General features: G+C 71.6%; 70 protein-coding genes, 4 pseudogenes and 1 riboswitch (1 of these 75 running past the window's edge). Of the genes and pseudogenes, 30 read left to right on the top strand and 44 right to left on the bottom strand.

Going from position 1 to position 88,893, the window contains the following annotated elements:
* The 9 genes and pseudogenes from ACH5AF_RS27205 to ACH5AF_RS27165 form a co-directional block, all read right to left on the bottom strand.
* Positions 1 to 242: pseudogene (locus ACH5AF_RS27205) on the bottom strand (IS5/IS1182 family transposase); the annotation flags it as partial.
* A 121-nt stretch (positions 243 to 363) separates the two neighbouring features.
* On the bottom strand, positions 364 to 3,618 hold the full coding sequence (locus ACH5AF_RS27200; protein WP_398905086.1) for an N-6 DNA methylase: 3,255 nt from the start codon (positions 3,616 to 3,618) through the stop codon (positions 364 to 366).
* Positions 3,619 to 4,436: 818 nt separating this feature from the next.
* A complete protein-coding gene (locus ACH5AF_RS27195; protein ID WP_398905085.1) occupies positions 4,437 to 4,604 on the bottom strand; it encodes an NUDIX domain-containing protein in 168 nt (55 codons plus the stop codon).
* A gap of 47 nt (positions 4,605 to 4,651) precedes the next feature.
* Complete coding sequence (locus ACH5AF_RS27190; protein ID WP_398905083.1) at positions 4,652 to 5,209, bottom strand: hypothetical protein; 558 nt, start codon at positions 5,207 to 5,209, stop codon at positions 4,652 to 4,654.
* Positions 5,206 to 5,925 carry a (2Fe-2S)-binding protein gene (locus ACH5AF_RS27185; protein ID WP_398905082.1) on the bottom strand — a complete coding sequence of 240 codons (720 nt, stop codon included), beginning with the start codon at positions 5,923 to 5,925 and terminating at the stop codon, positions 5,206 to 5,208. The genes ACH5AF_RS27190 and ACH5AF_RS27185 overlap by 4 nt, the downstream gene beginning before the upstream one ends.
* Complete coding sequence (locus ACH5AF_RS27180) at positions 5,919 to 6,989, bottom strand: ABC transporter ATP-binding protein (RefSeq protein WP_398905081.1); 1,071 nt, start codon at positions 6,987 to 6,989, stop codon at positions 5,919 to 5,921. Before ACH5AF_RS27180 ends, ACH5AF_RS27185 begins: the two co-directional genes overlap by 7 nt.
* On the bottom strand, positions 6,986 to 8,089 hold the full coding sequence (locus ACH5AF_RS27175; protein WP_398905079.1) for a FecCD family ABC transporter permease: 1,104 nt from the start codon (positions 8,087 to 8,089) through the stop codon (positions 6,986 to 6,988). Before ACH5AF_RS27175 ends, ACH5AF_RS27180 begins: the two co-directional genes overlap by 4 nt.
* Positions 8,086 to 9,321, bottom strand: a complete 1,236-nt coding sequence (locus tag ACH5AF_RS27170; RefSeq protein ID WP_398905077.1) for an ABC transporter substrate-binding protein — start codon at positions 9,319 to 9,321, stop codon at positions 8,086 to 8,088. The genes ACH5AF_RS27175 and ACH5AF_RS27170 overlap by 4 nt, the downstream gene beginning before the upstream one ends.
* Positions 9,322 to 9,547: 226 nt before the next feature.
* Positions 9,548 to 9,733: riboswitch (cobalamin riboswitch) on the bottom strand.
* A gap of 55 nt (positions 9,734 to 9,788) precedes the next feature.
* A pseudogene (locus ACH5AF_RS27165) lies at positions 9,789 to 9,929 on the bottom strand (histidinol phosphatase); the annotation flags it as partial.
* Positions 9,930 to 9,993: 64 nt separating this feature from the next.
* Between ACH5AF_RS27165 and ACH5AF_RS27160 the strand changes: the two are divergent.
* Genes ACH5AF_RS27160 through ACH5AF_RS27150 form a run of 3 tightly spaced genes read left to right on the top strand, consistent with a single transcriptional unit; the run spans position 9,994 to position 11,871 of the window.
* Positions 9,994 to 10,536, top strand: coding sequence for a transposase (locus ACH5AF_RS27160; protein WP_398905074.1), 543 nt, complete (start codon positions 9,994 to 9,996; stop codon positions 10,534 to 10,536).
* Positions 10,458 to 11,177 carry an IS3 family transposase gene (locus ACH5AF_RS27155; RefSeq protein ID WP_398905071.1) on the top strand — a complete coding sequence of 240 codons (720 nt, stop codon included), beginning with the start codon at positions 10,458 to 10,460 and terminating at the stop codon, positions 11,175 to 11,177. The genes ACH5AF_RS27160 and ACH5AF_RS27155 overlap by 79 nt, the downstream gene beginning before the upstream one ends.
* Before the next feature lie 7 nt (positions 11,178 to 11,184).
* Positions 11,185 to 11,871, top strand: coding sequence for a DUF4189 domain-containing protein (locus ACH5AF_RS27150; RefSeq protein WP_398905069.1), 687 nt, complete (start codon positions 11,185 to 11,187; stop codon positions 11,869 to 11,871).
* Positions 11,872 to 11,875: 4 nt separating this feature from the next.
* Here the strand turns inward: ACH5AF_RS27150 and ACH5AF_RS27145 are convergent, their stop codons facing one another.
* Both ACH5AF_RS27145 and ACH5AF_RS27140 read right to left on the bottom strand, forming a co-directional pair.
* A complete protein-coding gene (locus tag ACH5AF_RS27145; protein WP_398905067.1) occupies positions 11,876 to 12,037 on the bottom strand; it encodes a hypothetical protein in 162 nt (53 codons plus the stop codon).
* Between the two features lie 47 nt (positions 12,038 to 12,084).
* Positions 12,085 to 12,225, bottom strand: coding sequence for a hypothetical protein (locus tag ACH5AF_RS27140; RefSeq protein ID WP_398905065.1), 141 nt, complete (start codon positions 12,223 to 12,225; stop codon positions 12,085 to 12,087).
* A gap of 175 nt (positions 12,226 to 12,400) precedes the next feature.
* Between ACH5AF_RS27140 and ACH5AF_RS27135 the strand changes: the two genes are divergently transcribed.
* From ACH5AF_RS27135 to ACH5AF_RS27090, 10 genes and pseudogenes are all read left to right on the top strand, one after another.
* Positions 12,401 to 13,327: a hypothetical protein gene (locus ACH5AF_RS27135; RefSeq protein ID WP_398905064.1), complete on the top strand. Its 927-nt coding sequence runs from the start codon at positions 12,401 to 12,403 to the stop codon at positions 13,325 to 13,327.
* On the top strand, positions 13,324 to 15,519 hold the full coding sequence (locus ACH5AF_RS27130) for a bifunctional polysaccharide deacetylase/glycosyltransferase family 2 protein (protein ID WP_398905062.1): 2,196 nt from the start codon (positions 13,324 to 13,326) through the stop codon (positions 15,517 to 15,519). The genes ACH5AF_RS27135 and ACH5AF_RS27130 overlap by 4 nt, the downstream gene beginning before the upstream one ends.
* Positions 15,520 to 15,854: 335 nt before the next feature.
* Positions 15,855 to 16,025: pseudogene (locus tag ACH5AF_RS27125) on the top strand (universal stress protein); the annotation flags it as partial.
* A gap of 887 nt (positions 16,026 to 16,912) precedes the next feature.
* A complete protein-coding gene (locus ACH5AF_RS27120) occupies positions 16,913 to 18,619 on the top strand; it encodes a TIGR02677 family protein (RefSeq protein ID WP_398905060.1) in 1,707 nt (568 codons plus the stop codon).
* Positions 18,616 to 23,273, top strand: a pseudogene (locus ACH5AF_RS27115) (TIGR02680 family protein). Before ACH5AF_RS27120 ends, ACH5AF_RS27115 begins: the two are co-directional and overlap by 4 nt.
* Positions 23,270 to 24,625: a TIGR02679 family protein gene (locus ACH5AF_RS27110; RefSeq protein ID WP_398905058.1), complete on the top strand. Its 1,356-nt coding sequence runs from the start codon at positions 23,270 to 23,272 to the stop codon at positions 24,623 to 24,625. Before ACH5AF_RS27115 ends, ACH5AF_RS27110 begins: the two are co-directional and overlap by 4 nt.
* Before the next feature lie 554 nt (positions 24,626 to 25,179).
* A complete protein-coding gene (locus ACH5AF_RS27105; RefSeq protein WP_398905055.1) occupies positions 25,180 to 25,635 on the top strand; it encodes an SRPBCC family protein in 456 nt (151 codons plus the stop codon).
* Between the two features lie 14 nt (positions 25,636 to 25,649).
* A complete protein-coding gene (locus tag ACH5AF_RS27100) occupies positions 25,650 to 25,979 on the top strand; it encodes a TfoX/Sxy family protein (protein ID WP_398905053.1) in 330 nt (109 codons plus the stop codon).
* Between the two features lie 364 nt (positions 25,980 to 26,343).
* A complete protein-coding gene (locus ACH5AF_RS27095; protein WP_398905051.1) occupies positions 26,344 to 26,901 on the top strand; it encodes a DM13 domain-containing protein in 558 nt (185 codons plus the stop codon).
* A 750-nt stretch (positions 26,902 to 27,651) separates the two neighbouring features.
* Positions 27,652 to 28,257 carry a GNAT family N-acetyltransferase gene (locus ACH5AF_RS27090; protein ID WP_398905049.1) on the top strand — a complete coding sequence of 202 codons (606 nt, stop codon included), beginning with the start codon at positions 27,652 to 27,654 and terminating at the stop codon, positions 28,255 to 28,257.
* On the opposite strand, the gene ACH5AF_RS27085 is transcribed toward ACH5AF_RS27090, so the two are convergent.
* From ACH5AF_RS27085 to ACH5AF_RS27070, 4 genes are all read right to left on the bottom strand, one after another.
* Positions 28,233 to 29,048, bottom strand: a complete 816-nt coding sequence (locus ACH5AF_RS27085; RefSeq protein WP_398905047.1) for a nucleoside 2-deoxyribosyltransferase domain-containing protein — start codon at positions 29,046 to 29,048, stop codon at positions 28,233 to 28,235. The genes ACH5AF_RS27090 and ACH5AF_RS27085 overlap by 25 nt on opposite strands.
* Positions 29,038 to 29,946, bottom strand: coding sequence for an alpha/beta fold hydrolase (locus ACH5AF_RS27080; RefSeq protein ID WP_398905045.1), 909 nt, complete (start codon positions 29,944 to 29,946; stop codon positions 29,038 to 29,040). Before ACH5AF_RS27080 ends, ACH5AF_RS27085 begins: the two co-directional genes overlap by 11 nt.
* Positions 29,943 to 30,791, bottom strand: coding sequence for a macrolide 2'-phosphotransferase (locus ACH5AF_RS27075; protein ID WP_398905044.1), 849 nt, complete (start codon positions 30,789 to 30,791; stop codon positions 29,943 to 29,945). Before ACH5AF_RS27075 ends, ACH5AF_RS27080 begins: the two co-directional genes overlap by 4 nt.
* Positions 30,792 to 30,877: 86 nt before the next feature.
* Entirely contained in the window at positions 30,878 to 32,395 is a 1,518-nt protein-coding gene (locus ACH5AF_RS27070; protein ID WP_398905042.1) for an AMP-binding protein, read from the bottom strand.
* A gap of 34 nt (positions 32,396 to 32,429) precedes the next feature.
* On the opposite strand from ACH5AF_RS27070, the gene ACH5AF_RS27065 reads away from it, so the two are divergent.
* A complete protein-coding gene (locus ACH5AF_RS27065; protein WP_398905040.1) occupies positions 32,430 to 34,124 on the top strand; it encodes a CocE/NonD family hydrolase in 1,695 nt (564 codons plus the stop codon).
* Here the strand turns inward: ACH5AF_RS27065 and ACH5AF_RS27060 are convergent.
* From ACH5AF_RS27060 to ACH5AF_RS27020, 9 genes are all read right to left on the bottom strand, one after another.
* The gene (locus ACH5AF_RS27060; protein WP_398905038.1) at positions 34,089 to 35,177 is read right to left on the bottom strand and encodes a glycosyltransferase; all 1,089 of its coding nucleotides are present in this window, start codon (positions 35,175 to 35,177) and stop codon (positions 34,089 to 34,091) included. The two genes, ACH5AF_RS27065 and ACH5AF_RS27060, sit on opposite strands and share 36 nt — an antisense overlap.
* A 134-nt stretch (positions 35,178 to 35,311) precedes the next feature.
* The gene (locus tag ACH5AF_RS27055) at positions 35,312 to 36,544 is read right to left on the bottom strand and encodes an acetyl-CoA carboxylase biotin carboxylase subunit family protein (RefSeq protein ID WP_398905036.1); all 1,233 of its coding nucleotides are present in this window, start codon (positions 36,542 to 36,544) and stop codon (positions 35,312 to 35,314) included.
* Positions 36,537 to 37,241, bottom strand: a complete 705-nt coding sequence (locus tag ACH5AF_RS27050; RefSeq protein WP_398905034.1) for a PIG-L deacetylase family protein — start codon at positions 37,239 to 37,241, stop codon at positions 36,537 to 36,539. The genes ACH5AF_RS27055 and ACH5AF_RS27050 overlap by 8 nt, the downstream gene beginning before the upstream one ends.
* Positions 37,238 to 39,268, bottom strand: a complete 2,031-nt coding sequence (locus ACH5AF_RS27045; RefSeq protein ID WP_398905032.1) for an NAD-dependent epimerase/dehydratase family protein — start codon at positions 39,266 to 39,268, stop codon at positions 37,238 to 37,240. Before ACH5AF_RS27045 ends, ACH5AF_RS27050 begins: the two co-directional genes overlap by 4 nt.
* 85 nt (positions 39,269 to 39,353) lie before the next feature.
* Positions 39,354 to 40,118, bottom strand: coding sequence for a GNAT family N-acetyltransferase (locus ACH5AF_RS27040; protein WP_398905029.1), 765 nt, complete (start codon positions 40,116 to 40,118; stop codon positions 39,354 to 39,356).
* Between the two features lie 7 nt (positions 40,119 to 40,125).
* On the bottom strand, positions 40,126 to 41,160 hold the full coding sequence (vioC, locus tag ACH5AF_RS27035) for an arginine beta-hydroxylase, Fe(II)/alpha-ketoglutarate-dependent (RefSeq protein WP_398905027.1): 1,035 nt from the start codon (positions 41,158 to 41,160) through the stop codon (positions 40,126 to 40,128).
* A 227-nt stretch (positions 41,161 to 41,387) separates the two neighbouring features.
* Positions 41,388 to 43,208, bottom strand: a complete 1,821-nt coding sequence (locus ACH5AF_RS27030; protein ID WP_398905026.1) for an amino acid adenylation domain-containing protein — start codon at positions 43,206 to 43,208, stop codon at positions 41,388 to 41,390.
* The gene (gene vioD, locus ACH5AF_RS27025; protein WP_398905025.1) at positions 43,205 to 44,365 is read right to left on the bottom strand and encodes a capreomycidine synthase; all 1,161 of its coding nucleotides are present in this window, start codon (positions 44,363 to 44,365) and stop codon (positions 43,205 to 43,207) included. The genes ACH5AF_RS27030 and vioD overlap by 4 nt, the downstream gene beginning before the upstream one ends.
* A gap of 23 nt (positions 44,366 to 44,388) precedes the next feature.
* Positions 44,389 to 45,780, bottom strand: coding sequence for a KamA family radical SAM protein (locus ACH5AF_RS27020; protein WP_398905023.1), 1,392 nt, complete (start codon positions 45,778 to 45,780; stop codon positions 44,389 to 44,391).
* A 430-nt stretch (positions 45,781 to 46,210) separates the two neighbouring features.
* On the opposite strand from ACH5AF_RS27020, the gene ACH5AF_RS27015 reads away from it, so the two are divergent.
* From ACH5AF_RS27015 to ACH5AF_RS26990, 6 genes are all read left to right on the top strand, one after another.
* Positions 46,211 to 46,768: an XRE family transcriptional regulator gene (locus ACH5AF_RS27015; protein ID WP_398905021.1), complete on the top strand. Its 558-nt coding sequence runs from the start codon at positions 46,211 to 46,213 to the stop codon at positions 46,766 to 46,768.
* 69 nt (positions 46,769 to 46,837) lie between these two features.
* A complete protein-coding gene (locus ACH5AF_RS27010) occupies positions 46,838 to 48,568 on the top strand; it encodes a carbamoyltransferase (RefSeq protein ID WP_398905020.1) in 1,731 nt (576 codons plus the stop codon).
* Positions 48,565 to 50,670, top strand: a complete 2,106-nt coding sequence (locus ACH5AF_RS27005; protein ID WP_398905018.1) for a condensation domain-containing protein — start codon at positions 48,565 to 48,567, stop codon at positions 50,668 to 50,670. Before ACH5AF_RS27010 ends, ACH5AF_RS27005 begins: the two co-directional genes overlap by 4 nt.
* Positions 50,671 to 50,704: 34 nt before the next feature.
* The gene (locus tag ACH5AF_RS27000; RefSeq protein ID WP_398905015.1) at positions 50,705 to 52,300 is read left to right on the top strand and encodes an AMP-binding protein; all 1,596 of its coding nucleotides are present in this window, start codon (positions 50,705 to 50,707) and stop codon (positions 52,298 to 52,300) included.
* On the top strand, positions 52,297 to 53,985 hold the full coding sequence (locus ACH5AF_RS26995) for an ABC transporter transmembrane domain-containing protein (protein ID WP_398905013.1): 1,689 nt from the start codon (positions 52,297 to 52,299) through the stop codon (positions 53,983 to 53,985). The genes ACH5AF_RS27000 and ACH5AF_RS26995 overlap by 4 nt, the downstream gene beginning before the upstream one ends.
* Entirely contained in the window at positions 53,982 to 55,850 is a 1,869-nt protein-coding gene (locus tag ACH5AF_RS26990) for an ABC transporter ATP-binding protein (RefSeq protein ID WP_398905011.1), read from the top strand. Before ACH5AF_RS26995 ends, ACH5AF_RS26990 begins: the two co-directional genes overlap by 4 nt.
* A gap of 199 nt (positions 55,851 to 56,049) precedes the next feature.
* Here ACH5AF_RS26990 and ACH5AF_RS26985 read toward each other — a convergent pair whose 3' ends face one another.
* Complete coding sequence (locus ACH5AF_RS26985; protein ID WP_398905008.1) at positions 56,050 to 57,195, bottom strand: FHA domain-containing protein; 1,146 nt, start codon at positions 57,193 to 57,195, stop codon at positions 56,050 to 56,052.
* A gap of 188 nt (positions 57,196 to 57,383) precedes the next feature.
* On the opposite strand from ACH5AF_RS26985, the gene ACH5AF_RS26980 reads away from it, so the two are divergent.
* The gene (locus ACH5AF_RS26980) at positions 57,384 to 59,189 is read left to right on the top strand and encodes a protein kinase (protein ID WP_398905007.1); all 1,806 of its coding nucleotides are present in this window, start codon (positions 57,384 to 57,386) and stop codon (positions 59,187 to 59,189) included.
* A gap of 66 nt (positions 59,190 to 59,255) precedes the next feature.
* On the opposite strand, the gene ACH5AF_RS26975 is transcribed toward ACH5AF_RS26980, so the two are convergent.
* Positions 59,256 to 59,789, bottom strand: coding sequence for a hypothetical protein (locus tag ACH5AF_RS26975; protein WP_398905005.1), 534 nt, complete (start codon positions 59,787 to 59,789; stop codon positions 59,256 to 59,258).
* Between the two features lie 105 nt (positions 59,790 to 59,894).
* Here ACH5AF_RS26975 and ACH5AF_RS26970 point away from each other — a divergent pair, with 105 nt between their 5' ends.
* Positions 59,895 to 60,968: an Lrp/AsnC family transcriptional regulator gene (locus tag ACH5AF_RS26970; protein WP_398905004.1), complete on the top strand. Its 1,074-nt coding sequence runs from the start codon at positions 59,895 to 59,897 to the stop codon at positions 60,966 to 60,968.
* Positions 60,969 to 61,222: 254 nt separating this feature from the next.
* Here the strand turns inward: ACH5AF_RS26970 and ACH5AF_RS26965 are convergent, their stop codons facing one another.
* Together ACH5AF_RS26965 and ACH5AF_RS26960 are read right to left on the bottom strand one after the other, a co-directional pair.
* Positions 61,223 to 62,539 (bottom strand): MFS transporter, encoded by a 1,317-nt coding sequence (locus tag ACH5AF_RS26965; RefSeq protein ID WP_398905003.1) that lies wholly within the window; start codon positions 62,537 to 62,539, stop codon positions 61,223 to 61,225.
* Positions 62,536 to 63,894 carry a rhodanese-like domain-containing protein gene (locus ACH5AF_RS26960; RefSeq protein ID WP_398905001.1) on the bottom strand — a complete coding sequence of 453 codons (1,359 nt, stop codon included), beginning with the start codon at positions 63,892 to 63,894 and terminating at the stop codon, positions 62,536 to 62,538. Before ACH5AF_RS26960 ends, ACH5AF_RS26965 begins: the two co-directional genes overlap by 4 nt.
* 95 nt (positions 63,895 to 63,989) lie before the next feature.
* On the opposite strand from ACH5AF_RS26960, the gene ACH5AF_RS26955 reads away from it, so the two are divergent.
* On the top strand, positions 63,990 to 64,658 hold the full coding sequence (locus tag ACH5AF_RS26955) for an ArsR/SmtB family transcription factor (RefSeq protein WP_398904998.1): 669 nt from the start codon (positions 63,990 to 63,992) through the stop codon (positions 64,656 to 64,658).
* Positions 64,659 to 64,947: 289 nt separating this feature from the next.
* A complete protein-coding gene (locus tag ACH5AF_RS26950; protein ID WP_398905100.1) occupies positions 64,948 to 67,716 on the top strand; it encodes a SpoIIE family protein phosphatase in 2,769 nt (922 codons plus the stop codon).
* 92 nt (positions 67,717 to 67,808) lie between these two features.
* Here ACH5AF_RS26950 and ACH5AF_RS26945 read toward each other — a convergent pair whose 3' ends face one another.
* From ACH5AF_RS26945 to ACH5AF_RS26925, 5 genes are all read right to left on the bottom strand, one after another.
* Positions 67,809 to 68,009, bottom strand: a complete 201-nt coding sequence (locus ACH5AF_RS26945) for a type II toxin-antitoxin system VapB family antitoxin (RefSeq protein ID WP_398904996.1) — start codon at positions 68,007 to 68,009, stop codon at positions 67,809 to 67,811.
* Between the two features lie 293 nt (positions 68,010 to 68,302).
* Positions 68,303 to 70,657: a GDSL-type esterase/lipase family protein gene (locus ACH5AF_RS26940; protein WP_398904995.1), complete on the bottom strand. Its 2,355-nt coding sequence runs from the start codon at positions 70,655 to 70,657 to the stop codon at positions 68,303 to 68,305.
* Positions 70,658 to 71,233: 576 nt separating this feature from the next.
* Positions 71,234 to 71,884, bottom strand: coding sequence for a S1 family peptidase (locus ACH5AF_RS26935; RefSeq protein WP_398905098.1), 651 nt, complete (start codon positions 71,882 to 71,884; stop codon positions 71,234 to 71,236).
* Between the two features lie 320 nt (positions 71,885 to 72,204).
* Positions 72,205 to 72,717, bottom strand: a complete 513-nt coding sequence (locus ACH5AF_RS26930; RefSeq protein ID WP_398904993.1) for a hypothetical protein — start codon at positions 72,715 to 72,717, stop codon at positions 72,205 to 72,207.
* 31 nt (positions 72,718 to 72,748) lie between these two features.
* Entirely contained in the window at positions 72,749 to 73,609 is an 861-nt protein-coding gene (locus ACH5AF_RS26925; RefSeq protein WP_398904991.1) for a hypothetical protein, read from the bottom strand.
* Positions 73,610 to 73,957: 348 nt separating this feature from the next.
* Here ACH5AF_RS26925 and ACH5AF_RS26920 point away from each other — a divergent pair, with 348 nt between their 5' ends.
* Complete coding sequence (locus tag ACH5AF_RS26920) at positions 73,958 to 74,911, top strand: helix-turn-helix domain-containing protein (protein ID WP_398904989.1); 954 nt, start codon at positions 73,958 to 73,960, stop codon at positions 74,909 to 74,911.
* A gap of 425 nt (positions 74,912 to 75,336) precedes the next feature.
* On the opposite strand, the gene ACH5AF_RS26915 is transcribed toward ACH5AF_RS26920, so the two are convergent.
* Together ACH5AF_RS26915 and ACH5AF_RS26910 are read right to left on the bottom strand one after the other, a co-directional pair.
* Entirely contained in the window at positions 75,337 to 75,525 is a 189-nt protein-coding gene (locus tag ACH5AF_RS26915) for a DUF397 domain-containing protein (protein WP_398904986.1), read from the bottom strand.
* Positions 75,522 to 76,385 (bottom strand): Scr1 family TA system antitoxin-like transcriptional regulator, encoded by an 864-nt coding sequence (locus ACH5AF_RS26910; protein ID WP_398905096.1) that lies wholly within the window; start codon positions 76,383 to 76,385, stop codon positions 75,522 to 75,524. The genes ACH5AF_RS26915 and ACH5AF_RS26910 overlap by 4 nt, the downstream gene beginning before the upstream one ends.
* Positions 76,386 to 76,718: 333 nt before the next feature.
* Between ACH5AF_RS26910 and ACH5AF_RS26905 the strand changes: the two genes are divergently transcribed.
* Positions 76,719 to 77,609, top strand: coding sequence for a S1 family peptidase (locus tag ACH5AF_RS26905; protein ID WP_398904984.1), 891 nt, complete (start codon positions 76,719 to 76,721; stop codon positions 77,607 to 77,609).
* Between the two features lie 112 nt (positions 77,610 to 77,721).
* Here the strand turns inward: ACH5AF_RS26905 and ACH5AF_RS26900 are convergent, their stop codons facing one another.
* Positions 77,722 to 78,585, bottom strand: a complete 864-nt coding sequence (locus ACH5AF_RS26900; protein ID WP_398904982.1) for a metallophosphoesterase family protein — start codon at positions 78,583 to 78,585, stop codon at positions 77,722 to 77,724.
* A gap of 164 nt (positions 78,586 to 78,749) precedes the next feature.
* Between ACH5AF_RS26900 and ACH5AF_RS26895 the strand changes: the two genes are divergently transcribed.
* Positions 78,750 to 79,385 (top strand): hypothetical protein, encoded by a 636-nt coding sequence (locus ACH5AF_RS26895; RefSeq protein WP_398904979.1) that lies wholly within the window; start codon positions 78,750 to 78,752, stop codon positions 79,383 to 79,385.
* Positions 79,386 to 79,423: 38 nt separating this feature from the next.
* Here the strand turns inward: ACH5AF_RS26895 and hemC are convergent, their stop codons facing one another.
* Positions 79,424 to 80,359: a hydroxymethylbilane synthase gene (gene hemC / locus ACH5AF_RS26890; RefSeq protein WP_398904977.1), complete on the bottom strand. Its 936-nt coding sequence runs from the start codon at positions 80,357 to 80,359 to the stop codon at positions 79,424 to 79,426.
* A 151-nt stretch (positions 80,360 to 80,510) separates the two neighbouring features.
* Between hemC and ACH5AF_RS26885 the strand changes: the two genes are divergently transcribed.
* Together ACH5AF_RS26885 and ACH5AF_RS26880 are read left to right on the top strand one after the other, a co-directional pair.
* Entirely contained in the window at positions 80,511 to 81,581 is a 1,071-nt protein-coding gene (locus tag ACH5AF_RS26885) for a nitrous oxide reductase family maturation protein NosD (protein WP_398904975.1), read from the top strand.
* A 68-nt stretch (positions 81,582 to 81,649) separates the two neighbouring features.
* The gene (locus tag ACH5AF_RS26880; protein WP_398904973.1) at positions 81,650 to 82,678 is read left to right on the top strand and encodes a methyltransferase; all 1,029 of its coding nucleotides are present in this window, start codon (positions 81,650 to 81,652) and stop codon (positions 82,676 to 82,678) included.
* A 66-nt stretch (positions 82,679 to 82,744) separates the two neighbouring features.
* On the opposite strand, the gene ACH5AF_RS26875 is transcribed toward ACH5AF_RS26880, so the two are convergent.
* The 7 genes from ACH5AF_RS26875 to ACH5AF_RS26845 form a co-directional block, all read right to left on the bottom strand.
* Entirely contained in the window at positions 82,745 to 83,077 is a 333-nt protein-coding gene (locus ACH5AF_RS26875; protein ID WP_215176346.1) for a TcmI family type II polyketide cyclase, read from the bottom strand.
* 37 nt (positions 83,078 to 83,114) lie between these two features.
* Positions 83,115 to 83,594 carry an SRPBCC family protein gene (locus ACH5AF_RS26870; protein ID WP_398904972.1) on the bottom strand — a complete coding sequence of 160 codons (480 nt, stop codon included), beginning with the start codon at positions 83,592 to 83,594 and terminating at the stop codon, positions 83,115 to 83,117.
* A 1-nt stretch (position 83,595) separates the two neighbouring features.
* Positions 83,596 to 83,853: an acyl carrier protein gene (locus ACH5AF_RS26865; protein WP_398904971.1), complete on the bottom strand. Its 258-nt coding sequence runs from the start codon at positions 83,851 to 83,853 to the stop codon at positions 83,596 to 83,598.
* Positions 83,854 to 83,864: 11 nt separating this feature from the next.
* Positions 83,865 to 85,112 carry a beta-ketoacyl synthase N-terminal-like domain-containing protein gene (locus ACH5AF_RS26860; RefSeq protein ID WP_398904969.1) on the bottom strand — a complete coding sequence of 416 codons (1,248 nt, stop codon included), beginning with the start codon at positions 85,110 to 85,112 and terminating at the stop codon, positions 83,865 to 83,867.
* Positions 85,109 to 86,377 (bottom strand): beta-ketoacyl-[acyl-carrier-protein] synthase family protein, encoded by a 1,269-nt coding sequence (locus ACH5AF_RS26855; protein WP_398904967.1) that lies wholly within the window; start codon positions 86,375 to 86,377, stop codon positions 85,109 to 85,111. Before ACH5AF_RS26855 ends, ACH5AF_RS26860 begins: the two co-directional genes overlap by 4 nt.
* The gene (locus tag ACH5AF_RS26850; RefSeq protein ID WP_398904965.1) at positions 86,374 to 86,817 is read right to left on the bottom strand and encodes a cupin domain-containing protein; all 444 of its coding nucleotides are present in this window, start codon (positions 86,815 to 86,817) and stop codon (positions 86,374 to 86,376) included. Before ACH5AF_RS26850 ends, ACH5AF_RS26855 begins: the two co-directional genes overlap by 4 nt.
* Before the next feature lie 80 nt (positions 86,818 to 86,897).
* The gene (locus tag ACH5AF_RS26845; protein WP_398904963.1) at positions 86,898 to 88,016 is read right to left on the bottom strand and encodes a SchA/CurD-like domain-containing protein; all 1,119 of its coding nucleotides are present in this window, start codon (positions 88,014 to 88,016) and stop codon (positions 86,898 to 86,900) included.
* 257 nt (positions 88,017 to 88,273) lie between these two features.
* Here ACH5AF_RS26845 and ACH5AF_RS26840 point away from each other — a divergent pair, with 257 nt between their 5' ends.
* Positions 88,274 to 88,893 carry the 5' end (the start) of an FAD-dependent oxidoreductase gene (locus ACH5AF_RS26840; protein ID WP_398904961.1) on the top strand. It continues 1,039 nt past the right edge of the window, so 620 of the gene's 1,659 nt are visible here — the first part of the coding sequence; it begins with the start codon at positions 88,274 to 88,276; the stop codon falls past the right edge of the window.

The raw sequence follows: 88,893 nt of genomic DNA, 5'->3' as shown, positions 1-88,893 counted from the left end.
TGGACCGTCTCGAAGTCCGACAGCCCCTGCAGACTCTGCAACACCACCGTCGCGGCCAGCACCTGCGGCGGCAGACTCGGACGGCCGTTGGACGAGGGATACATGTCCGCGAACATCCCCGGCGGGAACAGCACCTCCCGGTGCTCGGCCAGGAACGCGAACACACTGCCCGCCGGGATCAACTCCCGGCACGTCTCCCACACATCCGGCCCGACCATCTCCCCGGCCCATTCCCCCTGCATGCCTACAAGACTGGCCCCAACTCCACCGAGCCGGGGCCAAAACCGAGATTTTCAGCAGCCTTCTAGACCCGGTCCCGCACCCGGCGCAGCCGCGCCAGGTCGCTCAGCCTCGCCCCCGCCGCTACTCGGGCGGGCCGTACGTCATCTCCAGCGAATGCTCCTCCAGGCTGCGGAGCGTCAGCTGGTCGTCCCGGGCCTCATTGAGCAGGAAGAGCTCCCGGGTCCGACACTCCTCGCACAGGCTGACGACAGCGAACGGCCAGAGATCGACCGGAGCCCCGTACGGGGCACTGTCCACGTAGATGCGGTCGGGCCGAAGTGGCTGGGTGCTCGACCGCTCGAACGGCTCCCAGCTCGGATGGCTGCCCCTCAGCCGGAGCCCGACTATCCGGTACGAGCCCTCGTCGAGGTACTCGCACCGCTCTACCCAGTCCCAGTGGGTCCCGGAGAGCCAGCTGACGGCACTGATTGCCCGCACGATGTGCGGTTCCAGCCGCTCGACGTCTTCCGCCAGTTGGTGGCTGGCGCGGACGCCGTGCGCGTGGTGTGAGGTGTTCCTGAAGTCCTTGATGTGGCCCAGTAGGGCGCGTGCGTTGCCCCGGTCGCGCACGGTGGCGAGCTGTTGGATGCGGGGCGCGATTCCCTCGACCTCCAGCCGGTCGAGGATCCAGAGCCAGGTGCCGAAGGTGGCGCCGGTCCGGAACTGCTTGCGCAGGTTCCGGGAGAAGCCGTTTGACGCGGCCAGCTCGGTGAGCGCCAGCACGCCCAGCACCCGGGCCAGGCCCTCGCCCAGCTTGAGCAGTCCGTCCTTCCGCTCCGCCGGGTGCGTGCTGACCCGGTACCGACGGGATAGCGCGGCGGCGTGGTGCGGAAAGCTCCACTCGGCGCGCGAGATCGGGTCGTCCAGCGGGCGTACGAGTTCGCCGATCAGGCCGGCCTCGTGGGCGGCGGCCCTGATCTCGTTCCGAACCCCCTGGACGTCACGTTCGCCGCTGCTGAAGACGTTGGGCAGGATTCCCGACATCGTGGTCCGCAGTGCGCGCCGTCCCTCCTGCACGGTCTCCAGGAGGCTTTCCACCTCGCTGTCGGTCACCAGGTCGACAGGGACGTGCGTGTCCAGCAGATCGCGAGCGCTGGGGTACTGACCGTTGTCCTTGCGGGAGTTCAACCACTCGCAGAGCGTCTGGCCGCTGCCGCGGAGCGGCTGCAGCACGAAGAGCGAGGTCGCCGCCTCGCCGAAGCCCTGCGGCAGCAGACGCCAGTTCCCTGGCCGTCCGACGAGCATGCCGCCCGAGCACAGGGTCAGCGGTACCCCATTTTTTGGCGCGTCGGGGAGCTCAACGGCCGAGTCCGCCTCGTGGAGGTCTTGTGCGCGCAGGTGCTTGGGCCGGTCGGCGCCGTCCTCCTGCTCCTGGCCGCTTTGCGGCGGGTGGACTCGGGTGGTCTCCAACCTGGCCAGGTTACGTAGCAGTTCGAATTGACCGTCGAGTTCCGGTCGGTAGAAGAGCGCGGATGGGATCTCGCAGCCCACCCGCGTCCTGCTGTCGTCGATCCAGGCGTCCGGAGCGGTCGGGTGCACTTCGCGTCGGAGGTGGTCTGTCGGATCCACCTGCAGCGGCAGGTGGACGAACTCGCGCAGCTCGGGATCCGGCTCGTACGCCTCGCCGATCCGCTGTGGCTCTCCGTCGCCATCGCGTACGCCGACGGCCTTGCGGACCGCCGCCTCGAAGACCTTCCCGCGCGGCCAGCTCACGCCGGCCGAGGCGACCGCCCGGCGTAGCGCCGTGACGGCCTCTTGGCCCCTCGTCCATGTCGAGCCGACCAGCGGACGCAGGGCGGCCACCAGGGCAGCGGGATCAGGGGTCTTCTGGATCACGCGCGATTCGGCGAGCCGAGTCAGGACCTCCTCGGACAGTTCGTACCTGAGCCGCAGCGGTTGATCGATCGTGACGCGCTGGTACATCAGTTCGTGGGTGGAGACCACGCGGACCCGGTCGTCCGGCTGCTGGGCGGGGTCGGCGGACAGGGCGTCCAGGTAGAGCCCGGTGATCTCGGCGATCTGGTCCGACGTGATGTATTTGCGCTTAGAGCCGATGGAGCGACGCATCCGCTGCCACTGGTCTTGAGCGTTCAGCAGCAGCACCTGGCTCCTGCGCTGTGCCGGCTTGCGGTTGCTGAGGACCCACAGGTAGGTGCTGATGCCGGTATTGGGGAAGAGGAGGTCGGGCAGCGCGACCACGGCCTCGAGCCAGTCGTTCTCCACGATCCACCGCCGGATGTCCGATTCGCCGGACCCCGCGCCCCCGACGTACATCGGGGAGCCGTTGAAGATGACCGCTATTCGGCTGCCGCCCTCGCCCGAGGCGTTCACCGGCTTCATCTTTGCCAGCATGTGCTGAAGGAAGAGCAGTGAGCCGTCGTTAATCCGGGGAAGGCCGGCCCCGAAGCGGCCTGCGAGACCGAGCTGTTCGTGCTCCGACCGGACCGCGTACTCGCTCTTCTTCCAGTCGACGCCGAACGGCGGATTGGCGAGGAGGTAGTCGAAAGCGGTTCCCTGGTGCCCGTCCTCGGTGAAGACGTTCCCGAAGGCGATCGTCGAGTCCCGGCGGCCACTGGTCATCATGGTGGCACGGGAGATCGCCCATGACTCCCGGTTGATCTCCTGGCCGTACAGCGTGACGTCTGCCTGGGGGTTCATCAACGCGATGTACGAGGCAGCCTCGGTCAGCAGGCCGGCCGTCCCGCAGGCCGGATCCAGGATGGTGCGGACGGCATGCGGCGACGTCAGGAGGTCCGAGTCGGCGGAGACGAGGAAGCTGGCCATCAGGTGAGCGACGTCCCGGGGGGTGTAGTGCTCCCCGCTCGCCTCGTTGCCGCTCTCCGCGAACCGCCGGACGAGCTCCTCGAAGAGGCTCTCCATGTGGTCGTCGGTGATCATCTGCCCCAGGTCGATGGAGACGAACTGCGCGACGACGCGGTAGAGGAGTCGGGCCTGGTGCAGGCGGGTGACGGTCCGCTCAAACTCAAAGCCGTCCAGCAGTTCCCTGACGTTCCGGGAGTACCCGTCGACATGGGCCAGGAGCAACCGGTCGGCGTTCTCCGGATCGCTGAGCACGCTCTCCATGGAGAACCGGCTGGAGTTATAGAAGGGCCAACCCGAGGCGGCCGTCAAGCGCTCCTCACGCTCCTGCTCGCCGTCGGTACGCTCGGCCTCGTCGAGCACCGCCTTCCGGCTCCGGGCCAGCAGGCAGTCCAGTCGGCGCAGCACCGTGAACGGCAGGATCACCCGCCCGTACTCGGATGACTTGAAGTCGCCGCGCAGCAGGTCGGCCACCGACCAGACGAGCTTGGACAGATGCCCGGTGCCGTCACTCATACTGCCCTCCGCAGGCCGGTGCCCTCTATGGGACTGATCATCCCATGGCGGTGGCCGGGCCGGCCCACGAGGAGCACGGGACGCCGACATGCCGGTGACGGTACCTGGGGACCTGGGCGTCGCTACCGTCGTCGGTCGTCCCTCGTCAACCGTCGATCAGCCGACCGGACGTCAGCAGTCGTTCTCTTTTGGCGAAGCTGCTACACCTGCCCAGACTTCATATCTGCAATGTGCTCCACACCAGACATGAACGCCAGACCTGACGAAGCACTGCTCGGTTCACTCCAGCCAGTCCGTCTCGTCCCTCGCATCTGGCGCGTCGTCGGTTCGGGCGCGGGCGGCCTGTCGCGAAGCGCGAGGAGGGATTGTTTGGCGTGACGCTCGTTTGACGCTCCGAGTTCCCGTACGCGGGACAACGGGCGGATAGACCGCCTCTGACCTGGGCTTTTTTCGTGGCCCGTCCAGGTCGATCCCTTTCCGATGACCTCGCTTGTGGAGTGCGTGGCGATTCTGGAGCCTGCGCAAAAGGGTGCCTGACCTGCGGTTTCTTGTCGGGGTGGGGGATGGCTCGACTTGTTTCCATGGGTGCATGGTGTGGAGTCTTGCCATACGTCCGGGACGGCTTCTTCTCAGCCGCGAGCTCGCTGTCCGAGAGGGCGCCCACCGTTCGAACGCGGTGGTGCGGACCAGGAAGTAGTCGTTGAGTACGCCGCCACGGTCACGCGCATACGCAGAACCAATGAGCCTTTGTTGCCACGCATGCCGCAGGGGGCCGTCGAAGACGAGTCCGAGTCCGACTTCCTCGTACAGCTCGCCTTTCAGCGCCGGTGCATCGACTCGCCCTCCTCGACGCCACCTCCAGGAGCCACGCAGACAACCTCGCCCGGAAGTGCGCACCGGCAGAGTAGAACGCGATCCTCCTCGTCCAGGACGACCGCGCGGGTACCGAGTGACGTAGTTTCAGCGGGGCGACGTCTGAACTCCATTCATCGGCCGCCTTGGAATGAAAAGGGTCGCGGGCGTCGGACAGCGGTCAACCGCTGTGCTTGAAGCCCTTGCCAGTGCGGTCAAGCGGGTCGGCAGGCAGGGAGAGGAAGCGGGCCCGCAACGCGTCCCACGCGTTGAGCCGGGTGAAGTCGGGGGTGTCGAGAAGTTCCTGGCGGTCGGTGAGGAAGGGGTTGGGCAGCAGGACGGTCATCATCTGTTCGTCGCGGCCGTTGAACAGGCGGGCTCCCCAGCTGACGGGGCTGCCGTCGGAGCTGATGGTGCGGTAGAGCTCGGCGCGGGAGCAGCGGCGGATGCGGCCCAGTTCGGGGCCGGAGGCAGTGTGCTCGCCGATGCACAGGTGGAAGTGCCAGGCGCCGAAGTCGACGGTGATGTAGCCGTCGTTCATGGTGATAGCGGTGGGGGCGCCCGGGGCGCCGACCTCCCAGGCGGCGCCTTCGACGATGGGCCCGAAGTGGATGTGCTGCCAGTGGTCGGTGAAGACGGTGGTGATGAGGTCGAGGAGGGTGGCCTCGTCGACCGGGAGGGGCCAGACATGCTGGGTACCGCCGCCGGGGGTGTCGACGACGGTCGGCTCGGTGGTCATGAGGTCTTCTCCTTGGTGTTGAGGACGCAGTCGCCGCAGGTGCCCGCGCCCGGCACGCGGTAGTACAGGCAGCAGCTGCGGCGTCGGAAGGCGAGCGGCTCGGCAGGGGTGGTGCGGTGCGTGCCGGCCCCTGCAAGTGGAGGCTGGTCCAGCAGGGCGTGGACGAGTGGTACGACGGGGAAGAGGGAGTTCGGAGCCCTGGCGAGCAGGACGCGATGGGCCCCGATCAGCGCCGAGGCGGCGTTGCCGCGCAGGGTGTGCGGGGACACGCCGGACGCGCGCCGTACAGCGTCGGCCCAGGGGACCAGGTTCTGGACGATGACGGCGTGGTGCAGGGCCGGGTGTGGTTCCCGGTCCACTTCTCGCGGGTCCGGAAGCCACAGGTCGAGGGGGCCGGAGGCGGGCATGCGCCACCACAGCCGTTCGGGACCCAGATTGGGGACACGGCCGGTGAGCGTGGCGCAGGCCAGGGCGATCGACCAGAGCCGGGAGGCGGTGCCCAGGTGCAGGGTGGACGCGGCCACCCTGAGCTGGTCGGTGCCCAGCCGCCCGGCAACGACTCGTACGCTTGCTTCCAGTGCGACGGGGTCGGCGTACAGGTCGGTCATCGGCCGGAAGCCGTGCGCCTGGGGGCGGGGGCCGGTGGTCACCGCGAAGTAGGGGCCGATCGCGGAGACCCGCGCCAGGACGTCGGAGGTGATGCCCGCGTTCACCATGTCCGTACCGTCCGCGTCAGTTCTTGGAAGCCGAGGACGCGGGCGACCTGTCCGTCCGGTCCGGTGAGGGTGAGCCGGTCCGCTCCTCCCCAGCTCACCCGTGTGGTGGCGGCCGGGTCGCCCGGGGCCGCGACGGCCAGTCCTTCGCGGGCGAGGGCGCGTTCGAGGAGCGGAAGCACATCGGCCGGCGCGTCCACCGCCACGTGAGCGCGTGCGGTGCGGCGCAGGCCGAACGTGCCGGACACCGCGTCGAAGGCGAGATGGTCGGCGTCGAAGGCGGCGGCGACGGCGCCACTGCGGATCAGGTCCTCGGGTGCCCCGGCGTGGACCCCGGATTCGCGGTCGACGAGCCACACCGCGTCGGCCACCCGCAGTGCCAGCTCCAGGTCGTGGGTGCTGACCACGACGGTCAGGCCCTTGTCCCGGGCGAGGTCGCGCAACAGAACGGTGAGTGCCACCCGTGAGGGCACGTCGAGGAAGGCGGTCGGCTCGTCGAGGAGGAGGACATCGGGCTCCTGGGCGAGGGCGCGGGCCGTCAGGACGCGCTGGCGTTCGCCGTCGGAGAGTTCGGCGGCCGGCCGGTCCGCCAGATGCCCCGCGCCCACCGCCTGCAGCGACCAAGCGACGGCCGCGTGGTCCGCGGCTGTGAGGCGGCCGGTGAATCCGGTGTGCGGGTGTCGGCCGAGCCCGGCCAGTTCCCGTACGGACAGCAGCCCGGCGTCCACCCGGTCGGTCAGGACAACTGCCAGCCGGCGGGCGAGAGTGGTCGGCGGCTGGTGTGCCAGGTCCGCCCCGCCGATGTGTATCCGGCCGTCGAGTGGTGGCAGGAGACCGCACAGGGTGCGCAGCAGCGTGGATTTGCCCGCGCCGTTGGGCCCGAGGAGCACGGTCAGTTCGCCGACTCGCGCTTCCAGGTTGAGGCCCGACAGCACGGCCCGGTTCGCTCCGCGCCCGCGCGGCGACCGGGTCCTGTAGCCGACGGCGAGCCCTTCGGTGGCGAGACCCTCGGGGCGGTCCTGTCGGTCGGCCGTGTCCGTTACGGGTTCGGTCATGGTGTCGGTCACGAGGCCACCCCTTGTACGCCGCGACGGCTGCGGATCAGGAACGTGATGACGACGGGGGCGCCGAACAGCGAGGTGATGGCGTTGAGCGGCAGTACGGAGTCCGTGCCGGGCGGCTGGCTCAACAGCGCGCAGGCCAGCGCGAGGAACGCCCCGGCGAGCATGGACGCCGGGATGAGCGCCCGGTGGTCCGAGGTCCCCAGCGCCACGCGCGTCAGGTGCGGGACGGCCAGGCCCACGAAGGCGATCGGGCCGCAGAACGCCGTGGCCGCGCCCGCGAGCAGCGCCGTGCCGAACAGTGCCAGATCGCGGCTGCGCCCCACGTTCAGCCCCATGGTGCGGGCGTAGTCCTCGCCCAGCAGCAGGGCGTTGAGACGTTTGGCGGTCAGCAGCGCCGTGAGCAGGCCCGCGCCGATGACGGGCAGCATCACCTGGAGGTCGGGCCAGGTGGTGGCGCTGAAACTGCCCAGGCCCCACATGACGAACTGCTGGGCGCGCTCGGGCCGGGCGTAGACGAGCATCACGCCGACCACCGCGGTGGCCGCCGAGCCGATCATGACGCCGATGACGAGCAACGTGACGGCCGACCGCACCCACCTGGAGATCAGCAGGACGAGGGCCAGCACGGCGGCGGCGCCGAGAGAGGCGGCGATGACGACGCCTACGCGCCCCAGGCCGGCCAGGTCTCCGGTGAAGCTGCCGGCGACGCCGCCGGTGCCGACCACCACGGCGGCGACGCCCATGCTGGCACCCGAGCTCACCCCTAGGGAGAACGGATCGGCCAGCGCGTTGCGGAACAGGGTCTGCATCTGCAGGCCCGCCACCGCGAGGGCGGCCCCGACGCCGGCGGCGGTCAGCGCGCGCGGCAGTCTGACCTCTTCGACGATCACGGTCCAGCGCGGGTCGTCGGCGGTGGCACCGAACAGGATCCGCACCACGTCCGCCACCGGCACCGGATGGGAGCCTGTCGCGAGGGTGAGCACAAACAGCACGGCGGTACCGACCGCGAGAGCGAGGACGACGGAGAGGCGCCGCCGTCCCGGCCGCGCGGCGCGCGGGGCGTCCGGGGCGGCGGCCGACGCCAGGGTCATGTGCGTCGTCACGCCTTGGGCACCTGCTGGTAGAAGGTGAACGTGTGGTCCTTCGCCTGGTCCGGGTGCATCAGCGCGAAGAGGTCGGCAAGGACGAGGTCCGGGCGCAGCACACCGCGCTCGAAGTAGTCGTTGCCGCCGCCGGGGCCGAGCGCCTTGGTGTTCGTCCAGACCCCACCGTCGGACACGGCCTTCAGCTGCCCGTACCGGCTGTCGGCCTTCACCGCGTCGGCAGTGGACTTCCACTGCTGGTCGGCGATCCAGACCGGGGCTTGGCCGCCTTTTGCGTACACGGCCTCGAAGTTGAGCTGGAGGCCGCCGGTGCCCGGATCGCCGGCCCACGGGTAGGTGCCGCCCGCGTCCTTGATCAGTTGGGCCGCGTAGCTGCTGCCGGCGGGCATGGACCAGGTGCCCTGGTACATCGTGCCGGGCAGGACCTCCACGGGCTTGCCCGCCTTGACCGCTTGCGCGCCCTTTTCGGCGACCTTCCGGTAGTCGCCCTCGATGGTGCTGAACACCTCGCCGGCGCGCTGCTCCGCCCCGGTGAGCGCGGCCATGGCCTTGACCCACTCGGCGCGGCCGAGCGGACTCGGCTCCAGCCACTCGGCGTTGGCGACGACAGCGATGCCGGCCTGACGCAGCTTGGGGTACTGCGGGTCGTCGGTGCCCTGGGTCATCAGGACGTCGGGCTTGGCGCCGATGACGGTCTCGGCGTTGAGTGTGCGGTCCTTGGCGTACTCGGTGACCTTGCCTGCCTTCACCCCCTCGATCACCTCGGCGGAGGAGATGGCCGTGGCGCTCGCGACACCGGTCAGCACGCCCAGGGTTCCGGTCTCGGTCAGCAGCGGAAGGTGGGTGGTGGAGGCGGAGTACAGGCTCTTGACGGGAACGGAGACCTGCTGTGCGGACGCCAGGTCACCGGTCAGCTTTGGCTTCGGCGCACCGCACTTGACCAGTACGTATGACTCGGGCTTGCCCTTGGGGAAGGGCTCCTTGACGGTGAGGACCTGGTAGCTCTTCTCATACCGGAGGGAGAAGTTCTTGGCGTGCTTCACCGTCGACTTGACCGGGAAGTAGTCCTTGGCCGGGTCGAAGTCCTTGATGCAGCCCTTCCCGGCGGTCTTTGCCTTGGCGTCGGCGGGTGGGCCGGAGTCACCGCCGCATGCGGTGAGTGTGAGGGCGGCGGTCAGGCAGGCTGCCGCGGCGACCAGACGGCGGCCGGGCATGAGGGACCGTACGGACAAGGTGACTCCTGGTGGCGTGCGTGGGCAGCGCGTACCGGCATTCCGATGCGCGTGATGCGGTGTACGGGAAGGAATCCGCTGGGGGCGGTTCTTCAGTCCCTTGGGGAACGGGCCCGTGCGTTAAGCCAGGCAGGCCGACTCCGCAGAACCACGGGCAGCACCTGGCTGCCACCGCACATATGCAGGCACACGAGTGCCACCGCCTCTCCTGGGGAAATCCGCCCCGTACATCGAGGTGCGACGGCGTGAGTCTCCTGACTCGGGATCACAGCTTCTCCGGCCTTCCCACTCCCGGATGGGGTGGTGGCCATGGGTGGAGTCGCTCCCCTTACACAGTGGCGGTACCGTGCCGGAATCTCACCGGCTTCCTCGTTCCGCCGTCGCTTGTCGGACGGAAGCATCGCAGAACCGGCCCCGGCCCGCCAGACGCACCTCTGTGCGATCAGCCACAGCCGTAAGTGCAGCCATCACGACAAGGAGTGCTCTGCCCCGGTCGGCGCGGCCGGGTGAGGCTCGCCGGGGAGGAAGGTCACCTGGGGCGCGCCCGTGCGCGGATGGGCGGTGACCTCGCTCGTCACGCCGTAGACCTGGGCCAGGAGTTGGGGTGAAGCTTCCCCTTGATCGTGGACACCTGGAGACTGGGACTTGAGGTTCCAGAGGAAGTAGCACCAGGTGGGAAGCAAGTACACGAAGCGGTACTCCGAGGAGTTCAAGGGGGACGCTGTCGCGCTCGTCGACTCCTCGGGCAAGACGGTCACTGCGGTCGCGGGGGAGTTCGGCATCAGCTCCGAATCCTTGCGCGGCTGGTACCGCGAGGCCAAGACGGACCGGGGCGAGGGCACCCCCGGCGAGTTGACCAGTGCCGAGCGCGAGGAGCTCAAGCGGCTGCGCAAGGAGAACCGCGAACAGCAGCAGACGATCGAGATCCTGAAAAAAGGCGACCGCCTTCTTCGTGAAGGAGAACGACCGGTGAGCGAGTTGTACCGGTTCATCCATGCGGAGAAGGCGAACTACCCGATCGTTCTGCTGTGCCGGGTGCTGCATGTGGCCCGCTCCTCCTGCTACGCCCGGCGCGAGGCGAGGCCGCCCCTCGCGCCCGGCAGTCCGCCGACGACGCGCTCGCGCACGAGATCACGGTGCCGCACCTCGCTTCCCGTCGCGCCTACGGCGTTCCGCGCATCCACGCCGAGCTGCGGCGTCGGGGGCGCGGGGTGAACCGCAAGCGCGTCGCCCGCGTGATGCGCGAGCGCGGCATCCGCGGCGTCACCCGCCGCAAGCGGTGCTCGCTGACCCGGCCGGATATGAAGGCGAAGCCGGCCCCGGACCTGATCGGCCGCGACTTCCACGCCGAGCGCCCCGGCACCGAGCTGGTCGGCGACATCACCTACCTGCCCACCGCGGAGGGGTGGCTCTACCTCGCCTGCCGGCTGGACCCGGCCACCCGCGAGGTTGTCGGCCATGCCATGGCCGGCCACCACCGCGCCGAACTCGTCGTGGACGCCCTCGACATGGCTCAACGACGCGGCGGACCGGCGCCCGGCCGCGTGGTCCACAGTGATCGCGGCAGCGAACACACCTCGGCCCAATTCCGCGATCACGTATGGAGGTTGGGGCTACGGCAAAGTTGCGGGCGCACCGGGGCATGCTTCGACAACGCCGCCGCGGAAAGTTTCTGGGCTCTCCTCGAAGAAGAGATCGGCACCCGCACCTGGCCCGACCGGGCCACCGCCCGCGCCGAGGTCTTCAACTTCATCGAGACCTTCTACAACCGCCGCCGTCTGCGCAAACACAAGACCTTCGGCTACCTCACCCCGGCCGAGACCCGGCAGCGGCATCAGCACACCCTCGCGGCATAACGAACGAGTGTCCAACGTCACGGCGAAACTTCACGGCACCCGCTTCCCTGGGGCCGGAACAGGCCCGGCGGGAAACCCGGGTGGTAAGTCGCCGGGCAAGGCCGCCGCAGGTGTCGCCGCCGCCATCGCGGGAGTGATGCTGGTGTTCGCGCTCGCGGAGGGCCACAGCACGTCGGGCGACGACTCCGACTCCTCCGCGATTCCCGCTGTTTCTGCCGATCCGTACGTGCCCGACGATCCAACGTATGGCGACTCCGCCGTCGATCCGGACGACACGGTGACCGAGGACCCGTCGACGGAGGAACCCGACCCCGATCCGCTGACCGACGATCCCGCCCCCGAAACGACGGAAGCCCCGGCCCCGCCACCTGCCCCGACCTCGCCACCTGCGCCGGCTCCACGGCCGAACTATTACGGCGCCATAGCCGTGGCGAGCAACGGCGCCTACGGCCGAGCTTGGGACTACAAATCCGCGAGTGCTGCGCAGCAAGCCGCACTGAACAGCTGCCCAGGCAGCTGCAAGGTCCTCGTGTCGTTCGCCAACAGCTGTGGCGCTGTGGCCTACAACCCCAACGCCCATCGCTACTGGGGTGGTCACGGCGCCAGTCAGACCGAAGCCAAGAACAACGCGATAAGCCATGCAGGCGGCGGGGATTGGATCACCGTGGTACGCACCACGCGGTATAACTCCTGAGCAGTCAGCTGATGCCATCCTGGAAGTCGCTGGTCAGGTCGGCTGGCTGGCGGGCCAGATAGCTCCTGACCAGGCCAAGGCGGTGAACCATCATGCGGGCGCTCAGCAGCCAGCCGCCCGCGGAGCGCGGGCCGGGCAGGGCCAGCAGGGTGTTTGCCGCATTCAACGCTCTCCGCCCTCCGGAGCTGGTTGGGCCCGGGCCCGTCGAAGCGCTCAAGCCTCTTGGTCGTCGTGCGGCTCGGCGAGACGGTCGTCGACCGCTTCCAGAAGCAGCTCGACCAGCTCCCGAGCTTCGGACGGCTCGGCGGCCGGCGTCGCGCCCTGGGCGTCGTTGCTGGGGAAGAGGTCGCCCAAGGTGCCGGAGGAGTACTGTCGGCGAACTCCCTCCCGGTCGAGGTGAATTGGGGCCGTTCTGTGTGAGGCTGGCAGTGATGTGTATCGGATGTCTGTTTGGGGAAGAGTAGGTGATTCATGTGGTTCTTTTCCTCGGCTACACGGTAGGTCCCCAGAACCTGTAAGCTCCGCGCCCATGCATTGGCACCCTGAGCGCGACGATGGTGCGTACGGCGTAGGCGGCGCGAATGGCGCACATGGCGCCAACCACACGAGCCACACGAGCCACACGAACCACGCGAACGGCGCTCTTGGCGTGTACGCCGGGAACGGCGCCTACCAGGAGGGTGGCCAGACCCGGGGCCTGCCGGTCGTGTACCACCCGTACGGCGACGGTGCCCAGGCCCATGACGGATACGCGGATCCGGCGGCGGCGTACGGGTGGCAGGAGCCGGCGGCGACCGGTCACGGCATCGCGCCCGGCGACGCTTACGGCCAGCCGCAAGGCACGTACGTGGACGGTCACGCTTCTTACGGGGACGGTCGCGACACCTATGAGGGGGGCCACGGCCGCCAAGGAGCCGACCGGGAGCACGAGCACCTGCACGGAGACCGGGGAAACGCTTACGGCGCCGCCGACGACGACCGCGACGCCGGACACGACGACGGCTCGGTCTTCGTCGACCCATCGGGGCGCCGCGGACGGCTGGTCCGCCCTGTGGGCCTTGCTTTCGCGGCGGTCTGCGTGGTCTTCATCGCCGTCGTGATCGCGGGATTCTTCGGTTCGGCGCCCTCCGGCGGCCCCTTCTCGCTGCCCTGGGGCCAGGAGAAGAACGAGGAACAGAAGCAGAGTCAGGACCAGAAGCAGGAGGGGGAGCAGGACGGATCGGCGAAGGCCACGGAGGAGCCCGGCTCCACCGCCGGACCCGCCGCCGACCGGTCCGCCACGCCAGGGGAGTCAGCGGCCCCGAGCCCCTCGCTGAGCAGCTCCAAGACCGAGACCGAGGAAACCGGCACCGAGGCGCCCGCGACCACGGCGCCCTCCACCACGACCACGCCGGGCCAGGGGAACTCCGGCGACCGTCCTGGCCAGGGCCGGACGCCGACCAAGGGACCCAGGTGAGCCCCGTACCACGCAAGACCGGAACAAACCGTTCCACCGGCCGCAGCCGTTCCCCCCGCACCAAGCGCTCGCCCCGATCGTCCGCGAGGACCCGCTCGACGCGGACGGCACCGCCTGCGAGGACCAACCGGCATGCCCGGCAGCGCGATCCCCGCGCCCACTGGCTGCTGCTTCCGCTCGCTCTCGCGGTCGCTGCCACCGCGCTGCTGTTCAGCGGTTACGGGCGGCACGAGATAGCGCCTACCGCCGCCCCCGCACGCCACTGCACCGCTGCCGCCCCCGCAGCGGTACGCGAGGGTGGCCCCGTTCTCAGCGAGGTCGACGGAAAGCTGCGCAGCGCGCACCTCCCCGCCCGGACGGTCGCCCTCACCTACGACGGCGGCCCGGACCCCTCCTGGACCCCGCGTCTGCTCGACGTCCTGAGGAAGCATGGCGCCAAGGCCACGTTCTTCCTCACCGGCACCCAGGTCGCGGCCCACCCCGATCTGGTCCGCAGAATCCACCACGAGGGCCATCAGATCGGCTCGCACACCTACACCGACGCCGACCTCGCGCAGGTCTCTGCGGTGCGTGCGCGTCTCGAACTCGCCCTCACCCAGAACACCCTCGCGGGCACGGCGGGCACCGGCACCCGTCTGCTACGGCTGCCGCACACCGGGGAGACCGGTTCCCTGTGCGCCGACCAGTGGGATGCGGGCCGCCGCGCGATCGACGACGGCTATGTCCTGGTCACCGCGGATGCCGCCGACCGGAGTCCCAGGCAGGGGGTGATCCGCCAGTTCACCGGCTCCCGGGAGGCCGCCGACGCCACCGAGGAGATCTTGGCGTCCCCGGCCGACGGCCTGCGGTACACGACCGTCGGCGCCTCGCTGCGGACAGACGGCCTCGGCTACCCGGTGACGGCGGCCGCCGCGGCGAAGGGCACCGCCGTCGTCTGGGCGCAGAAGCTGTCCAGGGGTTTCACCGAAGCCATGGGCTGGCTGCTGGTGGCTGCGGGAGCGGTCACCGTGGCCCGCCTCGTGCTGCTGTTCACGGTCGCCCGTGTCCACGTACGCCGCACCAGGGCCGGACGGCGTCGCGGCAACCGGCTGCCGCGGGTCAACGATCCGGTCACCGTGATCGTGCCCGCGTACAACGAGGAGGCGGGCATCGAGGCGACGCTGCACTCGCTACTGGCGTCGACGCACCCGTACATCCAGATCATCGTCGTCGACGACGGATCGAGTGACCGCACCTTCGAGCTCGCCGAGTCGGTGAGAGCCCAGGACCCGCGGGTGATGGTCGTGCGCCAGGCCAACGCGGGCAAGGCGGCGGCTCTCAACACCGGACTGTCGTGGGCGCAGTTCGACATCCTGGTGATGATCGACGGCGACACGGTCTTCGAGCCGGACGCGATCCGCAACCTGATCCAGCCGCTCGCCGACCCGCGCGTGGGCGCCGTCAGCGGCAACACCAAAGTGGGCAACCGGCAGGGGGTGCTGGGCCGTTGGCAGCACCTCGAATACGTCATCGGGTTCAACCTCGACCGCCGCATGTTCGACGTACTCGAATGCATGCCGACCGTGCCGGGCGCGATCGGCGCCTTCCGCCGCCAGGCGCTCGCGGGCGTCGGCGGGGTCAGCGAGGACACCCTCGCCGAGGACACCGATCTGACCATGGCGCTGTGCCGCGCGGGCTGGCGGGTCGTGTACGAGGAGTCGGCAATCGCGTGGACGGAGGCACCGTCCACCGTCCGGCAGCTCTGGAAGCAGCGCTACCGCTGGTGCTACGGCACTCTCCAGGCGATGTGGAAGCACCGCAAGTCGCTGTTCGAGACCGGGGCGGCGGGCAAGTTCGGCCGCCGCGGACTGACCTATCTCGCCTTGTTCCAGACTCTGTTGCCGTTGCTCGCTCCGCTCGTCGATGTGTTCGCCGTGTACGGGCTGCTGTTCCAGAGCGCCGGCCAGGCCGGGGCCGTGTGGCTCGGCTTCACGGCCGTGCAGGTGATCAGCGCCGTCTACGCGCTCCGCCTCGACAAGGAGAAGTTCGAACCGCTGTGGACGCTGCCGCTGCAGATCTTCGTCTACCGGCAGCTGATGTACCTGGTGGTGGTGCAGTCCGTCGTTACCGCGCTACTGGGCAGCAGGCTGCGCTGGCACCGGATGCAGCGCACCGGTTCGGCGATGGACACCCTGCAGCGGCAGCCGGCATGAGGTCGCACGGCCGAGCCGCGGCTCGGCCGGTCGATGAGGGGGCGTACGTCACTGACCGGTGCGCGCTTCCGGCGCGGCCCGGCACGGCAACGCGGAGCACGGCACTCCGAAGTACGCCGACAACCAAGGGCGACGTCATCCCACTGGACGCCCGCATGCGGCCGGCGAACCGGCGCACTCCCTCGACCGCAGACCAGCGGATCCTGTGCTGAGCTCACCACTCCGATCGCGGCACGCATGCCCATGACGACCTCGGCATGGCCCGCTCTTCTATTGCGCGGTCCGTCCCCTGCGGGGGCTTCGGCGGCGCCTGTCACCCGACTCCAGCGCGCCCCGCGGTGATCGCCGGTGAGGCTGTAGCCGTGCTGGAAGCGGAGTCGCTCACAGCGCAGCTGGTCGTTGTCGGCAACCGTGGCGCGGGCGGCTTGGCCCAGCTGCTGCTCGGATCGACGGCGGTCCAGTTGGCCGCCCACGGACATGCACCGGTCATCGTGGTGCGCGGCCGGACTACCCGGCCGGCGGTGACGTGCCGTACCTCGTGGCACCAGTCGGCGAGCCGCAGCGCCGCGTCGAAGATTCGGAAGCCTGTCGAGAAGGGCCTCTGACGCGTAAGGGTCATGCACGGTCGCGACGTGGGGGTGGTCGACCCCGGCGAGGGCGGCGGCCTCACGTCGGAAGCGCCGGATGAGCGCTGTCGTTCGTCATCGGAATCGAGGAGATACGGGCGGATGAACTTGAGGGCGACCGGTCGCTTGAGACGCAGGTCGGTGCACTCCCATACCTCGCCCGTCGCCCCGTGGCCGATCGGCGACACAACTAATAGCGATCGGCGATGCGCTCGCCCTGAGACACCCAGGAGCCTCCCCAAGCTTGTATGTCAACGTGACATGACAGCGCGTAAGCGACTGCTAACGATCCTAGGACAGGCGAACGAGACATCTATCGCAGAGTCGGAGGAGGCTCTGCCGTCAGGTCGCGGCCTGGGCCGAGTACGGCATAGCCAGAGGGTGCCCTTGACCAGGTTCATGAGGGCAGCTCCGCTCGGTGAGTCAGGGTGTGGGACGCGAGGGTTATCTTCGTGGCCAGGTTGGTTCCAGATGCGCTGGTTCGGATCGATGGCTGCGGAGGTGATGCGGCTGGTGAGCGGCACCGGGCCGGAGCAAGTGTGCGGGCGCGTCGGGCAGCCGAATATCGGACACCAGGCACAGGAGCAGCCACCGGTCCGGAAGAATGGATCGACGATGACGTCTCAGACCTTCCCGGTGTCCCGGACCGACCGGCCTTCCGGCCCCGGCCCCGCCGACTACGCCCCCTTCGCCCACCTCACCGTCCCCAACGCCGCCCTCTACCGGCAGGTGATGCGCGCTTCCTTGTCGCCAAGGAGCGGTTCGCGGTGCATCTGCGGCCGGAGGACGTGTACGCCGCTCTGGACGCGGAGAGCCGGCCTGCCGGCGTCGAGGCAGTGGTGCAGGCGCTGGACAAGCTCGTCGAATGGGGCAATCTGCGGGCCGATCCCGACCACGCACGGGTGACGGCGGTCGAGGACTTCTACCGCAGGCGGTTCATCTACCAGCTCACCCGGGCCGGTGAGGCTACCGAGGCGGCGCTCGGGACGTACGACGAGGTGCTGGGCCGGCGCGGCGAGCTCCAGGCGGTCGCGCTGCACGACATCGTCACGCAGCTGCGGGCGCTGCTGGTGATCGCCGCGGAGGACGAGCCCGACCCGGCGAAGGCGTACGTCGCCCTGTCCGTGCTGACGGCGCGGTTCGGCGATCTCGCGGACAACGCCCGTGCGTTCATGGGGTCGCTCCAGCGCACCATCGATCTGCACGACATCGAGGTCGAGGCGTTCCTCGCGTACAAGGACCGGCTGATCCAGTACCTGGAGCGGTTCATCCAGGACCTCATCACCCTCGGCGCCCGGATCGCCCTGCTGATCGGGGAGCTGGAGGAGCAGGGCCGGGTCGGGCCGCTGCTGCGGCTCGCCGCCGCTCGTGAGGCCGCCGACGCCTCTCCCGAGGAAGCCGAGCATGCGGAGGCGGCGGCGTACGAGAAGTGGGCGGGCCGGTGGTCCGGGCTCGCGCAGTGGTTCGTGTCGGGGGAGGGGCGGGAGTCGCAGGCCAGGCTGCTGCGGGGGCGGGCGCTCGGATCCATTCCGCAGCTGCTTGCCGTGGTACGGCAGTTGAACGAGCGGCGGGCCGGGCGGTCCGACCGCTCCGCCGACTTCCGCACGCTGGCACGCTGGTTCGCCCAGGCGCCGGACGACGCGGCGCGGCACCGGCTGTGGCGGGTGGCGTTCGGGCTGCACTCCTCCCGGCACCTCACCGTCGACGCCGACACCCTCGCCGAGCGCGCGGCCTCGCCGGAGCCCGCTTCGACCCCTTGGGGCGAGGCGCGACCGCTGCGGATCAGCCCTCAGCTGCGCCGTACGGGCAGCTACGAGCGGCGCGGCAAGCCGCGCAAGGTCGCCGACCGGGGCGAGGCGAAGCGCAGGCTAGCCGAGATCGCCGCACGGCAGGCGGGGGAGGCCAGAGCGGCGCGGGAGCGTCTCGTCACGGGCGGGCCGGTGCGGCTGTCCCGGCTCGGTGAACTCGACCCGCTCGCCTTCCAGTTGTTCCTGCGCCTGCTCGGCGACGCACTCGCCACCTGGCGGCCGGGCATGACCACCACCGTGGCCACCAGTTCGGACGGCTCCATGGAGATCCGGCTCACTGCCCTCGACGACGGTTCGACCGCCGAAGTGCGCACCCCTGAAGGGGTGTTCAGCGGGCCCGACCAAGTGATCGACATCGTCGATCTCGTGGCGGGGGATGTGGGCGGTGGCGGAGGCCATGCGCCCGCCGGGAACCGCCCTGGCCCGGTCGAGCCGGGGGCGCCGACGACCGGGGCCGTGTCCACGTCCGGGTCCGTGTCCGGGGCCGTGTCCACGTCCGGGTCCGTGCCTGGGTCCGCGTCTGCCCCCGCGTCATGGCCTGCCCCCGGGTCCGTGCCCGCGTCGGCACCCGGTCCCGCATCCGTGCCCACACCCGCGTCCGTCCCTCGCCAGGGCCGCCCCCTCCAGCCCTCCCGTCCCGCCCAGCCTCTCCCGGAGACCCGATGACCGGCCCCCTCGCCGAGGTCCTCGACGGTCAGCACCAGGCCGACCTGCAACGGGCCGCGCGAGCGCTGCTGAAGGAGCCGCTGCTCACCCCCGACGGGCCGTACTCCGACGCGTTCCGGCTGGTGCGCCGGCACACCGCCGAGCTGCGGGAGTGGTTCGAGCGCAACGCAGGCTGGTCGCTGCGCACGGACCCCGACGCCGCACGCCTGCGCAAGACACCGGGCACCCTCACCGACGCCACACACCCGGCCCGCGAGGCGACCCGGACCGCCCTGCCCTTCACCCGCCGCCGCTACGTCCTGCTCTGCCTGACGCTGGCCGCGCTGGAGCGGGGCGAGTCGCAGGTGGCGCTCGGACGCCTCGCCGAACAGGTGGTGCTGGCCGCAGCCGATCCCGAACTCCTCTCCGCCGGAGTCATGTTCACCCTTGAGCGGCGCGACGAGCGTCTCGACCTGGCGGCCGTCGTCCGCGTGTTGCTGCGGCTCGGGGTGCTGCGGCGGGTGGCCGGCGACCACTACGACGTCGAGGAGTTCTGGTTCCGCGACGGTCGGCTGCTGCTGCGCGGCAACAACGGCACCGGCAAGTCGAAGGTGCTCGCCCTCACCCTGCCGTTCCTACTGGACGGTGACCTCTCCGCCCGCCGCGTCGAGCCCGACGGCGACCCGGGCAAGCGGATGGAGTGGAACCTGCTCCTGGGCGGCGAACACCCGCACCCGGAAAGGCTCGGCTACACCTGGATCGAGTTCGGACGGCTCGACGAGGCCACCGGCGAGCCGCACTTCCGCACGCTGCTCTGCGGGTTGAAGGCGGTCGCCGGACGCGGCATCGCCCGCCACTGGTTCGCGGTGACGGACCAGCGCATCGGCGTCGGCCTCGACCTGCTGGACGCCACCGGAACGGCTCTGTCCCGGGACCGGCTCGCCGAGGCGATCGGCGGTCGCGGCATGGTGTACGACACGGCCAAGACGTACCGCAGAGCGGTCGACGAAGCCCTCTTCGGGCTCGGGGAGCGGCGCTACGGCGCCCTCGTCGATCTGCTGATCCAGCTGCGCCAGCCCCAGTTGTCCAAGCGCCCCAGTGAAGCCGCCCTGTCCCGGGCGCTGACCGAGGCGCTGTCGCCGATGGACCAGGCGGTCGTCGCCGACGCGGCGGAGGCGTTCAGATCGCTGGACGAGGAGAAGGAGGAACTGCGGGCGGCCCGCGAGGCCGAGCAGGCATCTTCGGCGTTCCTCGACCACTACCGGCGCTACGCCCGCCTCGCCTCCCGGCGCCGTGCCCGCCTGCCCCGCCGCGAGCACGCCCGCTACGAGAACCTCCAGCGGGAACTCGCCAAGGCACAGGCGGACAGGGACCAGGCGCTGACGGACCGCGAGGAGGCCCGTGCGAGGGCCGCCGCACTCGGTGAACGGGCCGCGCGGCTGGCCGCCCAGGACGCCGCGCTGCGGTCCGGGCCGGAGATGCGCGACGCCCAGGCACTCGACCGGGCGGCGGCCGACGCCTCCCGTACGGCCGGAGAGCTGACCCGGGCCGAGGCCGACCGGCGGACGGCGGCAGAGGCACACACCCGGGCCCTGGGCCGGCTCGCCACCGCGGGCAACCGGCTCACGGCGGCCCAGGAGGCGCTGGACGACATCCAGGACCGCGTGACCCAGAGTGCCGCGGCGGCCCGGCTCGACGTCCCCCGGACCGAGGGAGCCCCCGAAGCGGTCCTGCGCCGGGAGGCGGACGAGGCGACGTCCGCCAGGCGGCGGGCCCTCGACCATGTGACGGAACTCGCCACACGTACCGAGCGCGCCGAGGAACAGCGCAGGGCCGCCCGACGGCGCGCCGACGAGGCCGACGAGGAGGTCGTGCACAGCGGGGAGCGGCTGGCCGAGGCGGAGGAGAAGGCCGCCGGGGAGGGACGGGCGCTGGTCACGGCCGTGCGGGAGCACCTCGCCGGGTGCGTGGAGCTGCGGGTGGACGGGCTGCCGGGGGTCCTGGACGCGGTGCAGGACTGGGTGAGCTCTCTGGACGGCCCCCTCCCGGCCCGTACGGCGGCGGACGAGGCCCATCGCACCGCAGCCTCCCGCCTGGCCGACCAGGCTGCCGGACTGGCCCACCGCGAGGCGGCGCGAACGGAACGGCAGCGGCTGGCGGCCCAGGAGCTGACCGCCCTCGAAGCGGGCGGCGAGCGCGGCCCGTCGGCGCCGTACACGCGTACGCCCGACGTGCGCGACCGGGCCCTCGGCGCCCCGCTGTGGCGGCTCGTCGACTTCCGCCCGCATGTCACCGACGCCGAACGGGCAGGGTTGGAGGCCGCGCTGGAAGCGTCGGGGCTCCTCGACGCCTGGGTACGGCCTGACGGCTCCGCGGTCGCGGCGGACGGTCACGACGTGTTGCTCGCCCCGGTCGGGCTGCCCAGTGGGGCCGGCCTCGACCGTGCGCTGTGCCCGGCGGTCGACCCCGCGGACGTGAGGGCCGCCGCCGTGGGCGAGGAGACGGTGGCGCGCCTGCTCGCCTCGATCGGGCTGGCCGCTGAGAGCGGGGACCGGCCCTTGGGTGAGCCCTCCGGGGAGGCCGACGGCCACGACACCTGGGTCTGCGCGGACGGGCGCTTCCGGTCGGCGCGCTCACCGGAAGCTGGGCCAAGAACAGTGCCCAGTACGTGGGAGAAGGAGCGCGGGAACAGGCACGCCGCGCCCGGATCGGGGAACTGCACACCGAGATTGACGCCTTGATGGCGGAACGGGAGCAACTGGCCGAGGAGTCCCGCGTCGTGGCCGAGCGCCGCGCCGTGCTCGATGCCGAACTCGCCGCGGTACCGGGTGACGATCACCTGCGCCACGCACACGCACGCGTCACCGCCGCCGCCGAGGCGGCCCACCGGGCCCGTGTCCGGCAGGCCGAGCGGGCCGCGGACCTGGCTCTGGCGTCGGAACAGGCCGACCGTGCGGCGGCCGAACTCGCGGAGAAGGCGGCCGCCCTGCACCTTCCCGCCGACCTGGCGGGACTGGGCTCCGTACGCCAGCAACTCGCCGATCACACCGTGCTCCTGGCGGCGCTGTGGCCCGCGCTGCGCGAACACGCCGACGCCGAGCGTGCGGTGGCCGGTGAGCAGGCGGAGACAGACCGGGCCGAACTCCGCCTGTCCGAACTCGCGGAGCGGGCGACCAAGGCCGCCCGGGGCGCCGCTGCCGCGGACGAACACCTCACCACCCTCCGCTCCACCGTCGGAGCGGCCGTCGCCGAACTCCAGCGGAGGCTGGAGGAGACTGCGGAGGCAGCTCGCGTCTGCGAGAGCGAACAGCAGCAGGTCCAGGCCGGCTTCGGTGACGCGGACCGGCGGGCCAGCCGCGCCGAGGGACGCATCGAGCGGCTCGCCGAGGACGTCACCGACGCGACCGCCGCGCGTGAGGAAGCCGTCGCGGCGCTCCAGCGGTTCGCCGCGACGGGGCTGCTCGCCGTGGCCCTTCCCGACATCGACGTACCGGACGACGACGGCGCACCATGGGCGGCGACCCCCGCCGTCGCTCTCGCGCGCGCCGTCGAGTCCCGGCTCTCTTCGGTCGACGACTCGGACGCGGCCTGGGAGCGCGTGCAGAAACGCCTGAGCGAGGAGTTCGGCAGGCTCCAGGACGCGCTGTCCCGGCACGGCCACACCGCCACCGCCCGTTCGAGCGAGGACGGTATGCGGGTCGTCATCGTCTACCAGGGCCGCGAACGGGCCGTACCCGAACTCGCCGAGGCACTGGCCGTCGAGGTCGCCGAACTGACCCGCATCCTGTCCGCACACGAGCGCGAGATCCTTCAGACCCACCTGATCACCGAGGTCGCCGGAACTCTTCAGGAACTGATCGGTGCCGCCGAACGACAGGTGGCCGCCATGAACAAGGAATTGGAGGAGCGCCCGACCTCGACCGGCATGAAGCTGCGGCTGGTGTGGCGGGCCTCTCGCCGTGCCCCGCAGGGGCTGGCCCAGGCCCGCGAACGGCTGCGCCAGTCCGCCGACGCCTGGTCACTCGAGGACCGGGCAGCGGTCGGCGCGTTCCTGCAGGAGCAGATCGCCCGCCGGCAGGCCGACGACAGCGCCGGCAGCTGGCTGGAGGACCTCACCGCCGCACTCGACTACCGGGCCTGGCACGAGTTCGGCGTCGAACGCCACCAGCACGGCAAGTGGGTGCCGGCCACCGGGCCCGCTTCGGGAGGCGAACGGGTACTGGCCGCGTCGGTGCCCCTGTTCGCCGCCGCGTCCTCCCACTACGCGAGCGCGGGCGGCCCCCATGCCCCGCGCTTGGTCACCCTGGACGAGGCGTTCGCCGGCGTCGACGACGACTCGCGCGCCAAGTGCCTGGGCCTGCTGCGCGCCTTCGACCTCGATGTCGTCATGACCAGCGAGCGGGAATGGGCCTGCTATCCGCAGGTGCCGGGCATCGCCATCGCCCAGCTCTCGCGCGTCGACGACATCGCCGCCGTGCTGGTGACCAGGTGGGAGTGGGACGGCAGGGAACGACGGCGCGGCATGGGCCCCGGCACTCCCGTGGGCGCTGTGCCGGTGCCCTCCCAGGCCGGCGGCCTTCACGAGGCGCCGGGCCCAACGGAGGCACCACCTGCCGGGCCGACGCGGGGCGCCGTCGGCGACGGCACCGGAGAACCGGAGTTTCTGTGGACGTGAATCCCACTCAGGCTCCGGCCTCGTGGTCCGGACGAGTGCCCGGCGACCAGGAACCGGTGGGATGTGAGAGGCCGGCGGACGCGGCGGAAACGCAGCCGCCCGCGACATCGCCGGTCGGCGAACCGATCGACACCGAACGCCTCGGTCGGCTGCTCGGTGATCCCGGTCTTGCCTGGCTGGTGGAGCGCGTTCGGCAGCGCATCGCGCGCGCCCAGCCGCTCACCGGCCTGGTCAGTCTGTCCAACCCGGACGAATCCCAACGTCGGTGGACGGAACGCTTGTTGGGGCGCGCACCGAGCGCCGGCCGCTCCCTGAGCGTACGCCTCGACACGGTGGACGCGATCCTGCGCCGCTCCGGTGTCAGCCCTGACGGACTGGCCCCTGCCGTCGTGGCACTCACCGGCCCCGTCACCCTTCATGCAGAGGCGCGGGACAGAGCAGAGCGGGCCTGGGAGAGGGCGTATGCCCCTTTCAGCGTCCTGGATGACGCGCTGGCCGAGTGGGCGGAGCGGATCCGCAGGGAAGGTCTCGTACGGCGACTGGCGCACACTCCGGAGGCCGCCGGACCTTTGGTGGACGCCGCTGTGCGGGCGTTGAGTGCTCTGCCCGTCGTACCTCCGACGTCACGCGCGACGTTCGCGGCACGCAATCTCGGGGGCGCCCACGCTCTGGACGACGGGACACCTCTCGCGACTCTCGTCCTGTCAGGAATCCGTGCCCTCACGGGTTTCCCCGACGGCGCCGGTGCCGAATGGCGACGGGAAGCATGGGCGTCAGCCGGTCTGCTCAAGGACGACGTCTCGTCGACCGTCCTCTCCCTCAACCTGCGCGGCACCCCGGCCCTCGACTGGATGGCCGACGCCGGTGAGCCCGCCGTTCTGACGCTCCGCTGTCTCGCCCGTCACACGCCGGTTCCTGCCGTCCCGGCGACGGGAACCGTCCACGTCTGTGAGAACCCGGCCGTGCTGTCCGCCGCCGCCGACACCTTCGGGCCGGCGTGCCCGCCCATGGTGTGCCTCCAGGGACAGCCTTCAGCCGCCGCACTCACCCTGTTGCGCGCCCTGTCCGCGGAGGGAGCCGTCCTTCTCTACCACGGCGACTTCGACTGGGGTGGTGTGCGCATCGCCACGGCGCTGCGGCGGAGCGTCCCCTGGCGGCCGTGGCGCTACACGGCCCCCCACTACCGGACAGCGGCGGCCAAGGCGGCCGAGGCACCGGAAATGACGGGCTCTCCCGCCGCGACACCGTGGGACCCGGAACTGGCCGTCGCTCTCGCCGAGCACCGTGTTCGTGTGGAAGAAGAAATGGTGCTCGACGATCTGTTGTCGGACTTGGACACACCGGCTCGTTGAGGCGCCTCCCAGAGCGCCGAATGCCGGGTACCGCTGTCGTGGCGCAGGACGACGGGGTGAGCGCGCCGTGCCGGAACCTCTCGCCCGAGCTCACGGACGGGGCGGAGTCGCCCCGGTTGGCGCAGTGCCGTCGTCGATGTCATGACGCTCGTTTGAAGCCCACCGCGCTCCTGGCACCTACCAGGCGGCCGCGAGACCCTCCTGACCTGCTGTGCAACGCCATGGCGCTGAAGCCGACAGCCTTCCGATGACGCATCATGTTGGAGTGCGTGGCGATCTCGGAGCCGGTCGGCAAGGGCATCTGGCCTGTTGGTTTCGCCGGAGCCTGGTGGCGTGTCGTGCCTCGACTCCGCCGGCGTGGGTCGGCAGGCGATCCAGGCGTTCGTTCGGTTGGTACTGACTGCGTATCAGGTGCGGGGCGGGCATCCTGACGCGACGCCGGAACTCTTCCACCCTACGCGCCGGTGGACCCGCACGCGGTCCGGTTGCCGGTGCCCGGCCGGGGTGGGTCCATGGAACCGGGCACCGGGCCGGACCGGGAAACGGGGCAAGAGATGGGAATCGACGTGACCGTGGAGCGGGTGATCCCGTTGCCATGCGAGCGGGTGGCGGCGTACGCGATGGACTGGCACCATGACGCGGAATGGACCCAGGGCATCCGTACGGCGGAGCTGACGCGCCAGGCCGACACGGGCGGTTTCGGGGTCGGGGCCGAGGTGACACGGACCGCGTACTTCCTGGGCAAGCGGATCGACTACGTGCTGCGCGTCGCCGCCTACGAGCCACTGCGGCTGCTCGACATGGTGTCGGTCGCGGGCCCGATGCCCATGCGGGTGACCTACGCCTTCGCCCCGCACCCGGACGGCGGCACGCTCGCCCGGATCCGCGTGCGGGGTGACGCGTCCGGCCGCTACGGGCTGGCCGCGCCCCTGATGGGGCGCAAGGTGCGCTCCTCGCTGGTCAAGGACCTGCGGGACCTGGAGCGGCGGCTGAGCACGCCACAGGATTGATCACGAGGAGGGGCATGACTTTCGACGAGGGACTGGCGGAACGGATCCGGGCGCACCTGGGCGCGGATCCGGCCATCGTGGAGAAGCGGATGTTCGGCGGCCTGGCGTTCCTGCACGCCGGGAACATGGCCGTGGGCGTGATCGGGGACGAGTTGATGGTCCGGGTCGGTCCCGAAGCCACCGACGCCGCTCTCGCGCGGCCCGGGACGAGGCCCTTCGACTTCACCGGCCGCCCGATGCGCGGCTGGGTGGTCGTCGGCGCGTCCGCCGTGTCCGAGGACGAGGCCCTGGCCGACTGGATCGACCGAGGTCGTGCCTTCGCGGCCGGCCTGCCACCCAAGTGACGAGCAGAGGTGGCAGCGGCGGGGGAACGAAGGCGTACTTCTCAGGCTACGTACGAGCTGCTGCCGCCTCGGTGACCGCGCTCACGTTGCGGGGCCCGCTGCCTGGCGTTGACGGCGAGGCACGCCACTCTCCGGAGGAGAGGCAATGGAGCTGACCGGGATCGCCGTCCCCGACCGCCCGGACGTCGCCTTATCGCGACCAAACCGCGCATGCTCTGAGCGTATTGGTGCCAGCCTCCGCCGGGAGGTGGGCACCGGCCCCGCCGAGACGTAAGGATTTCGTCATCGGGTGAGGCTTCCCGCCGGGAGCAAGGTTGCGTTGGATGGAGGCGGAAGGCCGACAACGATCGAAAGGGGAGTGCCCGTGGAACGCCGCACAAGGAGGATCCTGTGGGCAGGCGTCGCCGTCGCCGCGGTGGTGGTGGCGGCCGGGCTGGTGTGGTTCAAGCCCTGGGCGCTGTGGGTGGACGAGACCGTGAACGAGGCGCTGCCCTCGGCGGCCGCACCGACGGCGACGGGGACGCCGCCGTCCTCCCCGTCCGTGTCGGCGAGTCCGTCACCGGCCGGTCCCACCACCGTGGCGCAGGGCACCTTCGTGACCCACGAGCACGCGACGACCGGCACGGTGAAGGTGGTCCGCCTCGCGGACGGCACCCACACACTGCGCTTCGAAGGGCTGGACACGAGCAATGGTCCCGACCTGCGTGTCTGGTTGAGCGACGCGCCGGTGAAGGAGGGCAAAGCCGGCTGGGACGTCTTCGACGACGGGAAGTACGTCAACCTCGCCAAGCTGAAGGGCAACAAGGGCGACCAGAACTACCCGCTGCCCGCGGACGTCGACTGGTCGAAGTACCCGAGCGTCAGCATCTGGTGTGACCGGTTCGACGTGTCCTTCGGCGCCGCTGCCCTCGCCCGCACCTGAAATGCCACGGGCCGCCCTGAATCCGCCGGCGGCCGGTAACCCACGCCGCCCCACAGCCGGCGCCGCCGCTCGCTCGTCGGCGTCCAGTGGATCCGTCACCCGGTGCCCCGCCCACCGTGGCGGGCCTTCGAGGTGACTACCGTGCACCGGTTCTTCCGGAGCCGCCGGGGCGGGGCGGCGCTCCGCGCTTGTGATCGCGGAGCAGGTCCCCGACGGACTCTTCCGGTACGAGGAAGCCGGCTGTACGTCTGGGCGCATCGAGGGGTGCCTGGTCGAACCGGGCACCCCTCGACGTGTCTCACTCCCTCACGCGGTGAGCGCGGTGAGGGCGGCGAGCGCCGCGCGGACCGGCCAAACGTGCCAACGGCGGCCACGCCCGCACCCTGCCCATCCGGGCGACCTGCGTCATCGACCGGGACGGCACAATCCGCTGGGCCTTCGTCGACGCCGACCACACCACCCGCGCCGAATCCCGCCGACATCCTGACCGCGCTCGACGCCCTCGACCGCTGACCAGGCGGTGCGGCCCTGCCTGGGGAGGGGCTCGTCCCGCGCCGGCAGGGCCGCCGCCCGGTGCCCAGGGCCGGCTCACCCCGTTCGGCAGGGATCGCGGGGGCGTTCGTACGGTTGGCCTGGTCCAGGAGGCGCGTCGGGCGCATCCCGGGCAGGGGCCGCGTCGTGCCGAGTGCGGCCGGGGCCGCGTCGGCTGGAACCCGCCTGCCCCGGTCAGGGCCGTCGTAGCGTCGTGCCATGACCACTGTCGACGAAACGGTTTACGCGTTCCGCACCGCCCGTCCCGAGGACACCGAGGCCATCGAGGCCCTCGACGGCTCCTTCACCACCAGCACCGTGTTCCACGTAGCGGCCTCGGACGAGGGGTTCGCGTTCCGGGAGGTCCCTGTGGACCCGCCCCTGACCAAGGTCTTCCCCGAGGACGAGTCCGACGACGGCGAGGACGGCGATGAGGACGGCGATGAGGACGGCGATGAGGACGGCGAGGACGGCGAGGAGTCCGGCAGCCGTACCTTCGTCGCAGTCGGCGCCGACGGTGAGTTGGCGGGCTTCGCCGCCGTCTCCTACTCCCCGTGGAACCGCCGACTCACCATCGAGGACATCGAGGTCGCCCCTGACCACCGGGGCCGTGGCGTCGGCCGCGCGCTGATGGGACACGCCGTCGAATTCGCCCGCGACCGCGGCGCCGGGCACATCTGGCTGGAGGTCACCAACGTCAACGCCCCGGCCATCCACGCCTACCGGCGGATGGGTTTCTCCTTCTGCGGACTGGACACGGCCCTCTACCACGGCACCGAATCCGAGGGCGAGCAGGCGATCTACATGAGCATGCCCTGCCCCTGAGCCGACAGCAGGCGGCGGAAGGTGGGGGCGGACCCGTCGCCCGGCGCGACTGTCACGGTCAGCAGCCAGGCCGGGGCCCCGTCCGGCCCTGCCGCCGGCGCGTACCACTCCACGCGCGCGTCCAGCAGCCGGTCGCCGGCCGCCCGGCGGTCGGCGTACCAGCGTCGGAACGGCTCGCTCCGCCACACGGCGAGCGGTACCGCCCGCTCACCGCCGTGACGGCGGGACCCCTGTCCCACCGTGCGCAGGGCCGCACCCGCCGTCGCCGGGACGGTGTGCTCCACCGGCACTCCGAGGGCGTCGGCGAAGTGCAGCAGATACGCCATCCGCTCGGCCTCCGGTGGCGCCCCGAGCACGGCGCGGCCCGAGTCGCACCAGGCCCCCCACTTGATGTTGGAGACCAGCCCGGGCAGCCGGGACATGTCCCGGGGGATCCAGAAGAGGATCACGTCGGAGCGCCGCATGGCATCCTCCTCCCAGGCGATCTGCTCCGCGTACGCCGGGTAGGTGCCGCCGGGCACCGGCTCGGGCAGGAACACCACCAGGCGTCCCGTTCCCGACCACGCAGCCCGCAGGGCGGCGACGGCGTCCGGGCGCCAGGAGGGCTCCGCGGGATCGGTGGCGGTGGGCCCGCACAGGTAGACGGCCGCCGCCCAGGCCTCGGGCGGCTCCTGGCCGACGTACACGACGTGGACGGCGGCCGCCTCGGAGGTCGGGGAAGTCTCGGAGACGGCGGGGGTGGTGGCGGACTCAGCGGCCACGGCGGGGGTGGTGGCGGACTCAGCGGGCACGGGACGCTCCGGGGTCGGTCGTGGGAAGAGTGGCGAGGAAGTCCAGCAGGAGGATGTTGAAGGGCTCGGGCCGTTCGAGGAACCCGAGGTGGCCGGTGTCCGGCAGTTGCGCGTAGCGGGCGCCTGGGATCGCCTCGGCCACCTCGCGGCCCAGCGGGGCCGGCGCCAGCATGTCGTCGGCGAAGCCCACGACCAGGACGGGCACGGAGATCCGGGCACAGTCGGCCAGCCGGTCCCGGCCCGGCGGCCCGGGGCGGTGCACCGCCGTGGCGGACGTGCCGGTGAGCGCGGCGAGTTCGAACAAGTCGAGCCATTCTGCCGCCGCAGCCTCGTCGGCCAGGGTTCTGGGGGACAGGTTCTGTGTCAGGCGCACGAACGCCTCGTACTCCGGGGGGAGCCGGGTGCCGGCCTCCGCGTACGCGGCCTCGGCACGGGCCAGCGCCTCGCCGACCGGATCGGGCCGGCCCCGGGTCGCGGCCAGCACCGCGCCGCTGGCCAGGTGTGAATCGGTGCCCAGCAACTCCTGTACCGCCAGCGCTCCGAGGGAGTGGCCGACCAGTGGACAGGGTGGCAGGCCCAGGTCTGTGACGAGTTCCCGCACAGTGCCGGCGAGTTCCACGGCACTGAGCCCGGCGGGGCTGTGGTCGAAAGTGATCACCTGACGGCCTGCCGCGGTCAGCGCGGGCACCTGGTGGTGCTCCCAGATCCGTCCGGCGCCGCCCGTGCCCGCGACCAGCACCACCGGCAGGCCCCCGGACCCGTGCACGGAGTACGCCTGCCCGCCCGTCGTCCGCGCCACGTCCGCCGTGCCCGTCGCGCCCGTCATCTGTGCTGCGTCAGCCGCGTCCGCCGCGCCCGTCATCCGCGCTGCGTCAGCCGCGTCCGCCGCGCCCGTCACGACGCCATCCTGCGCAGTGCCGTCTCCACCCAGGCCGGGCGGCCGGTGTCCATGCCGCGCAGCGCCACGTGGACCCAGAGGAAGGACGCTCGGGCCAGGATGTGCGAGCGCATGCGGGCACGGACCTCGCCGCCCGCCGACCGGTAGGCGTCCAGGAGCCGGTCGAGCACGTCCCGGCCGCCGGCGTAGAACATGTCGACGAAGTCGGCGGCGGGGTCGCCGACGCCCGCGTTCGCCCAGTCCAGCAGCCCCGACAGGGCCGGCGGTCCGGACGGCCGCCGCATGACCAAGGTGTGCCCGGGGTGCACGTCGCCGTGGACGAGTACCAGGCGGCCGGGCCACATGCGGTCGTCGTCCAGCCATTCCCGCCAGCGCCGCAGCCGGGAGGCGGGCAGCCGGAGTTCGGTCCGGGCGCGGGCCAGTTTCTCGGCGATCCCGGCGCGCACCGCCTCCGGGGCCGTCGGTTCCCCGATGCCGAACAGCGGCGTGGAGTGCACCGCGACCAGGGACCGGGCGAGCGGCTCCAGGTAGCGGTCCGGACGGGCCAGGGGGTCCATCGACCAGCGGTAGACCAGGGTGTCCGGGTCCTCGATTCCCGCCGCCTCGCCGGGGAGGCGGGGATAGGCGACCAGGTCCGGGGTGTACAGCCGCCATTCGGGCACCGGCACCGGGACCCGGTCGCGTACGGCGGCCAGCACGGTGCCCTCCACAGCCAGTTGCTCCGAGACCTCGGGCCGCCGCGGCTGCCGCAGGATCCAGCGTGTGCCGTCGGCGGCACGGATATGGGTGACATGGAAGTCCCAGCCGCTGTCGTCGATCCGTGCCGACGCCGGATCGAGTGCCACGCCCAGCCTCCGCGAGGCATACGCGGCCAGCTCCGCGGGTTCGGCGCCGGGCGTACCGGCGGGCGTTCTGCCGGATGCCGCGGCCCTCATCGGGTCCCCGCCGTGGCGCCGAGGTGACGGTCCCGGGTCGCGTTCCGGTCGACCTTGCCGGTGTGGGTCTGCTCCAGCGCCTCGACCGGCACGAGCAGGTTCGGCACCAGGTGCGGCGGCGCGGTCCGCGCCAGCCGTTCCCGGATCCCCGCGGCGACCTCACCGGGCTCGCGGTCCGGCAGGGGCACGAAGAACGCGGCCAGCGCGGTGTGCTCGGTCCGGTCCACCCTGGCGGCCGCTACGGCCGCCACCCCCTCGCACCGCCCGATCAACGCCTCCACGTCGAGCAGGTCCACCCGGAAGCCGCGGACCTTGACCTGGTGGTCGGCTCGGCCCCGGAACACCAGGACACCGCCGGGCGCCTCGCCGACCAGGTCCCCGGTGCGATACCAGCGGGTGCCGTCCCGTTCCAGGAAACGGGCGGCCGTCGCCTCGGGGTCGAGGTGGTAGCCGAGGGCCAGCCCAGGCCCACAGACGTACAACTCGCCGCTGTCGTCCACCCGTTGTCCGACATGCGGCAGGGGGCGCCCGATGGGCAGGTCCAAGCCGGTGTCCGGCAGCGCGGGCCCGCCCGGACCGGCCAGCTGCCCGGCGTGGGTGACCAGCGCGGTCTCCGTCGAACCGTAGGTGTTGAGCAGCCGCACGCCGTCCGTGCCGGGCAGTCGGCGCCACCGCTCCAGCATGTCGGCGCGCACCGCCTCCCCGCCGATCACCACGGTGCGCAGGGACGCGGGGAGCCGGGCGCCCTGGTGCAGCAGGTCCCCCGTGAGGCTGTTCCAGAACCCGGTCGGCAACACCGCGATCGAGACCTGCTGTTCCTCCGCCACCCGCGCGAACCCCTCCCGTGCCGCGTCGTCCACGACGAGGGTGGCGCCGCCGGTCAGAGTCGGGAGGATCTCCTCCAGGCTGGTGTCGCCGCCCGCGCTGTGGAAGTGCAGCACGGACTCCTCCGGGCCGATGCCGTACAGGTCTCGCAGCCGCGGCACCACGGCGGCCGGCGCCCGGTGCGGGACCACGACCCCCTTGGGCTCCCCGGTGGAGCCGGAGGTGAACAGCACGTACGCCGGGTCCTGCGGCCGCACGCCGGATTCCGGGAGAGCGGCGGCCGTCGCCGGTGTCACCGGGGTCTGCGCCCAGCGCGGCCGGATCACCGTCTCGACGGGCGGCTGCCAGCCGGTTTCGGCGGTGGCGACCGCCTCCCGGCAGCCGACCCGCGCCAGGATCGCCTCCAGCCGGGCCTCGGGATGGTCGGCCTCCAGCGGCACGTATGCCCGTCCGGCCGTCAGCACCCCGAGGATCGCCGCCACGTCACGGGCCGAGTGGTGCACGACGACGCCGACGGGCGGCTGGGCGTCTGCCGTGCGCGGCGCGACGGCGCCGGCCACCGCCAACACCCATGCGGCCAGGGTGCCGTAGCCGACGACGAGCCCGTTGTCGACCACGGCCGGCCGCCCCGGATCGTCGCGCGCCGTCTCGAAGAACGGTTTGAGGAAATGGAGTTCGGCGGACTGCATTGTGAATTTCCTTGCCACAGTGGATTATTGGCGGATGCGTATGGTTGTGGAACACGATCTGAAAATACCCGTGCGGGACGGCTGTTTATTGAGTGCCGACCTCTATCGCCCGGAAACCGCCGAAGCAGTGCCGGTGCTCATTCGCCGGACGCCCTACGGGAAATCGGGGAGCCCGGGCGGGGCGTCCGTCGACGGCCTGCGGCTGGTGCGTTCCGGATACGCGCTGCTGGTGCAGGACGTGCGCGGCCGGTTCGCCTCCGGCGGTGCCTTCGAGCCGTACTGGAACGAGGCGGCGGACGGCGCGGACACCGTCGCCTGGGCGGTGGCGCAGCCGTGGTGCGACGGCTCGGCGGGGCTGTTCGGCCGCTCCTACGAGGCCATGGCCGCACTTCTCGCGGCGGCCGAGCGGCCGCCCGGTCTTGCCGCCGTCGCCCCTCACGTCGCCTGTTCCGGGTTCGACGAGGGTTGGACCCGCCAGGGCGGCGCCTTCCAGCTGGGCTTCGTCCTGTACTGGGTGCTGTACGACCTGCTGCTCAGCGGTGCCGGGCTGGCCGGGCCCGAACTCGCCGAAGTGGCGGGCGCGGTCGACCGGATCGACGACCTCTACCGGAACCCAGACGCCGCCGCGGACCTCCTGGACCGGCTCGCCCCGTACTACCGGCAATGGCGTGAGCACCCCGGCGGCGACCCGTACTGGCGGCGTGCCGCACCCCGTGAGTCGTATCCGGCGATAAACGTCCCCGCGCTCAATCTGACGGGTTGGTACGACATATTTCTCGCCGGTGCACTGGAGAATTACCGGGGAATCCGGGAACAGGGCGTGGAGACGACTCTGGTGGTCGGCCCCTGGTCCCATTGCGTCACCGGCGGAATTTTCCCCCAGCGCCGCTACGGACTGGCCGCCGACGAAGACCACCTCGATGTCACCGGTCTGCACCTGGACCACTTCGACCGCCATGTGCGCCGTCGGGGGAGTGGTGCGGCCCCCGATCCGGTACGGCTCTTCCTCACCGGCGCCGACGAGTGGCGCACCTTCCCCGACTGGCCGGTCCCCGGCACCGAGGAGTACGTCCTCCACCTCGACGGGCGCGGCCTGACGCACGGCCCGGCTCCGGCGGCCTCCGACAGCGACCGGATCCGCCACCACCCCGCTGACCCGGTGCCCACCACCGGCGGGGCCACCGCTCTGCCCGGCCAGTTCACCGGCGGCGACTGCGGCCCGCTCGACCAGCGCGAGGTGGAGCGGCGTGCCGATGTGCTGTGCTTCACCGGCGCTCCGCTCACCGCCCCGCTGACCATCGTCGGCGACACCGCCTTGACGGTGTTCATCACCCCGGACGCCGCGGGCGCCGACGTGACCGGCAAACTCGTCGACGTCTACCCGGACGGCCGGGCGGAGCTGCTGTGCGACGGCATCGTCCGGCTGGAGTCCGCGGCGGCCGCGGCGGCTGCGGCGGCTGCGGCGGCTGCGGCAGCCGTGGGTGCCGTGGGGAGACGGGGGGACCCAGGGTCGGGTGCGGCACCGGCTCCCGGCGAGCCGGTCGAGGTCACCGTCCGTCTGGGCGCGATCGGCCATGTGTTCCGCGCAGGCCACCGGATCCGCCTGGAGATCGCGGCCAGCAACGCGCCGCGCTTCGACGTCCATCCCCCGGTGGTCGCGCACCACACGGTCCACCATGGCGGTGACCATCCCTCACGCCTGCTGCTGCCGCGCCTCGTCGGCGGCTGACGCGGCGGCTGCGCCCGCGGCGCCGGCGGCGACCGGGTGGAAGACCGACAGGTCGGCCACCTTCTCGATCCGCCGGCCCGCCTCCCAGTGCGCCCGCCCCAGCCGCCGCATCTGGGCCTTGGACAGGCGGGTGCTGTGCTGCGGAATCGACCGCACCATCCGGGCCCGCTTGGCCGAGACCGGGTAGCGGTCGCGCACCTGGTACGGGTCGTTCAGCAAGTGGTGGACGGTGCCCGTGTGGAAGGCGCCCTTCAGCAGCGCGTAGTAGGCCGCCGCGCCCACACCCTTGTCGCGGGCGCAGTGCACCAGCGTCCGCGACGCCTCGAACAGCCGCCACAGCACCGGCACCGCCGGGGTGGTGAACACGCCGGTCTCCTGGGCGATGCCCTCACCGACGCCATAGCGGAAGTAGCTGCGCATGTTCGCGAAGCCGTGCTGGGCGTCATGGAAGATGCGGGCCTCGGGCAGGTACACCACCGGGATGCCGGCCAGCTGGAGCCGGAAGTCGAACTCCCGGTCCTCGCACCAGTGGATGAGTTCGTCGAAGTGGTAACCGCCGATGTGGTCGACGATGTCGCGGTTGTAGATCAGCGGCGGGGACAGGGCGCTGATGTAGTCGCCCTCGTCGAACTCCCGCACGCGAGCGGTCAGCTTGCTGAGCAGGCCGTCCGACTCCCCGTACACCACCTGCCCCTTGACCACCGGGGCGGTGAGGACCGCACGGACCATGGCCCGGACCACGCCTGGGGCGAAGGTGCAGTCGGAGTCCATCAGCAGCAGGTACTGCCGGTCGGTGGCGGCGGCCCCCGCGTTGTAGGCCGCGCCCAGGTTGCCGACGTCGTCGATCTCGGTGACCGTCAGCGGCCGCGGGTGGTCCGCGATCAGCTTCAGCACCGCGTCACTCGGGCCGTTGAGCGCCAGGACGATTTCGACGTCCTCGTCGATCGACGCGATGCAGTCGGCGATCCGCAGATCGTCGCGCAGGGCGATGACCACGGCGGTCCGGGCGATGCCCTGGTCGACCGCGGCCTCGTCCACCGGGTCGGTGGCCATCTTGTTCTCCCTTGTTTCCGGCGTGTCGGTGCGGTGTGCGGGCTCCGCGCGGGCTGTGCGGCCCGCGCGGAGGGAGCGGTGTGTCCGGTGCGCCTCGTGCGGCGGTGGTGTCCGGCGCGGCGGGGGGAGCGCCGTCATCCGGCCGGGTCCTTGAACCGCAGCGGCAGCGCGCGCAGTGTGCGCTCGGCGATCGCCTCCGCCTCGGCCGGCTCGGCGGCGTACGCGATCACCCCCGCCAGGACGTCGGCCCCGCCGCGGTAGGGCGGCACCACGGTGCCGGGCGCCAGCTCGGTGCCCCAGAACACGTCGTGCACCCCGGCCCGGCGGGTGACGTCCCGCGGGTCGCCGACCCACTCCACCACCCCCCCGTCCGCCGGCAGGAACCGCTGGACCGCAGCCTTGCTGTGCGTCGGTGCCAGCTCGGCCGGCTCCAGGGGTCGGCCCAGGGCCAGCCGCACCACGTTGGGCAACGGGTCCACTCCTGTCGCCAGCCTCATCACCTCGGTGGCGATCCGGGCGCCGGTGAGCCGGCAGGTGATCTCCAGAAGCACCACCCGGCCGTCGTTGGTGCGCAGGATGTCGGTGTTGATCACTGCCGGGTCCAGGCGCAGGGCCCGTGCCCCGCGCCGTACCGTGTCGGTGATCTCGTCGATCTGGTCGGCGGTGAGCCGGCTGGGAAGTGTGTCGCCGCCCTCGAAGAAGTACGGGGCGAACTCCTCCTTGCGCCCGTACTCCCGGTCGGCGAAACCGAACGGGTGCAGCTCGCCGTCGACCATGAAAGCCGCCAGCGTGTGCTCGGTGCCTTCCAGGAACTCCTCGATCACGATCCGTCCGCCGGGGCTGAGCCGCAGCGCCTCCGCGGCCAGCTCGCGCACCCGGTCGGCCGACTCCACCTTCATCACGCCCAGCGACCCCGTCCGGTCACTGGGTTTGATCACCGCCGGCAGGCCGATCCCGGCAACCGCCTGGACCGCCTCGCCCACGCTCTCCGCGGTCGCGAACCGGGGCAGGTCCAGCCCCGCCTCGCGCAGGATCGCCAGCCGCCGGTCCTTGAGGGTGCAGTTGAGCGCTGTCTCCAGGGGCAGCCCGGGGCAGCCGAAACGGTGCGCGAGCGCGCTGATCACCGGCGGGTTGTCGGCACCCAGCGAGAACACCCCGTCGATGCGGTCGATGCCGGCCGCCGACAACTCGCCGATGACCGCCACGGCGTCGTCCGGGTCGCACACCAGCAGCACGTCCGCGGCCGCCCGGGCCGGGTCGGTGGGCGTGTCCGTGACCACCACCAACTCCAGGCGCGGCGAGCACAGTTCGGCGAGCGAGTGGTCCATCCCGGTACCGATCCCGCAGACCAGGAGCCGGTCAGTCACGGCGGCCTCCCGCCGGGCCGGCGGCGGGCGGGGTGCACAGGCTCAGCACCTGGAAGACCTCCGCGTGCCCCGATCCGGCCGACACAGCGCCCCGGTAGCGGGCCAGCCCCCGGATGCCCTCGTCCCAGGCGGCGTGCCGCAGCTGGGAGACGTACGCGCGCATCGCCTCGACCTTGGTCTCGATCTGCCCGCCGATGTCCTCGGCGTACTGGAACCGGGCCATCGGCGCCCACACCTCGTACCCGAGCACCAGCCGGGGCGCCGGCATCGGCTGTTCGCCCACCTCCTGGAAGAACTCCGACTGCGCCATCCACAGCGCCTCGGTGGTCAGCTGGTGCACCATGCGGTGCTCGACGTCGTCGTCGTTGTCGTGCGGCAGGTAGACCACCTGTGGCCGCACCTCGCGCAGTACCCGTACGAGGTCCAGGTGGACCCGGCGGGAGAGGACGAAGTCCCGGGAGGGCTCGTCGAAGCGGACGCAGCGGTGCACGCCCAGGGTCTTGGCGGCGGCCTCGGTCTCGGCGGCGAACTGGGCGTCGGTGACGGTGTCGTCGAGGGCGCTGCGTTCGCGTCCGATGACGATGACCACCGTCACTCGGGCGCCGTCGCGGACGTGCTTGGCGATGGACCCGCCGCAGCCGATGACGTCGTCATCGGGGTGCGGCGCGACCACCAGCACGTCGGTGGTCCCGGTCATGCCCGCGCCTCCGGCAGTTCCCCGGCCCAGCCGGCCCACTGCCCCGTCAGCGCGATGCCCTCGGCGAACGGCGTGCGGGCGGTGAAGCCGAGCAGGCGCCGGGCCTTGTCGTAGCGGGCATGGGCGGTCGAGCGGTACAGCTCCAGCTCCCAGTCCGGCACCGGCTCCCCGGGGGTCTGCGTCGCCGGCCCGTCGAGGCCCCGCAGGGCGCGGACGGCGTCGAAGAACATGCCCCAACCCAGCTCCTCGCCGTTGCCGACGAGGAAGCGCCGGCCCGCGGCCGCCTCGGCGTCCACGGCCAGGAGCACCGCGTCCGCCAGGTCGTCGACGTACACGGCGTTGCACACACCGCCGTCCTCCCCTGCCGGGAGCGCGGCGAAGTCGCTCTCCGCGCGCCGCAGCTGGGCGGTGGTCCACTGGCCGCCCCACGGTCCGTAGACCACGCCCGGCTGGAGAACGACGGTTTCGAGATCGGGCCCGTGGGCGTCGAGGACCAGCCGCTCCGCGGCGAGCTTCTGCTGCTCGTACTCGCGGTCGGCGGGGTCGGCCGGGCGGGCCGGCGACTGCTCGGTCAGCGCGCCGGTGACGGCGGGGTCGTAGACGTCGATGGTGCTCAGGTGCACCACACGGCGGACCCCGGCGGCGCGGGCGGCGGCGAGGACGTTGGCGGTGCCCTCGACGGATGCGGCCCAGCGGTCCGCCTCGTCGCCGGAACTGCCGAACGCGCAGTGGACGACGGTGTCGCAGCCCTCGAAGGCCGCCCGTAGGCCGTCGGTGTCCATCAGGTCGCCCTGGCGGAACTCCAGCCGGTCCTGCGGCAGTACGGACAGCCGTGCGGCCCGGCCGAAGCCGCGGACCACCGGCCGGACGCGGGCCTGGGTGCCGAGGACCAGCCGCTCGACGAGCCGGCCGCCGATGAAGCCGCTCGCGCCGGTGACGGCCACGGTGCGGCCGAGGAGCGCGGGACCGCCCTGCCCGCCGTCGCCGCGCGTGGTCCACGGCTGCGACGCGGACCGCTCGTCAGCGGGAGCGCCGTAGCAGTCCTGGATCAGTTCCACGACGCGTACGCCGTCCTCGGGGCCGGAGTGGACGGGGGCGGTGCCGCGGACGGCGGCGGCGAAGTTGGCGAGCTGCTCGGTGAACAGCAGCTCCCACTCGGCCTGGGCAGGGGCCACCGCGTCCACGTCGCCGCGGTGCAGCTCCACGCCGTCCGCGGTGACCAGGGTGCACTCACCGGCCGGGAAGTCGGTGCCGATGGTGACGGTCGCCTTGGTGCCGGTGACCTTGCAGGAGATACCGAGATCGCGCAGCCGGCTGAAGTCGCAGTGCACGTCGGCGGAGCCGAAGCGCAGGTGCGCGGTGGCGTCGGTCTCCACACCGCCGAGGGAGTTGTCCTCGTAGCGGACGACCTGCACGTCGGGGCCGAGCCACCACAGCAGTGTGTCGAAGACGTGCGACGCGGTGTCGGTGAGCACGCCGCCGCCCGCGAGCCGCCGGTCGAACATCGACCAGGAGACCGGCTCATGGGCATACGGGTGGCCCTCCGCCCAGTCGACCCGCACCACGTCTCCCAGGTCGCCTGCGTCGATGAGCCGCTTGACCCAGGCGTAGGCGGGGAAGAGCCGCCGCGGGTGGGCCATCGCCAGCACGGGCGCGCCGGCACCGGCGGCGGTGGCGGCCAGACGCCGGGCGTCCTCGACCGAGGTGGTCATCGGCTTCTCCAGCAGCACGTGCTTGCCGGCCGCCAGCAGCCCCTCCACGATCCGCGCGTGCAGGGTGTGCGGGGCGACCACCACGGCCGCGTCGAAGGCGTCGGCGACCTCGGCCGGGTCGGTGGCCGTCATCACCTGGTCGGCGTCGGCGCCGCCGAGTTCACCGTAGAGGGCGAGGGCGGCCTCGGCCTGGCGCGGGTCGCGGTCGATGAGCGCGGTCAGTCGCACGAGCCCCTTCAGTGCGGGCAGGGCGGGCACATGGCAGCCGTGGGCGGCTGCGCCGCATCCGACGATCGCGAGGCGTACGGGAGTCATGCTTGTCTCCAGGGGTTCGAAGAAGGGATGGCTCGGGTGGGACGTGCGCCGCGGAGGCCGCTGCCGTTCACGGTCACGGTCACGGTCACGGGACCGTGACCGTGACCGGGGTGGGGCCGGCCGGGTGGTGGACCCAGACGTTGGGCTCGGTGTACGTGCCGTACCCGTCCTCGGTGACGCGCAGTGGTACCAGGGCGCCGGGCAGCGGGTAGTCGCCCGGCCCCGGCAGCGGATGGTCGAGGACCTCTTCCCAGCGGCGGATCGGCTGACGGATCACCAGGGACCGTTCGGCAATGGCCAGTTGCCGGGCGCCAAGCTCCAGATGGGTGCGCAGCCACGGGTCGAAGCAGCGGCCGTCGGGGCGGCGCCAGGCGGCGTACTCATCGATGGGGATCAGCGGGTAGCGCGGCTTGTGGGTGGGCCGGACCGGGATGATCACACCGCGCGGGCCGTGCTCCGCGGCCCGTCGCCGGACCTCGGTCAGCAGCCGTTCGGCGTGGCCGGCCGCCCGGTGCGCGGGATCGACGGAAACCGACAGCATGCAGACGGCGTCCGGGTGGTCCGGCGAGCCGTGGTCGACGCCCTCCACCAGGACCTCGTCACTGCCGGACGGCAGCGACGAGGCGGTGCCGTCCCACGGGACTGGCAGTCCGTTGGCCGCCGCCACCAGCCGTCCGTCCCCGTCCACCAGGCAGAGCTGGTGGTCGGGGTACCGCTCGTACATGCCGTGCCAGCGCCAGTTGCCAGGGGACTCCCAGCTCATGAAGGCGGGCATGTTGGCGCCGATCAGGGCGTCCACCTCGGGCAGCAGCCAGGGGTCACGGGACAGATCGGTGAGGGTGAGGGCCACGGCGCGCTCAGCCCAGCAGCCGGGTCTCGGCGGTGGCCCGCATCTCGCGGGAGCGCCGCAGATCGGCCGTCACACACACCCGCTTGAGCCAGCGGTCGGTGCCGTCGTAACGTGCCTGGAACGGCAGCCGCCCGTGCACCGCGCGGTGGTTGTCGATGAACAGCACGTCGCCCTGGTCGGCGACGACTTCCCGCATCCCGGCGTCCACGACCTTGAACAGCGCGTCGTAGGCACGCCGGGCCTCGGTGTCGTGCTCCGGCACCGAGGTGAAGTACGGGTCGAGCCGCATGTACGGGTCCAGTCGCGAGCCGTAGAGCAACGGGCAGAGCGGCCGCTCGTCGATCATCCGCTGGATGGTGGCGAACCGGGCCGCCTCCTCATCGGAGGTGATCGTGTTGTTCTTCGGCAGATGGGACTCGTCGGGCGCGATGTGGTAGCGCGGCTCGAAGAGGATGTCGATGTCCTCGGGGGACAACGAGGACAGGTCCAGCTCGCCGACCGTGGTGGGCACGTGGTCGGGGTTGCGCAGCGCCCCGAGGATCAGGTAGTCGCTGCGGTACGGGTGGAAGGCGTCTTCGGTGTGCCAGGTCAGCAGCTCCTTGCTGCCCATCCCGAGCTGGTCGTTCTCGTGCCGGCGGATCGGGAAGATGTCGTGCACGAGGTGGCCGTCCTGCTGGGTGGCCCAGCCGAAGGGCTCGCCGAGCAGTGCCGAGTAGAGCATCAGCAGCAGTTCCTCGGGGAACTCCGGGCCGGGCCGGCCGCGACCGCGCCAGTGGGCGGGGGTGGGGCCGATGCGCTGCTGGTCGAACTCGTGCCCGCGGATCACCGCGTGGCCGTGGCGGTCGGCCAGTTTGAACTCGCGCAGGAAGTGCTGCACGCCCAGCGGCAGCCGAGCCGCGAGTCCCGGCAGGTCGCGCAGCAGGACCGGGTGGCCGAAGGACGGGTAGTCGGTGGCCAGTTCGAGGCTGAGCTCCGCGGTCATGGCGGCCTCGTCGGGCGTCAGGGTGTAGCTGGGCGTGGACTGGTCGGTGAGGTTCGACATGCCAACTCTCGCTGAGTGGTCGGGGATGGTTGCTGCCCGCGGGCGGCCGGAGCCGGGGCCGTGGGCCCTCGGGTCGTGCTGGGTGACGTGGTGGTCCGGGTCGTGCGTTGTGACGTGGTGGTCCGGGTCGTGCGTTGTGACGTGGTGGCCCGGGTCGTCGTTGTGACGTGGTGGTCCGGGTCGTGCGGGGTGACGTGGTGGTCCGGGATGTGCTGGGTGACAGCCCTTCAGAGGCGGTCGGCCTCGCGAGCGCCGAGCGACTCGGCCAGCAGCTGGGGGGTCGGACACGTGAACAGGGCGCTCACCCGCAGTCCGGCGGCGGCGGGGAAGGAATCGCGCAGCCGCGCGAGCAGACGCATGGCGAGCAGGGACTGCCCGCCGTGGTCGAAGAAGTCGTCGTCGGGGCCGAGCCCCGGCGTGCGCAGGACCTCGCGGAACACGCCCAGTACGGTGCGCAGCGGCTCGTCCGGGTGCGGCTCCGCGGCGTGGGCGGGGATGACAGGCGCCGTCTGCGCCGCGGCCGCCGCCCAGGTGGCCAGCCGGCGCTTGTCGATCTTGCCGTGTGGGTTCTTCGGCAGTACGGACACCCGGTACAGCACCCTGGGCACCGCCCAGTCGGGCAGTTGCGCCTCCAGCGGCACCACCAGCGCGTCCCGTTCGGTGCCTGTCATGCGGACGGCCTCACCGGGAAGCGGGGCGGCCCCGGGGTCGGCCGGGACCGTGAAGGCCCACAGCACGGTGCCGGTCTCCGGGTCGGGGAAGACCACGGCCTGGTCCACGCCCGGGACTTCGCACAGGGCGCGCTCCACCCGGGCGGGTTCGAGCCGGTGGCCGCGGAGCTTCACCTGGTCGTCGACCCGTCCGAGGAAGACCAACTGCCCGTCGGCGTCGATCCGCCCGAGGTCGCCCGTCACGTACAGGCGCGCTCCGGGTACGGCGGCCGACGGGTCGGGCACGAACCGACGTGTGGTTTCGGCCTCGTCGTCGAGGAAGCCCCGGGCCAGCAGGGGCCCGCCGATGTGGATCTCCCCGGTCTCCCCGTCCGGCACCGGCTGCCCGTCGCGCCGGACGCTGATCTCGACATCCCGCAGCGGTGTGCCGAGCGGAACCTCCTCGGCGTCGGCCGGGAGCAGTCCGGTGTAGAAGGTCGAGCTGACGGTGCATTCGGTCAGCCCGTACACATGGGCGAGGGCGGCCGGTTGGCGTGCCTGCCACTCCCGGTAGGGCCGTGGGTCCATCCGCTCGCCGCCGACCACAACCGTGCGCAGGCCGGCCGGCGTGGTCAGTCCGCTGGTGTCGAGCCAGCGGGCGTACTCCAGCCAGTACTGGGTGGACAGCTCCACCACGGTGGTCCGGGTCCGCGCCATCGTGGTGTGCAGTTCCTCGGCGTCCAGGGCCCGGGTGTCGGCCCGGCACACCACGGCGGCGCCGGCGGCGAAGGCCGGGAACACCTCCTCGATGAGGACGTCGAAGCCGAGCGAGGCGACCTGGAGCCAGCGGTCCCTCGCCGTCAGACCCAGCCGCCCGGCGACCCCGGCCGCGAACCGGCGCAGTGCGTCCCGCTCGACGACCGTGCCCTTGGGCCGGCCGGTGGATCCGGAGGTGAACAGCACGTACGCCATGTCGGAGCCGGCGGCCCGTACGGCGGGGCGCGACGTTCCGTCGCCGTCGTCCTCGTCGGCCGGCACATACGCCCCCTCGGGCGCGTGGCCGCCGTCGCCGAGCCACACCGCCGCCCCGGTACGGCGTACCAGCGCGGCGCGGGCGGCGGCCGGCAGCCGGTCGTCCAGCACGGTGAAGCCCGCCCCGGCCTTCAGCGCCGCGAGCATCCCCAGCACCGTGCGGGCCGGGTCGGCGAAGGCCAGACCCACCAGTCGTCCGGGGCCTGCGCCGTGCCCGGCCAGGGAGGCCGACCAGGCGTCGCTCAGCCGGTCCAGGGCCTGATACGTCAGCACCCGGTGCGGGGTCACCAGCGCCGGCGCGTCGGCGTGTTCGTGGACGGAACGGTCCCACAGGCCGAGCACATCGGGCCCGGTCACCGCGGTCACCGGGCAGCCCCGCGGGTACGCAGGAACTCCGACAGCCCCGTGAGCCCGGCGCGGAAGCTCACCTCGGGGCCGCCGAAGCCGAGCCGCGCGCCGTGCGGCACGCCGAAGGCGGTGCCCGGCACCAGCAGGGTGCGGTGGCGGGAGAGCAGCTCCAGGCAGAACCGTTCCACCGCTGCCGGCCCGGCCGCCGCCCGCTCCAGCTCCCGGAAGACGGGCAGCGCGCACACCCCGCCCTCCGGCGGGGTCCAGCGCACCAGGTCCTGGTGCTCGGCCATCCAGTCCGTGAGGTACGCGAGGTTGCGCCGCGCCTCGGCCGCCCGCGCGCCGATCAGTACGTCGGCGTTGCGCATCGCCCGCTCGGCCACCAGCTCCACCAGTGGGGACAGGAAGAGGGTGGTCCGGTCGCGCAGCGGGAAGGTCGCCGTGAGCAGTTCCGGCGGTGCAACGGCCCAGCCCACCCGCAGCCCGGGCAGGCCGAAGGTCTTGGAGAAGGTGCCGTACGACACGGTGCCGCCGCCGACGGCGCCGGGGTCCGGGAGCGCCTCCCAGCGGTGGGCGATCTCCGCGGTGGCGGCGTCCCACACCAGGACGGCACCGGTGGCGGCGGTCCGTTCGGTCAGCGCCGTGAGGCCTTGCGGCGAGAGCGTGAGCCCGGAGGGGTTGTGCGGGAAGTTGACGATCACTGCTGCGGTGCCGGGCGTGATCAGGCGCTCCAGCACGTCGGGGTCGATCTCGCCGTCGCGGACGGCGGCGGCCGGGAGTTCGGCGACCTCACAGCCCGCCGCCCGGGGGTAGTGGCCCAGCGAGTGGTAGATGCCCTCCTGGACGACCACGCGGTCGCCGGGATGGAGCAGCGTGGTCAGCGTGAGTGCGATGGCCTCGCTGGAGCCGTGGGTGACCATCACCCGTCGGGCGTCACCCCTCGCGTAGCGGTCGGCTATCGCCTGGCGGATGCCCGCCCCGCCCTGGGAGACGCTGTCGTCCATGACGATCTCGTCGAGGTCAGCGGCCGGGATGCTGCACAGGTCGCGTATTTCGGCGAAGGAGTACGGGTGGACGCCGCTGGAGCTGATGTCGTGGATGTCGGGGCCGAGATGCCGGCGGTACCACTCCTCCAGGACCGGAGGATCTTCACGCCGCAGACGGAGACTGCTCATGGCTGTTGGCAACTGTCCCTTCCCTACCCCTGACGGGTTTCACGCCACCACCGCTGCCCGGCGACCGGGAGCGTGTCGATGGGGTCGTAGTAGTGGTACGAGCCGCTGTGGGCGTCGGGGTCCGCAGCTTCCAGCGGTGTGAGATAGCTCTTGCTCCAGTGCGATACGCCGAGCTCGCGGTCGTAGGAGTCGACCTGGTCCACCCACCGCTTTCCTGCCATCGGTACGTCGCACACGATGCGCGGGGTTGCGAAGCCGGGGAGGTAGCCCATGATCTGACGCTGGATCAACTGGGCCCGGTGCAGCGGCACCCGCCAGTGCTCGGCGTTCGGGATCATGTCGCACATGTAGAAGTAGTACGGAGTGACGCCCGCGTGGTCGGCGAGCGCGAAGCACAGGTCGAGCAGGTCGTGCGCGCTGTCGTTGACCCCGCGCATCAGCACGCCCTGGTTGCGCACGTCGTGCAGGCCGGCGTCCAGCAGCGCCCACGCCGCCCGCGCCACGCCGGGCGTCACCTGCTGGGCCGCGTTGGCATGGGTGTGCAGCGCGATCCGTACCCCCCGGGACCGGGCCTTCTCCGTGATCCGTCCGACGCCCTCCAGCACCGGACCGGAGTTCCAGTGCTGGGGCAGCCCGATCAGCCCCTTGCTGGCCAGCCGGACGTCCCGGATCGAGTCGATCTCCAGTAGCCCGTCGACGAAGCGCTCCAGCCGCGGCCAGGGCATGTTGGCCAGGTCGCCGCCGGAGACCACCACGTCCCGGATGCCGGGCGAGGTGCGCAGGTGCGCAAGGATGCGGTCGGCCCGGTCGACCGGCTTGAGCTGGAGCCTGTTTTTGGCGACCTGGGGCGTTGAGTTGCCCACCAGGTCCATCCGCGTGCAGTGTCCGCAGTACTGGGGGCACGTCGACAGCAGCTCCGCCAGCACCTTCGTGGGGTAGCGGTGCGTCAGCCCCTCGACCACCCACATGTCCTGCTCGTGCAGGGAGTCCCGGCTGGCCATCGGGTGCGACGGCCAGTGCGGGTGCCGGTCGGAGAACACCGGCAGCATGTAGCGGCGTACCGGGTCGTCGTAGAAGGCCTTGGTCAGCTCGCCCGGGCGGGCGGCTGCCACCTCGGGGGCCATGGTGTTGATCATCTGGGGCGGCAGCAGCACCGACATCGTGGCGCGGTGCAACCGGTCCCGCTCCCAGTCCTCGTAGAAGCTCTCGTCGAGTAAGTCGCCCACGACGGCGCGCAGCCCCTTGGCGTCCTTCACGCAGTGCGCGCGCTGCCACTGGGGGTCCGCCCACTGGGCTTCGGTGATGTCGCGCCATCCGGGGAAGCGCCGCCAGTCCGGCTCCACGAGCGGACGGCTGCGGTACTCGTAGACGCCTTCCAGTGCTGCCGGCTCCGTATGGCTGCCTGCTGTATCCACCAACCCGCCATCCATTCCCGTTGGTTCCGGCTGTATCGCCTGACGGCAACCGATCTTGCAGAGCGTCGGAGTTGTACACGAGGGGAGTAAGTTGTACGGGGCACGGGGCCGGAGTGCCCCTGTACAAGTCGAGGCGGCCCATCGGGAAGAGCCAGCGGTGGGCCGGGCGTTGAAGGGGGTGCGCCGACAGCGAGTTCGGATTCGGTCGACCGCCTTCGGAGGTGGCCGGAATCATGAGATGACGACTTGATCGGTATGTCAGCGGCATGTACCAATTGTCGAGAACTTCGGTGCGGAGGCCCGGCAGCCACCGGCTGTTCGCACCGCCGGACCGTACGCCGCTGACCACGGTTGTACGGCAGACAAAGACGTGCGATTCATCGGGACAATCGATTACCCAGGGGGATAAGTGCCCAGGCCAGAGCGGTTATTGGACCCCACAGCCGGACCGCTGGAGGAATTCGCCCACGACCTGCGCAGGCTGCGGAGACAGGCCGGCAACCCCGCCTACCGCACCATGGCGAAAAAGGCCCACTACTCAGTGGCCACGCTCTCGGAGGCCGCCCGCGGGCTGCACAAACCCTCTCTGAAGGTGACGCTCGCCTATGTGGCCGCGTGCGGGGGCGATCTGGAGCTGTGGACGCGCCGCTGGTACCGCGTCAGCAGCGAACTGGAAGCACGCGACGCGCCGGCGCGCGGCCAGCCGGGTCGCGCCGTCCAGACGCCTGCCCAGTCGCCCCCCGGCCGCCGCCGGACACCGCAGGGCGCCCCGGGCTCCCGCACCTCCCGCGCCGCCGCGAACGCCCCCGGCGCGGACGCCCTGACCGGCGACGAGCGGGCGGAACTGCACCGGCTGCGCGGCGAGGTGGAGGAGCTGCGGCAGGCGAACGAGGTGCTCAAGGCCGCGTCGGCGATCTTCGCCGCGGATCTCCGCACAACGGCGCAGGTCGTGTACAACGCGGGGGGCCGACAGGATCGGTCGGCGTGACCGGACGCCGAGCGCCCATGGGGCGGGAGGCGGAACCGGACGATCCTGACCGACCTTTGGGGACTGACCATGCGTGTGCTCGGAGTCAACGGCTGGCCCGGGGCCAGCCACGACGGTGCTGCCTGCCTCGTCGTGGACGGCGAAGTCATCGCCTTGGCCGAGGAGGAACGCTTCACCCGTAACAAGCACGCCTACGGGGAGGCGCCCCTCCACGCCGCTGCCTACTGCCTCGCGGAAGGCGGTCTCACCCTGGACGACATCGATGTCGTCGCCCACGGGTGGGACCTGCCCACGCTCTTCCGGGATCGCGGCCTGGACTGGTTCGACAGCGACGCCGACGCCCTGGAGCACCTGCTGCCGAAGGCGCTGTTCCCGCGCGCCCACGATCCCCGGCTGACCTTCGTCAACCACCACCTGGCTCACGCCGCCAGCGCCTACCACCTCTCGGGGCGGGACCGGGGTGCGATCCTCGTCCTGGACGGCCAGGGCGAGAACGAGAGCACCACGCTCGCCGTCGGCATCGACGGCGAGATCAAGACCCTTCGCGCGCACACCCCCGGCTGGTCGCTGGGTTATTTCTACGCCGCGGTCTGCGAGTACGCGGGCCTCGGCTCCGACGCCGCGGGCAAGATGATGGGCCTGGCCTCGTACGGAACCCCTCAGGACCTCACCTTCGGCGACGCCTTCGGCTTCACGGACGAGGACTTCACCATCGGCGTCGTCCCCCCCGGCCTGCGCTCCACCGGCAGCACCGACGAGGAGTCCGCGACCATCCGGCACTGGCTGGAGCACCTGGAGCAGGCCCTCCCGGACGCCCCCAACCGCTCCGTCCGCCGCTTCGACCCCCGCCTCGGCCGCTACACCAAGGTCACGGACCGGGACCCCTTCGAGTACCGCGACATCGCGGCCACTGCCCAGGCCGCCCTGGAGCGCGCGGTGATGGGCCTGGTCCGCGGGCTGCTCCGGGAGACCGGCGAGACCACGCTGCTGATCGCGGGCGGCGTCGGCTTCAACGCCACCCTCAACGGCAAGATCATGCGCATGCCCGAGGTCGGGGACCTCTTCGTCCAACCCCTCGCGGGCGACCAGGGCGTCTCGCTCGGCGCGGCGGTCTGGGCCGCGGCCCGGGAAGGCGACCGGATCCAGCCCATGAAGGGCTCGGTCGCCTGGGGCCCGCAGTGGACCCCCGACGAGATCCGCCGCGTCCTGGACGCCTCGGGCACCGCCTACTCCGAGCCTGCCGACATCGCCGCTGCGACCGCCGAGGTCCTGGCCGCCGGCGGGGTCTCCGGCTGGTTCCAGGGTCGCGCCGAAGGCGGACCCCGCGCTCTGGGCAACCGCAGTATGGTCGCCGTGCCGGATCCCGAGTCCACCCGCGACCGGGTCAACGTCCGCATCAAGGACCGTGAGGCGTGGCGCCCGTTCGCCCCCAGCATGCAGGAGGAGGCGGCCGAGGCCCTCATCGGCACCGCCACCCCGCTGCCCTACATGATCGTCACCACCCCGGTCACCGAGGCCGGCGCCCAGGCCATGCCCGCCGTGGTCCACAGCGACCGCACCACCCGGCCGCAGACCGTCTCCGCCGGCGTCGACCCGCTCTACCACCGCCTCATCGGCGAGGTCGGCGAGCACACCGGCACTGCCGTCATCATGAACACCTCCTTCAACGGCCGTGACGAACCGGTCGTGTGCAGCCCGCACGACGCCCTCGCCACCTTCCGTCGGCTGCCCATGGACGCCCTCGCCCTCGGGCCGTTCCTGATACGCCGCGCCGACTCCCCCGGGGAGGGCGGCGCATGACCGCCCCGGCCCGGCCGGACACCCCCACGAACCCGGCTCCCGCTCCGAACACCCCGGCCGTCGAGGAGATCCACACCCGGCTCGCCGGCTGGCTCGCCGAGGCGGTCCTCACCCCGGCGGCCGACGCGTCGGCCCCGCTGCGCGACCTCGGCGTGGACTCCCTCGACCTGATCCGCACCGCCCGTCGTATCGAGGCCGCCTTCGGCGTCCGGGTGCAACTGCGCGAACTGTTCGCACCAGGGCTGACCACGGCCCGCCTGGCCGAACTCGTCGCCGAGCGGGCCGCCCGACGCGGCTCCGCCGACGCCGCCCCGCCCGGCGCGGCCCACGGTCCGGTCGTCCTCACCCCGTCCCAGGAACAGGCCTGGGAGGAGCAGACCGGCGACCGCGGCCACTGGAACCAGGCGATGCTCTTCACCACCCGGCCGGACCTCGACGCCGAGCTGTTCGGCGAGGCCGTCCGGCGCCTGGTCGCCGGCCACGCCTCCCTGCGTCTGGCCGTCGAGGCCCGCCCCGCCCGCCGGCCCCGGCAACTGGTCGCGGCCATGGCCCCCGACGGCCTGACCGGCACGGCCGTGGACGGCCCGACGGGCGCGGCCTCTGACGGCCCGACGGGCACGGCCCTGGACGGTTCCACAGGCGCGGGCTTCGTCGGCTCGACCGGCACGGCCGTGGACGGCCCGACGGGCGCGGTCTTCGGCGGCCCGACGGGCTCGACCGGCGCGGCCTCTGACGGCCCGACGGGCACGGCCCTGGACGGTTCCACAGGCGCGGGCTTCGTCGGCACGACGGGCGCGGTCTTCGGCGGCTCGACCAGCGCGGTCGTGGACGGTCCCACGGGCACGGCCCTGGACGGCCCGACCGGCGCGGTCGTGGACGGTCCCACGGGCGCGGCCTTCGGCGGCTCGACCGGCGCGGCCTCTGACGGCCCGACGGGCACGGCCCCCGACGGCCCGACCGGCACGACCCTCGACACGGTGCTCGACACCGTGGACATCTCCGAACTCGCCGACGCCGAACTGTCGGCCGCCGTCACCCTGCGCTGCGCAGTCGAACAGCGCTCCCTCGATCCGCAGGCGGGACGCGTGGCCCGGTTCGTCCGGTTCGACGCGGGCCCGTCCCGCCCGGGCCGACTGCTCATCGTGGTCCATCAGCTCGCGTTCGACATGGTCTCGTGGTCCGTCCTCCTCGCGGATCTTCAGGAGTTGTACACGGCCCTGGAAGCCGGCCGCCGCGACGTGTGGGCCGCCGAGGGCACCTCGTACCCTCAGTGGGCTCAGGCGCTCGCCGCTCACGCCCGCACGCCCGAGGCGGAGGCCGAGGCCGAATGGTGGACGGAGGTGGCCCGTACCCCCGCCACCGTCCCCCTGGACCACGCCGTCGCCGACCCTCGCGCCGCGAACACCGCCGCCACCGCCGCCACCCACCGCGAGGAGTTCCCGGCGGACCTCACCGCCCGCCTCCACACGGCGGCCCGCGCCCACCGCGCCCACCCCGGGGACCTGGTCCTGCACGCCCTGGGCGAGGCGCTGGCCGACTGGCTCGACGAGCCGGCGGTCCGGGTGGACATCCTGCGGCACGGCCGCGAGGAAACCGTCGGCGGCACCCATCTCGCCCGCACCACGGGCTGGTTCACCACCACCGTCCCGGTCCGCCTGGACCTCGCTCCCGGCACCCCGGCCGAACGGCTGGCCCGGACGGTGGGCCACCTCGCGGCCCTGCCCGGCGGCGGAGTGGGCCACGGCGCGCTCGCCCGCCACGGCCGGCCGCGGATCTCCGCCGCGCTGCGGGCCGCCCCGCCCAGCGACGTCTCCTTCGACTTCGAGGGCGACGACGCGGACGCCCTGCCCCTGGGCACCCTCCTGCCGGACGTGGCACCGGAGGCGGTCGGCGACATCACCGCCCCGCACTGGGTGCGTCCGCACCTCATCGAGGTGATCGCCACCACCGACGACGAGACGCTGCGCGTCGAGTGGTGGTACTCCGCGCTCCTGCACGACCAGGCGACCGTACGCGGACTCGCCGCCCGCCACCGGGCCGCCCTCACCGCGCTCGTCGCCGCGGCGGCCGAGTCCGCCGCTCCCGAGGCCCGCACCCGCTGAACACCCCACGGACGAACAAGAGAAGACGCCTGCCATGACCCTGCCCAGCGTGCTCGACCCCTTCTTCGCCGTCGCCCGCTCGGATCCCGACCGGCCCGCGGTCATCGACCACGGAGTCACCGTCGGATACGGCCAACTGGCCCGCTGGGCGGGGGCGGTGGCCGAACTCCTCGCCACCCGGTCCCCCGGGCCGTACCCGCCCGTGGGCATCGTCGTCCACCACAGCGTCCGCGACATCGCCGCGATCCTCGGCGCCCTCGCCGCCGGCCGCGGCTACGTCCCGGTCGCCGACGGACCCGCCGGGCACACCGACGAGGCCCTGCGCGCCCTCGGCTGCCGGGAGTTGATCGCCACCGCCGAGACCGGCCGGCTGCCCGCCGTGGACCGCGTCCTGCGCCCCAACTGGGGCCACTCCCGCACCCCGGTCCGATACGGCGGCGAGCCCGTGCGCGCCCAGGACCCCGCGTACGTGCTCTTCACCTCGGGCTCGACCGGCGCCCCCAAGGCCGCCGCGATCCCGCACGGCGCGCTGCACGCCGTCCTGCCCCACCTGCGCGAACTGTACGGGGTCGGCCCGGACACGGTGGCCCTCAACTTCCATCGCGCGGACGGCGACACCAGCCTGGAGGAGATCCTGCCCACCCTCCTGGCCGGCGGACTCGTCGTCCTCGACGAGGACAGCGAGGCGGACCTCGACCGCGTTCTCACCGACCACGAGGTCACTCATCTCAACCTGCCCGTCGACTACTGGCACATCTACACCGGCGACCTGCTGGAGAGCGGCCGGAAACTCCCCGGCACCGTCGAGACCGTCGTCATCGGCGGGGAGGCCGTCCGCCCGGACATGCTGGAGCGCTGGCAGCGGCTCGGTGCCGAGGACGTCCGGCTGCTCAACACCTACGGAGCCACCGAGACCGCCCTCGTCACCCACAGCGCCGTCCTCGCCGGCCCGGGGGCCGTCGGCCCCTTCCCCGACGGCGTTCCGATCGGCCGCCCGCTGCCGTCCGTACGACAAGCCGTGGTGCCCCGCCCTGACGCGCCCGACGGCCCCGGCGAACTGGTCGTGGCCGGTCCCCAGCTCGCCACCGGCTATCTCGACGACCCCGCGCGCACCGCGGCCCGCTTCGTCGAGGCCGACTTCGGCGACGGAACCGCCCGCTGGTACCGCACCGGGGACCTCGTCCACGAGGCCGCCGACGGCACCCTCGTCTTCCACGGCCGCATCGACCACCAGGTCAAGATCCGCGGCCACCGGGTGGACCTGCTGGACGTCGAGGAGGCACTCGGCCGCCTCCCGGGCGTGACGGCGGTCGCCGCCGCCGCGCACGTCAAGGGGGAGCACATCGCCCTGGTCGCCTTCGTGGTGCTCGCTCCCGGCGGCGCGGGCGAGGGCTCGGGCGACGGCGCAGGCGCGGGCGAGGGCGCAGGCGGGGGCGACGGCGCAGGCTCGGGCGACGGCGCCGCGGAGGACGGCGGCGGCGCCCCCGCCGACCCCGCCGCGCTGCGTGCGCAACTGCGGGCTACTCTCCCCGACCATCTGGTCCCCGACCGGATCATCGCGGTCCCCGAGCTGGTGCACACCCGTACCGGCAAGGTCGACCGCGCCGCCACCCGGGACCGGTACCTGTGACCAACCGGCTCTTCGACGCATCGGTAGCCGCCGCCGTACCGGAGGTGGACGCCCGGGGCCCCTGGTCCTACCTGTGGTGGCTGGCGCGGATCCGGCCCTGGCCACTGGTCCTCAGCGCCCTGCTCGGCACCCTCTGGATGGTCCCCCTCGCCCTGATCCCGCTCGTCGTCGGGCGGGCCATCGACGAGGCCGGGCAGGGCGCCGGCCAAGCCGGCCTCTACCTGTGGTCACTGCTCGCGCTCGGCCTCGGCGTTCTCCAGGCGCTCGCCGGCGCCGGCCTGATCCAGGCCGCCGTCGGCGCCGAGGCGCACGCGCTGTCGTACAGCCACCGGGTGCTGTTGCGTCAGGTCGTCCGCCTCGGCGCCACCTTGCGCGCCAAGGCCCGATCCGGCGACGTGGCCGCCTCGGCCGCCGCCGATGTCGAGAGCATCGGCAACGCCTTCGAGGTCGTCGGCCGCGCGGTCGGCGCGTTGATCGCCGCCGTCCTCGTGGCCGTGGCCCTCACCGCCACCTCGCCCGTGCTCGGGCTCGCCGTGCTCATCGGCGTCCCCGCCGCGGTTCTCGTCATCGGCCCCCTGCTGCGGCCGCTCCAGGAACGCGACGAGGCCCAGCGCGAGCAGATGGGCATCGCCACCGCACAGGCCGGCGACATCGTCGCCGGCCTGCGCATCCTGCGCGGCATCGGCGGCGAGGCCGGCTTCGCCGAACGCTTTCGCCGCACCAGTCAGCAGGTGCGCCGCGCCGGCGAGTCCGCCGGCCGGATGGAGGCATGGCTCGAGGCGGCGGGTGTCTTCCTGCCCGGCCTCGTCACCGTCGGCATCGTCTGGTTCGGCGCCCGCCTGGCCCTGAACGGCACCGTCACCGTCGGCGAACTGGTCGCGTTCTACGGTGCCTCGGCCTTCCTCACCCTGCCGGTGAGCACCGCCACCGAGGCCGCGGAGACGCTGAGCCTGGCCAAGGTCGCCGCCGGCCGGCTCTGCACCCTCCTGCGCCTCACTCCCGAGACCACCCAGCCCGCACACCCCGAACCGCTGCCCCGCGGCGCCCTCTCCCTCGCCGACGAGCACACCGGCATCACCGCCGAGGCCGGCCGGCTCACCGTGATCATGGCCACCGCCGACCGCGCCGGGGAACTCGCCGGCCGGCTCACCCGCCCCGGCGGATTCGGCGACACCCCGCCCGTGCTGCTGGGCGACGTCCGGCTGGACCGGGTGGACGTCACCGAACTGCGCGCCCGGGTGGTGCGGTCCGGGCCCGCCGACACCCTGTTCAGCGGCACGGTACGGGAGGAACTGACCGCGGGGGCCGCCCGGTCCCGCGAAGCGCTGGACAACGCGCTGTTCGCCGCCGACGCCACCGACGTGATCGACGCACTGCCCGACGGCCTGGACTCGTACCTGGACGAGGGCGGCCGGGCCCTCTCCGGTGGCCAGCGCCAGCGCCTGGTCCTCGCCCGGGCCCTGCTCGCGGCCCCCGACGTCCTGGTGCTGGAGGACCCGACCGCCGCCGTCGACGCGCACACCGAGGCCCGGATCGTCGAACGGGTGGCCGAGCTGCGCGCCGGCCGGACCACCGTGGTGTTCAGCGACAGCCCGCTGTGGCGCGGCGTCGCCGACCACGAGGTCCGGCTCGACGGGGACCCCGTCCCCGGCAGCCCCGACCGCTCCGCAGGAGTGCCCTCATGACGACGACCCCCACCCAGGCCGCCGCGGACACGGGCGCAGCCCCGGTGCACGCGCCGGCCGACCCGCCCGGCACCCCCGGGCGGCTGCCGCTCGCCGACCGGGCCGAAGTCCGCGCCTGGACCGACGCCTTCGTCCGTGGTGAGGCCGGCCGACTGGTCCTGATCTTCGCGCTGTTCGCCGCCGCGCTGGTGGCGGGGCTCATCGGCCCCCGGTTGCTGGGCCACCTGGTCGAGTCGGTCAAGGTCGGCACCACAGCGGGCCGGGTCGACGTGCTCGCCCTGCTCTTCGTTTGCGTCCTCGCCGGCCACACGCTGCTCGCCCGGGCGGCCCGCACCCAGGCCACCCTGCTCGGGGAACGCGTCCTGGCACGGACCCGTGAGAACTTCGTCCGCCGGGTCCTCGGGCTGCCGCTGTCCGAGGTGGAGAGCGTCGGCACCGGCGACCTCCTCAGCCGCGCGACCACCGACGCCGACCGGCTCAACGAGAGCATCCGGCAGGCCGTCCCGCGCATCGCGCTGGCCGCCGTCACCCTGGTGTTCACCGTGGCGGCGATCCTGCTGACCTCGCCGCTGCTCGCCCTCGGCCTGCTCGCCGGCGTGCCGTTCGCGGTGCTGTCCACCTGGTGGTACCGGCCGCGCGCGACCCGCGCGTACGAACGGCTGCTCGCCGAGGAGGCAGACGTCCTGGCCGTCACGCACGAGACGGCCCGGGGGTCCGCCACCGTGGAGGCCCTCGGCCTCGGCCCGCGTCAGACGGTGCGGCACGGCGGGGCCGTCGACCGAGTGGTCCGCACCCGGCAGCGCACCACCTGGCTGCAGACCATCTGGTTCCCGAGCCTGGACCTCGCCACCATGGTCCCGACGGCGCTCACCCTGCTGGTCGGCGGACTCGCCTACCAGCGTGGCGCGGTGGGGCTGGCGGAGCTGACCGCGGTGGTGCTGTACGTGCAGGCCCTCGGCGAGCCCCTGAACGACCTGCTGACCTGGACCGACGAACTCCAGATCGGCAACGCGGCGCTGCGCCGGATCCTGGGTGTGGAGCGGCTGCCGCGCGAGGAGCCGCGGCTGACCGCTCCCACCGAGGGCCACGCCATCCGGCTCGAAGGCGTCGGCTTCGGCTACGGACCCGGCCGCGAGGTCCTTTCCGGTGTCGACCTCGACATCACCCCTGGTGAACGGCTGGTCGTGGTCGGCGCCTCCGGCGCGGGCAAGTCCACCCTCGGCAAGCTGCTGGCGGGCGTTCACCACCCGACCCGGGGGACCGTACGCATCGGCGGCGCGGATGTCACCACCCTGCCAGTGGGCCAACTCCGGCGCGAGATCGTGCTCGTGACCCAGGAGCAGCACGTCTTCACCGGCACCGTCCGGGACAACCTCTCGCTGGCACGCGGCGGCGACGGCGAGGAAGCCCTGCCGGACGAGCGGCTGGCAGGCGCGCTCGAAACCGTACTCCTGGCAGACTGGGTACGGTCCCTGCCCGACGGACTCGACAGCGAGATCGGTCCCGGCGCCGCTCCGGTGTCCCCCTCCGCCGCCCAGCAACTGGCGCTCGCCCGGCTGCTGCTGTCCGACCCGCACGCGCTGGTCCTCGACGAGGCCACCGCGCTGCTGGACTCCACCGCGTCACGCCGCGTCGAGCGGTCCCTCGCGGCGTTGATCGAGGGCCGTACGGTGATCTCGATCGTCCACCGCCTGGACTCCGTCCGGGACGCCGACCGCATCGCGGTCATGGATCGCGGCCGGATCGTCGAACTCGGGAGCCATGAGGAGCTCCTGGCGGCCGACGGCGCCTACGCGGCCCTGTGGTACTCCTGGGACTCGGCCCACCGCTCAGGCGCCACCCGGAACACCGGCCTGCCGGAATGACGGGTGATGTCCACCCGGAAAGGGATCGGAGCGTCACCGAGGCCGTCGGCGGCAGCCGCCGCCGACGGTCCGGGATCCCTCTCAGCCGGGGGCTCGGCCGGCAACCGAAGGCCCGTCGCGATCCGGCGTCGCGGGCTTCGTGTCCAAGTGCGTTGCGGGCATGCGTCGTTCGGGCAGGGGCTACTCGCGGAAGCGTCCGTCAGACCGGGAGGGTGGGTGCGGCCGCGGCTGCGGGTGGCGGCGTTTGCGCGCCGTCCGTCCGCCAGGCGTCGGCGAGCTCGGCAGGGAAGCGGCGGCCACTGCGGGTGAGGATCACCCCGGCTGCCAGTTCGGCCTCGTCGCCGGGGCGGAACGGGCGCTCCGTCCCGGGCGGCAGGGTCCCCCAGGGGCCGAGCCGGCCTCGGCTGCCCATCTGGCGAATCCTTGTCCCGTAACTGCTCGTGTCGCGGATCAGCAGCGTCCCGGAGCGAGCGGAGACCATCACGTGCCGGCGGCTGACCCGCGCGGACGTCGTCGGGGACAGCAGGTCGTGCAGAGCGATGCCGTCCGGGCCGGGATGCCGCCCGACGTGCGCCTCGGACCCCTCGTCCAGGGTGTAGCGGGCCGCGCAGGCACCGTCGACGACCACCTTCAGTTGGGCGGAGCCGCGGCGTGGGCCCTCGTCGGCCAGCCGAGTGCCGTGCACTTCGCAGGTGGGCAGACCGTGGCGCATTCGGGGCAGCAGGATCCGGCCGCCCCGACTGATGTCGTACAGCGTGCAGCGCGGCTCGGAGCAGCGCCACGCCCGCATGATCACCTCGGTGAGAGGGGTACGGGCCGAGCCGAGGAGGCCCTGCTTCTTCAGCATGGCGAGTTCCATGCGACGGGAGATCTCCGCCGCCGACCGGACACCCATGTCCATGGCGACGAGTCGCACGGAACCGTCGGGGCGGGGCTCCGGGCGGAGGAACTGCCAGGTGTTGCCCTGGATCCACGGGTGCTCGACGCGATGGTCCACGTACTGGTCGCCGGTGACGACGCGAGTGCCGGTCATGCGGGCCAGGTCCAGGATGCGCTCGTCGGCGTCGGGGACCTCCTCGACCAGACCGTCGGCGACCCACCGGCGCAGCCGCAGCACCTCCTGCGGATCGGCGAACTCCCGGTGACCGCCCAGCAGACTGGTGTCGGCGACGAGGTGGACGGAGACGTCGGGGTCACGGGACAGTTCCCTCAGTGCGCGCAGCACCAGGTCGAGGCGGCGTAGCGACCGGGACGCCCGAGGGCCGATGGACCTCTGACGGACGATGTTGGAGAGCTCCACGAGGTAGTCGGCGCGTTCCGCCGAGCCGATCAGATGCTGTTCCATGACTCCCCCCGGAGACGGATCCCGCGCCCCGCGGTCTCCGGACAGCAGGACCGTCAGGCGCGGCGTACCCACTGTACGGGCGCCAGGACACCGGCACGTCTTTTTCGTCAGGCCGCCCTCGTTCAGTGATGCGCCGCTAACATCGCCGCGGGGGACGGTGTCGTCAAAAGCGTTGCGGGGGAGTTGACTTGAGACCATTGGAGCCCGAGGACCCGAGGGGCGTCGCCGGGTACCGGCTGCTCGCCAGGGTCGGCGAGGGGGGCATGGGGGCGGTGTACCTCTCGACGACGCGCGGCAACCAGCCCATTGCCCTGAAAGTCATCCGCCGGGAGTATGCGGAGGACGACGCGTTCCGCCGGCGCTTCGAGCAGGAGGCGCGCGCCGCCCGTTCCGTACACGGCTACCACATCGTGCCGGTCGTCGATCACGACACGACCGGCCCCCGACCCTGGCTGGCCACCACGTATGTTCCCGGCCTGCCGCTCGACGTGGTCATCGCCGACCACGGCCCGCTGCCGCTGCCGGCCGTCCTGCAACTCATGGGCTGCGCGGCGGAAGCGCTGCGGTCCGTGCACGCGGCCGGTGTGATCCACCGCGACCTGAAGCCCAGCAACGTCCTGCTGGGCTCGGACGGGCCGTGGATCATCGACTTCGGCATCGCGAAGGCGGCCGACGCCACCCAGCTCACCCGCAGCGGCGGACTCATCGGAACACCGCAGTTCATGTCGCCGGAACACGCCAACGGGCTGTCCCTGACCCCGGCAACCGACATCTTCTCGCTCGGCCTGATAGCCGCGGTGACCGCGACCGGGCGGCACCCGTACGGCGATTCGGGGGCGATCACGCTGGCGACACAGATCGCCAACACGCAGCTGCGCCCGCCGGATCTGTCGGGTTATCCGCAGCCGCTGCGGACGTTGCTCGAACGCTGCCTGGCCGCCGAGCCTGCGGCACGTCCCGCACCCGCCGAACTCACCGCGCTGTGCGAGGAGATGGGAGATCGGGCACTGCGGGACTTCACCGGATGGCTCCCGGCGGCGGTGGCAGCCGGAATCGCCGAGCGGGAAAAGCAGTTGTCGGCGGCGCTGATCGGCACGACGGAGCCCGGGCCGGAGCGGAATGGCGCGGGGATCGGGGCCGCGGCGAGCGCACCGCCCGGCGTGGCAGACGACACCGTGCCGCCGGCGCCCGGGTACGCACCAGCGTTCACGGGCGGCCACGACACCGTGCCGCCGGCGCCGGGGCACAACCCGCACCGTCCACCGAGCCGGCCGGCCGGACCGCCGATCCCCTCCGCTCCTGCCGTCGCTCCCACACCGAAAACCGACCCACCGTCCGGAGGATCCCCCGCGGCCGCCACCGGCCGGCGCACTCGCAAACCGCTGCTGATCGGGGCGGCTCTGGCGGCTGCCGCCGCCGTGGTCGCTGCCGTCTGGGCGTTCCTGCCCAACGACGAGTCGGGAACCGAGGGCAAGGAAGGCGGCAGGGCACCGGACAACTCCGCGCAGCGGACCCCCTCCGCCGGCGAGAGCTCGCAGGACGGCGCCGAGCGCACCGGGACCTCCGGTCCTGAGGAGCCCACATACGAGGTCGTCTTCGCGAAGAAGCCGTTCGCCATGCGCTACCCGGCCACGGGCTACACGGACCTCGACCTGGACCTCCCCAAGGCCGTCCCCTCCCGGACCGATTCCTCGGGAAGCGAGTGGATCTTCAAGCAGCCGGGCCTTCTTGCGACCCCGTACGGGATGGTCATCCGCAGCCCCACCGGCATCAGCGCGGGCCGGACACCGGAGGAATGCAGGACCGCGGTCGACGCCAATGCGCTGCCGGGAGAGTTGAACGACAAGCAGATGAACGACGCCTTCGCCAAGGGATCGGTGCTGTGCACCGTCACCGAAAAGGGCAGTCTCGCGATGATGGAGATCACCGACGTGCAGGAGAACGACGGGGCGCCCGATCTGTTCGGAGAGGTGACCCTCTGGAAGATGTCCTGACCCGAACGCCGGCGATGCGCGCGTGGCTGCCTGAGCCGGAGCCGAGCGCCGAGGTGCTGCGAGCCCTCATCGGCCTCGACCCGGCGACGGTCGCGGCGGCGGGGAGCTGAGCGAGGGTTCCGCAGAGGTCCCCGCAGAGGTCCCCGCCGAGGTCCCCGCAACCACCCGGCCGTGGCGGACCAGCACGGTGACGGTGGCCGCGAGGAAGACGGACTGCATGGCCGTCCGTGGGCCGAGCCGGTCCCACCAGGGCACGTCGCCGCCGGCGGCGTACACGTTGGCGGGGAACATCACGACCAGCATCGCGCTGAGCACGGCGGCCGAGCCCCGGGCGGTCCGCGACCACAGCAGCCCGAGCGCGCAGGCGAGTTCGGCGATGCCGGTCAGCGTGACGAGCAGGCCCGGGGCCGGCAGGGCCGGCGGCACCATGGCGACCATCTCCTCGCGCATCCCGACGAAGTGCGCGCCCGCGGTGAGCGTGAACATGGCCGCCAGGCCGCCCCGCAGGGCGGCGGTCGGCCGACGGAGCCGTACGGCCCCGAGCCTCCCGGCGAGCAGCAGCAGGCCGGTGACGGCGACGAGTGTGACGAGCGGTTCCATGGTCTGCCCTTTCTGCGGTGGTCGCCGCCAGCGTCCTGCCCGGTGCTCCCTTGCGCGCTGTAAAGTCGCCGGGATGGACGCGACCGGACTTCGGAGGGGGATCTGGTGACGCAATCCGTCACGCTCGACGCGCTGGACCGTCGTCTGATCCATGCCCTCCAGATCGACGGGCGCGCCTCGTTCAGCAGGATCGCCACCGTGCTCGGGGCCCCGGAGCGCACCGTCGCGCGCCGCTACCACCGGCTGCGGTCGGCCCTGGTGGTCCGGGTGGTCGGGCTCGTCGACAGCCGGCGGATCGGCATGCTCGACTGGTTCGTCCGCATCGACTGCACGCCGGACGCCGCCGACGCGCTGACCGCCGCCCTCGCGCAGCGGGACGACACCTCGTGGATCGCCCCGCTCGCCGGCGGGACGCGGCTGACCTGCATGGTCCGCACCGCGGCCGCGGGGCCGGTCACGGGATCGGACGGCGGACGCCCGCTCTTCGACCACCTGCTCCGGACCGCGGGGATACGAGACGTCGAGGCGAGCTGCGTGCTGCGCCCGGTCGCCGGGGTCGGCGGCTGGGCAGGCCGGACCAGCGCGCTGGACGCGTCCGAACAGGCTGCCCTTCTCGGCCCCGTGCCGCAGTCACCGGACGGCCCGGAAGTCCTGGCGGAGGCGTCCGGCTGGGGCGAGGCAGAGGCGCGACTGGCGGGCGAACTGGCCGTGGACGGCCGGGCGGACGTGGCACGGCTGGCCGCCGTCACCGGGTGGTCGGCCTCGACCGTGCGCCGCCGCGTCGCCGGGCTGCGGGCCGCCGGGGTGCTGCATTTCGAGGTGGACGTGAGCCCGTCCCACTTCGGCTTCCCGGTGGAGGCGCTGCTGTGGCTGGAGGTGGCGCCTGCCCGGCTGGGCGAGGTGACGAGGGCGCTGTCACGGCACGCCGCAGTCGCCTTCGCCGCCGTCATGACGGGCCGGGCGTCGGTCTTCGCCATGGTCCAGTGCCGTGACACCGGTGCCCTGTACGACTACCTGTCCGGCGAGTTGGCCGCGCTGCCGGGCATCGGTCGGATGGAGACCGCCCTTGTCCAGCGCCGCGCCAAGCGGGCCGGCCCGCTCCTCCTGCCGGCGTTTGCGGAACGCGCTCGACGATTCCCCCCACGACCGGCAGCCCACCGAGTCGGCCACATGAGATGACGGCGCGCTTCTGCTGCTGCTGACCCATCAGGCCAACTGGCAGGCCCCGCCGGACGGGTGGCGCCGGATCCCCTGCCACGCCCGCACCGGCATCGAGATCGACGGCGTCCTTCTCCGTGCCGGGGTCTCGTCGTCCCGGACAACGGCGCCGCAGGACGGCCGTGCCGGTCGAGCAACGAGCAGGACGGCCGTGCCGGTCGAGCAACGACAGGTCCGCAGCCATGTGCTGACAGGTGCCCACCTCGCTCTTCCGGTCACCTGGTCACCGGAGGCGGGGATGCCGGCCGGGGATGGGTCTCGTACATGCGTACCGCGACGAGCAGACCGGAGGCTGCGGTGAGGGCGGCGACGGCCCAGATGGCGGTGGTGAGGCCATAGGCGTCGGCGAGGACGCCGGCGAGCAGGGCGCCGACGGCGAAGCCGCCGTCGCGCCACAGCCGGTAGACACCGACAGCGCGGGCGCGCCAGGCGGGGTGCGCGACGTCGCCGATGACGGCGAGCAGGGTGGGGTAGACGAGGGCGGTGCCGATGCCGAGCAGCGCCTGGGCGGCGGCCCAGACGCCGAAGGTGGTGCCGAGGGCGACGAGGGCGATGGCGGCGGCCTGGAGCAGCATGCCCGCGGTGATGAGGTGTTTGCGGCCGATCCGGTCGGACCACCAGCCGGTGAGCAACTGGCCCGCGCCCCAGACGGCCGGATAGATGGCGGCCAGGGCGCCGATCCGGCCGATGGACAGGCCGTGGGTGGCGAAGAGCAGGGGAAAGAGGCCCCAGGCGAGGGCGTCGTTGAGGTTGTTGACCATGCCGGCCTGGCTGGCGGCGGACAGGGCCTTGTCGGTGAGGCTCGTCCGCTTGGCGATCTGCCCGGTGGTCAACCCGGTCACGGCCACGTCCTGTACGGGGTGGAGTGCGGCCTCTGCGCGGGCGTGCTCGCGGGTTTCGCGTACCACGAGGACCGACAGCCCCAGACCGAGCGCGGCGTAGGCGGCGCCGAGCAGGAAGGGCTCGGGGCGCAGGCCCGCGTGGGCGGCGATGGCGCCGGTCGCCATGGCGGTGGCGGCGACCGCGACGTATCCGGCGGCTTCGTTGAGGCCCATGGCCAGCCCGCGGCGTGCGGGCCCGGCGAGGTCGATTTTCATGATGACGGTGGTGGACCAGGTCAGGCCCTGGGAGGTGCCGAGCAGGATGTTCGCGGCGATGATCCAGCCCCAGGTGGGTCCCCAGGCGAGCATGGCCGGGACCGGGAGGGCGAGCAGCCAGCCGCCGATCAGGACGGGTTTGCGGCCGTAGCGGTCGGAGAGGGTGCCGGCGAAGAAGTTGGTGACGGCCTTGGTGGCGCCGAAGGCCAGGATGTACGTCAGGGCGGCGGTGTAGGCATCGAGGCCGAAGACCTGATCGGCCAGTGGGGACAGGACGGTGCGCTCCTGGCCGAGCATGCCGCCGACCAGGGCGTTGACGGCGACGAGCAGCGTGAACTGGGCGAGGTTGGCGCGCAGTCCGAGCCGGATGCCTCCTCGGGAGGCGGATGGGGGTCCGCCCTGTTCGAGCGGAGCCGAGAACTTGGGGGAGGTCACGCGCCCGCCTGAAGGGGGCGGCCGGTGGCTTCGGCCCAGTTCGCGGGGCCGCCGACCAGGACCGCGAGGCCGCGGTGTCCGGCGCGCTGCAGCAGGCTGGCGGCGGTCATGGCGCGCTCGCCGTGAGCGCAGTGCACGACCGCGCCGGCGGGTGCCTCGTCGGCACGAGCAGTCAGCTCGCCGAGCTCGATGCCGATCGCTCCGGGGATGTGACCCGCGGTGTGCTCGATGCGTTGCCGGACGTCGAGGACCGGGCGGTCGGCCATGCGGCCGGCGGTGATGAGCTCGATCGACTCCTGGTCCCCGCCGTCGGCGGCCCACGCACTCATGGGCACGTGCCCTGCGAGTCGTTCGTAACCGATCTTCAGGGCCTGCCAGGTGAGTTCGGCCAGATCCTGACCGGGCGCGGTGACGAAGACCAGCGGGTTGTCGTCGGGCAGCAGCCAACCCAGCCAGGTGGCGAACTGGTTGCGCAGCGGGACGGAGACGGCGCCGGGGATGTGCCCGGCAGCGAAGTCCGCGACCGGACGCACATCGACCACCTGCGCACCCTGGCCGAGCAGTCGACGCACCTCGGCCGTGGTGAGCGGGGTGAGCCCCGGGGCGGAGCCGAGAACGGCGGGGCCCCGCCGGTTGGCTTCCGCGAGGCGGTCGAAATAGGCGGGGTAGGAGCCGAGGCTGCCCATCAGCTGCCGTACGAAGGAGTCCTCGTCCGGCGCGGCGAGCAGCGGGTTGGCCTGCTTCTCGGCGCCGATGCTGGTGGTGCGCTCGGCACCGGGCGGGGCCGAGCAGAAGGAGCCCGCCCCGTGGGTCGGCCACACGGCCACCTGGCCGGGCAGTTCGGCCAGGCGTCGCAGGGACCGGTACTGGGCGCGGGCGAGCTCCTCGGCGCGGTCGGCGCCGAGCAGGTCGGTGCGGGCGGCGGAGCCGACGATCAGCGAGCCGCCGGTGAAAACGCCCAGCTCGCGGGCGCCGTCCAGGAGCAGGAAGGACAGGTGCTCGTCGGTGTGGCCGGGGGTGGCCAGCGCCCGCAGGGTCAGCCCACCCAGGTCGACCTCGTCGCCGTCGCCCAGGCCGCGGTGGCGGAAACTCCGGTGCCCGGCGGCGGAGGCCAGCACTTCGGCTCCGTCGTCGTGTGCGAGCTGCACCGCTCCGGAGAGGAAGTCGGCATGAAGGTGGGTGTCGGCGGCGAAGGCCACCGTGAGTCCGTGCCGTTGGGCGGCGGAACGCAGGGCGCGCAGGTCCCGGCTCGCGTCCACGGCCAGCGCCCGGCCGTCGCCCAGGTCGATCAGATAGGCGCTGTTGCCAAGCCCCTCGTCGACGAGCGGTGTCAGGTGATCGTCCGCGAAGTCCATCAGGTCCTCCAGGTGCCACGGTAGGGGACGGATCGCTTTCGCACCCGTTCCAAGATACAATATTCCATGGATTTATGGAGGATAGGGGTTCGGTCATGGGAGACGCCGCGCGCAAGGCCGCGCTGTACGACGCCTTCGCCCGCACGGGCAAGGCCCTGAGCAGCGGAAAGCGCCTGGAACTGCTTGACCTGCTGGCGCAGGGCGAGCGCACCGTCGACGCCCTCGCCAAGGCCGCCGGGCTGAACCTGACCACCGCCTCCGCACACCTGCAGAGCCTCAAGCAGGCCGGGCTGGTGGCCACCCGCCGTGACGGCGTACGTATCCACTACCGGCTGGCCGGAGACGACGTCGCCGCCCTGTACGCCCTGCTGCGTCAGGTCGCCCGGCTCCATCAGCCCGCCGTCGAGCCGGCCCGCGCCGCCTATCTCGGTACCGACGAGGCGGGAGAGGTGGACCGCGAGGACCTGCTCGCCCGCGCGGCGGCGGGCGAGGTCGTCGTCCTGGATGTGCGTCCCGCCGAGGAGTACGCCGCCGGGCACATCCCTGGCGCCCTCTCCATCCCGGTCGGGGAACTCGCCGACCGTGTCGCGGAGTTGCCGGACGACGCGGAGGTGGTGGCCTACTGCCGGGGCGCCTACTGCGTCCTCGCGTACGACGCGGTGCGCCTGCTGCACGAGCGCGGCCGCAAGGCCGTCCGGTTGACCGACGGAATGCTGGAGTGGCGGCTGGCCGACCTGCCCGTGGAGACGGAGCGGGCCGCATGATCCCCGCCGCACCGGCTCCTGCTCCGCCTGCGTGCGCGTATCGCCGAGGCAGCCCCGGCTCGGCCGTTCACGTCATCACGACCGGCCCCGCCGCTCCACTCGACGTGTCGGCCTGGTGCCACATGACCGGCCACACCCGCCTTGGTCCCGTTCCCGGACCGGGCCGGCCGGCGTACGCGCGCTGCGGCTGACAGCGACGCTGCCGATCAGCGCCGCGGCCCTTGGCACGGGGGCCGCCGGGTCTGTCGCCCCGGGGCGGAAAGCGATGTAGAAAGTGGCCATGAAGGGAATGCGGCTTTTCCGCCGCCCGGATCGGCCGTCGCGGCGTCGTTCGGGGCCGGGACAACGTTCCCTGTTGAGCTTGCGCAGCGCCGCCGGGCAGGTGTTCGTGCTCCAGGTCGTGATCGTCCTGATACTGGTCTCGGCCGCGGTGGTCGCCCTGGTCATCCAGGCGGACCGGGCCAGTGCACGGGAGGCCGAGCGCCTGTCGGTGACAGCGGCCGAGGCCTTCGCGAACGCCCCGGGCACGGCAGAGGCACTGAACAGTGCGAACCCGACGGCCGCACTGCAGCCACGCGCCGAAGCGGCCCGGAAGAAGGCGGACGTGGACTTCGTCGTCGTCCTGGACACCGACGGGATCCGCCTTACGTACCCCGACCCGAAGCAGATCGGGAAGAAGTTCGTCGGCACCATCGAACCGGCGCTGGAAGGCCGCACGACCGTTGAGCGCGCAGGCGGTCCGCCACTGCCCTCGGGCCGGGGAGCGGCCGTCCAGGCGGTGGTCCCGGTGACCGCCGCCGACGGCTCGGTGGTCGGCCTGGTGTCCGCCGGGATCACGGTGGAGAACGTGTCCGACCTGGTCGAACGGCAGCTGCCGATCATCCTGGGCGCCGGCGCCGCGACGCTCGCGCTCTCGACCACCGGGACCGCGCTGGTGACCCGGCGGCTGCGGCGGCAGACGCACGGCCTGGGCCCGGCGGAGATGACGCGGATGTACGAGCACCACGACGCGGTGCTGCACGCGGTGCGGGAAGGCGTGCTGATCATCGACGTGGACGGGCGGCTGGTGCTGGCCAACGACGAGGCGCGGCGACTGCTGGACCTGCCGGCTGACGCGGAACGGCAGCGGGTGGGGGAGCTGGGCCTCGACACGGACACGGCGCGGCTGCTGGCGTCGGGCGAGCCGGTCACGGATGCGGTGCATCCGGCCGGGGACCGGCTGCTGGCGGTGAACAAACGGCCCACGGCCCCGTACGGGGTCCAGGCGGGCAACGTGGTCACGCTGCGGGACACCACGGAGCTTGCGGCGGTCACCGGACGTGCGGAAGTGGCGCGGGAGCGGCTGAAGCTGCTCTACGACGCGGGGATGCGGATCGGGACCACGCTGGACGTGACGGGCACCGCCGAGGAGCTGGCGCAGGTGTCGGTCCCCCACTTCGCCGACATCGTCACCGTGGAACTGCTGGACCCGGTCCTGCGGGGGGAGGAGCCGGCCGAGGAGCGCACCGAGATGCGCCGCGCCGCGGCCGCCGGCCTGGGAGACGACCATGCGCTCTTCCCCGTGGGCGAGCTGATCCGGTTCGGTCCCACCAGCCCCGTCTCCGCCGGGGTGGCCGGCGGCCGGGCGGTTCTGGAGGCGAACCTGCGCACCTCGGAAGGCTGGCGGGACCAGGAGCCCGAGCGCGGCCGGCGAGCCCTGGAGCGCGGCATCCACTCGCTGATCACGGTCCCTGTGCGGGCGCGGGGCACGCTGCTGGGCGTGGCGAACTTCTGGCGGGCGAATGCCTCCCCACCGTTCGAAGAGGAGGACACGTCCCTCGCCGAGGAGCTGGCGGCCCGGGCGGCCGTCGCGATCGACAACTCCCGCCGCTACACCCGCGAGCACACCATGGCCGTCACGCTCCAGCGCAGTCTCCTGCCGCGGGGTCTGCCCGAGCAGAACGCCCTGGAGGTGGCCTACCGCTACCTGCCGGCCCAGGCCGGGGCGGGCGGCGACTGGTTCGACGTCATCCCGTTGTCCGGCGCCCGCGTGGCCCTGGTGGTCGGCGACGTCGTCGGCCACGGTCTGCACGCCGCGGCCACCATGGGCCGGCTGCGTACCGCCGTACACAACTTCTCCACCCTGGATCTGCCGCCCGAGGAGCTGCTGAGCCATCTGGACGAGCTGGTGGCCCACCTCGACGCCGACGAGGCCGCCGCCGAGGAACGGGGCGGGCAGGAGATCAGCGGGGCCACCTGCCTGTACGCCGTCTACGATCCCGTCTCCGGGCGGGTGGCCGCCGCCACCGCCGGCCACCTGGGGCCCGCGGTGGCCCACCCCGACGGGACCGTGACCTTCCCTGCCGTGCCGGTCTCACCCCCGCTGGGCCTGGGAGCCGGCCTGCCCGTCGAGAGCGCTGAGCTGACCCTGCCCGAGGGCTCCCGGCTGGTGCTCTACACCGACGGGCTGGTCGAGGACCGCGGCCGCGACCTGGACACCGGCCGGGAGGCGTTGCGCGGGGCCCTGGCCGGGCCCGACCGCACCCCGGAAGCCACCTGCGCCGCGGTGATCGACACCATGCTGCCCGCCCATCCCAGCGACGACATCGTGCTTCTGGTGGCCCGCACGCGTCGGCTCGACCCCGCGAAGTTCGCCCAGTGGGACGTGCCCCGCGACCCCGCGGCGGTGGCCCGGGTCCGCAGGGCCTGCGCCCGCCGCCTGGCGGACTGGGGGCTGGAGGAGATGGGCTTCGCCACCGAACTCGTCCTCAGCGAGCTGGTCACCAACGCCATCCGCTACGGCGCCGAACCCATCACCGTCCGTCTGCTCAACGACCGCACCCTGATCTGCGAGGTCTCCGACAGCAGCAGCACCTCACCCCATCTGCGCCGGGCCAAGACCACCGACGAGGGCGGCCGCGGTCTGTTCCTCGTCGCCCGGTACACCGAACGCTGGGGCACGCGGTACACCTCCGCCGGCAAGGTGATCTGGACGGAACAGTTCCTTGACGGCGCGGCAGCGGAACCCGGCGGGCCGGGCGACGCGCTGCTCGACCAATGGCCTGACGAAGCCCTTTGACGGCTGACGGCTGACGACTGCCGACGCCGACGCGGTGCCGCGATGCGCGGCCCGTCCGGGGCCGCCTCGGGGAGCCCCGGACGGCTCAGTGGTCAGCCCTGAGGATCCTGCGGCCGGGCCTCGACCTCGCGCAGCCTGTGGTCTTTGAGTTCGGTGCGCTCCTCGGTGCGATGGCCGCGGGCGATGTAGTCGCGCACCACCAACTCGACGGCGTCCTGGGGTGATCCGACCCCGGCCAGGACCATCACTTCCACCACCAGCTCAGCGTCCAGACTGATGTCGACCTTGGCCACGGGATCCCCCTCGTCGTGTTGCGTCCGAACTCTACTGAGGTTGACCTCGTGATGTCGCTGCCCCGGCCACGGCGTGCTCGCCCTCGACCCGAGAATCCAGTCACCGGCCCGGTCACCAAGCGGGAACGAGCGGGCCCACCGCCGCCAGGCGCAGCGTCTACTCGTGCGATCCTGCGCGTATGAATCCCGACGACGAACACTTGCGGACCTGGACGCACTCCGGTACCTGGCCCTCCTCGTGGGCGGCCGGCCGTCAGGTCATTGTGCAGTTGTGTGCCGTCGCTTCCCTCACCTCAGATGTTTCCTCCTCGGTTGAGCCAGCAGCGGACGGATCCGCCGTCGTAGACGACGACGTAGTCGGCTTTCCCGTCGCCGCTGATGTCGCGGAATGTGGACTTGTCGCCGGGGTAGCCGGTGTCGTTCACGAAGTATGTGCGCTCGGTGAACCCACCGGCGCCTCCACCGCCGTTGTTGAGGTAGGCGTGGACGGCTCCGTTGTTGCCGACCATCAGGTAGTCGGCCCTGCGGTCGCCGTTGACGTCGGCGAGGCGGAGCTTGTCCCTCGAGCCGTAGGACACCCCCGGAGCCCAGTTGAGCCGCTCCACCCAGTGGATGAGACCGTGGTCCGTGACGGTGTTGAGGTAGGCATGGACGGCACCGGTATCACCGGTGCGCAGGTAGTCGTCACGGCCGTCGCCGTTGACGTCGGCGAAGCGGATGGCTTCGCGCGTCGCCCCGGATACCCCGGGGGCGATGGGTTCGCCCAAGGACCAGTCGAACCGGCCGTTGGCGATGCCTCGGTTTTGGAAGGCGAGGACTGAACCGTTGGGCCCGAGTTGCAGCCAGTCGTCGCGTCCGTCCCCGTTGACGTCGGCGAACCGCAGCCCGGCACCGTCTTCGGGGGTGCCGGCGGGTATGCCGGAGTCCACATCGACCCAGTTCGGTTTGCCGGGTTCGCCGGGAGTGTTCAGCGCGGCCCGTACGGCGCCGTTGGGAGTGATGCGCACATAGTCGGCGCGGTCGTCGCCGTTGAGTTCGACGAGGTCGGTGCGGCCTTCCGGATGCGTCATACCGGAAGCGATGACGCCCAGGGGGTTCCAGCCCGGGCCCGCGGCGGTGTCCGGATCGCACTGTTGTCCCGTGCCCGCAACAGGCGGTGTGAGCCAGCCTTCGTTCTCCACCAGATGGGTGACGTCGAGAAAAGCCTTCGCCATCTTGTGGTAGCCGTCGTCGTTGGGGTGCGAGCCGTCGACATCGGCGGTGGTCACCTCGCCCATGTTGACCAGCATGACGTGCTTGCCCTGCTCCCTGCGCCGGTCGACGATGCGGGGCAGTTCGGCGTTGTACCGGTCGATCTTGGCCTGCATGCCCTCCTTGGTGGAGGGGATCAAGGTGGCAACCAGCACCGTGGCCTCCGGCGCGTCCCGCAGGATCTGGTCGATCAAAGCGCCGAGCCGCTGTGGCGCGGTGTCCAACTGGTGGTCCTGGTTCATGTCGTTGGTGCCGGCGTGCAAGGTGACCAGGTTGGGCCGATGCGCCGGCACCGAGCAAGCCGTCATGCGGGCGATCTCGTCGATCCGGAAGCCGGAATGACCCTCATGGTGGGGGTCGGCCATGTCACCGGACCGCTGTGAGCCGACAAAGTCCACTGATCTCTTCGTGATCCCCGAGATCCCGGTCAGACTGTCGTAGTACCAGTAGCGGTAGCCGTTACCGGTGGAACTGTTGACCCCATCGGTGATCGAGTCCCCCGTGGCCATCACGGTGGTGGGCACCGGCGGTGAGGGTGGCTGGTGAACGGGTTGGTCCAGGCCCACCTGCACCGGCCAGTGGTCAGAGCCTTCACGCAAGAGCCGATGCACCGGAATACCGGGATCCAAGCGGTCGGCAACCACGTAGTCCAGCTCCCGAAAAGCGGTTGCCTGAGTGGGCAGGCCGGAGTTGTAGAACGCTGCGGGCGGCATTCCGGCACGGTTCTGCAAAGTTGCCGGAGTGACGTTGAAATCGCCGCCCACCACCCAGTCGTAGGAGGTCAGGTCCGCCGATTCCCAGGCTGTTACCGCTCTGTCGATCGTATCCAGCATGGCTGCGGAGTCGCCGCCACCCTCACCGCCGTTGCGGGCGCTGGACAGGCCGTGGAAGGTGAAATACCAGGTCGTGCCGAACCGTACGCCCAGCGCACTACGGCCGGCCTGGACACGGTTGTTGACCACGCGCACCTGGTCCGGCACACCGCGGCTGACGACAGAGATGTTGACCCTGCCGCCCGTATTCGTGCCGCCGGTGGTGTCCGTCTGCAGGAACGTCACCGAATAGGGCCCTCCTCCGGTTCTCTCGGTCTCCGGGTTCCACACGCTGCTTTGGTACATATGCCCATCGACCGTCCAGTGAACGGTCGATGGGATACGTCGGTTTTGCTCGTTGAGCAGGCTGGACACCGGACCGGGGCCCGACTCCTGAAGCAGCACAATTGAGGCCTGCCGCAGATATCTGCGAACTCTTTGCCAGTTGTCGCCGGTAATCCCCCCTGCGCTCTCACCCTGCATGTTCCAGGTGACGACCGTCATGCGGTCCAGCCAGTCCGCGCGCGCCGCACTCGGCGTGAGCACGACCACCGTCAGCGATGACGCCACGGTCGTCAACGCCAAGACCACCGTCAGCAGTGCCCTGTGCCGCAGTGCACCCTTCCGCCGACGCATCCACCGGACTCTCGGCCATAAGTGACGCACACCTGCAGTACAACGCGAAGATCTCACTCGGACTCCCCTCCAATTACTGTTCCGGCATCAGTGCAAAACATGCGCATGCCAACTCGTGTCGGCTCGGGCGCTACCACGTAGGCGGGGCATCTCGTTCGCTTCGCCCGCCTTGCCCTCCACGTCCGGTCCCCGGCAGCGGTGCCCGATGGGCCGGCGCGCGGCGCCAAGTGGCAGCTGCGGGGCTGATGAGCCCGCTGGGCTCCACCTGCGCGGGGTGGTGCTCTTGCTCCGCGGCCTCCGCCCCACATGATCACGGCCGGCAAGGATGGACGGGGGGCCCGCCGCAGGCCGATGCTGCGGCGGGCCCTGCCTCGGCGCTGGGCCCGGGGCATGCGGGGCGGTCACCGGGTTCCTGTGGTCCCCTCCGGGACGAGGCGCTCTTGGCTGTCACCAAGGTTGCTCCCCGCCTCGAAGTGGTCGGCGCTCCCGTCGGGCCGGCGACCTGAGATTGGAAAGGCTATCTGTTTACCATTCCTGGTCGAGAGGAACGCCCAGACGAGCTAGCCACTCGGTGTTTTCAGGGTCGAAGCGGGCGATTTTTGCGTAGGGCGAGCTCGGATCGACCGGTGCGTCCGATTTTGACATCACCCCCACTTGAACCGTTTGGCCGTCGGGCAGAGTTTTCATCATGGGGCCACCGGAATCCCCCTTGTGAATCCTCGCATCGTCTCTGGTGAAGACCCGGTATGCCGGCCCCCCATAAGTATCTTCCGCATCATCTGTGATGCGTACATCGGCATTCTTGAGCACGCGGGAAAGGTCACCCCATTGGCTGGTCTTCCCCCAGCCGTAGACGGTTGCACGTTGACCGGCTCTGATGTCACCGTCGGCACCGGCGGAGATGTTGACGTGCTTCACACCCGGATAAGCGGATATGTCAGTTCTGAGGAATGCGAGGGCCAGGTCGAATCGAGTGGCGAGAGCGCCGACCCGGATACTGTAACCAGAGGCGCGGCTGGTGTCACCCAATCGCACAAGGTACTTGGAGCTGTCCATGCCGGCTTCGAGGCAGTGTGCAGCGGTCAGCACTATCCTGGGTCCTACTACGGTGCCACTGCACGTGAATACCCAGTCGCCGTTCCTCCATACGTAGAATTGAGCGGCTCCGGTGGGCATTGCGGCAATCATTGTGCGGCCATTCTCAATGGCTGAAGCCGGGCTCTGTACCGTCAGCGTGAGTGAGAAGAAGGCCAGAAGGATAACTGCGGCTCTGCGTAATGCTGCGATCATGTGGCGGCCTTTCTGTGTCTGGCTTGCGTTGTCTGTGTCTCCGGCCCGGCGCGGCCGCGTCTGAAGCGGGTTGCACACGGCGCGACCGGGCGTCTTCCGGGTGTGGTCGGGGGTGCTGCTGACCGCGACCTACTGGCGCACGAACCTGAAGGGGCAGTCTGCGCAGTGACCCACGGTGCGCGGCGAGGACGCAGCTGATCCGGTTGTCACCGGCAGTCCTGCGGGACCTTCGGATGTGCGGTCCACTTGGTCTTGATGTTCCTTTCGAACGACGCACTGACGGTCTTGTCGTTCCACCAGGTAACTTTTGAGGTCGGCCCCATCGCCGTGATCTGCCCATCGTCGCAGGAGTACCGCAGTACCTGACCGCCGTCATTGTGGTTACAGCGCGACATGTACACCTCGGTCAGATTCATGTCGAGGCAATAGTTGGTCACGCTGTTCCTCAACTGGAATAGGCCCTGGTTGTTCCACGGCTCCATGGTCCAGTTTGTCGTGCTGGACGGATCTGCCTTGCATTCAGCCACTCCCACCTTCCCGATACTGTTGCCGGCGAGGCATTCGCTTCGGTCGTTGGCCGCTCTGAACCGAACAGGCCCGGAATTCCAGACCGGGTCCCACTCGGCAGCCTGTGCCATTGCGGCGGAGCCAGATAAAGCTGCCACTGCGAGGAGACATCCGGCCGCCGCGGAGGCAAAGACGCGACCTGCTTTTGGCATTTCGGTTTCCTTCTGTTGCGGTGAGGGGTGTTCAGGCTGCGCGGGCTATGCAGATACGTGCGCCGAGCCGGGGCCCGGCTTCGTAGAACATGTACTCGACTCCGTCCTCGGTGCCGAAGGACGGCGCGGCGACACGGCCGTTGTCCGAGGGGGCGGGCGCGTGGAAGACGCCGAGGTGGTTCTCCTTGTCGAAGGCGTTGCCGACCTCGGTGAGCCGCATCCGGCCGTCGTTGCCGTGGTAGGCGACATAGACGGTGCCGTTGCGTTTGACCAGGGCAGGTCCGGCGATGCCGGTGACTCCGTCGGGCTCGGGGTTGACCAGCGGCGTGCGGCTGAACTGCCAGTTGTCCCAGCCGTTGGGGGACCAGCCGTAAAAGATCCGCCGGCCGCCTCGCACCCCCATGAACACCATGACGTACCGGTTGCCTCGGCCCGGTAGCCGGTGTTCGAAGACTCGGGCATAGGAGGTCTCCGATGCGCCGGGTATCAGTCGGGTGCTCAGGATCGGGGTCTCGTCGGTGAAGGTGATGCCGTCCTTCGAACGCGCCACCCGGGTCACGGTGTTCTCGCCATGGAAGTAGCAGAAGAACTGCCGTGTGGCAGCATCCCAGACCACATGCGGGGAGGAGACGTGGCTGACCGTGGTGCTCGGCAGCCGGTTGTCGATCACCGGGTTGGCCGGGTGCTCGGTGAAGGGACCGGCGAGCGTGTCACCAAAGGCCACACAGATCCCGCCGGGATTCTCATGCGGCGCGTAGTACAGGTAGTACCTGGCCCGGGCCCCACTGATCTTGTCGTACACCCCACGGATGGTGGGGAAGATGAACTCACCGGTCGGGTCATAGCGCAGCGGCCCGGCCAGCGCGTTGCGTAAGTATCGGTAGGTGGGCATCCCCGCCGGACCGGCGGCCCGCGCCGGCCCTGCGCCGGCGAGTGCGGCACCCGCGCCCAAGGTGATCCCAGCCGCAGCGGCCGCCGCGCCTCGCAGCACAGCACGCCGAGGTGTCACCCGGCGGATTCGGTCTACAGGTTCCATGTCTCCAGTCCCTGATGGCAGCGGATCACGCAGACCTGGGCGCCATGACGCCATCGGCCGGTCCGCGCCACACCGACGTTAGAGCCGGTGCCAGGCGCCACTTGCTCACAAGCGCACCGACACTTGTCCGAGAGTGCACTGATCTTCACCCGCTGCGGCGGCTACATTCGCAAACGGGACATTGAGCAACGGGAGCGACTTGGGATGAGACACGTGCTGTCCACGGCGTCGGTGCCCGCCGGCGAACGGCTGGACTACTGGCATGAGGTGATCGAGCGAACATGCGTGCCGTTGCACATCACCCCCGACACCGACACGCCCTTCCGCGGGAGACTGACCACCGACCGGCTCGGCTGTCTACAGATCTCCACCGTCGAGGCCGACGCGAACAGGGTGCGCCGCACGAGGGGGCTGATCGCCAAGGCCGACCGGGCGCAGCTCAGCGTCGGCCTACAGGGCCGCAGTCCCGGCCTGGTCGCCCAGGACGGCAAGGAAGCGTTTCTCAACCCGGGCGACCTCGCCTTCTACGACACCACGCGGCCCTACTCCCTGGGCTTCGCCGAACACTTCCGGATGCAGGTCTTCTCCATCCCGCGGCAGGCACTGGGTCTGCGTGAGGCCGACCTGCACCGCCTCACCGCGCTGCCCCTGCGGCCAGGCACGGGGACGGCCGCGCTGGTGGCCTCGTTCCTGGCCCGGCTCGCCGCCGAGGCCACCACCTATCCGCCACACATCGGCGACCTGCTCGCCCGCAATGCCGTGGACCTGCTGGGCACGCTGGTCGCCGAGCGACTGGGCCGTGCCACCGCCGGCACCGCCGATTCCGCCGGTGCCGCACTGCGGCTGCGCATCCAGTCCTTCATCGACCGCCACCTCGCCGACCCGGACCTGTCCCCGCAGACCATCGCAGAAGCCCACCACCTGTCCGTGCGCTACGTGCACCGTCTCTTCCAAGACGAGGGCACCACGGTCAGCCGGTGGATCCAGCACCGCCGACTGGAGGCGTGCCGACGCGAACTGGGCCGCGGCGGGCCGGCGGTGGCGGCCGTCGCCCACCGCTTCGGCTTCACCAGCCCCTCCCACTTCAGCCGGGTGTTCCGGGCCGCCTACGGCATGTCCCCCCGCGAATGGCGCGCTATGGCCGACCCAACCGAGTGAATCACCGATTGCCGTAGTGCGCAGGTTCCTCCACATCGCCTGTTCGGCGTTCGCGTCAATGCGGCTGTGTCGTGCCCCGGCTGCGGCTGGTCGTGGTCGAGACGACGCCATGGGGCCGCCGCTGTGGGTGCGGCCCACCAAGTACCACCCGTCGGACGCTCGTTGACGACACCACGTCTAACAAGCTCAGCGGCCGCTCACCAGCGCAGAGCGCGGCTGTTCGTACCGCGGTGGTGCCGACCCTGGGGGACGGAACGTACGAGCCGCCGGCGCCGCGATCGCGGCCGGTGAAGCCCCCGTGCGAAGTCGCCGGCATGCCTGCCCACCGTGACGCCGCCATGGTTGACTCGTTGATGCCGAGCGCTCAGCGATGCACGAGCGCCCCGGAGCCGGACCCAACCGGCACGGGGCGCTCACCTGTGAGGTCAGGCCTGGGCGGCGTACGAGACGAAGCTCGTCCACGAGGCGGGCGAGACCGCGAGCCGGGGGCTCTGCTCGACCTTGGAGTCCCGGACGTGGACCGTCTTCGGCGTCGTCGCCACCTCGATGCAGCTGTCGCCCTGGGTGCCGCTGTAGCTGCTCTTGAACCAGGCCAGATCGGCGGTGCTGCTCATAGCGCTCCTCGCGTTCGCTCCAGCAGGCTCACGGAGTCCGAGGGGGTGAGAGCCTGTGAGCGCAGTTTTGCATACCGCTGCAACAGGACGCTGACCTGTTTCCGGTCGGCGATGAGCTGTCCCGACTGCTGTCCTTCGGCGTAGCCGAGCCACCTGTGGTCGGGCGTTTCCAGCAGTTGCATCGGTCCGTCCAGCCCCGCGTGATGCTGCTGGTTCGCAGGCATGATCTGGATCTCGACGTTCCGCAGTGCCACGCTGTCCAGGACATGGTCCAGTAAGCCCCGCATGACCGCCTCGCCTCCGAGGCACCGCGTGAACATCGCCTCCTCGACGATGAAGCTGAAAGGCACGTTCGGCCGCTCCCGGAACAGCCGTTGACGGTCCAGCCGCGCCGTCACCTGCGCCTCCACCTGGTCGTCCCTGAGCGGTGGCACACTTTGCGCGAACACCGCTCGCGCGTACCCCTCCGACTGGAGCAGCCCCGGGATCAACCGGCACTCGTACGTGTCGAGCGTGATCGCCTCCGCCTCCAGCGTCGCCCACTGCCGGAACCAACTCGCCAGCCCAGGCCGCCGCGACAGATGCCGGGCCGCGCCCCGCAGTGTGCCGAAGGCGTCGAGCACTTCCTCCGCCCGCTCCACGAAGTCCGCCGGGGGGAACCTGCGTCCCTGTTCGATCGACGCGACCGTGGGCAGCGAGTACCGCACCCGTGGCGCGAACTGCTCCTGCGTCAGCCGCGCCCGCCTCCGGAACGCCTTGACGACCTCACCGAACGCCTTCAAGCTGTCCGAGCTCTCCGGCTCCGCGCCCCCACCCGCCGGGGAACCGCAGCCACCGCCCCCGCCGCCCGCCTCGTCCATCCCGCCCGCCACCATGCCGGCCACCTCCGCGTACGTTCGCAACCGGCCCATCGTCATGGCCGGTTGCGCGTTCCGTCCACTTTTCGTGCCCGTACGCTGACTCAGCGTACGAGTCGGTTGAGTGTGCGGCCTGGTCCAGGAGTCGGCCAACTGGGCGCGGATCCGCTGATACCACCAGCCACTGATCCGAGCGCGCGGCACCGGAAAACCTCCGGATTCGAGTGAACCTCCCGCGCGATTTGCCGCTCTGATGACACGACAGTGCCGGAGGGCCAACCGCCTTGCGAAGTCCGGTCCTTCGGCATCCATCATCAGAAGTGGAGACCAACCCCCATGAGAGTTTCCCCGACCCGCCACGGCCTTCGCCGGATAACCTCCGCCGGGCTGGTGGCGAGCGCGGCGCTGGCCCTCGTCGGATCGGCCGTCACCACGGCCGCGGCGCGGACCGCACCCGACGAGGAGCGGACGAGGCCCAGCGCCAGGATCATCGGTGGTGTGGAGCAGTCCAACGGTGCCCACCCGTGGATGGCGGCCCTGCTGAGCAAGGGCTCCGGGAACCCGGCCGATCGCCAGTTCTGCGGCGGCAGCCTGATCAGCGACACCGTGGTGCTGACGGCCGCGCACTGTGTGACGGGCGTCAAGCCGAAGAAGCTCGAGGTCACGGTCGGCCGGACCGTGCTGTCCGACAAGCGCCAGGGGCAGCTGCGCAACGTGCGGAGCATCGTCTCGCACCCCCGCTACGTCAAGGGGGACGAGGCGTACGACCTGGCGCTGCTGGAGCTGGCCAAGCCGGTCACCGGCACCGCCGCCGTGAGGATGCCGACCGCCGGCACCGACGCCCTGCTCCGCCCCGGCGCGCAGGCGACGGTCATCGGCTGGGGCAACACCGACACCGAGGTACCGAGCTTCCCCGACCGGCTGCGCGGCGTGAAGGTGCCGCTGCTCTCGCACGCGGAGTGCACGGCGACGTACCCGGGCTACAACAAGGCCGTCAACGTCTGCGCGGGCGTCGAGGACAAGGACTCCTGCCAGGGCGACAGCGGCGGACCGATGTTCCGCAAGGTCGCGGGCCGTACGTACCAGATCGGCATCGTGTCGTACGGCGAGGGCTGCGGTGAACAGGGTGCGCCCGGCGTCTACACCTCCACCAGCTCGAAGAAGCTGTGGGACACCCTCGCCGAGTCCCCCGAGGGCAAGCGGATGAAGCAGCTGCTGCGGCGCTGACTCCGCGAGGCGGTGCCGGACGACCCCGGTGCCTTGGGGCGGGCCGCGTCCGGACGGAACCGGACGCGGTCCCCGCCGGGCGCCGTGGGTCCGGACGGCACCGCCGTTCGCGTCACGGCCGCTCGGGCGGCGGCGGACCGGCCGGCAGGATGCGGCGGGGCGGCACGGTGCGCCGGAAGCCCGGGGTGCGCCACTCGCGCGGGTAGCCGACCGAGACCTCCTCGAAGCGGACGCCGTCGTACACGGTCGAGCGCGGTATGTGCAGATGTCCGTAGACCATCGCGGTGACGTTGAACCGCAGGTGCCAGTCGGCGGTGCGTTCCGTGCCGCACCACAGGGCGAACTCGGGGTGGTGCAGCACCCGCATCGGCTCACGCACCAGCGGATAGTGGTTGACCAGGACGAGCGGCATCGCCGGGTCCAGCGCCGCGAGCCGGCCCTCCGTCACCTTCACCCTGCTCTCGCACCACGCCTGCCGGCTGTCGAACGGGTCCGGGTGCAGGAGGAACTCGTCCGTGCACACCACGCCCTGGTCGTAGGCGTCCGCGAGCGCCTGCTCCCGGCTGAGGTCCGGGCCGGTGCGGAAGGTGTAGTCGTACAGGAGGAAGAGGGGCGCCACGGTGACGGGACCGTCCGGGCCCGGCCAGACGGGATACGGGTCCTCGGGGGTGACGACCCCCAGGGAGCGGCAGAGTTCCACGAGATGCCGGTAGCGTTCGACGCCGCGCAGCTGGAGCGGGTCCTGGCGCGGCGTCCACAGCTCGTGGTTGCCGGGAGCCCACACGACCCGGGCGAAGCGTGCGGAGAGGGTCTCCAGCGCCCAGGAGATGTCTTGCGACATCTCGCCGATGTCGCCCGCGACCAGAAGCCAGTCGTCGTCGGACTCGGGGCGCAGCCCGTCGACGATCCTGCGGTTGGCCTCGTGGGCGACGTGCAGGTCGCTGATGGCCAGGAGGCTTCCGGCGGTCTGTCCCATGTCCTTCTCCCGTCTCGGGCCGGACCGCCCGACGTCCCCGCCCGGCGCATGTGCCGCACGGCCGGGGCCGGTCCGTAGGTCGTCGACAAGAATCACGCGGCGGCAAGGGCCTCCGCGAGGAGGCGCATTGGCCTCGCACAGCTTCGTCGTCCATACTGCCCGCCGTGGAGCAGCAGATAGATCCGAACATCAAGCCGGACTTCGCCGTGAGCACGGACCCGGCCTTCCTGCCCGGCCTCGTCGGCGCCCGTCCCGCCCCCGGGGCGGCCGAGGGGAGGGAGGAGAGCGAGGACCGGGAGCCGGAAGACGCCGGGGCCGACGCCCCGGGGACCGCCGATGCCGACGCCGACGCCGATGCCGACGCCGACGCCGACGCCGACGCCGACGCCGACTCCGTCTCCGACACGGCCGACACGGCCGACACGGCCGACACGGCCGACACGGCCGACACGGCCGACACGGCCGGGACCGAGGACAGCGCCGACGACGCGACAGCCAAGGCCGACGACGCCGACGACACCGGACCCGTCTTCGAGGTCAGCGACCGCCGGGGCTCGATCACCGTGAACCGCGAGGGGGTCCGCTTCCGGCTCGACGACCAGGAGGCCGACTTCCGCTGGGACGAGATCGGCGCGGTCGAGGTCAAGACCCCGCGCTTCGGCCGGCGTTTCACCGTGACGGTCCACGTCGCGGCCAACCGCTGGTTCAACGCCGAGGTCGAGGCCGACGCCAGGAGCCGGCTGGGGGAGTGGACGGCGGAGCTGGACGCGGTGCTCGACGCCTACTTCGAGGAGTCCTGACCCGGCCCACCCGCCCGCCGTCCCCCGGACGGGTGACGCTAGTGCGCGATGCCGTCGATGAGCTCGCGCGCTCCCTGGCGCAGCAGCGCGACCGCCACCGACGTGCCGAGCGTGGCCGGGTCCAGCCGTCCGGCCCACTCGTGCGCGTTGAGGACGGTCTTGCCGTCCGGGGTGAACACCTTGGCCCTCAGTGAGAGGTCACCGTTGCGCTCGGCCTGCGCGTAACCGGCGATCGGGCTGTTGCAGTGGCCCTGCAGGACGTGCAGGAACATCCGCTCCGCCGTGGTCTCCCGGTGGGTGTCCGGATCGCCGAGGGCACTCACCGTGTCGATCACGGCGTCGTCGTGCTCACGGCACTGGAGGGCGAGGACACCCGCGCCGATCGGCGGGCACATGGTCTCGACCGACAGGACCTCGGTGATCACGTCGCTCCGGCCGATGCGCTCCAGCCCCGAGACGGCGAGCAGCAGCGCGTCCGCTTCCCCCGCGTACAGCTTCTCCAGGCGCCGGTTGGCGTTGCCGCGGATCGGGACGCACTCCAGGCCGGGGTGGGACGCGGCCAGTTGGGCCGCGCGCCGGACGGACGACGTGCCGATCCGGGTACCGGCGGGCAGCTCGTCGAGCGCGAGGCCGCCGGGGTGGACCAGGGCGTCACGGATGTCGTCCCGCTTGAGGAAGGCCGCGAACGTCGTACCGGCGGGCAGCGGGCGGTCGGCCGGGATGTCCTTGACGCAGTGCACCGCGAGGTCGGCCTCACCGGCCAGCAGGGCGGCGTCCACCTCCTTGGTGAACGCACCCTTGCCCTCGACCTGGGCCAGGTCACCCATCCAGCGGTCACCGGTCGTGGTGACGGGCACGACCTCGGTACGGATGCCGGGACGCAGCGCGGCCAGTTCGGCGCGGACGCGCTCCACCTGGGCAAGGGCCATCGGGGAGGAACGGGAGACGATGCGGATGCGCTCGGGCACAGTCATGCGACCACGATAGGGCGTCGGCGAGGCGGCCCGGGACCGATGCCGTTCAGCGAGGGGGCGTTGCTCTGCTTGGGGAAGCGACGCGCGCGACACGACCGCGGACGGGCCAGGTATGAGGTGTTTCGTCCGCTTCGGCGCATAGCTTCGGATTATGACGAAACGACAAATCACCCTCCTCGCATCCGCAGCCCTCCTCATGGCCTCCGGCGTCGGCGCGGCAGCTCCCGCCTCCCACGTCGGCGTCACCCACCATGTGAGTCCCGGTCAGTCGATCCAGGCCGCCGTGGACGCCGCCCAGCCGGGCGACACCGTCAGCATCGCCGCGGGCACCTACCGCGAGAGCGTGCTGATCACGAAGTCCGGCCTGAGACTGCGCGGGGCGGGTGCCCGTACTGTGATCAAGCCCGCGGCGGACACCGCCCGGGCGGAGAACGCCTGTGCTGCCCAGGGCAACGGCGTCTGTGTGCTCGGCACGGCCGAGCAGCCCGTCGACGGCGTACGCATCGACGCACTGGCGGTCTCCGGCTTCGCCAAGAGCGGCGTTTGGGCCTCGGGGACCGACCGGCTGACCGTGCAGGGGGTGATCTCCGAGAGCAACGGCACCTGGGGGATCGCCCAACAGCGTTCCACCCGGTCCGTCCTGGCGGGCAACCTCCTCCGGTCCAACCGCGACGCCGGCATTTTCGTCGCGAACACCGTCTCCGAGGAAGCCGGTGCCATCGACACTCGCGGAACGGAGATCCGCGGCAACATGATGACGGACAACCGCATCGGGGCCACGGTCCGCCGGGTGCGGAATCTGACCGTCCAAGGCAACATGATGACGACGAACTGCGCCGGGCTGTTCCTCGTCGGCGACGAATCGAAGCCTCGCGCGGGTGCCCTGACGGTCCGCCACAACCACATCGTCCGCAACAACAAGGCGTGCGCGGCCACGGCCAGGCTGCCCGAGATCCAGGGCGCGGGGATCGTCCTCACCGGCACCGAGGACACCCTCGTCGAGTCGAACACGGTGTGGGACAACGTCGGCGACTCACCGTTCTCCGGCGGGATCGTCCTCTTCAAGAGCGTCGTCGGCACCCCCGGCACGGACAACGTCATCCGCGGCAACGTGGTCCTGCGCAATGCGACGGCCGACCTCGCCGACCGGGACTCCGAGGGCACCGGCAACCGCTTCGACGCCAACATGTGCGGCGTCTCCGAGCCCGCCGGAATGTGCTGAGCAACGCCGCCGGGGCCCGTCCCGGCCGGGCCGCCCGGCCCGGCCCCACTGAACAGAAACGAGGCGGCATGACCACCGCACCCACCACCCCCCGTACCTCCATGAGGCTGCGGGAACTCGTCTTCGGCGCGGCCTGCGCCGCGTCCGTGCGCGCCGCGGCCCGGCTCGGCGTCGCCGACGCCCTGGACGACACGCCCCGGTCAGCCGAGGAGCTCGCCGAGGCCGTGAAGGCCGACGCGAAAGCGCTGCGGCGCATGCTCCGCGCCCTGACCTGCTACGGGATCTTCGCCGAGGAGGCGGACGGCCGGTTCGCGCACACCGAGATGTCCCGCCTGCTGCGCGAGGACGATCCGCACAGCCTGCGCTCCATCGCCCTGTGGTGCACCGAGCCGTGGACCTGGGCCGCCTGGCCAAAGCTCGACAAGGCGGTGCGCACGGGCGACAGCGTCTTCGGCGAGCTGTACGGCAAGGAGTTCTTCGACTACCTCCACGAGGACGCGCCCGAGTCGGCCCAGGTCTTCAACCGGGCCATGACCACTTCCAGCGTCCAGTCGGCGCGCGATGTCGCCGAACTCCTCGACCTCGCCGGGGCTTCGACCGTCGCGGACATCGGCGGCGGCCAGGGCCATGTGCTGGCCGCCCTGCTGGAGAAGCACCCCGGCCTGAAGGGCACCCTGCTCGACCTGCCCAGGGTTGTCGAGAACGCCGACCCGCGGCTGCGTGAAGGCGGTTCCCTCGCCGACCGGGTGAGCATCGTCCCCGGCGACTGCCGGCGGTCCATCCCGGTCGACGCCGATGTCTACATCATCAAGAACATCCTGGAGTGGGACGACGACAGCACCGCACGGACCCTGCGCAACGTCGTCGCGGCGGCCCGCCCCGAGGCTCGGGTGGTCGTCATCGAGAACCTCGTCGACGACTCGCCGTCGATGACGTTCACCACCTCCATGGACCTGCTGCTCCTCCTCAACGTCGGCGGAGCCAAGCACACCACGAAGAGCATGATCACCCGGATGGAGGCCGCCGGGCTGGTCGTCGGGGAGGTGCGCCCGGTGAACGCGTATCTGCACGCGTTCGAGAGCGTGGTCCCCGGCTGAGCAACCGGCGGACACAGCAGCCGGCCCCGCGATCACCGCGGGGCCGGCTGCTCGTGCCGCGCGCGCTCAGGCGGGCCGGTCGCTCTGCCAGGTGTAGAACTGCGTGGCCATCGCGTCCTTCGGGCTCCGCCAGGTCTGCGGATCGTAGGGGCTGACGAAGGCCGCGAGGCGGTCGCTGACGTCCCGGAAGGCGGCGTGCTCGGTCACCTTGGCGATCGCCGGCCCCGGTGGGCGGTCGGCCTCGATGAGATGGAGGTACACGTCGCCGAACTGGAACAGGCTGCGTCGTCTGACGCCGACGAGGTGCGGCAGTTCACCGCTGTCGGAGGCCGCGAAGACCTCGGCGATGTCCGGCGCCGACCCGGGTGCCATTCGGGCGACGATCAGTGCTTGATGCATCGGGCGTCCCTTCGGAGGCCGTCGGAGGAGTAGGACGTCAGCCCGGCGTGACGGGCGTGGTCTCGCGGACACGGGCGCGCTGCTCGATGCGGTCCCGGATCAGTGCCATCTGGGTGCGGGAGTTGTTGTTGATGTTGTCGGTCATCCAGGCGTCGTCGACCGGCGCGTCCGGCTTCATCGCGAAGTCCTGCGTCCAGTGCATCCGGACGCCCTGGGGCGTCTCGGTGTACGTCCAGAGGATGTTCATGTACTGGAAAGGACCGGTCTCCACCCGCTTGGCGCGGACCGTGAGAGCCTCCCGGTCGGCCACCCGCTCCGAGACCCAGCTCCAGACCTTGCCGTTCTCGTCGGGGTACATGGTCAGTCGGAACACCGTCCGGTCGCCGTCGCGTTCGAGCACCTCCACGGAGGCGTACTCGGTGAACAGCTGCGGCCAGTGGTCGACGTCGTTGGTCACCTCCCAGACCAGGTCCAGGGGTGCGTCGATGATGATGTCGTTCTCGGTGTGCCCTGCCATGTCAGGCTCCTGCCATCAATGAGTTGTTGACGAGGTCGAGGAACTCGCGCGGTGTCTTGCAGCGGTCGGCCTCGACGGGAAGCGCCTGGCCGTACCGGTTCTCCAGCTCGCCGACGATGCCCAGCAGGCCGAGCGAGTCGAGGCCGTACGCCTCGAAGGGGATGTCCGGGCTGGCGTCCATCTGGCCCGGGTCGACGGATATGCCGGCCCCCTTCTTCATCAGCGCGGCCAGCTCCTCGACGGTCAGTTGTGCGGTCATGCGGTCCTCCTTCACGAGAGGTTGTCGGCACCGCGCCGGAGCACGAGCGCCGCGTTCGAACCCATCAGTCCCCGGCTCAGCACCAGTGCCGTGCGCAGCTCGGCGGGCCGGGCCGTGCCCGTCACGAGGGCGATGTCGTGACAGACGTCGAACACATGGGGTGTGGGCGGGACGAGTCCGTGCTCCAGCGAGAGCACCGCGGCGGCGACATCGAGCACCGGCGCTCCGCAGTAGGCCCGTCCGGTGCCGCTCTTGGGGGCCGTCACCGGCACCCGGGTGCCGTGCGCGCCGAGCGCGTCCGCGATGGCCAGCGCCTCGGCGCGGTCCGCCTCCGGCAGCCCCAGCGCGTCCGCGAAGACCACGTCGATCTCCTCCGGCGCACAGCCCGCCTCGTCGAGCGCGCCGCGGATCGCGCGGGCGAGCCCCTCGCGGGACTCCGCCCACCGCGAGGCACCGGTGAACGTCGCCGCGTGCCCGGCCACCGCCGCACGCACGGCGGCACCGCGCGCGAGCGCGGTGGACTCGGCCTCGACGACGAGCATGGCGCCGCCCTCGGCGGGCACGAACCCGCACGCGTGCGCCGTGAACGGACGGTACGCCCGCTCCGGCTCCTCGGCCGCGCTCAGCTCCCGGTAACCGAGCTGGCAGACGACCGAGTACGGGGCGAGCGGCGCCTCTGCCGCGCCGACGACCACGGTGTCGGTACCGCGCCGCACGGCGGACGCGGCGTGCGCCAGGGCATCGAGCCCGCCGGCCTCGTCACTGGCGACGACACCGCACGGCCCCTTGAAGCCGCCGCGGATGGAGATCTGACCGGTGCTCGCCGCGTAGAACCAGGCGATGGACTGGTAGGGGCCCACATAGGTCGGCCCCTGCCCCCACAGCCGCTGCAGCTCGCGCTGGCCGAACTCGCCACCACCGGACCCGGCCGCCGTGACGACCCCGATGGCGAACGGCTCGTCGTGTTCCCCGGGGCTCAACCGCGCGTCGGCGAGGGCCAGATCGGCCGCCGCCATCGCGAAGTGGGTGAACCGGTCGGTCTGGACCAGGAACCGTTGCTCGACCAGCGCCTCCGGGTCGAAGTCCCTGACCTCGCCCGCGACGCGCAGCGGCAGATGGCCGCAGCCTTCACGGGTGACCCGGTCGAGCGCGCTGACGCCCTCGCGGGTGGCCTTCCAGAAGGCGTCGGTGCCCACTCCGTTGGGCGCGACGACACCGATGCCGCTGATGACGGGGCGACGGCTGTGACGAGCAGTCATGGTGTCCTCCCATCCGGCCGGGTGAGCACCACCGCGGACTGGAACCCGCCGAACCCGCTGCCGACCGACAGCACGGTGCGCAGGTCCGCCTCGCGTGCGGTGCGCGGCACATAGTCCAGGTCGCACTCGGGGTCGGGTGTCTCGTAGTTCGCCGTCGGCGGCACCGTCCGGTGGACGAGTGCCAGCACGCAGGCGACGACCTCGATCGCGCCGATCGCGCCGAGCGAGTGGCCCACCATGGATTTGATGGAACTCATCGGCACCTTGTAGGCGTGCTGCCCGAGCGACCTCTTGACCGCGGCGGTCTCGTGCCGGTCGTTCTGCTGCGTACCGGACCCGTGGGCGTTGACGTAGTCGACGTCCGAGCCGTTCAGCCGGGCGTGGTCCAGGGCGTGGTCGATCGCGCGGGCCATCTCCAGGCCCTCACGGGTGAGACCGGTCATGTGGTGGGCGTTGCCGAAGGTGGCGTAGCCGCCGATCTCGCAGTACACGTGCGCACCGCGGGCCCTGGCGTGTTCGAGTTCCTCCAGGACGAGCACCGCACCGCCCTCGCCCATCACGAACCCGTCCCGGTTGGCGTCGAACGGGCGCGAGGCGTGCTCCGGGTCGTCGTTGTTCGGTGACGTCGCCTTGATCGCGTCGAAGCAGGCCACGGTGATCGGGGAGATCGGCGAGTCCGACGCGCCGGCGACACAGATGTCGAGCCGGCCGTCCTCGATGGCCTGGAACCCGTAACCGACCGCGTCCAGACCGGAGGTGCACCCTGTGGACACCGTCTGCACGGGCCCGTGCGCGCCCGTGAGTTCGGCTATCTCGGAGGCGAGGGTACTGGGCGAGAACGCCCGGTGCAGATGCGGCCCAGCCACGCTGTGGTCGACGTCCCAGCGGCGGCCCGAACTGCTGACCGCCTGGTAGTCGTGCTCCAGCCGCGTCGTGCCGCCGACCGCGGTGCCCATGGACACCCCGATCCGCCACGGATCCTCCCGCGCCATGTCCAGCCCCGCGTCGGCCAGCGCCTCGCGGGCGGCGACCATGGCGAACTGCACGTACCGGTCGGCCCGTTGCACCTGCTGGGCGTCCAGGCCGTGCACCGCGGGATCGAAGTCGACCTCGGCCGCGATACGGGACCTGAAGCCGGCCGGGTCGAACAGGGTGATACCCCGCGTCGCGGTCCGGCCGTCCGCGAGCAGACCCCAGAACGCCGGGGCGCCCACGCCTCCGGGTGCGACGATGCCGACGCCGGTCACCGCCACACGTCGGTTCACGAAACCGCTCCCGTGGGCTCGGACGGCCGGCGCTCGCGGGCGGCGCCCTCAGCGGCAGGGTTCTCCTCGGTGTCCACGTGCCCGAGCTCCGGGCGCGGGGCGAGCGGCCCCAGGTGGAAGACCATGCGGGCCTCGGTGCGGCCCACGTTGCGGAACCGGTGTCGCACGTACGGCGGGATCATCAGCCCCTGGTCCGTACGGATCGGATACGTCTCGCCGTCCAGGTCGACCTCGAGATCGCCGGCCACCACGTACACGAACTCCTCCGAGTACGGGTGATAGTGCTCACCGATGCGGTCTCCGGGCTCGACGATCGCGAGGCCCATGAAGCCGCTGGTGGCGCCCACGGCGGTGGGCGTGAGCATGGCGCGCAAGTCACCACCGCGCCTGCGGTTGGGCTGGGTCTCACCGAGATCGACGATGCGGTGTGTTGTGCTCATGACTGTTTCCTCCACAGGGCCGGTAGGCGGAGCCGCGGTGTGCGGCGCGTGGCTCCGCTCGGACGGGCGCGGTTCACTAACTAAGCGCGGCGGTCGGTGATCAGACGCATGTCGGCGCTCTGCAGGAGGCGCGCCGCCACCTTGTCCTCGGTGGGCGACCCGTCCACACCGAGTGCTTCGAGGTCGAGCAGGCGTGCCAGCACGGCCGCCTTGCGTGGGCCGTGCGCGCCGATGGCGAGCAGCGGGTCCTTGTCGAGCGGACCGCGCGCGTCGACGAGCCGTACGACGATGTCGTCGCGCTGGAAGACGGTGCTGCTGTCGACGAGCCCGGCAGGAACGTCCGCGGCGGCCTCGTCCTGCTGTGCCAGCAGCTTGGCGAGCGTCATGCCGCAGCCCTTCTTGGCCGGGTAGAGCAGACCGTGCCGCACGACGTCCTGGGTGCTGCCGCCGGTCGTCGCCAAGTGGTGGACGGCCGGGAGCGCCGCGCGCGTGAAGAAGACGCGGGCCGACTTCGGGTCGTCGAGATCGCGGTCCTGCTCCAGATACGGGTTGATGGCCTCTTCGACCGCCCGCACCTCCGGCTGGCGGGCCACGTGCCGCAGCGCCGCCAGCAGGTCGCCCTCCACCTCGACGGTCCGCACGACACGGTTGCCGTGCATGAACAGGGAGGTGCGGCGCAGCCGGGTCGTGTCGTCGACGCGGGCCTCGGGCGAGACGTAGTCGGCCAGGATGCCGGCGACCTTGCGCTCGCTGCCCGGCCTGACCGTGAAGGTGAGGGCGTGCCGTACGACGCCGTCACCGACCCGGGGCGCGGGCTGGATGCCCGAGCGGCGCTGCCCGGTCACCGCGGCGCGCGCCCCGTCCGTCTCGCGCAGCACGCTGTAGCGGAAGGAACGGGTATCGCGCACGCAGTCGTGGAGCGGCTGGACGGTTTCCAGGTGCTCCTCGCTGTTCACCCAGGCGAGGAACGGCGGGGCGCTCTCCCACTCGCTGGTGATCAGCCACTGCGAAGGGTTCTCTATGGACTGGCACAGTTGGTCGGAGATGTGCCCGGGGACGGACGCCACCTGGTGCCGCATGTGCTCGTAGGCGGCGAGGAACTGCTGCTGTGCGCCGTCGTAGAGATCGAGCATCAGCACCACGCGCAGCCGGGAGCCGTCGAAGGCCGACTGGGATATACGTTCGGACAGCGTCGTCATGGTCACGCCTCTCCTTGGACTGTGAACCCGCCACACCGGCGTACGACACCGGTCCTCGGAGATCCCGAGCGTGAGATCCGATGCGTACGGTCCGTCGAGCGCCGTCAACGTCAGTGGCGGTCCGGTCTCGATCCTCGCCACGTACCACCGGTGGCGCGAGTTATGTGAACCAGCCGGGTGAAGCGGCGACCCGAAGGTCCTCACCAGGGGCATGGAAAGGTCGTCCCCTTTCCGGCGGCCGCAGCAGGAGCTTGTCGATGCAACAACACGCAGAAGTACGCGTACCGGTCCTCATCGTGGGCGGCTCCCTGGTGGGGCTGTCCACGTCACTCTTCCTCGGTCGGCTCGACATCGAGCACATGCTGGTCGAGCGGCATTCCGACACGTCCAGGCATCCCCGCGGGCGGGGCAACAACGTGCGGACCATGGAGGTGTTCCGCACCGCCGGCGTCGAGGAGCACATCCGCGAGGCGGGCCAGGTCCTCGCCGGCAACCACGGCATCCTCCAGACCCCCTCGCTCACCGGAGGCGGCGGTGAATGGCTGATCAAGGAGGTGCAGCACAGCAGCGGCGCCTCCCGCTTCAGCCCGTCGGCCTGGTGCGTGTGCAGCCAGAACGACCTGGAGCCGGTGCTCCTGGAGCACGCCCGCAAGCACGGCGGCGATCTGCGGTTCTCCACCGAGCTGCGTTCCTTCGAACAGGACGACACCGGGGTCTTCGCGGTCGTCGAGGACCGGGTGACCGGCCGGCTCGAAACCGTGCGCGCCGACTACCTCGTCGCCGCCGACGGCCCGCGCAGCCCGGTGCGGGAACGGCTCGGCATCGGCCGGTCGGGACCGGGCGATCTCTTCCACAACGTGAGCATCACGTTCCGCTC

The organism is Streptomyces sp. NPDC018833, assembly GCF_044390825.1.
Lineage (GTDB): Bacteria > Actinomycetota > Actinomycetes > Streptomycetales > Streptomycetaceae > Streptomyces.
The sequence above is the reverse complement of the archived record's forward strand: the minus strand, read 5'-3'. Positions and strand labels throughout refer to the sequence as shown.

Excerpts from the sequence above, each read along its gene's own strand:
- ACH5AF_RS27200 (WP_398905086.1), bottom strand. The coding sequence starts at position 3,618 with ATGAGTGACGGCACCGGGCATCTGTCCAAGCTCGTCTGGTCGGTGGCC.
- ACH5AF_RS27195 (WP_398905085.1), bottom strand. The coding sequence starts at position 4,604 with ATGGAGTTCAGACGTCGCCCCGCTGAAACTACGTCACTCGGTACCCGC.
- ACH5AF_RS27190 (WP_398905083.1), bottom strand. The coding sequence starts at position 5,209 with ATGACCACCGAGCCGACCGTCGTCGACACCCCCGGCGGCGGTACCCAG.
- ACH5AF_RS27185 (WP_398905082.1), bottom strand. The coding sequence starts at position 5,925 with ATGGTGAACGCGGGCATCACCTCCGACGTCCTGGCGCGGGTCTCCGCG.
- ACH5AF_RS27135 (WP_398905064.1), top strand. The coding sequence starts at position 12,401 with ATGCATTGGCACCCTGAGCGCGACGATGGTGCGTACGGCGTAGGCGGC.
- ACH5AF_RS27105 (WP_398905055.1), top strand. The coding sequence starts at position 25,180 with ATGGGAATCGACGTGACCGTGGAGCGGGTGATCCCGTTGCCATGCGAG.
- ACH5AF_RS27100 (WP_398905053.1), top strand. The coding sequence starts at position 25,650 with ATGACTTTCGACGAGGGACTGGCGGAACGGATCCGGGCGCACCTGGGC.
- ACH5AF_RS27090 (WP_398905049.1), top strand. The coding sequence starts at position 27,652 with ATGACCACTGTCGACGAAACGGTTTACGCGTTCCGCACCGCCCGTCCC.
- ACH5AF_RS27070 (WP_398905042.1), bottom strand. The coding sequence starts at position 32,395 with ATGCAGTCCGCCGAACTCCATTTCCTCAAACCGTTCTTCGAGACGGCG.
- ACH5AF_RS27065 (WP_398905040.1), top strand. The coding sequence starts at position 32,430 with ATGCGTATGGTTGTGGAACACGATCTGAAAATACCCGTGCGGGACGGC.
- ACH5AF_RS27060 (WP_398905038.1), bottom strand. The coding sequence starts at position 35,177 with ATGGCCACCGACCCGGTGGACGAGGCCGCGGTCGACCAGGGCATCGCC.
- ACH5AF_RS27050 (WP_398905034.1), bottom strand. The coding sequence starts at position 37,241 with ATGACCGGGACCACCGACGTGCTGGTGGTCGCGCCGCACCCCGATGAC.
- ACH5AF_RS27045 (WP_398905032.1), bottom strand. The coding sequence starts at position 39,268 with ATGACTCCCGTACGCCTCGCGATCGTCGGATGCGGCGCAGCCGCCCAC.
- vioC (WP_398905027.1), bottom strand. The coding sequence starts at position 41,160 with ATGTCGAACCTCACCGACCAGTCCACGCCCAGCTACACCCTGACGCCC.
- vioD (WP_398905025.1), bottom strand. The coding sequence starts at position 44,365 with ATGAGCAGTCTCCGTCTGCGGCGTGAAGATCCTCCGGTCCTGGAGGAG.
- ACH5AF_RS27010 (WP_398905020.1), top strand. The coding sequence starts at position 46,838 with ATGCGTGTGCTCGGAGTCAACGGCTGGCCCGGGGCCAGCCACGACGGT.
- ACH5AF_RS27005 (WP_398905018.1), top strand. The coding sequence starts at position 48,565 with ATGACCGCCCCGGCCCGGCCGGACACCCCCACGAACCCGGCTCCCGCT.
- ACH5AF_RS27000 (WP_398905015.1), top strand. The coding sequence starts at position 50,705 with ATGACCCTGCCCAGCGTGCTCGACCCCTTCTTCGCCGTCGCCCGCTCG.
- ACH5AF_RS26990 (WP_398905011.1), top strand. The coding sequence starts at position 53,982 with ATGACGACGACCCCCACCCAGGCCGCCGCGGACACGGGCGCAGCCCCG.
- ACH5AF_RS26985 (WP_398905008.1), bottom strand. The coding sequence starts at position 57,195 with ATGGAACAGCATCTGATCGGCTCGGCGGAACGCGCCGACTACCTCGTG.
- ACH5AF_RS26975 (WP_398905005.1), bottom strand. The coding sequence starts at position 59,789 with ATGGAACCGCTCGTCACACTCGTCGCCGTCACCGGCCTGCTGCTGCTC.
- ACH5AF_RS26960 (WP_398905001.1), bottom strand. The coding sequence starts at position 63,894 with ATGGACTTCGCGGACGATCACCTGACACCGCTCGTCGACGAGGGGCTT.
- ACH5AF_RS26955 (WP_398904998.1), top strand. The coding sequence starts at position 63,990 with ATGGGAGACGCCGCGCGCAAGGCCGCGCTGTACGACGCCTTCGCCCGC.
- ACH5AF_RS26950 (WP_398905100.1), top strand. The coding sequence starts at position 64,948 with ATGCGGCTTTTCCGCCGCCCGGATCGGCCGTCGCGGCGTCGTTCGGGG.
- ACH5AF_RS26935 (WP_398905098.1), bottom strand. The coding sequence starts at position 71,884 with ATGCCCACCGGAGCCGCTCAATTCTACGTATGGAGGAACGGCGACTGG.
- ACH5AF_RS26930 (WP_398904993.1), bottom strand. The coding sequence starts at position 72,717 with ATGCCAAAAGCAGGTCGCGTCTTTGCCTCCGCGGCGGCCGGATGTCTC.
- ACH5AF_RS26925 (WP_398904991.1), bottom strand. The coding sequence starts at position 73,609 with ATGCCCACCTACCGATACTTACGCAACGCGCTGGCCGGGCCGCTGCGC.
- ACH5AF_RS26920 (WP_398904989.1), top strand. The coding sequence starts at position 73,958 with ATGAGACACGTGCTGTCCACGGCGTCGGTGCCCGCCGGCGAACGGCTG.
- ACH5AF_RS26915 (WP_398904986.1), bottom strand. The coding sequence starts at position 75,525 with ATGAGCAGCACCGCCGATCTGGCCTGGTTCAAGAGCAGCTACAGCGGC.
- ACH5AF_RS26910 (WP_398905096.1), bottom strand. The coding sequence starts at position 76,385 with ATGGACGAGGCGGGCGGCGGGGGCGGTGGCTGCGGTTCCCCGGCGGGT.
- ACH5AF_RS26905 (WP_398904984.1), top strand. The coding sequence starts at position 76,719 with ATGAGAGTTTCCCCGACCCGCCACGGCCTTCGCCGGATAACCTCCGCC.
- ACH5AF_RS26900 (WP_398904982.1), bottom strand. The coding sequence starts at position 78,585 with ATGGGACAGACCGCCGGAAGCCTCCTGGCCATCAGCGACCTGCACGTC.
- hemC (WP_398904977.1), bottom strand. The coding sequence starts at position 80,359 with ATGACTGTGCCCGAGCGCATCCGCATCGTCTCCCGTTCCTCCCCGATG.
- ACH5AF_RS26885 (WP_398904975.1), top strand. The coding sequence starts at position 80,511 with ATGACGAAACGACAAATCACCCTCCTCGCATCCGCAGCCCTCCTCATG.
- ACH5AF_RS26880 (WP_398904973.1), top strand. The coding sequence starts at position 81,650 with ATGACCACCGCACCCACCACCCCCCGTACCTCCATGAGGCTGCGGGAA.
- ACH5AF_RS26875 (WP_215176346.1), bottom strand. The coding sequence starts at position 83,077 with ATGCATCAAGCACTGATCGTCGCCCGAATGGCACCCGGGTCGGCGCCG.
- ACH5AF_RS26870 (WP_398904972.1), bottom strand. The coding sequence starts at position 83,594 with ATGGCAGGGCACACCGAGAACGACATCATCATCGACGCACCCCTGGAC.
- ACH5AF_RS26865 (WP_398904971.1), bottom strand. The coding sequence starts at position 83,853 with ATGACCGCACAACTGACCGTCGAGGAGCTGGCCGCGCTGATGAAGAAG.
- ACH5AF_RS26860 (WP_398904969.1), bottom strand. The coding sequence starts at position 85,112 with ATGACTGCTCGTCACAGCCGTCGCCCCGTCATCAGCGGCATCGGTGTC.
- ACH5AF_RS26850 (WP_398904965.1), bottom strand. The coding sequence starts at position 86,817 with ATGAGCACAACACACCGCATCGTCGATCTCGGTGAGACCCAGCCCAAC.
- ACH5AF_RS26845 (WP_398904963.1), bottom strand. The coding sequence starts at position 88,016 with ATGACGACGCTGTCCGAACGTATATCCCAGTCGGCCTTCGACGGCTCC.